Source organism: Plantactinospora mayteni, assembly GCF_016862935.1.
Taxonomy (GTDB): Bacteria; Actinomycetota; Actinomycetes; order Mycobacteriales; family Micromonosporaceae; genus Plantactinospora; species Plantactinospora mayteni.
Genome location: NZ_BONX01000003.1, coordinates 230686 through 346028, shown reverse-complemented (window position 1 = coordinate 346028; position 115343 = coordinate 230686). Strand labels below are relative to the sequence as shown.

Genomic DNA, 115343 nt, shown 5'->3' with positions numbered 1-115343 from the left:
GGATCGGCCGAGGAGAGCACCGTGGCCCGCTGGAAGCCACGCAGCGCACACGGCGCCGCCGGACGGTACGGGGCCGGGGCGGGGCGCTGCGCCTCCAGGAGTACGGAGATCAGCAGGCCGTCGTAGTTGGTGGCCAGCCGGGCCCGGTGTCCGTGCTCGTCCCGGAGGGTCAGGCAGAGCCCGCAGAGGTGGCCGAGCCAGGCGGCGTGCAGCTTTCCACACATCCGGTGCCGGCATGGCCGTACGATCCCGAACACCGCGCCTCCCAGGTCCGCCTGCTGCCGCAGCGTAGCGACCCGGCGCACGCCTGGCGGCTCAGGACGGGATGGACCGGCGATCCTGCCGGTGCCACCCGTTCGACCGGGCGCTGTCGGACAGGGCCACCCCGAGCAGTACCACGCTGGTGAAGCCGGCCACCGCGCTCGGGGTGAGCGGCAGGAAGGCCGGTGCCGTGCCGACCAGTACCACCAGCCAGATCAGCCGTGACCAGGAGAACCTGCCGAACACCTCGTACTCGAAGATGGTCCGGCCGATCAGGAACAGGGCGGGTCCGCCGACGACGACGGCGACCAGGCCGAGCCCGGCCCGGCTGTGGGACCGGGCGACCAGCAACTCGAACCCGGTGGCGGTGGCGACGATGCCGGCCACCATGAACAGGTGGGTGTACGGCGCCCACCGGGTGGCCCGGCCCGGTCGCTCACCGATCGCCACCTGGAGGGACGCCCCCGCCCGGTGGACGTAGATCTGCCAGAGCAGCAGCATGGTGACGAACGCCAGCAGCAGCATGCCCAACCGTTCGGCGTCGAGCTCGCTCCGGCCGCTGAGCAGCAGCGGGACCAGGATGATGTCGCCGAGCGCCAGGATGACGAACTGCTGGTAGCGCTCGCCGAGGTGCTCGCTCGCCTTGTCGTACTGGGCCATCGGCACCCGGCCGAGCCACGGGGTCGGATAGCGCAGCACGGCGCCGACGTAGTCGGTCAGCAGGGCGATGCCCCAGAGCACGATCCGGGTCGAGGCCGGCAGGAACGCGCCGGCCAGCCAGAGCGTGCCGGAGAGCACGAACCAGCAGAGGAACCGGGCTGCCCGGATCTGGGCCTGATGCCTGCGGAGCACGGCCACCAGTACGACGCCGCGGACCAGGTGGATGGCGACGTACATCCCGGCGAAGAGCCAGCCGAGCGCCGAGAACGCCTGCGGGATGGTCGCCGTCATCACGATGCTGCCGAGCATCGCCCAGGCGACGATGACCTGGATCTTGGGCTCTTCCGGGTTGTAGAAGTCGGTGAGCAGGGCGGTGATCGACCAGATCCACCAGACCGCCATCAGCAGCACCAGTACCTCTGCGGCGGCGATCCAGCTCAGGTCCACGGACAGCCGCATCGAGAGCAGGGCGAGCGCCGCGACGTAGACCACGTCGAGCAGCAGTTCCAGCAGGGTCGCCCGCTTCGGTGCCTCGGGGTGGCGCATCAGTCTGTGCGTCTCGTCGCTCGCCATCGAGCTGCCGCCCCGCTCCCCGCCGTCCCCGCGGCCACCGTCTCCCACCTATAACCGAACGATCGACGGGCGGGTTGGACGTAACCCGGCACGGCCCGAGACGGTCGGGCCGGCCAGAGCCGTCCGGTGGTGTCCCGGTCGCTCAGGAGTGCGGCTGCGCGGCCTTGCGCCGGGACAGGCCGAGACCCTCGATCGCGGCCTCGACCAGTTCCTCCGGGGCCGCGGCGACGTCGAGGGTGCGGACCCGCTCGTCCGATCCCGGTCGTTCCAGGGTGGCGATCTGCGAGTCGAGCAGGCTGGCCGGCATGTAGTGCCCGGCCCGCCGGGAGAGCCGTTCCCGGATCACCGCCGCCGACCCGTCCAGGAAGACGAAGTCGACGCTCGGCGGGCCCTGCCGGAGTACGTCCCGATAGGAGCGGCGCAGCGCCGAGCAGGCCAGTACCGTGGAGACGTCCTCGGCGGCGCGCTCGGCCATCCAGCCGGCGAGTTCGCGCAGCCAGGGCCAGCGGTGCGTGTCGTCGAGCGGCACCCCGGCCCGCATCAGCTCCACGTTGGACTCCGAATGGAACTCGTCCGCCTCGGCGAAGGTCAGCCCGGTCAGCGCGCTGATCCCCTCGGCAACGGTGGTCTTGCCCGACCCGGAGACGCCCATCACCACGACGTGCCGGGTGGACCCGGCCGGCCCGCCGCCGCGCGACGGGCCGGAGCCGCCGTCACCAGTCATGGACGGTACCGTCCTGGAGCCGGTTGAACGGCAGGTACGCCGGCTGGTACGGGAACCGGGCCGCCGCCTCCTCGTCGAGTTCCACCCCGAGCCCCGGCTGCTCGCCCGGGTGCAGGTAGCCGTCGGTGAAGGTGAACGACTGCCGGAACACCTCGTCGGTCAGCGGACCGTGCCGCATGTACTCCTGGATGCCGAAGTTGTGGATCGCCAGGTCCAGGTGGAGCGCGGCGGCCATCCCGACCGGGGAGATGTCGGTCGGCCCGTGAATCCCGGACTTGATCTGGTATTGCGCGGCGAAGTCGAGCAGCTTGCGCATCGCGGTGATCCCGCCGGTGTGCGTGACGGCGGACCGGACGTAGTCGATCAACTGCTCGCGGATCAGCGTCTGGTAGTCCCAGACGGTGTTGAAGACCTCGCCGATCGCCAGCGGGGTGGTGGTGTGCTGCCGGACCAGCCGCAGTGCCTCCTGGTTCTCCGCCGGGGTGCAGTCCTCCAGCCAGAACAGGTCGTACGGCTCCAGCGCCTTGCCCAGCTTGGCGGCCTGGATCGGCGTCATCCGGTGGTGGCCGTCGTGCAGCAGCGGCAGCTCGGGGCCGAACTCGTTGCGGACCGCCTCGAAGACCGTGGGCAGGTGCCGCAGGTAGGCCCGGGTGTCCCAGTCCTCCTCGACCGGCAGCGGGGTGCGCTGGGCCGGCTCGTAGTCGTAGCGCTTGCCGTCGGCGCTGGGCTGGGCGGCCACCCCGTAGACCGAGTCGATGCCGGGGACCGAGGTCTGCACCCGGATCGACTTGAAGCCCTCGTCGAGGTGGCGCCGGATCGAGTCGAACAGCTCCGGGATGTCCCGCCCGGAGGCGTGCCCGTAGGCCATGATGCCGGTCCGGGAGGCTCCGCCGAGGAGCTGGTAGAGCGGCATCCCGGCGGCCTTGGCCTTGATGTCCCAGAGCGCCACGTCGACGGCGGCGATCGCGGCCATGGTGACCGGCCCGCGCCGCCAGTACGCCGACCGGTAGAGGAACTGCCAGGTGTCCTCGATCCGGTGCGGGTCCCGCCCGACCAGCAGCGGTACGACGTGGTCGGCCAGGTAGGAGGCGACGGAGAGTTCCCGGCCGTTCAGGGTACCGTCGCCGAGCCCGGTGATCCCCTCGTCAGTAGTGATCTTGAGAGTGACGAAGTTGCGGTCCGGGCTGGAGACGATCACGTCCGCGGCGACGATCTTCACGACTTGCCTTTCTGCGCTGGGCTGGTGTGGGGGAGTGGCGGGCCGACGGGTCGGCTCACCACTCCGCGAAGGAGCCGTCGGGGTGCCGCCAGACGGGCCCGCGCCAGCGGTGCCCGCGCTGGTCCGCCCGGCGTACCGCATTCTCGTCGATCTGGACGCCGAGACCGGGACCGGTCAGCCGGGCGATGTGCCCGTCGGCGAACCCGAACGGCGTCCGGTCCACCACGTAGTCCAGCACCTCGGCGTCGGCGTTGTAGTGGATCCCGATGCTCTGCTCCTGGATCAGGTAGTTCGGGGTGGCGAAGCCGACCTGGAGACAGGCGGCCAGCGCGATCGGCCCGAGCGGGCAGTGCGGGGCGAGCTGCACGTCGTACACCTCGGCCAGCGCGGCGATCTTGCGGACCTCGGTGATCCCGCCGGCGTGCGACAGGTCCGGCTGGGCGACCGCGATGCCGGCCTGGAGCGCCGGCAGGAACTCCTGCCGGCTGTAGAGCCGCTCGCCGGTCGAGACCGGGGTACTCGTCGACCGGACGAACTCGCCGAGCAGGTGCGAGTTCTCCGGTACGACCGGCTCCTCCAGGAAGAACGGCCGGAACGGCTCCAGTAGCGGGGCGACCCGGCGGGCGTTGGCCAGGGTGAACCGGCCGTGGAAGTCGACGGCGACGTCCCGGTGCTCGCCGAGCACCTCCCGGGCGGCGGCGACCCGCCGGACCACCCCGTCGAGTTCGGCGACCGAGCCGACCGGGCTCATCCGGCCGGAGGCGTTCATCTTGACCGCGGTCAGCCCGGCCGCCACCTGCTCCGCGATGTGCTCGGCCACCTCGCCGGGCTCGTCGCCGCCGACCCAGCCGTACACCCGGATCTTGTCCCGGACCGGGCCGCCGAGCAACTGGTGCACCGGGGCGTCGAAGTGCTTGCCGGCGATGTCCCAGAGCGCCTGGTCGAGCCCGGCGACGGCGCTGGCCAGGATCGGCCCGCCCCGGTAGAAGGACCCCTTCGTCATCACCTGCCAGTGGTCCTCGATCCGCAGCGCGTCCTGGCCGACCAGCAGCTCGCTGAGCTGGTGCACGGCGGTGCGTACCGTCTCGGACCGGCCCTCGCAGGTCGCCTCGCCCCAGCCGACGACCCCGTCGGCGGTCTCGATCCGCACGAAGAGCCACCGGGGTGGCACGAGGAAGGTCTCCACCCGCACGATCTTTGTCACGCCACCCGCCTCAGCTTCTCTGTCATGCTTCCCGCCGCCCTCAGCCCTTGGTTGCCCCGGCCGTGAGGCCGGAGACGACGTACTTCTGCACGAAGAGCGCGATCAGCATGATCGGCAGGGTGACCACTGTGGACGCGGCCATCAGGCCACCCCAGTCGATGCTGGCGTAGCCGACGAAGTCGAAGATCGCCACCGGCAGGGTCTTGGTGTCGGCGCCGGAGAGCACCAGGGCGAACATGAAGTTGTTCCAGGAGAAGATGAAGGAGAGGATGCCGGCGGTCGCGATGCCCGGCGCGGAGAGCGGCAGCGTGATCCGCCGGAACGCCCCGATCGGGGTGAGCCCGTCCACCTGCCCCGACTCCTCCAACTCCTCCGGCAGGCCGTCGAAGAAGCCCATCAGGATGTAGACCACCAGCGGCAGCGAGACGAACATGTGGCTCAGGATCAGCACGGTGAAGCCGCCGACCAGCCGCAGGTTGGAGAAGACGTAATACCAGGGCACCAGCAGCGAGACGCCGGGGATCACCCGGGCCATCAGCACCACCAGCGCCGACCTGCGCATGTTGAACCGGCTCATGGAATAGGCCGCCGGCACGCCCAGGATCAGCGACAGCACGGTGGCCGCGAACGCCACCCAGAGGCTGTTGCCGATGAACTGGAGGTAGTTCGCCTGGTCGAGGACCTTGGTGTAGTTCTCCAGTACCGGGGTGAACGCGAACGCCTTGCCGGAGTCGTAGATGTCGACGTTGGTCTTGAACGAGGCGGCGACCATCCAGAGCAGCGGGGCGACCAGCGAGACCACCACCACGGCCAGGGCCACCGCCCGGAAGACCTGATACGGAGTACGACGCTTGCGGCGGGCCATCAGAGTGCGCCCTTCTTGCGACGGGACGTCAGCGCCCACATCGAACCGATGATGATCAGGAAGAAGATGATGAGTACGGTCGACGAGATGCCGTACTCGTTGTAGTCGAAACTCAGCCCGTACGCGTACACGTTCAGCGTCTCCACCTCGTGGAACGAGCCGCCGCCGCGCCCCTTGGTGGCGTACAGGATGTCGAAGGTCTTCAGGGCGTCGATGCCGCGCAGCAGGATCGCCACGATCACGGTCGGCATCAGCAGCGGCAGGGTGACGTGCCGGAACCGCTGCCAGGCGTTCGCCCCGTCGACCCGGGCCGCCTCGTCCGGCTCGTTCGACAGCGCGGTCAGCCCGGCCAGCAGGATCAGCACCACCATCGGGGTCCACTGCCAGATGTCGATGAAGATGGTGGTCGGCAGCGCGCTGTGCTGGCCGGCCAGCCAGGGCTGCGGTCCGATCCCGACCCAGCCGAGGATCTGGTTGGCCATCCCGATGTTCGGGTCGAAGATGAGCCGCCACATCATGCCGACCGCGACCGGGGTGGCGACCAGCGGCAGCAGGATCGCCACCCGGACCCACCGCTCACCGCGGAACGGCCGCCACAGCAGCAGTGCGACCGCCATGCCGATGACGATCTCGAAGAGCAGGGCGACCCCGGTGAAGCCGACCGTACGCAGCACGGCGGGCCAGAACCGGTCGGTGTCGGAGAGTACTTCGAGGTAGTTCGCGAAGCCGATGAACTCGGACTCGGCCCGGACCGATCCCTCGGCGTCGGTGAGGCTGAGGTAGACCGTCCAGGCCAGCGGAAAGATGATCAGCGCACCGACGAAGGTCATGGCCGGTGCCGCGAAGAGCCACTTGCGGTGGGTGTTCGCCCAGCGGGTCCAGCCGGTCAGGTCGCCGGGCTGCCGGGGAGATGCCAGAGATGCCATGGGGTGGTCTTTCCGGTTCGGCGGATCCAGGCGCGGGGTGACGGATCGCTCCGCCACCCCGCGCGATGGCTTACTTCTCGTCGTCGAGGAGCTTCTGGAACGCCTCGTTCGCCGTGGCGGCCGAGCCGGCCACGTCCTTGCCGGTGATCGCGTCGACGATCGGCTGCCCGACCAGCTCCCGGGCCTCGGCCACCTTCACGACCAGCGGCCGGTCGTGGCCGACACCGTTCTCGGTGCTGACCTTGATGGCGTCCGCGAGGTCCTTCGGGTAGGTCGCGATGCCCTCCGGGTTGGCCCAGACCGAGGTACGGGCCCCCGGCACGCCACCCTTCTGCTGTACCAGCGTCTGCTCCTTGCCGGCCGCCCACTGGATGAACTTCCAGGCGTTGGCCTGGTTCTCCGAGCCCTCGTTGACGCCGAGCGCCCAGGACGGGATGTTGTACGGCTTGGAGCCGGCCGGACCGGCCGGGAACGGCGCGAACCCGACGCTGTCGGAGACCTTGGACTTGGCCGGATCGGTGGCGTTCTTGTAGAGCGAGTTCGCCTCGGTGTAGAAGGCCGCCTTGCCCTGGGTGAAGATCGCCATCGCCTCGGACCAGCTCATGTCGGTGCTGATGTTCTCCGGCCCGTTCTCCCGGAGCAGCCCGCCGTAGTACGCGTACGCCTGCTTGGCCTGCTCGGTGTTGACGCTGGCCTTGCCGCTGCCGTCGACGAAGTCACCGCCGAAGCTGTACAGGAAGCTGGAGAACTGGGTGACCGCCGCGGCCTTGCCGGTCCGGGCCACGAAGCCCGCCGTACCCGGGTTGTCGGCCTCGATCTTGGCCGCCATCGTCTTCAGCTCGTCCAGGGTCTTCGGCGGTGCGCTGAAGCCGGACTTCTGCAACAGGTCCTTGCGGTAGTAGAGGACCTCCTGCTCGGTGATGATCGGGACGCCGACCAGCTTGTCCTGGTAGGTGGTGGCCTGCACCGGCGGGGCCTGGAAGTCGGCGAAGTCGAACGCCGAGTCCTCCTTCGCCTTGTCGGTCAGCTCGGCCAGGTAGCCGTTCTTGGCGAAGAGCTTCCCCTCCTGGAGCGGCCGGTACATCATCACGTCGATGTCGCTGGAGCCAGCGTTCAGCTTGACGTTGTACTGGTCGGAGAGCTGGTCCTCGCCGAGTTGGGTGACCTCGACCTTCAGTCCGGACTGCTGCTCGAACTCCGGCAGGGCCTTCTTTATGTTTTCCGTCCAGACGTGGTTCACCAGCGTCACGCGCAGCGTGTTCGACCCGCCACTGTCATCGCCGCCGCCTCCGCAGGCGGAGAGGCCGAGGGCAGCCACCACGGCCAGAGATGTTCCGATTACCGAGCGACGTAACACGTCCATCTCCCCTTCCCTCGCGGCGACCCGCCGTTGGGTGCCGCCCGCAGACTCCTACGTCTGCCTAATGCCGGATGCTAGGCCGATAAACCTGACTTAAGCAAGACCAGGCCACTCACTGATAGGCTTTATTTATGGCCACGCCGTCACCAGAGGTCGCGTCTGTCCGGCTCGACCCCGCCGAGTCCGGGCTGCACGCCCGGCTGCTCGACCAACTAGGCACGGCCGTCTGCGCCGGCCAGCTCGCGCCGGGTTCCGTGCTCTACATCGACGACTTGGTCGAGCAATACTCGGTCTCCCGCTCGGTGGTCCGGGAGGTGCTGCGGGTACTGGCCTCGATGGGGCTGGTCGAGTCACGCCGCCGGGTCGGCACCCTGATCCGGGCCGCCGGCGACTGGAACGTCTTCGACCCCCAGGTGATCCGCTGGCGACTCGCCTCGGCCGGCCGGATCGCCCAGCTCCGCTCGATCACCGAACTGCGTACCGCCGTCGAGCCGCAGGCCGCCGCGCTCGCCGCGCTGCGGGCCACCCCGCAGGAGGCCAGCGAACTGGTCGGGCTCGCCGCGAAGATGTGGGCGGCGGGCAAGGCCGGCGACGAGGCCGAGTTCCTCCGGCTCGACATCGAGTTCCACCGGCTGGTGCTGGTCGACTCCGGCAACGAGATGTTCGTCAAGCTGCACGAGCTGGTCGCCGAGGTGCTGGCCGGCCGCTACCACTACGACCTGATGCCGCACTATCCGCACGAGCAGGCGCTGCAACTGCACGCCGACGTGGCCCAGGCGATCCAGCGGCGCGACGGTGAGCGGGCCAAGACCGCGATGGTGCAGATCATGGAGCAGGCCATGCTGGAGATGAGCGCCATCTGGGCGCAGACCGGCCCCGGTCCGGCCTCCTGAGCTGTCGAGCGGCTCCGGTCGGCGGTACGGTTTCTAGATCATCAATGCCGGCCCGGCGGACTATGGTTGGCCGGATCGCGCCGTCGCGGTACGAGGCGCCGGTGTGTGCCGACCGAGAGCCCGGGTACCAGGAACAGAGGGGACCACCATGGACGCATCATCCCGCCCGCCGTTCCGCGCCGACCACGTCGGCAGCCTGCTGCGACCCGCGCGGCTGCTGACCGCCCGGGCCGACCGGGCCGCCGGGCGGATCACCGCCGAGGAGTTGCGCGCCGTCGAGGACGACGCGATCCGCGAGGTGGTACGCCTCCAGGAGAGCATCGGACTGCGTACCGCCACCGACGGCGAGTTCCGGCGTACCTCCTGGCACATGGACTTCATCTACCAGCTCGGCGGGATCGACCCGGCCGACGAGAAGCTGACCGTGCAGTTCTTCAACGAGTCCGGGAAGCTGGAGTTCCAGTCGGCGGCGCTGCGCGTGCACGACCGGGTGAAGCTGACCGACACCATCTTCGGCGACGCGTTCTCCTTCCTGAAGGCGCAGGTCACGACGGGTACCCCGAAGCTGACCATCCCGTCGCCGAGCATGGTGCACTACCGGGGCGGCCGGGCCGCCATCGACACCGCCGTCTATCCCGACCTGGACCAGTTCTGGGTCGACCTCAGCGCCGCGTACGCCGATCAGGTGCGCCGGCTGGCCGACCTCGGCTGCACCTACCTCCAGTTCGACGACACCAGCCTGGCGTACCTGAACGACCCCCGGCAGCGCGAGATGGTGGCCGCCCAGGGCGGCGACCCGGAGCACCAGCACGAGCGCTACATCCGGCAGATCAACGCCTCGCTGGCCGGTCGGCCGGCGGGCCTGTCGGTGACCACCCACATGTGCCGGGGCAACTTCCGGTCCTCCTGGGCCGCCGAGGGCGGCTACGACTTCGTCGCCGAGGCGCTCTTCAGCCAGCTCGACGTCGACGGCTTCTTCCTGGAGTACGACGACGAGCGCTCCGGCGACTTCGCGCCGCTGCGGTTCGTCCCGCCCGGCAAGAAGGTGGTGCTCGGCCTGGTCACCACCAAGCGGGGCGAGCTGGAGAGCAAGGACGCCCTCAAGCGCCGGATCGACGAGGCGGCCCGGTATGTCCCGCTGGAGCAGCTCTGCCTCTCCCCGCAGTGCGGCTTCTCCTCGACGGTGGAGGGGAACGCGCTGACCCAGGAGGAGCAGGTGGCGAAGCTGCGGCTGATCGTGGAGACCGCGCAGGAGGTCTGGGGCGACAACTGAGCCCCGCCCGGCCGGGCTGACCGGCAGCCCGGCCGGGCGAGGCCGCCGCCGGTCACGGGCGCGAACGGGGCGACGTCCCGTCGATCACCAGCGACGGGACGCCCGTAATGTCAGGGGTGCAGACCGGGCTGGTCCGCCGGCTGCCCGCCGGGCCGGTCCCGGCCGGGCAGCCGGGCCAGCGAGACGGTGGAGATCACCGCCCAACTCGCCTCGAGGAGCAGGAAGCCCCACGAGTGGTGCAGCAGGGCGATCACCGCCAGCACCGTCGAGCCGACGATGTTCAGCAGCAGATAGCGGGCGGAGTGCGGGGAGAGTCGGCGGGTCTGGGCGGCGGCGAAGGCCGACAGGATCAGCAGCGAACCGACGATTTCGATGACATCGACAGCAGTCATGGGTTTCTGCGCGCCGTCTTTGCAGGGCCGGGTACGGCAGCGCTCTCGTCCGGGGCGGTCGCGTGCTGGCGCCGCCTGATGATCGAGAATAGCTCGGCGGCCCGCCGGACCGGCCGGTTGGTGCGGAACCTCACCGGCGGGCGGCACCCGGGCACCGGCCGGGTGGCCGGCGGATGGTTCGATGCACGCCAGCGACCGCGCGCGGAAAGGGGCATCCGGCAATGGCGGGGTATGAACGGGACGCGGCTGCGGCCGGTACCCGGACCAGGTGGGTGGCACCGGTCCGCCGGGCGATCGCCCGGATGCTCAACCCGGACGGCCTCACCTCCGGGTACGCCCCGGCGCAGCGCGGCCAGCAGACCGACCGGATCGTGGACTGCGCGGTGTACGTCGACGGTCGGCGGCTGCCGGGCCGGCCCGACCACCGTACGGCCCTGGCGGCGGCGCGCCGGGGCCGCGGGTTCGTCTGGCTGGGGCTGCACGATCCGGACGAGGCGGACTTCGCGCCGATCGCCCGGACGTTCGGCCTCGACGACCTGGTCGCCGGGCACGCGCTCAACCGGGAGCACCGGCCGGCGGTGGAGCGCTACGACCAGGTGACGGTGATCGTGCTGCGTACCACCCGCTATGTCGAGCACTCCGAGCTGACCGAGACCTCCGAGGTGGTGGAGACCGGCGCGGTGACCGTGTTCGTCGGTCCCCGGTTCGTGATCACCGTCCGGCACGGCGCACCCGGTGCGCTCCGGCCGGTCCGGGCCGATCTGGAGGCCCGGCCCACACTGCTCGCCCTCGGCCCCTGGGCGGTCGCCTACGCGGTCTGCGACCAGCTCGTCGGCTCGTACGTCCAGGTGGCCACCGCCGTGGAGGCCGACGTCGACGCGGTGGAGGAGCAGGTCTTCGCCCCGCGTACCGCCCGGGACCGGATCGCGCACATCTACCAGCTCAAACGGGAGCTGATGGAGTTCAAGCGGGCGGTCGCGCCGTTGCAGCGGCCGTTCGCCGCGCTGCTCGACGACCGGGAGCTGCCCCGACCCGTGGTCCGCTACTTCCGGGACGTGCACGGGGTGCTGTCCCGGACGGTGGAGCAGGTGAGCGGCTACGACGACCTGCTGAACTCGATCCTCCAGGCCCGGCTGGCCCAGGTCTCGGTGGACCAGAACAACGACATGCGCAAGATCGCGGCGTGGGCGGCGATCTTCGCTGTGCAGACCTTCATCGCCGGCATCTACGGGATGAACTTCGAGTTCATCCCAGGGCTGAAGGCGGCGAACGGCTTCTGGGTGGTACTGGTGGTGATGCTGGTCCTGGCGGTGTTGATGCACCGCGGTTTCCGGCGCAACAACTGGCTGTGAGCGCGGGGCGGCAGCGGCCGGTCCGGCTCAGAGCCAGTCGCGGCGTTTGAAGATCACGAAGAGCGTGCTACAGACCACCAGCATCAGGAATAGCGCGAACGGATAGCCGAAGACCCATTGCAGCTCGGGCATGTGCACGAAGTTCATCCCGTACACCGTGCCGATCAGGGTCGGCGCGAACAGGATCGCCGCCCAGGCCGAGATCTTCTTGATCTCCTCGTTCTGGGTGTAGCTGGCCACCGTCAGGTTCTTGACCTCCTCGTTCTGCGCCTGCGACACCAGGGTGGCGTTCAGGGCGAGGATGTCCGCCAGGATCTGCCGGAACTCGTTGACCCGCTCCGAGGCGGTGGTGGCGTGGTCGGCCACGTCGCCGAGATAGCGCCGCAGCTCCTCGTTGGTGCCGTACTTCTCGAACCCGGCACTGAGCCCCTGGAGGATGTCCAGCAGCGGCCGGGTGGCCCGTTGGAACTCGATCACCTCACGGGAGAGTTCGTAGATCCGCCGGCTCACCCGGGGATCACCCCGGAACACTTCGGTCTCGATCTCGTCGATGTCGTTCTGCAACCCGCCGACCACCGGGGCGTACCCGTCGACCACGCTGTCCAGGACCGCGTACAGCACCGCCTCCGGGCCGCGTCGCAGCAGGTCGGGGTCGTTCTCCATCCGGCGACGTACGGCGGTCAGGTCGGGTGCCTGCCCGTGTCGTACGGTCAGCACGAAGTTGGCCCCGACGAAGACGTGCACCTCGCCGAAGTCCACCTCCTCGGCCTCGTCGAGATAGCGGGCTGCCCGGAGCACCACGAACAGGGTGTCGCCGTACCGTTCGAGCTTGGGCCGCTGGTGCGCGACGATGGCGTCCTCGACGGCCAACTCGTGCAGCCCGAACTCCTCGGCCACGGTGAGCAGTTGTCCCTCGGTCGGCCGGTAGAGGCCGATCCACGCCATCGTCCCCGGATGGTCCCGCAGCCGCTGGCAGGTCTCCGCGAGGTTCGGCGGGCCGTCGACCCGGTGGCCGTCCCGGTAGATCGCGGAGGTGACCACACTCTCCTCCGCCGGCGGCGCCTCGCTGCCCTCCTCGGCCGCCCGCGGATCCATCGACAGCTCCGGTGGCGACTGCGGATATCGGTCCTGCGAGCGGCGCAGGGCCCGCTTCGCGGGACGGAGGGCGCGCGAACGCCAGTCGGACATGGGCAGCCTCCACAACGAAGACGTCGAGCGACATGTGCGGGGACCCCACGAAGAGGGGATCACATAACCGGTCGACGGCCCGCCCTGGGCCACCGTCCCATCCCACGCCCGCCCCCGGCCGAGGACGACAAACCGCCGGCCAACAGCACGGAAACGTTGACCAACCCCCACGGTAGGCGGCGCCGCGACCCTTCGCACCCCGAGTCGCGGACAACGCCGGCCGGGCCCCGGACGGCTGCCGACCGGGGCCATCTCGGGGCGCGGCTGGTCAGCCCCCGGCGACGGAGGGGATGACCTGGATCTCCGCGTCGTCGGATACGGCGGTGTCGAGGCCGCCGGTCTGCCGGCAGTCCTCGCCGTCGACGTAGACGTTGACGTAGCGGCGCAACTGGCCCTGCTCGTCCCGGATCCGCCGGATCAGCCGGGGCCACCGGGCGCCCACCTCGTCGAACACGGCTCGGAGGGTGCCCGCCGTGCCGACGTCGAGCCGGCCGGCGCCGGCCGTCTCGCCCCGTAGCGCGGCGGGCACGATGACGGTGACCATGCGCTCAGACCTCCGCGGCCCGGACGCAGAGCACGTCGGGCAGGTGGGCGGCGACCAGCGACCACGAGTCGCCCTCGTCCCGGCTGGCGTAGACCTCGCCGGAGCGGGTGCCGAAATAGACCCCGGCCGGGTCGGCGTCGTCGACACAGAGCGCGTCGCGCAGCACGGCCGGGTAGTAGGGCCCGCTCGGCAGCCCGTCGGTCAGCGGCTGCCAGGTGTCACCGGCGTCGGTGGAGCGGAAGACCCGGCAGCGCCGGTCGACGGGGAAGCGCTCCCCGTCCGCGACCAGCGGGAAGGTGTAGATGGTGCCGCCACGGTGCGGATGGGCGACCATCGGGAAGCCGAAGTCGCTGGGCAGTCCGTCGGCGATCGACTGCCAGCTCAGCCCACCGTCGGTGGACCGGTAGACGCCGTGGTGGTTCTGCGCGTAGAGCCGCTCGGGGTCGGCCGCGTCCCGGGCGACCTTGTGCACGCACTGGCCGAACTCGGGCCACTCGTCGGGCATGAAATAGGCCCGGATGCCGGTGTTCTGTGGGCGCCAGCTCGCACCCGCGTCACCGCTGCGGTAGACGCCGCCGGTCGACATGGCGACCAGGATCTGCGCCGGATCGGCCGGGTGCGGCAGCACCGTGTGGATCGCCTGGCCGCCGAATCCGGCTTCCCACTGCGGGCGGTGCGGGTGGTCCCAGAGCGGACGGACCAGCTCGTAGGAGATGCCGCCGTCGACCGAGCGGAACAGCGCGGACGGCTGGGTGCCGGCGTAGACCACGTCGGGCTGGTCGGCCGGGCCGGGGGTGAGCTGCCAGACCCGCTCCAGGCTGGCCCCGGTGCCCTCCGGGAACGCGACGGGTGGCTCCGCCGGCTCCTGCCAGGACGCGCCGAGGTCATCGCTGGTCGCGACGCTGGGGCCGAAGTGCGAACTGGTCACCCCGGCGAGCAGCCTCGGGGTGGCCCGCCGTTTGTCCACGGCGACCGAGTAGACCCCGGTCATCGCGAAGTGCGGCCCGCTGACCTGCCAACTCTTGCGGTCGTCGCTGCTGGTGGCGAGGAAGAGGCCCTTGCCGGTGCCGATTGCCAACAAGGCGGTCATGGTCATCTCTCCGATCGGACGTACGCCGTTGGTGTCCGCCGGCCAGTATGCCCACCGGCACCGACAAAAGGGCAGCCCAGACGGCGTGGCGAGGGGTCGGCGACCCCCTTCGGTCAGAGCGCGTCGACCCGGGAGTAGCTGAGCGTGTCCGCGCCGAAGCCGAAGGTGCCGGTCTCCTGGATCTCCCGAGCCGCCTCCACGAAGGCGGTCAGCGCCACCCGGGCCAGGGTCGAACCGACGCTGACCCGGCGTACGCCGCAGTCGGCGAGCATCGCGACCGTCACCTCGGGGGCGCCGCCGGCCAGCGCGTTGACCGGTTTGTCCACCGCCGCGCAGACCGACCGGACGGCGTCGAGGTCCGGCAGCGCCGGTGCGTAGAGCACATCGGCACCGGCGGCGGCGTAGGCCCGGAGCCGGCGGATGGTGTCGGGCAGGTCGGCCCGGCCGTAGAGGAAGTTCTCCGCCCGGGCGGCCAGGGTGAACGGGAACGGGAGGGACCGGGCCGCCGCCACCGCCGCCTCAACCCGACGTACCGCCTCGGCCAGCGGGCGGATCGGATCGGCGGGGTCGCCGGTGGCGTCCTCGATCGACCCGCCGACGGCGCCCGCCTCGGCGGCGAGCCGGATCGTCTCGGCGACGTCGGCCGGGCTCTCGCCGAATCCGCTCTCCAGGTCCGCCGCCACCGGCAGCGGGGTCGCCCCGGCGATCAGCCGGACGTTCGCCAGCGTCTCCGCCCGGCTGACCAGGTTGGCGCCGTCGCGCCGGCCGAGCGCGAAGGCCAGCCCGCCACTGGTGGTGGCGAGCGCGGGAAAGCCGAGTCGGGCGAGTACCCGGGCAGTGCCCGCGTCCCACGGGTTGGGGAGTACGAAGGTCGGCCCCTCGTGCAGCCGGCGGAAGGTGACCGCCCGGCGGTGCTGGTCGGCGGCGTCCAGAGTCATCGGATCATCCTCTCCGCCGGCCAGTCTATGGACGGCGACCGCCCGACGCCGCCGCTGGCCATCGGCAGGTGGCCGTCACTCGGGTGTGCCGTTGAGCATCCACGGCAGGTTGAACTTCCGGAACACGATCGACCGCCGCGAGGTGTCGCTGGCGGCGGTGTTCTCGTTCACCTCGACCAGCGCGCCGACGAAGTAGTCGGCGGTCTTGGCCATGCTCGAATAGCCCCCCTCGGCGACGCTGCCGCCGCCCAGTCCCGGCCAGGACGGCAGCGGCGCGTCGCCGAGCCGGCGGAACACCGGCCAGGTCCGGGCCTCGTCGTAACTGATCCGCACGGTCATCTTCGTCCGGGTCTCGGTGCTCGCCGAGTTGAGGAAGACGATCCGGGTCGGCGAGTCGAGGTTGTAGCGCAGGATGGAGCCCTGGGCGCGCGGATCCAGCAACGTCTGGTCCGGGGCGAAGGTGCCGAAGCCGCCCTCGATCGTCCCGCGCGTCACCCAGCGGCGCTTCGCGCCCTCCCAGACCGAGCCGACCGCCCGGTCGTTGCGCATCAGCCGGCCGTCGGTGAGTTCCAGTACGGTGCCCTCGCTGGTGGCCTCCTGGGCGGTGCCGGTGCCGGTGGTGATGCGCTGCACCTTCCAGGTCGCCCCGTGGTCGTCGCTGTAGATGTTGCGGTGCAACGCCGGGATCACCAGTCGGCCGGTGGAGGTCTGCACGCCGACGCCCGGACCCATCGCGTCCCACGCCCAGGTCGCGCCGCCGGCCAGCGTCCTCGGCTTGAGCGTGCCGGTCAGGTCCACCGGATCGGTCCAGTTCCGGCCGTCGTCGGCGCTGCTGCTGACGTACACCTTGCGGTGTTCCCAGGCGGTGATCCGGGTGGTGCCGTCGTCGCCGTTCTGGCTGTAGCCCGCCGGGTTCCAGGACATGAAGAGCCAGATCCTGCCGTTGCTGGAGTCGACGACGGCGGTCGGGTTGCCCCAGGTGCCCTGCCCGGCCCCGACCACCTCGTCCAGCGCCGACCAGGTGGCGCCGTTGTCCTCCGAACGCTTGAAGACCAGGTTGATGTTGCCCCAGTCCCGGTTGTCCGACGCCCGGCCCTCGGCGAACGCGATCAGGGTGTTCGCCTTCGTCCGCACCAGCGACGGGATCCGGAACGAGTGGTAGGTGATCCCGTTCAGCGACTCGCCGCCGCCGTCGAAGAGCAGCCGCTCGCTGTGCGCGGCCGGTGCGGCCACGGCGGGTCCGCCGCCCGGTGTGACCGACAGGCCGATCAGCAGCCCGCCGACCAGCACGGCGGCCGTCCTCGCTCGCCAGGACATCGGTGTCTCCTCGTCGGTCGTTGTCAGAGCAGCAGGTCCTTGTAGTAGATGCTGGCCAGCCGGTTCGGCGCGTCCCGGGAGGCGAAGCCGAGCAGGTACATCTGGCCGAGCTGGTTGCCGGCGAAGTCGAGCTGGGTGACGCAGAGGTCACCGGCGGCGTTCCGGTTGGCGCCACTGACCGAGGCCGGTTCGGCGAGTTGCACCCCGCCCTGGAGCACCTGGGCGGTGTAGATCCGCCGGTTGACGTTGTCGAAGGCGATGGACTGGAGCACGGTGCCGTTGCGCAGTGCCTTCTCCCGGAACAGCGGATCGGAGCCGTCGGTCAGGTCGAAGCGCCGCGACGTCGGCAGCGCCGCCACGGCGATCGGGGCAGCGGCCGCTGTGCTGGTCGGTGTGGTGGCCGCCGTGCTGGTCGGGGAGGCCGTGGCCGTGGCGCCCGCCGTCAGCGCGCCGAGTGCCGCGCCGCCACCGGCGGCCAGCAGGTTCCGTCGGGACACCGTACCGGCCATGCCCGCACCTCCGCGTGTAGTCAAATACCTACATCTATCGCTTGGGTTGAGAAAGAAACTGCCATACCGTCTCGGTCACCGCAAGGTCTCCGTACGGCATCGGTCGATCTCCCGTCGGAGCCGGCTCCCTAGACTCGCCGGATGGGCAGTCGCAGGGGGACGATCGCGCTCTGGGGAGTCTTCGGCGTCGTCGCGGTGGTCTCGTCGACCCTCGTACTCCGCCGGCCCGACTGGGAACGCCTGTCGGACCTGCACATCTACTACGGTGCGATCCGCCACCTCTACGCCGGCCAGCCGCTCTACGACTTCGTCGCCGAGAACGGCGGACCGTTCACGTACCCGCCCTTCGCCGCCCTGGTCCTCGCGCCGATCGGCCTGCTGCCCGAAGGTGTCCTCCAACTGTCCTGGCTGGTCCTGACCTGCGCGGCGATCGCCGCCATCGCCGTCGCGGTGGGCGGTGCCGTCACCTCGGCACGGCACCGGCGACCACTGGTGGTCGCGGCCGTCGCCTGCGCGCTGATGCTCTCCGCACCGGCCCAGAGCAACCTGCGGTTCGGCCAGGTCAGCGTCTTCATCGTGCTGATCGCCCTGGTCGACGGGATGGGGCTGACCCCGGCCCGATACCGCGGCGTGCTGGTCGGGATCGCCGCCGCCGTCAAGCTGACCCCGCTGCTGTTCGTGGTCTTCTTCCTGGTCTCCCGGCGCTGGCGCGACGCCGGGCGGGCGGTCGTCGCCTTCCTGGCCTGCGGCCTGGTCGGCGCGGTCGTGCTGCCGGCCGACAGTTGGACGTTCTGGACCGGTACCTTCGTCAACACCTCCCGGGTGGGCAACCTCGCCTCGCTCGGCAACCAGTCCCTGCACGGCATGCTGCTGCGGGTCGGTGCGGACGGCGAGACCTTTCCGCTGCTCTGGGCCGGCCTGGTGCTGGTCGTCTGTGGCGTGGCGCTGCTGCGGGCGCGCCAGCTCGACCTGTCCGGCCGGTCGGCAGCCGCGGCCGTGCTGGTCGGCTGTGCCACCGTGGCGGCCTCGCCGGTCTCCTGGACCCACCACCAGATCTGGCCGGTGCTGGCCGCGATGTTCCTGGTCGGGGCGTACGGGGTGGCGCGCCGGGTGGCCGGTGTCGCGGTACTGGGCGTGATGGTGCTGTCGCTGGGCGCGCTGCTCAGTTCGGTCTCGATGACCCCGGGACTCCAGTTCCTCTTCGAGAACTCGCGCTCGCTCGCCACCGTCACGCTCTGCCTGGCCGGGTTCGGCGGGGTCACGGTCGCGGCGGTCGCCGCCGGTCGGCGTACCTCCACGGCCCGGGGCTGGTCGCGGGTGGGTACCGCCGCGGTGGCCGGGGTGGCCTTCTTCGCCGTACAGCCGCTGCCGGCGGGGGCGGATCCGACGTTCAAGGCGTACTCGATGTCGGACGTGCACAATCCGCGCTACTTCTTCGTCTGCCACAGCGCGGCCGAGTGCGCCGCGTTCGGCGCGGGTGCGCCGATCACCTTCGGGGTCACCGCCGAGAAGACCAAGGTACGCGTCAACGGGGTCGTCGACGCCACCGTGGCCCGGCTGGACTACCAGTCCGCGCCCGGGGGCGCCGCCCGGACGATTCCGCTGCTGGAGGTCTATCCGGGGCAGTGGCTCTTCTCGTTCCGCTCCGCCAACCTCTCGCACGGCCGGCTGACCGCCTACCGGGCGGACGGCAGCCCGATCGCCGCGTACAGCGAGGAACTCGCCGTCGGGTGAGGGCGCGGTCCCGTCCCGGGTGGGGGGCGGTGCACCGACCGCCAGCCGGCGGGCGGGGAGCGGTCAACTCGGGATGTTAACGTGGCGCCCGGATCACGACGGCGGCACGGAGACCGGCCGGTCACCGCCTCGACCGTCGCCGGCCGGCCAGGTCGGTGCCGGCGCCGCCGACCTCGCGCGACCGTGCGGGTCGGTCACTCCGAGTGGCGAGCGGGCGTCACCAGGCTTCACCGGAAAGGGCCTTTGGATTGTCGGTTTTCACGCGCCGCCGCCGGACTCCGATCGATGCATCGCCGGAGCCGGCGGACGCTCCGAGCACCGACGGCCAGCCGCGACCCGAACCGGACGACCACGCCACGCCCGCCCCCGACCACACGTCCGAAACCGCCGGCGGCCCGACCGCTGCCACCGCTCCGGATGTCGACGTTCCAGAGGCTGCCGCCTCGGACGGCATGGCGACGGACGGCGCGACCGACACTCCGGACGCCATCGTGAGGGACGGCGCGACCGACACTTCGAAGGCCGCCGTTCCGGAAGACGCCGCTTCGGACCGCATCGCGACGGGCGGCGCGACTGACGCTTCGGATGGCATTGCGACGGACGGCGCGACCGATGCCGCCGCTCCCGCTCGTAAGCGTGGCTGGCTACGGAGCGTGGCGGCCTGGCTGACCAGCGTCCTGGCCCTGCTGTTGGTCGTCTTCGCCCTGCTCGCGCCGAACCAGCTCACCCTCTTCACGCCGGGTGCGTTCCTGCGGCTGCCGCTGGAAGCCCTGCTGGTGGTCGCGCTGGTGCTGCTCCTGCCGACCTGGGGACGCCGGGTGGTGGCGGTGCCGTTCGGGGTGGCCCTCGGACTGCTGGCCATCGTGAAGGTCGTCGACATGGGCTTCTTCGCGGTGCTGGCCCGGCCGTTCAACCCGGTCTTCGACTGGATCTCGTTCGAGGCCGGCACGGACTTCGTCGAGGAGTCGTACGGCCGGACCGGCGCCGTCGTCGCGGTGGTCGCCGCCGCACTGCTCGCGGTCGGCCTGCTCGTCCTGATGACGCTCTCGGTGCTGCGGCTGACCCGCCTGGTGGCCCAGAACCGAAGGGCGGCGACGCATGTCGTGGCGGCCCTCGGGGCCACCTGTGTCGTCGGCACCGTGCTCGGCGTACAGATCATTCCGGACGTACCGGTCAGCACCCTGACCTACGACCGGGCGCTCCAGGTACGGGCGGCGCTGCGCGACCAGGAGGTGTTCGCGGCCGAGGCCCGGGTCGACGCGTTCGGCGACATCCCCGGCGACCAGCTGCTGACCGCGTTGCGGGGCAAGGACGTGGTCCTCGCCTTCGTCGAGAGCTACGGTCGCTCGGCGATCGAGGACCCGGCCCTCGCCCCGGCGGTCGGCGGCACCCTCGACGCCGGCTATACCCGCCTGCGCACGGCCGGGTACGCGGCACGCAGCGGCTGGCTCACCTCGCCGACCTATGGCGGCGGAAGCTGGCTGGCCCACGGCACGCTGCTCTCCGGTCTCTGGATCAACAACCAGCAGCGTTACACCCATCTCATGGCCAGCGACCGGATGACCCTGAACCGCGCGTTCCAGCGGGCCGACTGGCGGACGGTCGGGGTGATGCCGGGCATCACCCAGACATGGCCGGAGGGGACCTTCTTCGGCTACGACAAGGTGCACGTCTCGAAGGAACTCGGCTACCGTGGCCCGCAGTTCAGTTGGGCCCAGATGCCGGACCAGTACACGCTGTCGGTCTTCGAGCAGCGCGAGCACGCCACGCCGGACCACCCGCCGGTGATGGCGACGATTCCGCTGGTGTCCAGCCACGCACCCTGGTCACCGATCCCGGAACTCATCGGCTGGGACCAGCTCGGCGACGGATCGATCTTCGGGCCGATGGCGGTGGCGGAGAACTCGCCGGACGACGTGTGGCGGGACACCGACAAGGTACGCGCCCAGTACGGCCGGGCCGTCGAGTACTCGCTGAACACCATCGTCTCCTACCTCGAACGGTACGGCGACGACAAGATGGTCTTCGTCTTCCTCGGTGACCACCAGCCGAGCCCGCTGGTCACCGGGGAGAACGCCAGTCACGACGTACCGATCACCATCGTGGCGAAGGATCCGGCCGTGCTGGACCGGATCTCCGGCTGGAACTGGCAGGAAGGGCTGAAGCCCGGCCCGGACACTCCGGTCTGGCGGATGAGCGACTTCCGGGACCGGTTCCTCACCGCCTTCGGGTCGTAGGCACCGCGCCGAGCCGCTGCCCCGGAAGTGTCGGTGGCCGCCGGTACGATCCCCGGGCCCGTGCCACGGTTTGTGGCCGGGCCCGGATCGCTATCCGGCCCACGGCTCTGACCAGCGTTCGGAGGTTCGCACCATGCTCGACGGCACCGGTCTGACGTTGACCACCGTCAACCTGAGCGCACCGGACCCGGCGGCTCTCGCCCGTTTCTACCAGCGCCTCCTCGGTTGGGAGATCACCGAGGACGAGTCGGACTGGGTGCTGATGCGTTCCCCGGCCGGGGGAGTCGGGCTGGCCTTCCAGACCGAGTCGCCCTATCACCGGCCAAGCTGGCCGGCCGGTCCCGGCGACCAGCAGATGATGATGCACCTGGAGATCCGGGTCGACGACCTGGATCGCGCCGCCGCACACGCCGTGGCCTGCGGCGCCACCCGCGCCGACTTCCAGCCGCAGGAGGACGTCCTCGTCCACCTCGACCCGGCCGGCCACCCCTTCTGCCTCTACCTCGGCTGACCGACACCACGCTCCGGGTCGCTGGGAACCTCGCTGGGGTGGCCGCCCCGGTGATGTTCCCCGATCATGCCGGAGCCGGCATCACGCCGGGGCCGGCCGGATCAGTCGGCGAGGCGGGCGGGGAAGCCGCCGGTGGCGACCGGGCCCCAACCGTCGATCGTGACCCGGATCAGCGACTTGCCCTGCCGGCGCATGGCCTCGCGGTACTCGTCCCAGTCCGGGTGTTCGCCGGAGATGCACCGGAAGTATTCGACGAGCGGCTCCACCGACTCCGGCAGGTCGAGTACCTCCGCGGTGCCGTCGACCTGGACCCACGGCCCGTTCCAGTCGTCGGAGAGGACGCAGACCGAGACCCGGGGGTCCCGGCGGGCGTTGGTCGCCTTGGCCCGCTCCGGATAGGTCGAGACGACGATCCGGCCCTCGATGTCCACCCCGCAGGTCACCGGCGAGGACTGGGGTCGGCCGTCCGGGCGGGTCGTCATCAGGATGGCGCGGTGCCGGGGGCGGAGGAAGTCGACCAGTTCGGCGCGGTCGACACGGGTGTTGGTCGCGATGCTGCGGGTCATCGATCGTTTCTACCAGGCTGTGCCGGGACGGCCGGCCGGGAGGCGGGTCTGGGTCCACCTCCCGGCCGACCGGGTACCCGGGCCGGCCGTCCATCCCGAGCAACCGGCCGGAGGCGGGGCCAGCGGTCGAGCGGTGCCGGCCGGGGCGTCACTCGAAGACGGCCGAGCCGGTCTGGCGGCTCCGGATCCAGTCCCAGTCCAGGGTCACGCCGAGGCCGGGACCGTCCGGTACGGTCAGGCAGCCGTCGGAATCGATCGAGTCGAGGTCGTCGGCGTAGCCGTCGGCGTACACCCGGTAGTGCCGGGACTTCGGGTCGAGGCCGGGGGCGATTAGTGCCAGTTCGTAGTAGTTGGTGTTCCGGATCGCCGCCATGCAGTGCCGCTGGGCCGGGCCGGACGCGTGGATCTCACAGTCCAGCCCGAAGCCCTCGGCGGCGTGCGCGATCTTCATGACCCCGGTGATGCCGCCGTCGTAGTCCGGGTCGGCCCGGACGAAGTCGGTACCGTCGGCGACGATCTGGTCGACGTGCGCCTCCAGCCCCCGGACGTGCTCGCCGAGCAGCAGCGGGGTCCGGATCAGTTGCCGCAGTTTGCGGTGCGCGAACGCGGAGACGCCACCGTCCCGGTACGGGTCCTCGTACCAGAGGTAGTTCGCCTCGTCGCAGGCCCGACCGACCTTGAGCGCCTCGGCGAAGGTCTGGTACTCGCAGGCCGGGTCCAGCATCAGGTCCATCTCCGGACCGACCGCCGCCCGGGTGGCGAGTACGGTCGCCACCTCCCGGGCGATGTTCCCGCCGCTCCAGCCGTGGATCTTGAACGCCGGATAGCCCATCTCCCGGCACCGCACCGCGAACTCGGCGAACGCCTGCGGGCTGTCCAGCCCTCCGTTCTCGTCCCCGAAATACGTCGAGGCGTACGCCGGCAGCCTCCGCCGGTACGTGCCGAGCAGGGCGTGGATCGGGGCGCCGAATCTCTTGCCGGCGATGTCCCAGAGCGCGATGTCGATCGGGCTGATCCCGAACCGGTCGTTCTTGCGCAGCGCCCGCTTGAGGTCGTTCCAGATCAGTTCCCGGTCCAGCGCGTTGCGGCCGATCAGATAGCGGGCCACCATCGCGACCTGGGTACTGGAGACCCCCTTGCCCCCCTGCGACCAGGCGTACTCGCCGGTGATCCCGGCGTCGGTCTCGATGGTGATCACGTAGCCGGTGTTCCGGGCCTGCGCACCCGGCTGGTAGACCGGGTTGAAGCCGGTCTCGTCCCGGCCCAGGTCGGGCATCGTCCATTGCAGTTCGTGCGTGACCACCCGGCGGATCCGCAGGTCGTCGCCCATCAGCATCCCTTCTTTCCCACTGGCGCCGGACCGGTTCCGGCCGGACTCACCAGTTCAGTGCCACGTACTTGGCCTCGGTGTATTCGCGCAGGCCGTCCCGGGCACCCTCGCGGCCCAGCCCACTCTGCTTGACCCCGCCGAACGGCGCGGCCGGATCGGAGACCAGGCCCCGGTTGATCGCCACCATCCCGCTCTCCAGCCGGTCCGCGACCGACAGGCCGCGAGCCAGGTCCCGGGTGTAGACGTACGCCGCGAGGCCGTGTTCGGTGTCGTTGGCGGCGGCCACCACCTCGTCCTCGGTGCGGAACGGGATCACACCGGCGACCGGCCCGAAGACCTCCTCCCGGGCCAGCCGGGCCTCCGGCGCGACCCCGTCCAGCACCGTCGGCGGATAGAAGTAGCCGGGGCCGGGCAGCGGGGTGCCGCCGAGTACCACCCGGGCACCTCCGGCGACCGCCTCGGTCACCAGCCGGTCCACCTTGGCCACGCTGCGCTGGTCGATCAACGGGCCGCAGAGTGTGGTCGGTGCGGTGCCGGGGCCGACGGTCAGCGCGGCCATCCGGGCCGTCAGGCCGGCGACGAACCTCTCCCGCAGCCCCTCCTGGACGTAGATCCGGTTGGCCGCCGTACAGGCCTGGCCGCCGTTGCGCATCTTGGCGATCAGCACGCCGTCCAGCGCGTCGTCGAGGTCGGCGTCGTCGAAGACGATGAACGGCGCGTTGCCGCCCAACTCCATCGCGCACTTCAGCACCTGGTCGGCCGCCTCCCGCAGCAGCAGCCGGCCGACCTGGGTCGAGCCGGTGAAGGAGAGCGCCCGGACCCGGGGGTCGTGCAGCATCGCCGAGACCACCGGCCCGGGGTCGCCGGTGGTGACCACGTTGACCACCCCGGCCGGTACGCCGGCGCCGTGCAGGATCTCCGCGATCGCGTACGCGGTGAGCGGGGTCTCGGCGGCCGGCTTGAGTACCGCCGCACAGCCGGCGGCCAGCGCGGGGGCGATCTTCCGGGTGGCCATCGCCGCCGGGAAGTTCCAGGGCGTGACCAGCACCGCGACCCCGATCGGCTGGTGCTGCACCAGGATCCGGTTGGTCCCGCTCGGTGCGAGGCTGACGTCGCCGATGATCCGGACGGCCTCCTCGGCGTACCAGCGGAAGAACTCGGCGGCGTACCGCACCTCGCCGTGCGCGTCCGGCAGCGCCTTGCCGTTCTCCATCGAGATCAGCGCGGCGAGTTCGTCCTCGCGCTCGATCATCGCCTCGTAACAGCGGCGGAGGATCTCGGCCCGCTCCCGGGGCGGCCGGGCGGACCAGCCCGGCCGGGCGGTCGCGGCGGCCTCGACCGCCAGCAGGGCGTCGGCCGGTTCCGCGTCCGCGACCGAGGTGATCGGCTCGGCGGTGGACGGGTCGACGACGTCCAGCCGGCGCCCGGCCCGGGCGGGTCGCCAGGTGCCGTCGACGAAGAGGTCGGTGCGAAGGGCGGTCAGGTCGGTCATCGCGGGCTCACTCGTCTGGCGCTGGTGGACTGGTCGTCGCCGGTGCCGGCCGGGTCGGCCAGCAGCCCGGTCAGGTCTCCGGCGTACGCGGCGCCGACGATCCGGCGCAGCTCGGTGGGGTCCAGCGGGCGGGGGTTGTTCTGCACCAGCCGGGCCGCCGTCATGCCCTGCTCGGCCGTCCAGTCGAGCCGGTCCGCCGTGAGCCCCAGCTCGGCCAGGTCGCGGGGGATGCCGACCGCGCCGAGCAGCTCCGCCACCCGGCGTACGGCGGCCCGTGCCCGCTCGGCCGGCTCCGCGCCCGGCTCGGCCGGTACGCCCAGTGCCGTGGCGACCTCGCCGAACTCGGCCACCCGGGCCGGCAGGTTGTACGCCATCACGTACGGCAGCAGCGCACCCACCCCGGCGCCGTGCGGGGTGTGCGTCACCGCGCCGATCGGGTACTGCAACGCGTGTGCGGCGGCGGTACCGGCGGTGCCGAGGGCGAGCCCGCCGTAGAGCGCGGCGAGGTGCAGCTCGTGCCGGGCGGTCCGGTCCGTACCGTCGGTGTCGGCGGCGACCAGGCTGCGCCCGATCAGCTCCATCCCGGCCAGCGCGAAGCTGTCGGTCAGCAGCGACTTGCCGACGAAGACCCGCTCGGTACCGAGGGTCGGGGTGGCCGGCCGGCACACGGCGGTGTACGCCTCGACGCAGTGCGTCAGCGCGTCGGCGGCGGCGTGCGCGGTGAGCGGGCGCGGGCAGGTGTAGGTCAGCTCGGGGTCCACCAGCGCGGTGTGCGGGATCAGGTGCGGACTGGAGATCCCGACCTTCATCTCCCGGTCGGGGTCGGCCAGCACCGCCACCGGGGTCACCTCGGAGCCGGTGCCGGCGGTGGTCGGCACGGCCACCACCGGCAGCGCCGGGCCGGGCACCTTGAACTCGCCGTAGTAGTCCCGGGGCTGCCCGCCGTGGACCAGCAGCATGGAGACGACCTTGGCGTGGTCGAGGCAGCTACCGCCGCCGATCCCGACCACCACGTCGACCGGCTCGCCGGCCAGCCCGGCCACGCAGTCCGAGATCGTCGGGGTGGGCAGTTCGGCCTCGACCCCGGCGAAGACCCGGACCGCCACGCCCGAGGCGCGCAGGTCGGCGAGCATGTCCCGGAACTCGGGCCGCTCGGCCATCCGGCCGTCCGTGCAGACCAGCGCGTGGCTGCCGAGCGAGGCGACGATCCGGCCCAGGCCGTGCCGCTGCCCCGGCCCGAAGACGATCTGCCGGGGACCCCGCAGCAGCCCGTACGGGCCCTCCGCCCACTCACCCGCCTGCTGGGTTGGCACTCTGCTCACCACTCGCTCCCCGCCTTCTCGTCCTTCTCGTCCTGCTCGTCGTGTCGCGCCGACAGTTGCTTGTCGTGTCGCGCCGAGAGTTGCTCGTGTCGCGCCGACAGTTGCTCGTCGTGCAGGGTCGACCGCTCGTTGTGCAGGGTCGACAGGTGCCGCCACACCTCGTCGGCGATCTCGATGCCCTGGGCCAGGGTCAGTTCGCTGCGCAGCCGGGACCGGTCGCCCGGCACCTGCACCGGGACGTCACCGCTCGGCTCGGCGTCCCGGACCGCCTGGAGGTACGCCCCAATCGACTCGCGCACCGCCTCCGGCGGGCGGTCGAAGACGAGGAACAGGTCACCCTTGGTGCTCGGCCGGTCCGAGTCGAGGGTGCCGCGTACCGCCGTACCGGTCTCCGAGGCGGTCAGGGTCGCCACCAGCACCTCCAGGGAGAGCGCCAGGGCGTACCCCTTCGCGTCGCCGAACGGGGCGATCGAGCCGCCGGTCGCGGCTCGGGCGTCGGTGGTCGGCTCGCCGGCCGCGTCCAGCGCCCAGCCCGGCGGCAGCGGCAGGCCCCGGTTGGCGTAGTCGTGGATCTTGCCCATCGAGACCAGTCCGGTGGCCATGTCGAGGACCAGCGGATGCGGCCGGGCCGGCACCCCGATCGCGATCGGATTGGTGCCGATCATGGCGTGCCGGCCGCCCCACGGATGCACCAGGGCCTCGCTGGTACAGGTGGCGACCGCCACCTGACCGGCCCGGGCGACCTGCTCGACATACCAGCCCAGCATGCCGAGGTGGTTGTTGTGCCGGATCACCGCCGCAGCCACCCCGGTGCTCCGGGCCCGCTCCTGTACGGCGTCCAGCGCCGACATCGCCACCACCGGCCCGAGCCCCTGCTCGCCGTCGACCCGGAGCAGCGCGGTGCCGGCCCACTCGTGCCGCCCGGTGGCCCGGGGATCCGCGACACCGGCACGGATCCGCTCGACGATCCGGCGCAGCCGGAGTACGCCGTGCGACGGGTGCCCGCGCAGTTCGGCCGCGATCAGCAGGTCCGACTGCAACTGGGCAGCCGGCTCGGGTACGTCGTGCGCGTGCAGGATTTCGCGGACCATCCGGCGGAGCCGGGTGACCTCGACGAGAGCCATGAAGATCGCTCCGAATCGTCGTTGCGGTTCGCCGACCGGGTCGGCACCGGCGGGCGACTGGCCCGCCGGCGCGTACGCCCGGTCAGGAGGCTCCGGTGGGGGCGAACTCGTTGCTGAACCACGTGCCCGGATCCTTGCCGGCCGCGATCAGGCCGGACTTGACCAGCTCGTCGTACGTCCGTTGCCAGGCGGCGGGATCGGTCTGCAGCAGCTTGTCGGCACCGCCGGCCTGCCAGGACTCGACGTAGACGTCCATCGCCTGCTGGGTCACCTTCTGGTCCTTCAGGCTGGCCACGTCGTACTTGCCGGAGGTGATGCACTTCTTCGTCTCGGGGTACCCGTTGGCCTTGTCGGCGATGATCGCCTTCATCGCGGCCTGGACACCGCGGAGGAACCGGCGGATCTGGTCGGCCTTGGCCGGGTCCTGGGTGTTGGCGGTGGAGGTGACGTAGTTGTTGGAGCCGGCCGAGGTGACCGTCGACGGGTCGAAGACGACCGCGTCCGGCTGCTGCTGCTGCAACGTGAACGCGGTGTCCAGGGAGACCACGTAGCCGTCCAGCTTCTTCGTCTCGACCAGGTTGAAGACCGCCGGGGTCAGCCCGACCACCTGCCGCCGCAGCGCCTCCGGCTTGAGCCTGGCGGAGGCGAGTACCAGGTCCAGGGTGACCTTGGTGGAGCCGCCGGTCGAGCCGACGCCCATGGTCTTGCCGTCCAGCGAGGCGGCCGAGTCCAGCGGGCGGTCCTTGTGCGAGACGATCCGCAGCGTCGAGCCGCCCTTCTGCACCGCGCCGACGTTGACGATCGGCGCCCCGGTCTCGATCGACTGCATGGTGTCGGTGTCGCCGGGCCGGACCAGCAGGCCGGTACCGGCCAGGATCGCCTGCACCCCGGCCGGCGCCCCGTTGATGTACTGGAACTCGACGTCCAGCCCCTCCTTGGCGAAGTGTCCGCAGGTCTGCGCGACCAGCTCGGCGGCCCAGGTCAGCCCGGCCGTCGGTACGTTGGTCAGGAAGGTGATCTTTTGCAGGCCCTCCTTGGTGGTGCCGCCCGGGTCGCCCCCGCCGCAGCCGGTCAACGCCAGCAGCGCGGTCAGCCCGAGCGCCGTGCCGGCCCGGAACACCTGGCCCCGCCGCCGGGCCACCCGGACGCCGGACTGATTCAGCACCCTCATTATCGGTCTCCCTCTCAGCTGGCCGAGGCGGTTCGGGCCGGCCCGTGCCGGTGCCCACGCTCGGGGTGGGTTCTCGGCCGCCGGTCACCGTGAACCCTTGTCAACCCGGCCCCGCGGCGCTAGCGTCCGTTCCGACATGCGGAACTCCAGCTCCTCCCTCAGCCGGGCACTCTCCCTGCTCGACGCGTTCGACAAGGGTGACGGCGAACTCACCCTGACCGAACTCGCCGACCGGGCCGGCCTGCCGAAGTCGACCGCGCACCGGCTGGTCGGCGACCTGGTCCGGTGGCGGGCGCTGGAGCGTACGCCGCACGGGCTGCGGCTCGGGATGCGGCTGTTCGAACTCGGTCACCTGGTGCCGTCACCGCGCGAGCTGCGGGACATCGCGCTGCCGTATCTGGAGGACCTGCACACCACCACCCGCAAGACGGTGAACCTCGCGGTGCGGGACGGGATCGACATCGTCTACGTCGAGAAGCTGCTCGCGCCGAACGAGCCGGTGCCGCACTCCCGGGCCGGTGGGCGGCTGCCGATGCACTGCACGGCGCTGGGCAAGGCGATCCTGGCATACTCGCCGCCGGCCCTGCTGGACGAGGTCGTCGCCGCCGGGCTGCGCCGGATGACCCCGAAGACCATCCAGGATCCGCGCGCCCTCCGGACCGAGCTGGCCGCCGTCCGGGAGCGGCGGATCGCGTACGACGTCGAGGAGTCCCGGATCGGCCTGCACTGCGTGGCGGCCCCGCTCTTCGACCGCCGGGGCGAGGTGGTGGCCGCCGTATCGGTGACCGGGATGCAGAGCCGGTCCACCGCCCGGCACCTCGCACCCGCCGTGCTGACCGCCTCGCTGTCGCTCTCCCGCCAGCTCAGCGCCTGACCGCCCCGCCGTCGTTCGGCCTGGGTCGGCTCACTCCGGTGTGCCCGGCACCTCGACGTTGTACGCCGGCCGCTCCGGCATGCCGACCTGGCGGCGGTAGGCGTTCTCGTTCACCGGGTCGACGATCTGCTGGGCATCGGTGATCTGGTGCCGCTCGGGTGCGACCGGTAGCCCGGTGACGATGCGCTCCTCCACGTACTCGCCCGCGTCGGTCGGGTCGGGGAAGGTGACCCGGCCGGCGACGGCGTCCGCGAGCCGTTGCTCCGCACCCGGGACACCGGCGGCGAAGTCCCGGACCACCTCCGGCGGGACGTGCCGCTCCGAATAGCGTGTGGTGCCGTCGAGTACTCCCGGCAGGTGCAGGTTCTCGTGGAAGAGATCGGAGGCACCGGTACCCTGGATCGGCCCGGTGCCGATGGCGTCGTACGTGACGTTCAGGCCGATCAGGTTGCCGGTCCCCTCCGCGCGCACGCGCTTGACCTCGCCGCCGCCGGCTTCCTCGCCGACCGTCAGGGTGACGTCGGGGTGCCGGTCAGCGGCCTCGACCACCCGGCGCAGCGCCTCCTGCCCCTCCGGTACGCCGCCGAGGTGGCCGAGGTTGGTCTTGGTGATCGCCTGGGAGATCTCGTCCCCGACCACTTCAACCCGCCGCTGGTACCCCTCGACGAGGTTCGTTTCGGGCACCTGGTGCCGCTGCTCGACGCCGGTGAGTTCCGCCTGCCCGTGGTCGAAGACCTGGTCGGCTCCGCTGCCGCCGTCGACCCTGCCGGTGCCGCTGGCGATCAGCGTGTCCGGGCCGGAGCCGCCGTCGAGTCGACCGCCGTCCCCGGTCGCGGTCTGGATGTCCGCGCCGGAGCCGCCGTACTGTGCGCCGATGCCGGCGATGAAGTCGTTGCCGGAACCGCCGAGCGCCGTCCCGGACGGCCTCAGCGGGTAGAGCGCGTCGCGGCCCGCACCGCCGTCCAGCACGGTGGCGCCGGGGTTCTGCACGGCGATCAGGTCCCGGCCGTCCCCACCGGACAGATAGGCCGTACCGGCCGTCGAGCCGACCCCGGTCAGCCGGTCCTGTCCGGCGCCGCCGCGACCGAGGGCGTCGCTGTAGTCCCGCATCTGGATCACGTCGTTGCCGGCGTTCCCGGACACCATCACCCGGCCGCCCGACGTGCTGATCTGGTCGTTTCCCGCCCCGCCGAGCACCTGTACCGTCTGACCGGCTGCAGCCTGGACGGACACCTCGTCCCGCCCGTCGCCGGCCACCACGGTCACCGTCGACGCGGTCGGCTCGCGTACGTCGATCCGGTTGTCGCCGGGTCCACTGTGCACGGTCACCGCCGACGTCCCCTCCGGCGCCTGGAAGACCTGCGGCGGCAGGTTGTCCCGGGTGATCGTCACGGTGTCTCCGGCGACGTCGACCCGGGCACCGGGCGCGTAGACGTACCAGTGCTTGGCGTCCCGGTCGAAGATCTGGGTCGGCCCGCCGGGCGGAGTCGGCACCGGGTACGGCCGATCGGCGGTGTTGCCGGCCTGCGCCCGCCACTTGTCGGCGATCACGGCCAGCGCGTCGCGGGCCGCCTGGAGCACCCGGGCGTACGCCGCGAGCGCGTCGTCCAGCCGGCCCCGGATCCCGGTCGCCCCGTCGATGGCGGCCTGCACCGCTGCCTGCCGATCCGGGTGGAAGACGAGCCGGACCGTGCCGTCCGCCACCTCGTCGACCCGGCAGATCCGCGCCAGCTCGGCCCGGCCGAGCGCCAGTCGGTGCTGTGCCTGGCGCACCTCGGCCGCGATGTCGCCCAGCGTCTCGGTGATCCGCCGGGCCTGCTCGGCGACCCCGGACAACCCGACCGGGCCGGTCAGCGACTGTAGGTGCACCGTGTAGCTGTCCGCCCCGAAGCTGCGCCAGGTCTGGCGCAGCCGCTGCCCGCGAGCGACCGCGTCGCCGGTCAGCCGGTAGCCCGCCCCGGCGAGCCGCCGCCAGGCTGCCGCCGCCTGCTCGATCCGGTCGGGCTCCGCGCCCAGCGACCACACGTCGGCGATCACCGCCTCGGTCAGCGGCACCTCCGCCGCCATCACGACCGCCCTGGTGGTGGCCGGTGCCGGGCGCCCTCCCACTGGCTCGCCTCGTGGTAGGAGAAGGCCGTGAGCTGCAACAGTTCGGCGTCGCCGTGCAGCACCTCCGCGAGCCGGTCCAGCGCGGTGTGCGCGGTCTCAAGGGCCCGCTCGGCAACCTCGTGTACGGCGGCGCCCGATCCGGAATTGCCGAACGACGACACCGGAACCGGTGGCTGGGAGCGGTGTGCCCGCTGGGCGGCGACGATCTCGTTGCCGGTGCTGCGAACCTCGTCGCCGTACCGGATGAGCGCGGTCAGGTCGACGTTGAGGGCGTCGGTCACGAGCCGAGCTTAGCTCCGAACACGCGCTCGAACCTCAAGTACGACAAGGCGTACTTGAGGTTCCAGCCGGCACAGCTCACGAAAGGTCGATCCAATAATCCAGCTCGACCCGATCGGCCGGGATCACGATATCGGTGGCCACTTCCACCACCCGATCACCGGCGTACGTCTGCCGGGTGATCGTCACTACCGGCACTCCGCCGGGGATCTTCAACGTCTCGATCTCATCCCTGAGCGGCATCCTGGCCCGAACCATCTCCCGGACACCCGTGATCGTGATGCCCAGGCTGTAAAGCTGGCCAGTGTTGCCGCCCGGCCACGGCTCCCGGTCCGGGTCGGCGACCGGCGTACCTGCCACCATGTCCAGCAGTAGGCACGACGTGGACATCTGCTGTGGAACGCCATGCGACCGGAATACGAATCGGCGTTCCAGGATCACCGTGCCAGGGTCGACCCCGAACAGTTCGGCGGTTGCCCGGTCAGCCGGAACCTCGCGGAACTCCCTGTCCAGTGTGTACTCGGCCCACGGCATGCTCCGATCGGCCGTGAATGAGGTGCCCAGCTCGCCGGTGCGGACCTGCTCCAGTTCGCGGCGGTACCGGGCGGATCCGAGCCGGCGTACTGGCAGGACGGGACGGGCGTAGCTGCCACGCCCCATCTCGGTGACGATCAGACCCTCACTCCGGAGCAGCCCGAACGCCTCGCGGACGGTTCCGCGAGCAACGCCGAACTCGGACATCAGCGCGGACTCCGACGGAAGGATGGAGCCGGGCGGGATCGCGCCGGACATGATCCGGCGGCGTAGCTCGTCTGCGACCCGGGCATAGCGGGGCCGCTCGTGCGGGGTAGGCACGTCGGTCACCGTACCCCCGATCAACGTAGTCGTGATGTTCCGTCCCCTTTGATGGGCGAACCTATCTAGACGGGTCGTCTGTATAGGTGTAGCTTACCGTGTAAGCGGCCGGCACGGTAGGTGATCTAGGGGTAGGCACTTCTGAGTCGGTCGCCCTCGGCCGGATGCGACGTGGCGCGACCTCCATCAGCCACCCGGTTGGCCGCGCGTCGTGTCCAAGCCGGACGCGTCCCGACCTCCCCCAGGGCCCGGCCGCGTCCACCGGGCGGCACCTCTTCCCCGTTCGAGGTGCCGCCCACCCAATCAGTCGTGGGCCGGCGCCGTAGAAGACCCGGCCCCACGCCCCCGAGGTGGAGAGGATCGGGATGTTCGAACGGATACGTGGCTGGATCCGGCGATCGGCGGAGACCGTGGAGGTGATCGGCCCAGGGACCTCGTACGCCAACGGGCGCGGCGGTTGGTCCCTCGGCGCGGCCCCGGCCGAGCAGCCCCGACTGGACCGGCCCTACCGTTGTTGACGGGCTGATTACGTACGGACAGCAGCGGCTGTACCGCACCGACCGGGCCGACCGGTGGTGACCCGTGTCCGGGCCTGGATCCGCCACCGGCGCGGACGGGTACGGGACTACTGGCGATGGTGGTCCACCGACCCGTGGCTTCCCGGGCGGGGGCCGGAACAATGATGTACGACGGCCCGCTGGGCATGTCGATCGACTCGGCCCGGGAGATCGTCCAAGAGCACGCCGTCAAGCCGTGCGGCCAGTGTCGGGGAGACCGCTGCTGGCTGTTGGAGTGGGCGCTCAAGCTCGTAATTCACGGTGACTACGAGGTGCGGCAGGACATGATCTGCGCGGTCACGCTCGCCGCCCGCCGGATCGCCGACGTCCACAAGCATGGCGACGACGGCCTGTGTTCCCCCTGCCTACGACCGGACTGCGAACCCAGGAAGACCGCACGGCACTGGCTTGCCGTCATCAAGGAACTGCCGCCGGCCGACCCGACACCAGACGACATAGAGGACGCCCGGCTGGTCAGGAAGGCGCACCACGGGTATGGCTGCCCCGATTGCACGCCAGCGGGATGTTCGACGGATGAATGGGCGGTACAGGTCGTCTTCGACGCAATCGCCAAGGACAGCTCGTGACCCGTGACCCAGGTGGACGAAGCGGGTGACGTTCAACCTGGCCAGACCGGCGCAGGACGCGCTGGAGCGGTTGCCCGGCCGAGACAAGTCACGGGGGCAGACTCCCGGAGGTCGGCGAGGCAACTCCGAGATCCTCGGGCTTGCAAATCACATCCCTTTCCACTACTCAACGAGTGGAACCTCAGTGCCCACTCAACCGAGTTATCCGGGTCAGCGGGGCCGGGGGAACGGCGAGCCGCGTTCGCCGGGGTACCGGCCGAGCGCCTCCTCGTCGACGGTCACGCCGAGACCCGGACCGGTCGGCAGGCTGGCCCGGCCGTTCGCCAGTACCGGCCCGCCGCTGATGACGCCGTCCCGGAACGGGTTCTCGACCGTGCCGTCCGCCTCGAAGATGCCCTCGCCGCCGGCCGCCGAGAGCAGGTGCAGGGTCGCCGCGTGGTTGAGGGCGCTGTGCGAGATGTGCGGGGCGAACCGCAGGCCGGCGGCCCGGGCCAGCGCCGCGATCCGGAGCGCCTCGGTGATCCCACCCACCCGGCTCACGTCCGGCTGCACCACGTCCAGGGCACCCCGGTCGATCCAGTCCGCGAACTCGTGCGCGCCGCCGAGGTTCTCGCCGGCCGCGACCGGCACCAGGCCGCGGGAACGCAGCGCCACGAACCGGGCCGGGCTGCCGGGTGGGTACGGCTCCTCCAGCCAGTCCACCCCCAGCTCGGCCAGGGCCGGCGCCACCCGGGCCACGTCGTACCGGTGGCCGAGATTGGCGTCGACCATTATGGACAGTTCGTCGCCGAAGACCTCTCGGACGTGCCGGATCCGAGCCAGGTCCCGTTCGGGCGAGTCGCCGATCCGCAGCTTCACCGCCTGCCAGCCCGACTGCTCCCGCATCCGCCGTACCTCCTCGGCCAGCTCGTCCGGTGGCTGGAAGCCGAGGGTGAAGCCGCCGCCGTACAGCGCGAAGTCGGTGACCGAGCCGCCGAGCAGCCGGTGCACCGGCTCGCCCTGGATCTTTCCCCAGGCGTCCCACATCGCGATGTCGATCCCGCTGAGTGCGAGCAGGAAGCCACCGGACATCCCGGCGGAGAGGACGAAGCGCGCGAACACCTCCCGGTTGACGTCGGCCGTCTCGGACGGCTCCCGGCCGAGCACCACCTCCCGCATGGTGCTGTTGACGATCTCGGCGACGGCCGTACCGGCGTGCCCGTGGAAGGACTCGCCGTAGCCGACCGTCCCGTCCGCGCAGACCACCCTGACCAGTACGACGTCGCGGCGCAGCGCGCTGCCGAGGCTGAGCGGTCGGGGCCGGTGGTCGAATCCGTAGCTCACGACGCGGGCGTCGAGTGCGGTGATACGGGGCACGCGATCTCCTTGCTAACTGGTTCGGTCGGCAGCGGTCAGCGGTCAGCGGTCGACCGGGTGGGCCCGGACGGCGTCCTCGTCGGGTACGCAGCCCCAGCCGGGGCCGGCGGGCAGCAGCAGGTCGCCGTCGACGATCCGCGGTATCTCGGTGAAGACCTCGTCGCGCCACGGCACCCCGTCGACGTCGTACTCCAGCACGGCGAGGTTCGGCACCACCGCCGCGAGCTGGGCGCTCATGAAGGTGAGCAGGTGACCGGCATAGTTGTGCGGCGCGATGTTCAGGTCGTACGAGTCGGCCAGCTCGGCGATCCGGACCGCTTCCGGGAAGCCGTTCCAGGCCACGTCGACGACCGGCACGTCCAGCGCACCGGAGTCGAGGAACGGCCGGTACGCCCGGGCGCCGTAGAGCGCCTCGCCGGAGGCGATCCGTACCGGGGTGTGCCGGCGGGCGTGCACCAGCGCCAGCGGCTCGAAGGTGTCCACCTCCAGCCAGGACAGGTCCGACGGTTCGACCGCCCGGGCCAGCCGGCCGATCCCCTCGCCCTTGACGTTGAAGTTGACGTCCAGCAGCACCTCGACGTCCGGGCCGGCGCCCGCCCGGAAGGCGGCGACCACCTCGGCCACGTCCGCGACGAACCTCGGGGTCGGCTCCAGCCCGGGAAAGCCCTCGTCACCCCAGGCGGGCAGGCGCAGGGCGATGCGGCTGCCGTCGTACACCATGAGGTTTGTCTTGAGGGCGCGGAAGCCGCGGGCCCGGACCTCCGCGCCGAGCGCCCGGACGTCGTCGAGGTCGCGCAGCGGTGCGGTGCCGAGCGCCTCGGACATCCGGATCCGGCCGAGCCCGCAGTGCGACCAGTAGAGCGGGATCCGGTCCCGGACCGGACCGCCGAAGAGCGCGTGCACCGGTACGTCCAGCGCCCGCGCCGTGACGTCCAGCGCGGCGTTGAGGATGGCGCCGACGGCGCGCTGGGCCAGCCCGCCGGCCGCCTCCCGGACGGCGGACCGCAACGTCGCCTCCAGCAGCCGGAGCCGGCGCGGGTCAGTGCCGACGACCCGCCGGCCGAGCCCGGCGATCACCTCGGCCAGCGCGACACTGCCCAACTGGTTGTCGGTGTACTCCGCCCAGCCGGTGACGCCGGAGTCGGTGGACAGCTTCAGGAACGACCAGACCCGCGTGCCGGCGGCACAGTGCAGGCTCTCCAGCGCGGTAATCCGCACGGCTGCGGCTCCTCGTCTCGGCGTCGACCGTCCTCAGGCGGCGGTCAGGACTCTGTGGCGGTCAGGGCTGCGGCGCGGTCAGGACTTCGGGGCGTTGCGGTCGTCGATCCACTGCGACGGATCCTTTCCGCCGCCGAGCAGCCCCGCCGAGACCAGCTCCTGGTAGGTCGAGGACCACCGGGACCGGTCGGTCTGCACCGCCGTCTCGACCCCGCCGGCGGTCCAGGTGGCGACGTACGTGTCCAGGGCCGCCCTGGCGACCTCCGGGTTGGCGAACGACGGCACCTTGTACTTGCCGCTGATCAGCTTGATCGTGTCCGCGTAACCGTCGGCCCGGTCCTCGGCGATGAACCGCACCGCCGACTTGATGGCCCGCAGGTACCGCTGGATCTCGTCCTGCCGGGCCGGGTCCTTCGCCTGCTCGACCGAGGTGACGTACGCCTGCGTGCCGGCCGCCGTGTACTGCGACGGGTCGAGCAGCACCGCGTCGTCCGGGTGGTCCGCCTGCACCTGCAAGGCGGTGTCCAGCGAGGTCATGTAGCCGTCGAGGCGCCCGTTGCGCACCAGGTTGAAGGTGCCGGCGCTGAGCGCTGCCACCTGCTGCTTCACGTCGGTCAGCTTCATCCCCTGCGAGGCGAGGACCAGCACCAGGATGCCCTCGGTGGTGCCGCCCAGCGCGGACTGCCCGATGGTCTTGCCACGCAGGTCGGCGGCGTTGGTGATCGGGTTGCGCCTGCTGGAGATGATCCGGATCGTGGTGCCGCCCTTCTGCACGGCGCCGACGTTGACGATCTGGGCGTTCTTGTCGGAGATGCTGCGCATGATGTCGGTGTCGCCGGCCCGGGTGAGCAGCCCCTTGCCGGACATCACGGCCGCGACGGCCGGCGGGGTGCCGTTGATGTACTGGAAGTCGACGTCGAGTCCCTCGGCCTTGAAGTAGCCGTTGGTGTCGGCGACGAGTTCCGGGGCGTAGGTCAGGCTCTCCAGCGGCAGCGTGTTCAGGTAGGTCACCTTCTTGAGTTCGCCGCCCGCCTGGCTCGGCTCCGATCCGCCGCCGCAGGCCGACAGCGCGAGGCTCGTACTGAGCAGCAGGGCCAGGGCGGCCCGGGTGCCGGGTCGACGCCGCGATCTGGTCTCACCGGAGAAAATCGGGTTGCTGCGCATGAGATCTCCTAGGACGGATGTCCGGACACCGGCTCCGCGTGCGGCGGTGACTCGCCGCGCGTACCGGCAAGGGATGTCCGGTGGATGAACGTGGTGTTTCGGCCCGAGCCCGATGGTGCTTGCCGAGCACGCTCGCAGTCGGGTCCGACGCCGACAAGCCGCGGTTCCGGTATGCGGCACACCCCCCGCCCTCGGCGCGCGGGGCGCTCCCGGCGGGCCTTCGGCGCACGCCGGGCTCTGGGACGCACGCCGGGCTCGCGGCGCGTGGCGCAGGACAGCCCGAACGGATCACGGGGTCCCGAATCCGCGCCTCGTCCAACGGGGCGGCTCGGGCGCTGGACGGGCGGCGCGGATGCTGGACGGGCGGCTCAGGCGTTGGACGCGGAGCGGTTGCCGCCGGTGGCGGCCTTGAGCGCGCGCAGCACCGAGAGTTCCGACCCGGTCGGCGGCTCACCGGTACGCAGGTCGTCGGCGACCCGCAACTGCCAGCCGGTCGCCGCGCGGGCCTGCTCGACCGTGGCGCCCGGGTGCAGTTCGGTCAGCACCAGTTCCCGGCTGGACGGTTCGGGTCGGAGTATGCCGAGGTCGGTGATCACCACCTGTGGCCCGGCACCGCGCAACCCGAGCCGCTCCCGGTCACCGGAGCCGGTGCCGTACCCGAACGAGGTGACGAAGTCGACCCGCTCGACGAACGTACGCGGACTCTGCCGCATGATGACGATGACCTCGCGGCAGGAGGCGGCGATCTCGGGTGCCCCACCGGCCCCGGGCAGCCGTACCTTGGGATCGCGGTAGTCCCCGCCGATGGTGGTGGTGTTGATGTTGCCGTACCGGTCGAGTTGGGCGCCGCCGAGGAACCCGACGTCGATGTTGCCCGGCTGGAGCCAGTAGTTGAAGACCTCCGGCACGCTGACCACCGCATCGGCGGTGTCGGCGAGGATGCCGTCGCCGATCGAGAGCGGCAGCCGGTCGGGCTTGGCCCCGAGGCACCCGGACTCGTAGATGAGCACGAGCCGGGGGGCGTGGGTCGCCCGGGCGAGGTTGGCGGCGGTACTCGGCAGGCCGATCCCGACGAAGCACGCCGTGTCGTCCCGCAGTTGCCGGGCGGCGGCGACGGTCATCATCTCGTCGGCGGTCCACTCCGCGCTCATCGCCGCCACCCTCCCGGCCGCTCGCTCCGCTCGCTCATCCCGCCACCCTGCCCGCGCTCGCTCATCTCGCCTGCCCGCCCGCCTGCCCGCACTCGCTCATCTCGTCTGCCCGCTCGCGCTCGCTCGTCTCGCCTGCCCGCCTGGCTGCTCGCGCTCGTTCGTCTCGCCTGGCTGGTCGCGTTCGTCCATGCGCCCCTCGCCGGGCTCGTTGATGCGTCCCTCGCCGCGTTCGTTCATGCGTCCCTCCGGGCGTCGAGGACGTGCTCCCGCATCCAGGTGGTGAACGTGTCCCGGTCCCGGCTGATCGCGTCCCACGCCTGGTAGAAGTCGTTGTCCCGGACCGAGTAGCCCTGTGCGTAGGACGGGTGCGAGCCACCGGGCGCGAGCGCGACCGCGCTGACCGCCCAGGTCGGCAGGACCACCTGGGTGGGCATCGGCTCCAGGGAGTCGACGATCTCCTCGACGGTGACCAGCGACCGCTTGGCGGCCAGTACCGCCTCCTTCTGCACGCCGGTGATGCCCCACATCTGTACGTTGCCGGTCCGGTCGGCCCGCTGGGCGTGCACGATCGTGACGTCGGGGTTCAACGCCGGCACGGCGGTGAGCACCTCGCCGGTGAACGGGCAGGTGATGGGCTTGATGGTGGGGGTGTGCCGGGGCAGGTCGGTGCCGGTGTAGCCGCGCAGCACCGCGAACGGCAGCCCGGACGCGCCGGCCACGTAGCGGTTCGCCATCCCGGCGTGGCTGTGCTCCTCGATCTCCAGCGGGGTGGGCCAGCCGCGCTCCACCGCGTCCCGGAACCGGTGCAGCGAGCCGACGCCCGGGTTGCCGCCCCAGGAGAAGACCAGCCGGCGGGCGCAGCCCATCCCGATGAGCTGGTCGTAGACGACGTCCGGGGTCATCCGGACCAACTCCAGGTCGCGCCGTCGCTGCCGGACGATCTCGTGGCCGGCGGCGAACGGAATCAGGTGGGTGAATCCCTCCAGCGCCACCGTGTCACCGTCGTTGACCAACTCGGCCACACCTTCGGCCAACGAGACGATCTCAGCCATCCGTCCCCAGTCTCCTGATCGCGCGTCGTCGCCCTGCCGAGCGGTGACGGCAGACGGAGCGCATTCGTTCGTTTGGCGTACGCCTGTTCTGAGAACGAACGTAGCGTGACGGATCCGGCCCCGTCAACGCCGCCGGCACGGCCACGGGATTTTCCGGCGCCGTCGTGGCCGTGCCGATTCGGCCGTCCGGCCAGGTCCGCCGCCCGCTGGCCGTCGATCCGGGTACCCGGCTCCGCCTCCGTCAGATCGCGTGGGAGAGCGCGAGCGCACCACCGTCGACCGGGAAGACCGCGCCGGTCATGAAGCTCGACGCGGGCGAGGCGAGCAGCAGCGCCAGCCCCTTGATCTCCTCCGGATCGGCCATCCGGCCGAGCGGGATCGTGCTGGCCCAGGCCGCCTCCGCCTCGGCGGATCGGGGGCGCTTGCCGCCGATGTTGGTGCGGAAGGGCCCCGGCGCGATGGCGTTCACCCGGATCTGGTCCGGGGCCAGGTCGAGCGCGGCCTGCCGGACGACGTTGACGATCGCGGCCTTCGAGGCGACGTACGGGTAGCCGACCATCGGGTCCGCCCGCAGCCCGGCGGTGGACGCGGTGACGACGATGCACCCGGACCGCCGGGGGCGCATCACCGAGGCGGCGGCCCGCATCGTGTTCAGCGCGCCGGTCAGGTTCACCCCCAGCACCCGGTCCCAGTCGTCGAGCTGGACCCGTTCCAGCCGCCGGGACTCGGCGTCGGTACGCGGTGCCCCGGCGATGCCGGCGTTCACGAACGCCACGTCGAGGGTGCCGAACCGGGTCGTCGCGGCCTCGACCGTCGCCTGGACGGCCGCCGCGTCCGCCACGTCGCAGACCAGGTGCGCCACGGTGGCGTTCCGGGCGGCGAGCGCGTCGGCCAGTTGGCGCAGCGCGTCGGCATCCCGGTCGACCAGGGTGACCGCCGCCCCGGCGTCGACCATCGCCTCCGCGATGGCCTGCCCGAGGCCGCTGGCCGCCCCGGTGACCAGCACGTGCCGGTCCCGGATGTCGAAGACCCGCCCGAGGTACGCCTCCCGGCTGCCCGGTCCGGTCGCGTGGTCGTCTGCTGTCACGGCTGGCTCCTCACTCGCTGACCTGCTGAAATTCGTTGCCGAAGCCCCGCCGACGTACCCGGGACGGCAGGCCGGGCCCGGTCGGCAGGGCGGGTGTGTGTGGTCGGGTTCGCTGCTCGGCCGCTCCGCGCGGGACGGCGCCCGGAACCGCTCCGGGCACCCGCGTGATCGCCGATCCGCCCCGGCTCGACGGCGGATCGGGGCGTCGGCGCACCGTACCCCCGCCGGCCCGGATCCGAACAGACCCGGCTCGTACCGCGACGGATCTTCGACCCCGAGCCATCGAGCAGCATGATCACGGTGAACGCGGGGTGAGCGGAGCGTGACCGGTATCTGGCCACCTCGAACGTTCGGCCAGCAGGCGAGACGGCCAGATGAACCGTTGACGACATGTCGTGACGCAGATAACGTCCGTAACACGTCCGATACGAGCACAGTCGTTCGGATGCCGCACAACTGAGTTTGGTGACGGTCGGTCACCTCGGGGCCGAGCCTACGCGTCCCTGCCGTAATCGGCCGGAGAGCCTGCGTGATATCGGAGCTACTCAATAGGAGACGGCATGACCAGTTCGGTTCACGAGACCCGGGGTACCCCCTTCGCGCTGCGGACCCGACGTGGATTCCTCGGTGCGGTGGCCCTCGGGGTCGGGGCGACGGTGCTCTCCGCCTGTGGGGACGACTCGGCGGGCGCCGGCGGCGACGGTGGCGGGACGACGGACGTCACGTTCCTCAGCATCATTCCGGTGGCCAGCATCTCGATGTCTCCGGAACTGCTCGCGGACACCGGCGGTCACTTCAAGCGGCACGGCCTGAACGTCAAGCTCCAGGTGACCCAGGGCTCCCCACCGGCGATCCAGACCGTTCTGGCCGGCTCGGCCCTGCTGACGAAGATCGGTGACATCGAGACGATCACCGCGATCTCGGACAAGAACGCTCCGTTGGTGAATCTGGGTGGGGTGGAGAAGCAGGGCCTGCTGCGGTTCATGTCGAGCAAGCGGAAGCCGCTGACGAAGCCGGAGGACTTCCGGGGCGTGACGATGGGGTTGCCGTCGACGGGTGGGACGAGTGAGAAGACCCTCGATCTGGTGCTGGCTTCGGCGGGTATTCCGAAGGACTCCGTTAAGCGGCAGGTGGTCGGGCTGGCGCCGGGTGTGTTCGAGTTGGTGAAGTCGGGTCGGATCGACGGTTACATCGTCTCGCTGGACACTTCGCTGTCGGTACTCGCCCAGCAGCCGGACGCGGTGGCCTTCGCGCCCAGTTCGGTGGTCTCGGCCGGCGTGCAGCTCTACGCGACGTCGAAGCAGCAGAGCGAGGACCCCGGCAACCAGGACCAGTTCCGGCGCTTCCTCCAGGCGATCGCCGACTCGATCAAGTTCATGGTCGACGACGAGAAGAACGGCTTCAAGGAGACCATGCGGCTGATCGGGACGAAGTACGACGTCCCGTCTTTCAAGGACCAGGCGGTCGCGGTCGAGGCGCTGAAGCTCTTCGTCAAGTCGTGGACCGTGGACGGACCGGACAAGATCGTCCAGACGAACCCCCAGAGTTGGCAGGCCACCTACGACGAGATGGTGAAGTCCCAGCTCGTCGCGGGCGGGAAGGACCCGTCGGCATGGCTGACCGACAAGTTCGCTCCCACCGCCGCCTGACCGCCCAGCGGACCGCCGCCCGCCTCGGCGCGCGGCACTCCGACCCATCTCGCCACCTGCCGGTGGCCGGCGAAACATCCAGGGATCGATGGAGATGACACAGAAGACAACGGTGCAGGACGGTACTGGTGACGCCGCGGCGCCCCGGGGTGAACTCCCGGACGCTCAGGCTGTGGCGGATTCCTCCCGGCCCGAGTTGGGGTCGGTGGAGCTTGAGCTCGCCGGGGTGAACAAGGTTTACCAGGCGCGGCGGGGTCGGGTTGAGGCGTTGCGGGACGTGAACCTGTCGATTCGGCGGGGTGAGTTCGTGTCGTTGGTGGGTCGGTCGGGGTGTGGGAAGACGACGTTGTTGCGGATTCTGTCGGGGCTGTTGCCGCCGTCGTCGGGGTCGGTGACGGCGAACGGGCAGTCGATCTGGCGGGGTGCGTCCCGCAACGACGAGGCGCTCAAGCAGGTCGGGTTGGTGTTCCAGGAGGCGAACCTGTTTCCGTGGTTCACGATCGCCGAGAACATCGGGTTGCCGTTGAAGTTGCGGGGGGTGGACCGCAAGGCCCGGGCGGAGCGGGCGGAGGAGCTGTGTGACCTGGTCGGGTTGCGGGGGTTCGAGGGGGCGTATCCGCGGGAGTTGTCCGGGGGTATGCGGCAGCGGGCGGCGATCGCGCGGGCGTTGAGTGCGCGGCCGTCGATCCTGCTGATGGACGAGCCGTTCGGAGCCCTCGACGCGTTGACCCGGGACAAGATGAACCTCGAACTACAGAGCATTCACGCGGCGACGGGGGCGACGGTGGTGTTCGTGACGCACTCGATTTCGGAGGCGGTGTTCCTGGCCGACCGGGTGGTGTTGTTGACGCCACGTCCGGGCCGGATCCGGTCGGTGACCTCGGTGTCGCTGGATCGGCCGAGGTCGGCGGACACCGAGGCGTCGGCGGAGTTTCAGCAGATCGTGCGAGGACTGCGGGTGGAACTGGACGAGGAGTCCTGATGGGTGAGCGTGAGGGTGTCGGCCGGCTGCTGCCGTGGATCAGTTCCCCGATCCTGCTGCTGTTGTTCCTCGGGGTGTGGCAGTTCGCGGTGTCGGTGGTGGGGGTGTCGGAGTTCATCCTGCCGGCGCCGGTGAAGGTCGGTGAGTCGCTGGTCGGGATGTTGGATGACCCGGCCACCTGGGCGCATGTCCGGGTGACCCTGTTCGAGGTGCTGCTCGGGTTCGCGATCGCGCTGCTGGTCGGGACCGCGTTGGGGGCGGTGTTGGGCCGGATGGTGTGGTTGGAACGGGCAGTGCAGCCGGCGATGGTGGCGTTCCAGGTGGTGCCGAAGGTGGCGCTGGTGCCGATCTTCGTGATCTGGTTCGGGTTCGGGATGACGTCGAAGATCGTGATGGCGGTGATCCTGGCGTTCTTCCCGATCATGCTGAACGTCCTGCTGGGGGTCCGGTCGGTGGATCGGGGACATCGGGACGTGATGCGCGGCCTGGGTGCGTCGCGGTGGGCCACGTTCCGGGACCTCGAACTGCCCAGTACGTTGCCGTACATCTTCGCTGGGGCGGAGGTCGGGATCGTGTTCGCGGTGATCGGCGCGATCGTCGGCGAGTTCCTCGGCGGCAGTGAGGGACTGGGTTATCTCGTCGTGTCGAGTCTGAACTCGTTGGACGCGCCGACCCTGTTCGCGGTGATCGTGATCCTCGCCGTCCTCGGTTCCCTGTTGTATCTCGCGGTCACCACCGCGAAACGACTCGTCATCCCCTGGCACGACTCCGTCGCCAAGCAGTAGTACCCCGCACACGCCACCCGAACCCGCGACAAGCCGCCGTACGGCGGACAGGCCAGGGCACCGGACCAGGCCGCCCTCCCGACCAGCCGGTCCTGACTGACCAGTCAGTCAGGACCGGTGGAGCCGGGCCGGCGGCGGGCCGATGGAGAGGAGAACAGTGGGAACTCCGCTTCGAGAGCGGACCCGATGCTGACCAGGACCGCCGTCTTCCGGGCCGGCACCTGGCAGCCACCGGCGTCCGACCGGACGGTCACCCTGGTCGACCCCAGCACCGAGCAGCCGTTGGGCTCGGCGCCCTGGGGTGACGCGCGGGACGTCGACGCGGCGGTACGCGCGGCCCGCCAGGCCGTCGACGCCGGGGAGTGGGGCCGGAGTACGGCGACCGAGCGGGCCGAGGCCATGGAGCGGCTCGCCGACGCGATCGAGGCCCGTGCCGACGAGCTGGCCCGGCTGGTGAGTCGGGAGATCGGGCAGCCGCTCGCGGTCTCCCGCCGTTACAGCGTGCTGCGGCCGGTGGGCGTACTGCGCTACTACGCCGAGCTGACCCGGCAAGGGGCGACCGAGCAGGTACGCCCGGCGGCGATGCGCCCCGGCCACACCGTGGTACGCCACGAGCCGGTCGGGGTGGTCGGGCTGATCGTGCCGTGGAACTATCCGCAGGCGCTCACCATGGCCAAGCTCGCCCCGGCCCTCGCCGCGGGCTGCGCGGTGGTGATCAAGCCGGCGGCGGAGACCTCGCTCGACGCCTACCTACTGGCCGAGGCCGCCGAGGCGGCGGAGCTGCCGGCCGGGGTGCTCAACCTGGTGCCGGGCGGCCGGGACACCGGGGAGCTGCTGGTCCGGCACCCGGGAGTGGACAAGATCGCCTTCACCGGTTCGACCGCGGCCGGCCGGGCCATCGGCGCGATCTGCGGCGAACTGCTCCGGCCGGTGTCGCTGGAGTTGGGCGGCAAGTCGGCCGCGATCGTGCTGCCGGACGCCGACCTCGACACCGTGACCGGGCAGTTGACGATCGGCTCGTTCGGCAACGCCGGGCAGACCTGCTTCCTGCTCTCCCGGGTGCTCGCCCCCCGCTCCCGGTACGCCGAGCTGGTCGACGCGCTGCGCGAGGTCGCCGACCGGTTCGTCCTCGGCGACCCGCTGGACGAGCGCACCACGATGGGTCCGCTGGTCAGCGCCCGGCAGCGGGACCGGGTCGCCGAGTACGTCGCGAACGGGCTCGACCAGGGCGCTCGGCTGGTCACCGGCGGGAGCCGACCGGCCGGGCGGGACCGGGGCTTCTACTTCACCCCGACGGTCTTCGCCGACGTCGACAACCGGTCCCGGATCGCCCAGGAGGAGATCTTCGGACCGGTGGTCTGCGTACTGCCGTACGACGGGGAGGAGCAGGCGGTCGCGCTCGCCAACGACTCGGCGTACGGGTTGGGCGGCAGCGTCTTCACCGGCGATCTCGAACACGGGCTGGCGGTCGCCCGCCGGATCCAGACCGGCACGATCGGGATCAACGGCTACGCGCCCGATGTCACCGCCCCGTTCGGCGGCTACAAGGCCAGCGGGCTGGGCCGGGAGAACGGCCCCGAGGCGATCGCCTCCTACCAGAACGTCAAGTCGATGTACGTGACCGCCGGCGAGCCGGCGCGAGAAGTTCGCGGTGCGCGGACGACAGGGATGGGGCGATGACAGCAACGGCGGAGATACCCGGCAGCGGGACGACAAAGGAACTGGAGCGGGGGCGGCCGGTCGGCCACGCCGAACTGGCCCGGCGGGCGGACTGGATCCGGCTGCGCACGATAGACCTGATCGACCAGGCCGGCCTCGGCCACTACTCCAGCACCTTCTCCTGCGCGGAGATCTTCTCGGTGCTCTACTACCACACCCTGCGGCTGCGCCCGGGCCGGCCGGACTGGCCGGACCGGGACCGGTTCCTGCTCGGCAAGGGACACGTCGCGACCGGGCTCTGGCCGGTCTACGCCGACCTCGGCTACTACCCGGCGGAGTGGCTGGAGACGTTCGGCCAGCTCGGCAGCCCGCTCAACGACCACCCGAACATGCGGCTCGCCCCCGGTGTCGACTTCAGCTCCGGGTCGCTCGGCCACAACCTCTCGGTCGGGCTGGGCATGAGCCTGGCCGGCCGGCTGACCGGGCGGGACTACCGCACCTTCGTACTCACCGGCGACGGCGAGATCCAGGAGGGGCAGGTCTGGGAGGCGATCATGGCTGCCGGCCACTACCGGCTCGGCGGCGGGTTGGTCGCGATCGTCGACGCGAACGGCTTTTCCGGGCACGGGCCGACCTCCGACGCCATCGACATCGAGTCGGTCGCCGACCGCTTCACCGCGTTCGGCTGGCAGGCGGTCGAGGTGGACGGGCACGACGTGGCGGCGCTCTGCGCGACCTTCGACGCGCTGCCCCCGGTCGGCGAGGGGCGGCCGGTCTGCGTGGTCGCCCGGACCCGCAAGGGCAAGGGCCTGGCGATGATGGAGGAGTCGCCGCAGTCCTGGCACCTCGGCCATCTGACCCCGGAACAGCGCGACCGGGCTCGCGCCGAGATCGAAGCGAGGATGCGATGACCGAGACCCAGGCCCCACCCGCGACAGACCCGATGCCGCCCGGACAGGAGAAGGCCCCGGAGGCGCGGGAGAAGATGGTCGACGTCTTCGCCGACGACAAGGGCCACACCCAGGTGAAGACCAATCCGGTGGGTGTGGAGATCGCCCGACTCGCCGACGCCGACGAACGGGTGGTGGCGCTCTCCGCCGACATGAGCGCGGTGCTGGCCGACCTGCGGGCCCGGCATCCGGAGCGGTACTTCGAGTTCGGCATCGCCGAGACCAACACCATCTCGGCGGCGGCCGGGATGGCGGCGAGTGGGCTGCGGCCGTACGTGCTGTCGATGGCGCCGTTCGGGGCGATCAAGTGTGCCGAGCAGTTGCGCACCGACGTGGCGTACAACCATCTGCCGGTGCGGTTCGTGGCCCGGCTCTCCGGGCTGGCGATGGGGTTCTTCGGCACCAGCCACCACGCGGTCGAGGACGTGGCGATCGCGCGTACCCTGACCAACCTGACCGTGGTGGCGCCGGCGGACAGCAACGCCACCGTCGGACTGCTCCGCTCTACTGTGGAGCATGACGGCCCGGTCTTCTACCGGATCAGCGAGGGCACCCTGCCGGTCTATCCGGAGCCGCCGACCTTCGACTACGGCAAGTGGGTCCAGGTCCGCCCCGGTGACGACCTGACCATCATCGGGTACGGCATCGGGGTCGGTCTCGCGCTGGCCGCCGCCGAGACCCTGGCGGCCGAGGGAATCGAGGCGGCGGTACTCGACGCGGTCTACCTCAAGCCGTTCGACCGGGAAGCCCTGCTGGCGGCGGCCCAGCGCACCGGCAAACTGCTCACCGTCGAGGAGCACAACGAGATCGGCGGGCTCGGCTCGATCGTCGCCGAGGTGCTGGGCCGGCACCGGGTACCGGCGGATCTCGACACCCTGGCGCTGCCCGACGTCGACCTGGAGGTCGGGGTGCCGGCCACGCTGCACGCGCACTACGGCCTCACCCCGGACGGCGTGGCCCGGCGAGCCCGGGCGCTGGTCGGGGCCTGAGCGATGCGCGCCGTCGTCTGTGTGCCGGGCGGCACCGAACTGGCCGAACTGCCGGATCCGGTGCCCACCCCGGACGGCGTGGTCGTCGCGGTCGACGCCTGCGGGCTGTGCGGCTCCGACGTGCACATGGTCGAGCACGGCCGGGCCGTACCCGGACACGTGCTCGGGCACGAGTTCGCCGGGCGGATCGCCGAGCGGGGCCGGGATGCCGACCGGTGGCGGATCGGGCAGCCGGTCGCGGTGAACCCGCTCGGCGGCTGCGGGACCTGCCAGTCCTGCCGGCGCCACCTGCCGTTCCGCTGCCCGGCCCTGCCCAACCTCGGGCTGACCGCCCCGGGGGCGTACGCGGAGTACGTCGCCGTGCCGCAGGCGCAGCTCGTGGCGCTGCCGGACGAGGTCGAGCCGGAACTCGGTGCGCACGCCGAACCGCTGGCGGTGGCGCTCCGGGCGGTACGCCTCGGCCGGCCCGAGCCCGGCGAACCAGCCGTGGTCTACGGGGTCGGCAGCGTCGGGCTGAACGTGATCCTGGCGTTGCGGCTGGCCGGCGCCGGCCCGATCGTCGCGGTCGGCCGTTCCGCCGGACGTCGGGCCGCCGCCGAGGCGCTCGGCGCGGACGTGGTACTGGACAGCCGGGTCACCTCGCTGGCCCGGCACGCGGCGGAGCACGGGCTGGCCTTCGGCTCCGGCTACGAGTGTTCGGCGGCGGTCGGTGCGCTGGCCGAGACGGTGGCGGTACTCGCACCCGGCGGAGTGGCCGTGCAGGTCGCGTTGAACTCCGCGCCGGAGTCGCTGGACGCCCGGGGGCTGGTCGGCCGGGGACTGACCGTGGTCGGCAGTTGCGCCTTCGACGCCGACGACTACGCACAGGCGGTGGCGCACCTGCTGGCCGGCCGGGTCGACGGGGCGGCGCTGGTCAGCGAGCGGGTCTCGCTGGCGGAGGTACCGGAGACCCTGGTCCGGCTGCGCCACCCGGGCGACCTGGTCCGGGTCCTGGTGCGGCCGTGACCGGCGGCGGGGGCGCGGGCGTGACTGGTCGGCGGCGGCGACGGGTCGAGGGTGTGCCTGGTCGGTGGAGGGCCGTGACCGGCGGCGGGATCGGGAGTGTGCCTGGTCGGTGGACGGCCATGACCGGCGGCGGGGTCGAGAGCGTGCCCGGCCGGCGGCCGGGCGTGGGCGGGGAGCGGGAGGGAGTCAGGTGAGGGAGTTCCGGGACAGGGTCGCCGTGGTGACCGGCGCCGGCAGTGGGATGGGCCGGGCCTTCGCGCAGCGCTTCGCCGAGGAGGGCATGCGGGTCGTCGCGGCCGACGTCCAGGCGGACGCGCTGGACCGGGCGGTCGCCGAGCTGACCGCCGACGGCCACCAGGTCGTCGGGGTACGCACCGACGTCTCCGACCCGGCGGCCGTGCGCGACCTCGCCGACCGGGCGGTCGAGGCGTTCGGCAAGGTGCACGTGATCTGCAACAACGCCGGAGTCGAGGGCTATCTCGACGGGGCGATCTGGGAGGCGACCGACCGGGACTGGACCTGGACCGTCGGGGTCAACTTCTGGAGCGTGGTCTACGGGGTGCGGACCTTCCTCCCGCTGATCCTGTCGCACGGCGAGGGCGGGCACGTGGTGAACACCGCCTCGATGACCGCGGTGACCCGTCCGTCCAACATGTACGGCATCACCAAACACGCCGTACTGGCGCTGACCGAGACCCTCTACGCCGACCTGCGCACCCGGGGCGTACCGGTGGGGGTCACCGCGCTCTGCCCGGGGACCATCGCGACGAACCTCTTCCTCGGCAGCCGTAACCGGCCGAGCGAGCTGCGCAACGAGACCGAGACTCCGGGTGCGGTGGCCGGCCGGTCCAAGCGGGAGCTGATGCACGCCCGGCTGGCCGAGGGGATGTCCCCGGCCGAGGTCGCGGAACACCTGGTCGCGGCGATCCGCGCAGACCGGTTGTACGCGCTGACCGACGCCGACTGGGACGACCGGATCCGGGAGCGGGCCGGCAACATCCTCGATCGGGCCAATCCGGTTCTCGATCGGGCCAACCCGGTCCTCGATCGCGTGCCCCCGGTCGCGCGGACGAATCCTCCGACGGTCAACGGAAAGGCGAGCTGAACGCGATGGCAGGCAGATTCGAGGGTCGGGTGGCGGTCGTCACCGGCGGCGCGGCTGGCTTCGGCCGGGCGGTGGGGCAGCGGCTGCTGGCCGACGGCGCCCGGGTGGTGCTGGTGGACCGGGACGCCGAGGCGCTGGCCGGCACCGCCGCCGAGCTGGGCGGCACCGGACCGGTCCGGGCGATCCGGGCGGACGTCAGCCAGGAGGCCGAGGTCGCCGGGTACGTCGCCGAGGCGGTGGCGGCGTACGGCCGGATCGACGCGTTCTTCAACAACGCCGGCATCGAGGGGCGGATGGCCCCGATCACCGAACTCGGCGTCGACGACTTCGACCGGGTGATCGCGGTGAACCTGCGCGGCGTCTTCCTGGGACTGCGGGAGGTGCTCCGGGTGATGAAGGCGCAGCGCGGCGGTGCGATCGTGAACACCGCCTCGATGGCCGGGATCCGGGGCAGCGCGACGTTCAGCCCGTACGTGGCGTCGAAGCACGGGGTGATCGGGCTGACCCGGTGTGCCGCGCTGGAGGGTGCGCCGTACGGGATCCGGGTCAACACCGTCGCGCCGGGGCACATCGACACCCGGATGGCCCGGGACCTGACCGTGCAGGTGGCCCCGGACGACCCGCAGGGCGCGTACGACCGGGCGGCGGCCCGGGTGCCGCTGGCCAGGTATGGCACCGCCGAGGAGGTGGCGCACCTGGCGACCTGGCTCCTCTCCGACGAGGCGAGCTACGTCTCCGGCGCCACCCACCTGATCGACGGGGCGCTGAACGCGTGACCCGTCGTCCCGAGGAGATCTCCGATGACCCTGCGCAGCAACCTCGCGGTCGGCAGTTCCCGCTGGGCCGTCCGGCGGGCCCAGTGGCGGGCCCTCGGGCTGACCGACGAGGAGATGACGAAACCGAAGATCGCGATCGTCAACTCCTCGTCGAACCTGGCGATCTGCTTCAGCCACCTGGACGACATCGTGCCGCCGCTGAAGGAGGCGATCCGGGCCGCCGGCGGGGTGCCGTTCGAGGTGCGTACCGCCGCGCCCAGCGACTTCATCACCAGCGCCGGCCGGGACGGCCGGTACATCCTGCCCAGCCGGGACCTGATCGTGAACGACATCGAGGTCGCGGTCGAGGGTGCGCTGCTGGACGGGATGGTCTGCCTGGCCTCCTGCGACAAGACCGCGCCCGGCCAGTTGATGGCGGCGGCCCGGCTGGACATCCCGACCATCGTGGTCGGCTGCGGCTACCAGCCGAGCGGCCGGTTCCGGGGCGAGCACGTCGACATCGAGGAGGTCTTCCTCGCCGCCGGTCACGTGGCGGCCGGGCACCTCTCGCTGCCGGACCTGACCGAGATGAGCGACAACGCGATCCGGGGGCCGGGGGTGTGCGCCGGGATGGGTACCGCCAACTCGATGCACATCGCCAGCGAGGCGCTCGGGATGACCCTGCCGGGCAGTACCCCGGTGCTGGCGAACAGCCCCCGGATGTGGGCGGACGTGCGCCGGGCCGGCGAGCGGATCGTCGCGATGGTGGCGGAGGGGCTCAAGCCGAGCGACATCCTCACCGTCGAGGCGTTCGAGAACGCGGTGACCGTGCTGCTGGCGGTGAGCGGCTCGGTCAACACGATCAAACACCTCCAGGCGGTCGCCGTCGAGGCGCGCCGCGCCGTCGACGTCCCGGCGCTGTTCGAGCGGTACGCCGACGCGGTGCCGCTGCTCGCCGCGATCCGGCCGAACGGGCCGCACTTCATCGAGGAGTTCGAGGCGGCCGGTGGTGCCCTGGCGGTGCTGAAGCAGCTCGCCGGCCAACTGCACCTGTCGGCCCGTACGGTGACCGGCCAGACCCTCGGCGAGGTGCTGGCCGGCGTCACGGTCGCGGACGAGGAGATCATCCGACCGGTCGACCGCCCGCTCGGCCGCCGCCCCGGCATCGTGGTGGTACGCGGCTCGCTGGCCCCGGACGGTGCGGCGGTGAAGCGACCGGTCGACGACCGGGGGCCGACCCGGTTCGAGGGCCGGGCGATCGTCTACCCCAGCCGGGACGCCGCCCTGGCCGGGCTGGCCGCCGGTCAGATCCGGCCCGGCCACGTGGTGGTGGTGGCCGGACTCGGCCCGAAGGGCGGCCCGGGGATGGGGATGGCCTCGGCGGTGGTCTTCGCCCTGGACGGGGCGGGGCTGGGCGACCAGGTCGCGGTGGTCACCGACGGGCAGATGTCCGGGCTGGTTAACACCGGGATCGTGGTCGCCGAGGTCTCCCCGGAGGCGGCCGTCGGCGGACCGCTGGGACTGGTCGAGGCGGGCGACCCGATCGCGATCGACGTCGCCGCCCGCACGGTCGACCTGCTGGTCCCGGCCGAGGTGCTCGCGGAGCGCCGCGAGCGGTTCCGGCCCCGACCGGACTCCGGCGAGCAGGGCTGGCTCGCCATCTACGAGCGACTGGTCACCCCGGTGGCCGAGGGTGCCGTGCTGACCGAAGAAGGGAACAAGGGATGACGTCCGGCAGCGGGGAACTGGTCGAGCCGGGGCGGCGTACCCCGGTGCTCGGCGAGTACGACGTGGTGGTGCTCGGCGGCGGACCGGCCGGGGTGATGGCGGCAGCCGCCGCAGCCCGGACCGGCCGGTCCACCATCCTGATCGAGCGGTACGGCTATCTCGGCGGGGCCGGCAGCGCCGGTGGGCTGAGCACCTTCTGCGGGCTGCACGCCAACGTGCACGGCGAGCACCGTCAGGTGATCCACGGGCTCGCCGACGACCTGCTGGCCCGGATGGCAGCGCTGGACGGGCTGAATCCGGCACACCTCTCCTTCGAGAACCGGATCCTGGCCCAGGCGTACGACATCTCGGCGTACAAGATCGCCACCGACGACCTGGTGGTGGAGTCGGGGGCGAAGGTGCTCTTCCATGCCCTCGCCGTCGGGGTGCTGATGGGCGCCGACGACACCGTGCACGCCGTACTGGTCGAGTCGAAGTCCGGCCGGGGTGCGATCGTCGGGCGGTTCTTCGTCGACTGCTCCGGCGACGCCGACCTGGCCGCCTGGGCCGGTGCGCCCTACGAGAAGACCCCGGCCGACGCCGGGATGATGTATCCGTCGCTGATGTTCCGGATCAACGGGGTGGACGCCGAGACGGCGATCCGGGAGCGGGAGCGGCTGCCCGAGCTGATGGACGCCGCCGAGCGGGCCGGCACGTTCCGGTTCGCCCGGAAGAAGCCGATCGTGCGCCCGCAGCGTAACCCGCTGGAGTGGCGGGCCAACATGACCCAGCTCAGCAACCCGGACGGCAGCGCGATCGACGGCACCGACGTGGAGCAGCTCAGCCTCGGCGAGTTGCAGGGCCGGCGGCAGATCCGGGACCAGTTCCCGTTCTTCCGGGAGCAGGTCCCCGGCTTCGCCGACTCGTACGTGGTCGACATCGCCCCGTCGATCGGGATCCGGGAGACCCGGCGGATCGTCGGCCCGTACCAGCTCACCAGCGACGACATCCTGGACTGTGTCGACTTCCCGGACACCATCGGGGTGAACGGCTGGCCGGTGGAGGCGCACGTGGCCGGGGACGTGGTGATCCGCTGGCCGAACGGCGACGACCCGCGCGGCTTCAACCAGCTCCCGTTCCGGATGATCGTGCCGCAGCGACTGGCCAACCTCTACGTCGCCGGCCGGTGCGCCTCGATGACCCACGACGGGCAGTCGTCGGCCCGGGTCACCGGCCCGTGTTTCGCGATGGGCCAGGCGGCCGGTACGGCGGCGGACCTGGCGCTCGGCGCCGGGGTGGCCGGCGGCGAGGTCGACGTCGCGCGGTTGCAGAAGCGGCTGACCGAGGACGGGGCGTACCTGGGGACGTCGTGGTGAGCGCCGGTGTCGGGCCGGCCGAGCGGAGGAGGTGACGGGTCGATGCGGTTGACCGACGACGAGCGGCGGATGCGCGACGGCGAGCAGGGCGAGGCCGTCCAGGCCGCGATGGACCTGCTGATCCGGTACGGCGAGGTGCTCGGCGCCGAACGCCTGGTGGAGACCGACAACGTCTGCGGGGCCAACATCTTCGGCCCCCGGCAGATGCAGCTCTGCGGGCACGCCGGCCCGGACGCGGTCTTCTCGGAGTTCAGCCTGGACAGCCCGAAACCGGTGGAGATCACTCCGATGCGGGCGCAGAGCTATCAGCTCATCGGGCCGATGGACACCCAGCACTGGCAGGTGCAGGGGCTCAGCCAGGAGGCGCACGACGCGATCGAGGAGTCCGAGTCGTACAGCGCCCGGCACGGCATCCACCTGATGAACACCTGCACGCCGTACCAGGTCGGGAACGTGCCGGTGAAGGGGGAGCACTGCGCCTGGATGGAGTCCTCGGCGGTGGTCTACGTCAACTCGGTGCTCGGCGCCCGGACCAATGTGGAGGGTCGGGAGAGCGCGGCGGCGGCGATGCTGACCGGCAGGATCCCGTACTGGGGCTATCACCTGGCCGAGAACCGGTTCGGCAGCCACCTGGTCGAGGTGGCCGAGCCGGTGCGCAGCAGCCTGGACTGGGGACTGCTCGGCTACTACGTGGGTGAGCTGGTCCAGGAGGGGGTGCCGGTGCTGGACGGCATCACCGAGGTGCCGAACCTGGTCAAGCTCAAGCACTTCGGCGCCGCTGCCGCCTCCTCGGGCGGGGTCGAGATGTATCACATCCCCGGCACCACCGTGGAGGCCAGGAGTGTCGAGGAGGCGTTCGGCCCGCGCCGGCCGGTGCAGACCCTCCGGTACGGGGAGCGCGAGCGGCGGCAGACGTACGAGCAGTTGAACCACACCGCCCGGGACACCGACGTCGACCTGGTGATGATCGGGTGTCCACACGCGACACTGAGCCAGATCCGGGACGTCTGCCGGCTGGTCCAGGGCCGGAAGGTGCACGCGGACAGCGCGCTCTGGGTCTTCACCCCGCGCGCCATCCGGCAGGTCGCCGAGCAGAACGGCTACGCCCAGATCCTCCGGGACGCCGGTGCGCTGCTGATGAGCGACACCTGCCCGGCGATCGGGCAGTTCCTGCCGAAGGGAACCCGGGTGATCGCCACCGACTCGGCCAAGCAGGTGCACTACCTGCCGGCGATCATGAAGGTGCAGGGCTGGTTCGGCAGTACCACGGAGTGTGTGGAGTCGGCGCTGACCGGCCGCTGGCAGGGGGAGCTGCGATGACGGCGACGGGCAGCACCATCACGCTGCACGGCCGGGGGCTGGTCGGCGGGGTGGCCGAGGGCGAGGCGCTGGTGACCCGGGACAGCATCTCCGGCTGGGGCGGCATCGAGCCGACCGGCGGCCGGATCATCGAGTCCCGGCACGAACTCGCCGGCCAGTCGTTCCGGGACCGGATCCTGGTCTTCCCCGGCGCGAAGGGCTCCTCCGGCTGGTCCGGCATGTTCCACATGTCGCGGCTGGCCGGGTCGGCACCGAAGGCGATGATCTTCAACTACATGAACACCAAGATCGCGCTCGGCGTGGTGGTGACCCGGGTACCGGCGGTCACCGACCTCGACCAGGACCCGCTGGACGTGATCGAGACCGGCGACTGGGTATGCGTCGACGCCGACAACGGCCTGGTCGTGGTGACCAGGGGCGGCCGGCCGCAGACCGGTGCCGTGCCGCGGCAGCGACTGGACGGAGGGAAACCATGACTGACTGGGCGGGGGTGATCCTCGACCCGACCGGTGACGCGGACCGGGGTGCGGACACCACCCTGGCGCCCCGGCTGGGCAGCCTGCGGGGCGCCACCCTGGGCCTGTTGGACAACGGCAAGCCGAACGGTTCGGTGCTGCTCGGCGAGATCGGCGACCACCTGCGCGACCGGTACGGCGTCCGCGAGGTGGTGATGTACACCAAGTCGTACTTCGGCACGCCGGTGGACCAGACCCTGACCGAGCGGATCGTGCAGGAGTGTGACTTCGCCATCGCCGCCATCGGTGATTGAGGCTCGTGCAGCGCGGCCAGTTTGGCCGACGGAATTCTGCTGGAACGTGGCGGCATCCCAGCGGTCTCAATCTGCACCGAGCCGTTCAAGATTCCGGCCGACGCCATGGCCAGGGCCTACGGCTTCCCCGGTTTCCAATATCTGCTGACCCCGCACCCGGTCGCCAGCCTCACCCTGGTGGAGGTTCGGGAGCGGGTGGTCCAGATGACGCCGCGCATCCTGGAGATCCTGGGGGTGGAGGAGTGACGGGCGGAGGAGTGACGACGACCGGTGTGCCGGTCGGGTCCGACGGCGGCGGGGTGCCGGACCCCGCCGCCGTGCAGGACGCGATCGAGTACTGCTACGAACGCGGCTGGACGGACGGGCTGCCGGTGGTCCCCTGTGACCAGGCGCTGCTCGACCGGTTCCTGGCGCAGACGGATCGCGGCCCGGACGACGTGGTGTTCGCGATGCCGCACCTCAACCGGCACTGCACGGTACGGCTGGCCGCGCTGAACGCCGCGATGGCCGGCTGCCGCCCGGAGTACTTTCCGGTGGTGCTGGCGGCCTGGGACTCGCTGGCCGCCGAGGGCTACCTCGCGAAGGGGATCTGGCAGAGCACCACCGGTACCGCCCCGATGCTGGTGGTGAACGGCCCGGTACGGGAGCGGATCGGGCTGAACAGCCGGGGGAACGTCTTCGGGCCGGGGTTCCGGGCCAACGCGACGATCGGCCGGGCGCTCCGGCTCACCGCGCTGAACGCGTTCGGCCTGCGCCCCCGGGAACTCGACCAGGCGACCCAGGGTACGCCGGCGAAGTACACCCTCTGCGTCGCCGAGAACGAGGAGGAGAGCCCCTGGGCGCCGCTGCCGGCGGAGTACGGCTTCGCGGCCGGGGAGAGCACGGTGACCGCGATGACGATCCGGTCGGTGGTGCACGTCGAGGCCCGGCACACCGGGGTACCGGAACAGTTGCTCCGGGACTTCGCCGACACGGTGGCCCGGACCGGGGCGCTGCTGCACGAGACGATCAGTGCCTGCCTGGTACTCAGCCCGGAGCACGCCCACCTGCTCGCCGGGGCCGGCTGGGACAAGCCCCGGATCCGCGAGTTCGTGCACGGCGCGGCGGTACGCAGCCGGGCCGGACTGGACCGGGTGGGCAAGGGGAGCGTCTCCCGGAAGTCCCGGTGGCGGGTACCGGCCGACCATCCGGATGCCGTACCGGACCGCGAGGCGGAGATCGATCCCGACTCGACCGTCGGCGATGGTCGGGTGCACGTGCTGAGGTCGCCGGAGACCGTCCTGGTGGTGGTCGCCGGGGCGTCGAACTCGGGCGTATCCGCCGTGGTGGAGACCTTTGGGCCGAGGGGCGACAGCCCCTGCGTCGTACCCGTTCCGGGAGGTTGACCCCGGACCTCCGGCAACCTGACCCGCGCGGCGCGGAGCTGCCGTGCCGGTGTCCGGACAGTTGCGATCATCGTTGTCCCGGGCGTAGCGTGGACGCGTAATTCATCGTCTGATGAATAAGGTGATCGCGATGGACGGGCACACGACCTGCGTCGTCGTCGGCGGTGGACCGGCCGGGATGGTGCTCGGGCTGCTGCTGGCCCGGGCCGGCGTCGACGTGACGGTGCTGGAGAAACACGGCGACTTCCTGCGTGACTTCCGGGGCGACACGGTGCACCCGTCCACCCTGCAACTCCTCGACGAACTGGGCCTCGGAGAGCGGTTCGCCGCCCTGCCGCAGAGCCGGCTGGACGAGGTCGCCTTTCCGCTGGCGCCGGGGCGGCAGATCGTCGTCGCCGACTTCCGCCGGCTGAAGACCCGGTATCCGTACGTCGCGATGGTGCCGCAGTGGGACCTGCTCAACCTGCTCGCCGAGGCCGGCGCCGCCGAGCCCTCGTTCACGCTGCGGATGCGGACCGAGGTGACCGAGCTGATCCGGTCGGACGGCCGGGTCCGGGGCGTGCGCTACCGGGGGCCGGACGGCGAGACCGGTGAGCTGCGCGCCGAACTGACCGTCGCCTGCGACGGCCGGTGGTCGCTGGCCCGGGACCAGGCCCGCCTGCCGGTCCGGGAGTTTCCGGTGCCGATCGACGCCTGGTGGTTCCGGCTGCCCCGCGACCCGCACGACGATCCGGCCGGGCTCACCCCCCGGGTCGGCCCGGGCCGGTTCGCCGTGGTCATCCCCCGGGAGGGTTACCTCCAGATCGCCTACATCGCCCGGAAGGGCAGCGACGCGCGGCTCCGGGCCCGGGGGATCGAGCAGTTCCGCCGGGACATCGCCGAACTGGCTCCCGGCTTCGCCGACCGGGTCGGCGCGATCGCCTCGATGGACGACGTCAAGCATCTCGACGTACGGCTGAACCGGCTCGACCGCTGGCACGTGCCCGGGCTGCTCTGCCTCGGCGACGCCGCGCACGCGATGTCACCGATCGGCGGGGTCGGGATCAACCTCGCCGTGCAGGACGCGGTGGCCGCCGCGACCCTGCTCGCCGAGCCGCTCCGGCGCGGCACGGTGACCGACGCCGAACTGGCGGGCGTCCGCGCCCGACGGCTGCTGCCGACGATCCTGGTGCAGCGGTTGCAGCGGCTCATGCACCGGGGCCTGGTCGCACCGATCCTCGACCGGCGTCGGGCCGGACCGCCCCGGCCGATACTGGCCCTGCTCCGGCGGTTCCCGTTCGCGTCCCTCGGCCCGGCCTACCTGATCGGCATCGGCGTACGCCCCGAGCACGCGCCGCCGTTCGCCCGCCGCCCGCCGACCCCGGTCGTCGTGGACGAGTAGTCACCCGGTGACCTCGACCGGCAGTCGCCCTTCCGTTATCCGGAAGACGTACTTCCCGGCCGGCGGAGCGCTCGACATGCTCCGAGGAGAAGATCCGCCGCTTCTCCAAGGAGTCGCCATGACGGCTTTCGTACGCGACCAGTGGTATGTCGCCGCATACAGCAGGGAGGTCGGGCGGGAACTGCTCGGCCGCACGATCCTCGGCGAGCCGATCGTCTTCTACCGGACCGAGGGCGGCGAGGCGGTCGGACTGGCCGACAGGTGCGTACACCGGCGCTTCCCGCTCTCGGAGAGCCGGCTCGACGGCGACTCGATCGTCTGCGGCTACCACGGCTTCACCTACGACCGCGGCGGTTCCTGTGTCTTCGTCCCCGGCCAGCAGCGGATTCCGCGTACCGCCAGGGTGGCGGCGTACCCGGTGGTGGAGCAGGACTCGTTCGTCTGGGTGTGGATCGGCGAGAAGGCCAAGGCCGACCCGGCGTTGATTCCCCGGGCGCCCTGGCTGGCCGACCCGGCCTACACCACGGTCTCCGGGATGGAGCCGTTGAACGCCCGGTACATGCTGCTGGTCGACAACCTGATGGACCTCTCCCACGAGACCTACCTGCACGGCGGCTACATCGGCACGCCCGAGGTCGCCGAGACGCCGATCCAGACCGAGGTCGACGAGGACTCCGGGATCGTCTACGTGAGCCGGCACATGGACGACGCCGCCTGCCCGCCGTTCTACGCCAAGTCGACCGGGATCGAGGGCCGGATCACCCGCTGGCAGGACATCGAGTACCACCCGCCGTGCCTCTACCTGCTGCACAGCCGGATCGCGCCGCAGGGCGTCCACCCGCCGGCCGAGGGCCCGGACGACCAGGCGTTCCACGTCGAGGTGGTGTACGCGATCACCCCGTCCACCGAGAACACCACGTACGACTTCTGGGCCGTCGCCCGGGACTTCGCGCTCGACGACGAGGAGGTCTCCCGGTTCCTGCACTCCAACAACCACACCGTGGTGATGCAGGACGTGACCGCACTCAACCTCCTCGAACAGGTACTCGTCAAGGAGGCGGACGGCTACCAGGAACTCAGCATCAACATCGACACCGGTGGCCTGGCGGCGCGCCGCATCCTCAAGCGGATGGCCGAGCGGAGCCGGCCGGAGGGCGCGGTGACGTCGTGACCGGCCGGAGCGGCACCGGTGCGCCCAGCCGGATGCTGACCGGCCCCCGGGTCTACCGGGTCGAGTGGGTGCTCGGCACCGACCGGCTGCGCGGCTTCTGCTTCTGCGGTAACTCGCACGACGCCGAGGACCCGATCGCGCTCTGGGCCTGGTTGCTCGCGCACCCCGACAGCCATGGCGGGGACCGCCCGGCGCACCCCGCTCCGGTCGACGAACCGACCGGAGCGGTCCCGGACCGCCAACCCGTCCCCGCCTGAGCCGGGCGCCGCACGGTCGCCGCCGCCCCGCCGCGCCGGGCCTTGTCGACCGCCGGCAGCCCTGCCGACCACCGCCGGCAGTCGTGCCCGCTCCGGCAGCCGTGAGCCCGCCCCCGACCGAATGGCCGACCGATGCCCACCGACACCGAGCTCGATTCCAACCCCCGGACCACCCCCGCCGACGGCGGCGCCGAATCCGCCGACGGCTCAGCCGCGCCCGCCGACGGTGAGGGCGAACTCGACCTGCTGCTGACCGCGAAGACCGTGGCGGCCGACGGTGTCGTCGTACTCCACCTGCGGCATCCCGGCGGAGTACCGCTGCCGTCCTGGGAGCCGGGTGCCCATCTCGACCTGCTGCTCCGGCCCGACCTCGTCCGGCAGTACTCGCTCTGCGGCGACCCGGCGGACCGTACCGAGCTGCGGGTCGCGGTACTGCGGGAGAGCGCCGGTCGAGGTGGCTCGGCGTACGTGCACGACGGGTTGCCGGTGGGCGCGACCGTACGCGTCCGAGGGCCCCGCAACCACTTCGCGCTGCTCCCCGCGCAGCGGTACCTGTTCATCGCCGGCGGGATCGGGATCACCCCGATCGTCCCGATGGTGGCCGCCGCACAGGCGTCCGGTGCCGACTGGCGGCTGGTGTACGGCGGCCGGTCCCGGACCTCGATGGCGTTCCGCACCGAACTGCGGGACCGGTACGGCGACCGGGTCTCGATCCAGCCGCAGGACGAGACCGGGCTGCTCGACCTGCCGGCGCTGCTCGCCGAGCCCGACCCGGGCCGGCTGGTCTACTGCTGCGGCCCGGAACCCCTGCTCGGTGCGGTCGAGGCGAACTGCCGGCACTGGCCCGCCGGCACGCTCCGGGTCGAGCGCTTCGCGCCGAAGACCTTCGCCGAACCGGTCCGCCGGGAGTCGTTCGAGGTGGAACTCGCCCAGTCCGGCCGGACCCTGGCGGTGCCACCGGACCGGTCCATCCTCCAGACCGTCGAGGAGGCCGGGATCCCGGTGCTCTCCTCCTGCCAGGAGGGGACCTGCGGCACCTGCGAGACACCGGTGCTCGCCGGGATCCCGGAGCACCGGGACTCGCTGCTGACCGACGAGGAGCAGGCGGCCAACGACACCATGATGATCTGCGTGTCCCGGTCCCGTACCCCGAAACTCGTGCTCGACCTCTGACCACCCGGACCCGGCCGGGACGGCCAGCCACGGCGGCGGTTCCATGGCGGCGGGTCGTGGCGGCGGCGCGGTGCCGGAGCGGGACGCGTCGGCGGGACAGCGGGTCTCGTCGCCGCGACGGGCAAATATGCTGGTGGTCGGCGGGTGGCGGGAGGGCTGGGGGTGGCGGTGCCGGGCGGGACGCCGTCGGGGACAGGGTCGGTGACCGTGCGGGCGCTGCGGCTGCTCGAGGCGTTCACCCCGGACCGCCGCGAGCTGACCCTCACCGAACTGGCCGGCCGGGCCGGGTTGCCGCTCACCACCACCCATCGGCTGGTCAACGACCTCGCCGGCTGGGGCGCGCTGGAACGGGACGCCGACGGTCGCTACCGGATCGGGCTGCGGCTGTGGGAGATCGCCTCGCTCGCACCGCGCGGGCTCGGGCTCCGCGAGGCGGCACTGCCGTTCCTGGAGGACCTGTTCCAGGTGACCCAGGAGAACGTCCAGCTCGCCGTCCGGGAGGGCCTCGAGGTGGTGTACGTCGAGCGGATCGCCGGGCACAGCGCGGTGCCGGTGCTGACCCGGGTCGGCGGGCGGTTCGCGATGCCGCCTACCGGTGTCGGGCTGGTGCTGCTGGCGCACGCCCCGGCCGAGGTGCAGGAGGCGGTGCTCGACGCGCCGTTGCAGCGCTTCACCGAACGGACCATCACCTCCGCCCGGGAACTGCGTCGGTTGCTCGCGGAGGTCAGACGGACCGGGATCGCGATCAGCGACCGGCAGGTGACCATGGACGCGCTGTCGATCGGCGCCCCGGTGTACGGCCCGACCGGCGACGTGGTGGCCGCGGTCTCGGTCGTGGTCCGGGCACCGCGCCCGCAGCGCGCCGGACTGATCCCGGTGGTCCAGGCCGCCGCCCGGGGGATCTCCCGGGCGCTGCGCGCCCCCGCCCTGCCGGCCGTCCGCCCGGGCCGCCGGGACCCCGGGGCCGAGTAGCCGAACCGCCGGTCGCGCTGGACCACGATCCCGCCGAGATCCGCCGCGAGAAAGGTGGGCCGATCCACCCCGGTCCGGTGATTTTCGCCGGTATCCCGCATCTCGTCCCGACAGCGGCGGGAAGGTGAGCATGATTCGACTCGCCTGACGGGCGCCGGGGGTGGAGAGCGGCATGGTGTCACGCAGAAAGCTGATCGTGGCCGGCGTCGCCGGGGGAGCCGGGCTGCTGCTGCCGCCGGCCCGGCGGGTCCGCGCGGACGGTCCGGCACCGTCGACCGGGGCGGCCGGGATTCCGAAGTACGTCACCGAGCTGCGGATCCCGGCGCCGATGCCGCCGCTGCCGGGCAGTGCGGAGTGCCCCTTCGACGAGTACGTGATCGGAGTCCGGCAGTTCCGCCAGCAGGTCCTGCCACCCGGCCTGCCGGCCACCACCGTCTGGGGGTACGGCGCTCCCCACCAACCGGAGACCTTCGGCTACCCGGCACACACCGTGGAGGCCCGGGTCGATCGTCCGGTCCGGGTCACCTGGGTCAACGAGCTGGTCGACGCCGATGGCGACTTCCTGCCGCACCTGTTCGCCGTCGACCCCACCATCGACTGGGCCGACCCCGGCGGCGGGATGCTCGGGCAGCACGGCTCCGGGCGGTACGCCGGGCCGGTCCCGATCATCACGCATCTGCATGGCGGGCACACCACCGACGACAGCGACGGCTATCCCGAGGCGTGGTACCTGCCGGACGCCCGGAACATCCCGGACGGCTTCGCCCGGCACGGCTCCGCGTACCCGGCGTTCGCCCGGTCGTTCGGGGAACGGCACGAGCTCGGTTGGCCGGCCGGGGCGGCCGTCTTCCAGTATCCGAACGACCAGCGGGCGGCCACGCTCTGGTACCACGACCACACGATGGGGCTGACCCGGCTCAACGTCTACGCCGGCCCGGCCGGGTTCTACCTGCTCCGGGGTGGTCCGACGGACCTGCCCCCCGGGGTGCTGCCCGGGCCCGCACCGCAGCTCGGCGACCCGACCGACACCCGGCCGTACGAGATCCCGCTGCTGATCCAGGACCGGTCGTTCACCCCGGACGGCGAACTGTCGTACCCCGACCCGGCGTACGGCGCCGAGCACGGCGACCCGCACTCGCCGGGCGGCGACGCGTCGTCGGGCGGCGGGCACCTCTTCTTCGGCGAGACCATGGTGGTCAACGGCCGGACCTGGCCGGTACTCCCGGTCGAGCCACGCCGCTATCGGCTCCGACTGCTCAACGGTTGCAACTCACGCTTCCTGTTGCTCACGATCGCGGCCAGCCCTACCGCCCGGCCGGCCTCGGCGGTGCTGCCGTTCTGGCAGGTCGGCAGCGACGGTGGATTCCTGCCCGCGCCGGTGCCACGGCAGCGGTTGCTGCTCGGCACCGCCGAACGGATGGACGTGGTCGTCGACTTCACCGGACTTGCCGAGGGCACCGTGCTCTACCTGGTCAACGAGGGGCCGGACGGCGGCTACCGGGGCGGCGAACCGGGGGTGGACTTCGAGGCGGCGGATCCGTACAGCACCGGTCAGGTGTTGAAGTTCGTCGTCGGCGCCGCCAGCGGGCCGGACCTCAGTGTGCCGCCGGAACAGCTCCGGCTGCCCCCGATCACCCCGCTCGGTCCGGCCACCCTCACCCGGCGGCTGTCCCTGAACATCCGCCAGGCGGATCCGTCCGGTCCGGCGGCCCGCCGGGTGCAGCTCCTCGGCACGGTCGGCCCGGACGGCCGTGGTCTGCCGCACCGGTTCCACAGCCCGGTCACCGAGACCCCGAGGCTCGGCGCGACGGAGGTCTGGGAGTTCCACAACTTCACCCCGGACGCCCATGCCATGCACATGCACCAGGTGCAGTTCCAGGTGATCGGGCGGGGACGGGACGGCCTACGGCCGCCGGACGACGCGGAGCGCGGGTTCAAGGACACCGTGGTGGTGCTGCCCGGCCACGTCACCCGGGTGAAGGCGCGGTTCGACACCGCCGGCCGGTATACCTGGCACTGCCACATCCTGGAGCACGAGGACGACGAGATGATGCTGCCGTTCCACGTCGGGCCGCTGCCCGCCGACCCCGATCTCGGGCACTGACCGTCGGCCGGCCCAGCGCCGGTCGGCGGCGGTCGGGCCGGCCGTGGTCGGCCCTACCCGGTGGCGGTGTCGACGCCCCGGTGCACCCGTGCCGTACGGTCGACCAACTCGCGCAGCGCCGTCTCGTCCACTCCGGCCAGGCTCTTGAGATAGAGGCAGCCCTTGCCGGTCTTGTGCGGCCCGAGCCGGGCCAGCGTCGCGGCGTACCGCTGCTCGAAGCCGCCGACCAGATACACCACCAGGTGCTGGCGACGGGGGGAGAAGCCGACCAGCGGGGCGTCGCCCTGGTGGCCGCTCGGATAGCGGTAGTGGTAGCGGCCGAAGCCGACGATGCTCGGCCCCCACATCACCGGCTCCTCGCCGGTGACGTCGCGGAGCAGGGCCCGGAGCCGGTCGGCGTCCGCCCGGCGCTGTTCGTCGGGTAGGGCGGCGAGGAAGTCGTCCACCGACACCTCGGTCGGAGCGGTCTTCGGCATCCGGCCATTCTCCCCGGCCCGGCCCGTCGACCTCAACCACACCGAAGTGCGGACTTGTCCCGCTATCCGGGGTGGATTTGGCGACATCGAGGGATAGGACTACGGTCAACGCCGGCTGATGCCGCGAAATGGGGCCAACACGACCGACGGGATCATGGTGACTGTCCTCAACTTTCGGCGTACCCGATCAGGTGTCGTGCTCGCCGTGGCGTGCGCGGCGGCCCTGTCCCTCACGGCGGCCTGCGCGGGCCAGGGCGCCCAGCCTCCACAGTGGTCGGACGGGGTGCCGGCCGCCGGCTCCTCGTCGGTCGCGCCCACCCCGACCGCCGCGAGCCCGACCCCCACGCCGAGGCCCACGGCGACCCGCACCACCCGGCCGCCGGCCAGCACCACGCCGCCCCGCCGCGCCCGCACGATGGGCGAGCAGACGACGGTGACGGTCCGGGTGACCGGCGGGTTCGGCCAGCCGCAGAACTTCACCGGCCTGCACCAGGAGGGCTGTGGTAACCCCAGCTTCGGGCTGGTGCAGGTCCGGGTGGGTACGGCCGGCAACGTCTCGTCGGTGTCGTTCCGCTACCGGGTGAACACCGTGGTCGCGTTCGACGGCAGCGGATCCGCCCGGACCATCGGCAACGACCGGGGGACCTGGCTGGCCAGCCTGGGTCCGTTCCGGGCCGAACCGCGCAACTCGGCGGGCGGCACCATCGCCATCACCGCGACGGCGAAGTTCACGGACGGCTCGACCCGGAACGCCCGGACCAGTACCTCGCTGAGGGCCTGTCAACGGTGATCCGGTACCCGCACACCGACCTGCGGTGCCAGCGAGTTGACTTCAAGCGAGGTTGAACCTGCAACCTGGTGACCATGGCAGACTTCACCATCGACGAGGCGTACGAGCGGCTCCGGAACACCGGTCCCGAGCGTGACGGCTGGCTGTCGAACCATGCCCCGATGGCGGCGGAAGCCCTGGCCCGGCACGGGGACGGGGCCCGGGTCCACCGCTGGCTGGACCGCTACGCGGACCGGTTGACGGAGCGACCCCGGGGAATCTCGCCGATCCCGGTGGAGGAATGGCGGGACCCGCTCGGTGACCCGACCCGGGCCGGCGACTGGCTGGACTACTTCGCCCGGGAACTGGCCGGCGAGTCCTGGCCGGCGGTGCTGGTCCGCTGGTGGCCCCGCCTGCTGCCCGGGATCGCCGCCGGCGCCACCCACGGGGTGATCCGGGTCGGACACGCCGTACGCGCACTGCGCGACGCCGAGACGCCGTTCCGGATCGCCGAACTCGGTGCGGGACTCGCCTACTGGGCCGCCCGGTGGCAGCCGCTCGCCCCACCCGGCAGCGCGCCATACCCGGCCGTCGATCCGAGGACCGCGCTCGACCGGGTGCCCCGGGTGCCCGACCAGCGGTTCGGGATCCGGGCCCGGCTCGCCCAACTCGCCGGCTCGGCCGAGTGGCCGGCCGTCGCCGGGGCGGTCCCCGGGGACCGTGGCGCGACCGTCCCGGCCCGGCTGGCGGCCATCGTCGACGCCGCCGTCGTCCGGTACGGCAGCCACGGCTACGCCAGCCCGATCATGCTGGTGCACGCCGCGACCGCCCCGAACGCGGTGCTGCGTACCCTGCCCGTGCTGCCGGCGGAACTCTGGCCGCCGAGTCTCGCCGCCGCCTGGGCCGCCACGGCCGCCGTCACCGCCGCCTACGCGCCGGCCGAGCCGCGCCCGGATCCGGCGGTGCGGCCGGACCAGCGGTTCGACGAGGTGTGGAGCCGGGCGGTGTACTCCGGTGACGAGCACGCGATCAAGTTCGTCGACACCGCGATCGACACGTACGCCCGCAGCGGTGACCCGACGCTGCCGGCCCTGGTCGCCGAGTCGATCCGACCGCTGACCGACTGATCCATTGGGCCGGCGGACCGGGGCGGGCGGATCCGGACCCGACTGGGGCATGATCGGAGGCGATGTCCGTCGTCCTGCCCGAGCCGGCCCGGCTCGACCTCTGCTACGACAGCCTGCACGGGTTGTCCGTCGGTGACGCGCTCGGCGCACAGTTCTTCATGGCCGACCGGTCACCGGCCGAGCTGGCGGCGGGTCGACCGCCGGCCGGCCCCTGGGAGTGGACCGACGACACCGAGATGGCCTGCTCGGTGGTTGCCGAACTCGGGGCGTACGGCGAGATCGGGTCGGACCGGCTGGCCGTCGCGTTCGCGGAGCGCTGCGAGCCGTACCGGGGCTACGGGGCGGGCGCGGTGGTGATCCTGCACCGGATCCGGGACGGTGTGCCATGGCGGGAGGCGGCCCGCGACGCGTTCGGCGGAGAGGGCTCCTGCGGCAACGGCGCCGCGATGCGGGTCGCTCCGCTCGGCGCCTACCACGCCGACCGGCCGCGTCGGGCCGCCGAGCAGGCGATCCGGTCCGCCGAGGTGACCCACGCGCACCCCGAGGGGATCGCCGGGGCCGTGCTGGTCGCGGTCGCCGCCGCGTACGCCGGACAGGCCCGGCTCACCGGGGTACGCCCGACCGCGCCCGAGTTCCTCGACCGGCTGGAGCCGTACCTGATCGACGGGCAGGTGCGTCGGGGCGTCGAGCGGGCCCGTCGACTGCTCACCGGAACGGCGGTGACCGTCGAGGAGGCGGCGTACGAGTTGGGCAACGGCTCACGGGTGACCGCCCAGGACACCGTCCCGTTCACACTCTGGGTCGCCGCGACCCATCTCGGCGACTATCCGGCCGCGATCACCGCCTGTGTGGCCGCTGGTGGGGACGTCGACACCACCGGGGCGATCGTCGGCGGCGTGCTGGCCGCGTACACCGGGATCGGCGACCGCCCCGACGCGGTCGGCGTGCCGGCGACCTGGCTGGCCGCCCGCGAGGCGCTGCCCGGCTGGGTCGACCGGCACCCGGACGACGGCCCGGGCAGCGGTCGGCGATAGCCGGCCCACGACGGCGGGGTCGAGGACGGCCGCGGCTGCCGGAGAGGCGGCGGCTCAGCCGGACCCGTTGCCGCCCGGCTCAGCCGGACCCGTTGCCGCCGGGCGACCGGCCGGGCGGTTCGACCGGCGCGTCCTTGTCGCGGGGCCCGTTCGGGTCGTCCCGGCCGGGCTTCGGATCGATGGCCAGCAGGCGTCGGCAGTACTCCTCGACCTCGGCCCGACCGCCGGCCGCCCGCACCAGCGGGGTGGGTGGGTGACCGGAGTCGGGGCGACCCTTGGTCAGGAAGGCGTGACACTGTGCCACCAGCGACTGGGGTGGGTGAGTCCGGCCGGGCCCGGTCGTTGGCGGCTTGCTGCCGGGTCCGGTGGACGGCCCCGTCGGTCCGGTCGTCGTCGGTGCGGTCGTCGTCGGTGCGGTCGTCGGCACCGACGTCGGTCCCACGTCGACGCTCGGTGTGCTGCGGGGTGGCCCGGCGGGACGCAGCGCGGGGATCTCCGCCGCCAGCGCCACCCCGGCGGTGAGCGTGGCCACCACCACCGCGACCCAGCCGAACGCGCCGGCGGTCAGCCGGCCCCGCCCGGCAGGTGGTCGGGCGGACGCACCGGCCAGGGCGCCCCGGGCCTCCGTCGTCCGGGGTGTCGGCGCCGGGTCGGCCCTGCTCCGGGCGTCGCGAGCCGCCCGGAACGCCGCCACCGCGGCGTCCTCGCCGTCGAGTTCACCGGGCCGGGCCGGCGCCGCCGCGACGGCGAGCAGGTTCGCGAGCGGGTCCTGGACGCCGCCGTGTGCCTGCCGGGCCTCGGTGCCGCCCGCCGCGACGGCGTCGAGCAGCCGCTCCGCCGCTTCCGGATCGGGCCGACCGCGTCGGCGGAAACCCATGCTCATCTTCCTCAGCGCCATCCCTGTGCAGCCTCGACATCCTCGCCGGCCCGTACGTCGGCGGCCCGTGCGTCGGCGGACCGCCCGACCGTCGGTCCGCCGCTAACCGGCTCCACCGCGTCCCGCCCGTTCTGCGCCAGGATGCGGGCCAGCCGACGCAGCCCGCGATGGGCGGCGGTGCGTACCGCTCCCGGTCGCTTGCCGAGTACCCGCGCGGTGCTCTCGGCGTCCAACCCGATCACGGTACGCAGCAGCACCGCCTCGGCCTCGGTACGCGGCAGGGTGGCGATCAGTGCGACGGCGGTGTCGGTGCCCAGCCCTTCGTCGGCACTCGCGGCGGTGTCCTCGGCGCCCGCCAGCTCGGAGAGCGCCTCGACCGGTACCGGCACGGTCGGCCGACGGCGCTGGTGGCGGAGGTGGTCCAGCGCCCGGTTACGGGCGACCCGGGTGGCCCAGGCCCGGAAGCCCGGCCCGCCGGCGAAGGTTCCCAGGTCGCGGGCGATCTGCAACCAGGTCTCCGACGCCACGTCCTCGGCCTCCGGCCCGACCAGCACGGCCAGGTAGCGCAGCAGTCCGGGCTGGAGTTCCCGATAGAGCATCCGGAACGCGTACTCGTCGCCCTGCTGCGCCGACCGGACCAGGGCGGTCAGCTCGGTCGGCACGGCTCGACTCCGTTACGGGTCGCCCCGGTCCCGTCCGCCCGGGGTGCCGTCCGGACATGATGACGGGATACCGGAGCGCTCTCCGCAGCGTCTCGTCGTACCGTGCGTTGTCGTCGGATCCCGATCCGCACCGGTCGTCCCCCGTCCACGTGATCGCCGCCCCACGCTAGGTGCGGGCCGAGTCCCTAGGCAAGTCGTGGCCGTCTCGGAACGAGTGACATATCTCCGCCAGCCGGCACGGCGAGTTCCGGTAACGCGATCGCGTCCTCCGGCGCTACTGCCGGCGAGTTCGCACCCACTCCTGCCGAGCGCCCGCCGGATGGCCACGGTGCGTACGTCGCCGGTCGCGATGTGCAGCGTATCCCGGCGACTCCGGGCGCGGCCCCTGCCAGCGCCCGACCCGACGCCCGGTAACCTCTGCGCTCCGGCAACGGACTGTCGGGATGTCCGCCCTGGTCTCGCGCGGGTCGGACCTGGTGCGGAGGGCGTCGAGAAGGCGCGGGATGCGCGTCGACATCGGGGAAGGGGAGACCGTGATGTGGCCGTTCCGTAAGAAGCGGATCGAGGTGTCGCCGGAGCGTCCGGCCAGTACCGCGCCGCCGATCGACAAGGCCAAGGGCGACCCGGGGGCGGCGTGGCTGCGGTCCGCGCTCCGCCAGCGGAACTGGACGGCCGTCCGTGACTTCCTCGGCTCGGTCGAGCATCCCGACGACCGGGCGTTCTATCTCGGTGTCTGCGCGGACGTCGAGGGTGTGCAGGACTGGATCGAGGACTGGATCGCGGCCGAGCCGCACTCCACCCTCCCGATGCTGGTACGCGGCTGCCACGGCGTCTACTGGGCCTGGGAGGCGCGCGGTGGCGCCACCGCCGAGAACACCAGCCAGAGCCAGTTCAGCGGTTTCTTCGACCGGCTGCGGATGGCCGAGAACTGCCTCGACGAGGTGGTGGACCGCGACCCCGAGGACACGACCGCGTGGACCTTCCTGGTGACCGCCGCCCGGGGCCGCCAGGTCGGCCGGGAGGAGGCGACGCACCGCTTCGCGGAGGTGATCCGCCGGCATCCCACGCATCTCATCGCGCATCAGCAGATGCTCCAGTTCCTCTGCCGGAAGTGGTTCGGCAGCACGGAGGAGATGTTCGACTTCGCGCGTACGGCGGCGGCGAATGCGCCGGCCGGGAGCATGCTGCCCGAGCTGGTCGTGGTGGCGCACATCGAGCACTGGCTCGACCTGCCCAGCGAGGAGAAGGACCCGTACATCATGAGTGCGCCGGTACGCGCCGAACTGCGGGCGGCGGCCGAGCAGTCGATCTGGCACCCGGAGTACCGGCGCCGGCCGGGCTGGCCCAGCCCGTTCAACTCGTTCGCGCTCGCCTTCTCCTTCGCCGAGGACTACCCGGCGGCGGCAGCCGTCTTCGACGCGATCGGCGACAACGTGACCGAGTGGCCGTGGTACTACTCCAGCGGCAGCGACCCGGCCGGGCGCTTCGCCACCTGGCGGGACATCGCCTACGCCAACCGGAACGAGCCGCCACGGTAGCGGTGTAACGGAAACGCCGCCGAAATCGCTGTCGCCCTTCTCCCGGAATCCGATCCGGTACGGCTTCCGTCGGCCCGTCGTGCTCGCTATTCTCTGCCGGTCCATTCGATCATGAGAAAGGGAAAGACCGAGCATGTCCAACGTGACGGGGGCGGAACAGCGGCCGAAGAAGTCGATAGTCACCTGGTTCCGTGGCCTTCGGCCGATCAGCAAGTTCCGGGTCGTCCTCTTCGGCATCGCGGTGCTGGTGGCGCCGTTCGCGATCTATCTGGGACTCGACGAGCCAAACCAGGCCGAGGCGGGCGACTGCATGGCCGGTCAGACGGTCTCCGAACTGCGTACGGTCGACTGCGCCGACGGTGCCGCGCAATGGAAGGTGCTGGCCCGGTTGGAGGGTAAGACCGAGGCCGATCACAACGACGCCGCGTGTGCGGCCCACCCGGAGACCGAGGCGTCCTTCTTCGAGGACGGACGGCGGTTCGCGAAGGGTTTCATCCTCTGCCTCGGGCCGGTCGGCGAATGACCCCGCCGCCCGGCGGGTTCGGGCCGGGCGAGCGGCGGCCTCCGGCTCGCTGGTCCGGACCCGCCGGGCGCGCGGACCAGGCGGCGGTCCGGCACCACCGAACCTTTCTCGACCCGGACGCCCCGGCGCCGACGGCCACGACGGACCGCAGGGGAGGTCGAAGGGGCAGCCCCGGTGATCGCCGCCCGCCCGACCCGAAGGCCACCGTGGACCGCCACCTCCACCACTCGGGTATCCGGATCGCTCGCGCTCCCGCGCCATCCTCGCTGGCTCGCGGTTGGCCTGGTCATATGTGAACGGCTCGGTGCGCTGCCCGGCGACGGCAAAGCGCGTGATCGCTCCGGCATATGAGATCGCGACGGTGACGTCTGGACCTTCGGAGCGTCGGCCCATAGGCTCCTTGCGCGCGGGTTGTGCATGCGACACTCGGCAATTGCCCTCGGCTCTTCGGGCGGTGCATCATGGGCTAACCGGTCCCGGCGTATCGAGCAGGTGATGGGGGAAGAGCGTGGCGCAGGGCTCGATCAAGAAAGATCCCGCCGCCGAGCTGCGGGACGCGCTCATTTCTGCGCTGATCGACGTGCAATTTATGAATGCGCTTCCGGACCGGCGCCTGCTCATAAATCTGGTCAGGCGTGACGTCATCAACTTTCCCGATGTCCAGGAGCGTTCGGAGGCCAGGCTGCACGTCGTGGAGATCGTGTTGGCGTGCCTGGGTAATCCCGGCGGGCTCCGGGCGCTGGTCGCCGCGCTGGCGACGATGGCACCTGACGCGCCCGGCACGAAACGCGCGACCCAGTTGATCGAATCGGCCGCGTTGCTCAACCTGTTGCCGGACAGCGAGGTCAAGCGGGTGCACGAACTGCTCCGCAGAGCGGAGGAAGGGCGGCCCGAGCCGGGCTGGTGGCGACGAGCGACGAACGCATCGGTTCCGCACCTGCCGGGCACGGTCAAGAACCTGACAACGGCGTTCGATCACCTCGCCACCCAGGCGCACGGCCGGCACCGGCTGCCGGCGGCGTTGGTCTTGGTCAACGATGTCGCGGCCCAGCTCGACGGTCCGATCGCGGTCGAGTTGTCGAACTGGGCGGAGGGGCAGGCCGAGCGCCTCGAGGTGCTCGACGAGTTCCGGGCACTCCGCCGACCACCCGATGGCCCGGTCGACGGGGCGGGCGCGGTGGCGGTACCGACCGTCGACCCGGAGGGGCCGTCGGCCCCGCACCACCCGGCCGACCCGCCGGCGGAGGTCGGCGGCGACGATGGCGAGGGGTCAGCGGATACCGGACAAATTGCTACGATCCTTGCAGCCGATCCGGACGAATCGGATGAGCTGGCAGAGATTGGACTGACCGACGTCGTCGACGTGCCCGTGCCAACCGAGAGCGAGGCGGGCCTACTGCGAGGAGATCCGATGCCTCCCGTCGCCCCCACCCAGCGGTCCACCGCCAAGCTGCCGCAGGTCTGGGGCGACGTGCCGCAGCGAAATCCGAACTTCACCGGCCGCAAGGAACTCCTCGAACACCTGCACAACGAGCTGCGGGCCTCCCGGGAGACCGCGGTGCTGCCGCAGGCGCTGCACGGCATGGGCGGCGTCGGCAAGTCGCAGGTCGCCATCGAGTACGTGCACCAGCACAGCAGCGACTACGACCTGATCTGGTGGGTACCATCCGAACAGGACGGTCAGATCCTGGCGTCGCTTACCAAACTCGCCCAGCGACTGGATCTCGACGTGAGTCCCGAGGCGAACAGCGCCGTTCCCGCCGTACGGGAGGCGCTGAGCACCGGCCAGGTGCCGTACGACAGCTGGCTGCTCGTCTTCGACAACGCCGAGGCGCCGGAGGAGGTGCAGCGGTATTTCCCCACCGGCGGCGCCGGCAAGATCCTCGTCACCTCCCGCGACCTCGACTGGGCCCGGGTCAGCCAGGCGATCGAGGTCGACGTCTTCACCCGTGAGGAGAGCCGGACGTTCCTGCGGAAACGCAACCCCGAGCTGTCCGACGCCGACACCGACCGGCTCGCGGAGGCCCTGGGGGACCTGCCGCTCGCCATCGAGCAGGCCGCGGCCTGGCGTGCGGCCACCGGCATGCCGGTGGACGAATATCTCGCGTTGTTGGAGGACAAGCGGATCGAGTTGCTGGACGCCTCACCATCGCCGGACTACAAGCGGTCGGTGGCGGCGGCCTGGAAGCTCTCGCTGGAGAAACTGCGGGACGTCAACGAGGGCGCCTTCCAGTTGTTGCAGATCTGTTCCTTCTTCGCTCCCGAGCCGATCTCGCGGGATCTGTTCGCCGGCTCGCCGACGGCGCCGATCACGCCCGCTCTCGACGCGACCCTCAGCGACAAGTTCCGGCTCAGTCGGGCGATCCGCGACATCCAGCGGTACGCGCTCGCCCGGATCGACCATCGGCGCAACACGCTTCAGATCCACCGGCTCATCCAGGCGGTGCTGGTCGGCGGGATGGACGACGAGGAGCGGACGCTGATGCGCCGGGGCGCGCACACGCTGCTGGCGAATGGCAACCCCAACAACCCGAGCCGGCGGGACCAGTGGGACAACTACCAGGCGCTCCGGCCGCACGTGACCGTTTCCCGGGCGGTGGAATCCACCGATCCCCGAGTCGAGGACCTGGTCTTCGGGATCGTGCAGTTCCTCTATCACTGGGGCGACCACACCGGCAGCGAGGAACTGGCCGAGGAGGCGCACGGCCTGTGGGTGGGTAACCGCGGTGAGGCGGACCCGCAGACGCTCCGGCTGGCCAAGTGGCTCGGCTGGACGCGCTGGATCAACGGGAAATACCGCAAGGCCCGGGAGCTGAACCGGCACACGCTCGAGCTCTACCGTCAGACGCTCGGCGACGAGGACGAGGGCACCATCGACGCCATGTACATGGTCTCGATCGACCTGCGTACCGGTGGGGAGTTCGTCGCCGCCCGCGACCTCGACGAACGGGCGCTCGCGGTTGCCCGGCGCGAGTTCGGTGAGGACGATCCCGCGACGTTGATCTGCGCGAACAGCCTCGGAGTGAGCCTGCGACTCAACGGCGAGTTCAAGCGGGCCGCCGAACTCGACCGGGACACCGCGGATCGCCGGGCGACCATCCTCGGGCCGGACGACGAGGCGACCCTGAACAGCCTCACCAACCTACTGCTCGACATCCGCGAGTCCGGCAGCTATCTCCAGGCCCGCCGGCAACAGGAGGACCTCTACGTTCGGCACCTGGCGGCGTTCGGCCCCGAGGCTCCGGCCACGTTGAAGGCCAGCCGTACGCTGGCGGTCGCCCGGCGGAAGGCCGGTGACCATCCCGGTGCTCGTGACCTGGCCGAGAAGACCCTCGACAAATACCGCCGCCGCTACGACGACGACTATCCGGAGACCATCGCCACGGCGGTGGGATTCGGGATCGACCTGCGGCATGCCGGCGACCTGTCCGCAGCACTGGATCTCGGCGAGGCCACCCTCGAGCGCTACGACCGGATGTTCGGCCCGAGGCACCCCTACCTGCTGGCGGCCCGGACGAACCACGCGATCGTGCTGCGACTGCAAGGTGACGCCGAGGCCGCGTACCGGCACGACAGCGAGGCGTTGGCGGCGCTGCGATCCACCCTGGGTAACGACCATCCGGTGACGCTGACCTGCGCCACGAACCTGGCCAGTGACCTCTACGCGCTCGGCAGCCTACAGACCGCCTACGAACACGACACCGACACCCTGGCCCGGTCGGAACGGGTCCTCGGGGTGGAGCACCCGTCGACTCTCGCCTGTAGCGTCAACCTGGCGCTGGATCTGCGGGCGCTGGGGCGGGTGAACGAGGCAGACAAGATCCTCTCCGACACGATGGCTCGGCTCCGACGGGTGCTCGGGGAACGGCATCCGGCGACGCTGAACGCGATCCAGAGCGTACGGGCGGACTGCGACGTGGACCCGATGCCCCTGTGAGCCGGGGCGCCGCCTCGCCGCCCGTCCCGGGGTGGCGGCGGCTCGGCGCCGGCTCCCGCTCGCGGCGGCCGGGCCGGTCAGTCCACCCGCCCGGGAGGTCCGCTGCCGATGTTGCTGCGCGGCCGTTCCACCTGGTCCATGACCCGTTGGAGGGGCCGAGCCAGCAACTCCTGGTCGCGGCCGGCCAACGTGGCGAGGGAGTCGTTGCTGAGGTCGACCAGTTCCGTCTCGACGTCTCGGGAGAAGGAGCTTTCCACTCGCCGGTTCCTTCCTCTGGGGGACGCCGTCTCATCACCCGCGAGCGTGCGCTGACCCGGCCGACATCGGTGGCGGGGAGTGTCCGGTCCGTTGCCCTGCGGTTTCACCAGTTTCCCACACGCCTCGGGCAACTCGGTCGTGATTCATCTCTGTTTTTTGCCGGCGGCCGGTGGGATGCTGAATCTCCTGGGGGCATCCAATGAACCTTTTTCAACCTCCCCCTGCGGTCCGGCGGACCGCAGGATCGGACGCGGTGCGTGAGGGCCGCGCGGTCCAGGTGGGAAAAGGTTCAATGTCGAGATCCTTTGGCGCGTCCTCCGACGTCGAAGTCGGCATCGTCACCGCATTACCGGTGGAATGCGTGGCGCTGCGGATGATGGTCGACGAGCTGGCGGAGCTTCGAGTTCCCGGCGACCCCAATCACTACCGTGCCGGGGTGCTGCCGAGCCGGGATCCGGAGCGCCCGCACCGGGTCGTCACCGCAGTGCAGGCCGAGGACGGCACCCGTAACGCGGCGGCGATCTGTGCGGACATGGCGCGGAGCTTTCCCGGACTGGGGACGTTCGTGATGTGCGGGATAGCCGGCGGCGTACCCGCGCTGCACCAGCCCGACCGGGACGTGCGGCTCGGCGACATCGTGGTGGCGACGAAGGGCGTCGTCGACTACGACCACGTCTGGACGGTGGACGGCAGCGACACGCTGCGCCGATCGGTGCAACAGCCGTCGAAGGCGCTGATCCGGGCGGATCGGGAACTGGAGATGAGGGAGCTGACCGGCGAGCTGCCCTGGGCGGCGCTGCTCGGCACGGCGCAGGGCAGGACGGCAGGGTTCCGCCGACCGGCCGAGGAGACGGATCCGCTTCGTCCACAGGAGAGTGTCGAAAGCCGGCCGGACATCCGACCGGAGTGGCCGGTCGGCTCACCCCGGGTACACCGCGGCGCGGTGGGCAGCGCGGACCGGTTGCTGCGCGACGCGGCCCGCCGGGACGCGTTGGCGGGCCGCCACCGGATCCGGGCCGTGGAGATGGAGGGCTCCGGGGTGGCGGTCGCCGCCGACCTGCACGAGCGGCAGTGGTTCATGGTCCGTGGCGTCGCCGACTACTGCGACAATCGGACGAAGAACGACGTCTGGCATCCGTACGCGGCGCTGGCCGCAGCGGCGTACGTCCGCGCGCTGCTGGCCGAGGCCGCGCCGTTCGGGCCGGACGACCGGCGACCTGCCGGACCGGCGGCGAATGGTCTCCAGACGGTCGTCGACGCGCTGTTGAGCGTCCCCGCGATGCGCGACGACTACCAGCGGCGGGCGGTCATCGCCCTGTTGCCCGAGCACATCCGGACGGCGGTCCCGGACAGCGTGCTCGGCAGGTTGCACGTCGTCGGGCTGGTGCGGACCTGCGAGCACTATCCCGGCGGCCGGGAGGCCCTGCTCGACGCGCTCCGGCTGACCTTCGGGGCGGACGACCCGGAATACCGGCGGATCAACGGGATCGTCGAGCGGCACTGGTCAGCCGGCTAGCGCCGCGGGCGCTCGGCAGCCGTCAGGCGGTCAGCGCGCGGTTGGCGCTGCGGTCGCTCGGCCGTGGTCAGGAGCGGTCAGGCGGTTAGCGCCGCGGTCACCTCGTCCAGCCAGTCGGTGAGCCGGACGGGATCGGGCCGGTGGCCCTGCTCGGTGGCGTGCAGGTAGACCGCGCGGACGAGTTCCGGGCGGTGCAGCAGCGCGGAACCGGAGTCGAGATCGGGGCCGAGCGTGCTGAGCCCGAGTCCGACCCAGGCGTTCAGGTCGTTTGCGTTCGCCACCAGGCGCGCGCGGTAGCCGGCCCGGGCGGCCTCGGGGTCGTCCCGGACGAGGGCGACGTCGGCCTCGGTGAAGTCGAGCGAGCGCAGCCGGGGACCGAGCCGGAGCGGGTGTCCGGCGATGTGCCGGCGGACGAGCAGCAGCGTTCCGGATGACCAGCGCCGCTGCGGATGCGCGCTGAGGCCGGGCCGGTAGGCGTCGAGTTCCACCCGCTGGTCGCGGACCCACGCACGGGTGAGCAGGTGGACGTCGGCCGGCGGCGGGTGCAGGTGACGGATCCGCCATCCGGCGCGGTGACCGGCGGCGACGAGCTCGGCGCCCCGTACCACGCCGGGCGGTAGCGGATCCGCCAGCCAGGGCTCGACCCGCTCGGTCAGCCCGGCGACGAGCCGCTCGCCCCAGCCGGTCAGCCCGGCGCCCGGCTGCCGGACGCCCCGGAGCGCCTCGCGGACCTGCGCCCGGGCGTACGCGTACTCCAGGTCCGCGCTGCGCCGGTGCGGTCCGGTGCGGGTGAGCCGGTATTCGCGCCAGAACCCGGCGATGCCGACGAAGGCGTAGATCCCCTGCAACAGGCCGCTCATCGGGCGTGGGTCGTCGCGCCAGGGGGCGTACCGCACCTGCTCGTCGGGGCCGGCGGTGAGCGGTACGAGGTGCATCAGACCGCCGAGTTTGATGTGCTGGAACTCGTGCACCAGCGCCACCGCCAGGGTCACCTCGTCCGGCGGGGTCGAGACCATCACGCTGCCGAACGCCTCGCCGGTCGACGCGCTGCGCGTCTCCGAATCGTCGGTACTGGGCAACGGCACCAGGGACACCACGGCCGCCGCGATCGCCTCGGCGCCGTCCGGCCGCTGGTCGTGGAGCAGCCGCCAGGCCCCGGCCAGCAGCTCCGTCCAGTGCGCCACGGCCGCCGCGTCGAGCCGGTCCGGCTCGACCGGGTCGGCGAGTTCGCGGTACGGGTCGACGTCGTCGAGCAGGACGCGTAGCCGGGGATCGGGGCCGACCGTCAGCCGCCGCAGGCTCCACCAGCCCGGGATCTCTTCCTCGGGTGAACTGAGCCGGACCGTCGGCCCGTCACCTGGGGCACCGATCCGGAGCACACCGTCGGCGCATTCCGCCGTCACCTGGCGCCATCCGGTCGGGTCGGCGAGCACCGCCATTCCGAGCGACGGCAGCATGACCCGACCGGCGCGCACGGGCAGCCGGGTACGCCAGGACAGGCCGGCTCGGGCGGCGGCCACCAGCGCCACCGCGTGCAGTGCGCCGAAGTCGACCCAGATCGGCGCCCCCGCCCGCGCACCGCCCCGATGGCGCCGCAGCGCGTACGCGGCCCAGTTGCCGACCTGCGGGTGCAGCAGCAGTTCCGTGAACGCCTCCGGTGCCGCCTTCTCGGCGCGGATCAGCACCTCCCGGGCGGTGTCGGCCGGCGGCAGCGGGCCGAGCAGCCGTGGTTCGGCGCGGGCCGCCTCGACCACCGCGTGCAGCAGCAGGAGTCGTCGGCTGCGCTGGGTGTGCCAGAGTTGCCGGACCAGGTCGGGGCCGCCGTCGCCGGTGCAGAGCGCGTCGAGGTGTTCCCGGGGCAGGCGATGGTGGGGGAGGCTCGGCTGGGGCGCGACACGGTCCACCACTGACACACTCCTCGCTCCGTCTTGCGTAGACAGCGCTGTCCCGTCCGTGGCCAGTGCCGGAAACTCTACCGCCGCTGCCTGCGGTGGCAACCTATCGACGGATAGCGATCAGATCGCCGTTTCGGCGTGGGGTCGGTTTCGACTGGCACGACGACGTACGGGGTGTCACCGGAAGTGGCCGCTTCCGGTGACACCCCGCACTTTCGGCGGTACTACGGGTTGACGGTGATGGTGAAGGTGGACGTGGTGTTCCGGATGTTCTGGTAGTTGTTGCTCAGCCGGAGGTTGTTGAAGACCGCCGTACCGCGCGCCGGGCCCTGACCGGCCTCGGGCAGCTCGTTCGCCCAGATGCCGAACCCGGACTTGGCGTCGTACGCGTCACCGCTGCGCTGCGCGCCACTGATGGAGATGCTGGTGAATATGGTGTCGGTGACCGAGAACTGTGGCTGACCGCCCACGTAGTTCGTCTGGAACATGATGCCGTGATAGGTCGGGTCCACGATGTCGATGTCACTGACCCGTATTCCGCGCATCTCCTTAGACGCGGAGAAGACCCATATTCCGGGGAAGGTCTGCGCGCCCCAGAAGTGGCCGCCGGACCGGACTATCGAGGCGTTCTCCACCCGGGTCAGCCCCGGCCCGAACCCGACGAACGGATATCCGAAGTCGAGCGAGCTGATGGTGATCCCGGAGTAGACGAGCTGGTCGGCGATGTACATGTTGCGGAAGGTGTTGTCCTGCCCGCCGTACACCGCGACCCCGGCCGCCCGCCAGGTCAACGTCGCGGTCAGGTTCTCGAAGACGTTGCCGGTGTTCGCCCCGCCACCGGCGTCGGTCGCGGAGAAGAGCGCGAACGCGTCGTCGCCGTTGCCGCGCCCCTCGACGTTGCTGACCAGGTTGTTCGTACTGCCGTTGGTCATGTTGATCGCGTCGGCGAAGGTGTTGCGGATCCGCGAGTTCTTGATGGTGATGTTGCTGACGTGCACGCCCCAGAACATGCAGACGGTGTGCTCGACCCAGACGTTGTCGAAGGTCAGGTTGGAGACGTTCGACAACTCGCCCCACACCTTGCCGGGGCCGTCGATCCGGGATGTGTAGTTGCCGAAGAAGGCGAGGTGCTCGAACGTCGAGCCGTTCGCCGAACTCTCGACCCGGAAACCGGCGTCGGTGTTCTCCTGGCCGGGTGGGGTCTGGAACCGGGTGTACCACATGCCGGCGCCGACCACCTTTACCGCCTTGCCGTACACCTGGACCTTGTTCGAGGTGCTGTAGGTGCCGGCGGGCAGGTAGACGCCGACCAGGTTGCCGGTGGTGTCCATCCGGACCCGGTCCAGCGCGTTCTGCACGTCCTGCTGACCGGTCCCGGTCGGCGTGGTGTAGCGGGCCGGGTCCGGGTTCGCCCGCGGCGAGACCTGCTCCAGGTTGATGAAGTCGATCGCGTACGTGAGGCTGTTGGCCGGATCCTTCTGGAGCCTGATCCGGCTGCCGGCCGGGATCGACGAGTTGAGCATGACGTTCGCCTCGTCGTAGACGTGCCGGGGTCCGCCCGAGCCGGGCGAGTTGGTCGGGCTCGCCTCGGCCCCGTAGAGCCAGGCGTACCGGCTGGTCAGGTCGATGGCCTTGTGGAACGTGCCGTCGACGTAGATGTTCAGCGTCGAGTTGGCACCGCCGCCGCCCGGGGCGTCCGGCATGGAGAAGCGGGTGACCAGGGTGTTGGTCGGGGCCCGGGTGGTCCACTCGACGTACGCGCCGTTGCTGTTCAGGGTCACCGCGCGCCGGCCCGACGCCTCACCCGCGAGGTCGCCGACGGTCCGGTTCGGCCCGACGACCGCCGCGCCGCCGCCGAGTACGCCGTCCTCGGCCTCGTACATCTCGTAGGGCATGTTGGCGCCGCGTCCGACGAAGAACGGGGTGTCACTGGTGTTGTTGCCCTGCTTCACCGGCAGTTCGTTGGCGTCCGCCGCCAGTACGGTCCGGACCGTGTACCGGCCGTTGGCCGCGGTCCAGGTGCCGAGGTTCACCGGCGAGGTGCTGGCCCCGGCCGCGATGGTGCCGGTGTACGAGCCGGTCAGCGTGCGTACCGCCGTGCCGCTGGCGTTCAGCACGGTCACCGTGATGCCGTGTGCCCCACCGGCCGAGGCGATGGTGCCCTGGTTGCGGATCGCCACCGAGAAGGTGACCGTCTGGCCGTTCGCCGGGGTACTCGGCGACCAGCTCGGGATGGCGACCAGGTCCGAGCTGGCCACCGGGGCGACGGTCAGCGAGGACGGGTTGGTGAAGCTGTTGTTGGTCTCGCTCTGCTCGACGACACTGTTGGACTCGTCGACCTTGGCGGTCAACTGGTAGGTGCCGGCGTTGCGGGGTCCCGCGTCCGCGCTGACGGTGCTGCTGGCCCCGGCCGCGAGTCCACCGACGGCGGTGGTGCCGACCAGGGTCGTACCCAGGTAGAAGTTGACGTTGGTGGCGCCGGAGGCGGCGGTGCCAGCGTTGCGGACGGTGGCCGAGACGGTGATCGGGGTGGTCTCGACCGGCGCGGCCGGGCTCCAGGTGGCGGCGGTGACGGTCAGGTCCGGGTTCGGCGCCGGCACCCCGAAGACCTGGAACTCGGCGACCTGGCCGGCCGGCGCCCCGCTGTTCGTGGTGATCGACAGCCGGACGTCGGCGACGTTGCCGCTGACCGGGATGGTGACGCTGTTGCCGCTGCCCGGGTTGAAGGTGTGGAGCGTCGCCGCCGACAGGCTGGTGAACGACGAGCTGCTCTGCTCGCGGCCGAGCACCTGGATGGTCTGGGTGCGCGGGCCCCAGGCCGGGTCCGGGTTCAGCCGGACCACCACCGAGCTGACCGTGGCGTTCGCGCCGAGCTGCACGGTGAGCACGCTCGGGTACGCCCCGCCGGCCCCCTCCCAGTACGTCGCCACGTTGTCGTCGTTGGCGTTGGTGGCGACGAAGGTGTGCACGGTCGACGAGGCGGTGATCGGCTTGCCGACCGCCAGGTTCGTCCCGGCCGGCGGGTTGCCGGTGCCGTTCCGGGTCACCGTGTTGCTGTTGCCCGACACGTTCCCGGCGGTGTCCCGGGCCCGTACGTAGTACGAGACCGTCGCGCTCTCCGGCTGGTTGTCGGTGTACGTCAGCACGTTGCCGAGGTTGGCCCGCAGCGCGCCGTTGGCGTAGACGTCGTACCCGACGACGCCGACGTTGTCGCTGGCGGCGTTCCAGGTCAGCCGGATCTGCCCGCTGGCCGGCTGGGTGTAGGCCAGGTTGGTCGGCGCGGTCGGGGCCTGGTTGTCCGGGCCGCCGGTCGGGCCGTGCACCTCCAGTTCGGAGAGCTGACCGGCCGGCCAGCCGGTGTTGGCGGTGATGTGCAGCCGCAGGTAGCGGGTGTTGGTGGTCGGCAGGTTGACGGTGACGGTGTTGCCGCTGGCCGGGTTGAAGGTGTAGCCGGTGGCGGCGACGAGGGTGCTGAAGGTGCTGCCGTTGTTGCTGTTCTGCACGGAGAGGGTCTGGGTACGGGTGCCCCAGCCGGTCGGCAGTTTGAGTACGAGCCGGTTCACGTCGGCGGCGGAGCCCAGGTCCGCCTGGATCCACTGTGGAAACGCGTTGTTCGCGCTCTCCCAGTAGGTCGCCTGGTTGCCGTCGCCCGCGTTGCCCACCGGATACTCCGGATGCGAGCTGCTGGCGCCGAGGCTGGCGGCGACCGCGACCTCGGCCCGCTGGGGGGCGTCGTCGGGGCGGGCGGAGGCCGGGGTCGGGAAGAGCGATCCGGCGGCCACGAGTAGTCCGGTGGCGAGCGTCGCCGCGATCAGGCGCGGTCTCGGTGCTAGCTGTCTCATCGTGTTCCCTTGGCGCTCGTCGGAACCGACTGGGAGGTGCTGCGAGCGGCCGGGCCTGGTCGGCGGCTGGCCCGGCTGCCGCCCGCCGCCGAAGCGAGCGGTGGCGCCGTCCGTCCGACCTGTCCACCGCCGCCGCGACCCCGCCGAGGGCCGATCCCCGAGGCAGCCGGGGAAGGAGCACAGAGAACGCCTGTCCAGAAATTCCGGGATGTAGAAAGCTATTGAGCAACCTCTGACCCGAAACTTGCGTGGTGTCGTCGTAATGTTGCAGACGTGCTACGGCCGCGTCAACACCTCGGGCGGATCAGTCCGGATCGATGGGGTGGGAGTAGGGTAATTTATCCGGATCGATTCTTATTTGCGGGCGCGCGGGTCAGCCGAGCCGGCCGCTGTGCGCGGCGAGGAGCGCCCGCAGCGGTGCCGGATCGGCCCCGTCCAGGCCGCGCTTCGGCAGTACCAGCATGGCCGCGCCCCGGCGCCGCGACGCGAGCAGTACGAACGACCGGCCCGTCTCGACGTGCAGCGGGTGCATCGACCAGCCGCTGCTCATCTCCCCACTGACGTTCCACACCCGTACGCCGGCCTCGCTGACCGTGGCGGTCATCGGCTGGGTCAGCGCCGGGTTCGCCCGGACGAGCAGCCACAGATGCAGGCGGTAGATCAGCCGGGGGTTGCGGAGAAACCGACGCAACAGGAAGTCGACCCCCATCACGACCGGCATCAGTACGACCAGCAGGGCGCCGACCGCCAGTGCCACGACCGTCGAGAACTCCCCGGCCAGCACGGACTCCACGACGACGGTCGCGACGGCCAGCGGGGCCACCAGGGTGGTCGGCCAGCGCAGGTACCAGGGGGTGTGGAAGTTGCGGGACTGTGCGGCGAGACCGTCGAGCAGGTCGTCGGTGGTGAGGGTGTAGTGCAGCGTCGATCCGCCCGTCGCGACGTTTTCCGAGGTCATGGCGGGGCAGCCTAGCCCGTCGGCGATCGGCGGTGTGCGTGGACCGGTCCGGTGGCAGGCTGGCCCCGCCAGGGCTAGCCTTCCCGGAGCCTCCCATCCGGTGGCCCAGGTCGGCACAGTGGTGGTTGCGATTTGTTGCGACGACAGGGAGTTCTCTTGCGGTATCGACTACTGGGCCAGAGCGGTCTGCGCGTCTCCGAGCTGTTCCTCGGCACGATGGGCTTCGGTACACAGGGCGGGGTGGGCGCTCCGTTGCCGGTCGCCCGCGACGTCCTCGACGCGTACCTGGACGCGGGCGGCAACGTCGTCGACACGGCGGTCAACTACGGCGGTGGGGAGAGCGAACGGATCCTCGGTGAGCTGCTGGTCGGGCGGCGGGACCGGGTGGTGCTGGCCACCAAGTACACCGCGTCGCGGGACAGCACCGACCCGAACGGGTACGGCAACCACCGGAAGAACCTCCGGCTCTCCCTGGAGACCAGCCTGCGGCGGCTGCGTACCGACCACATCGACCTGTACTGGGTGCACGTGTGGGACCGGCACACGCCGATCGAGGAGACGATGCGGGCGCTGGACGACGCCGTGCAGGCCGGCAAGATCCTCTACCTCGGCATCTCCGACGCGCCGGCCTGGGTGGTCAGCCGGGCGAACACCCTCGCGCAGTGGCGCGGCTGGGCGCCGTTCGTGGGCCTCCAGGTGCCGTACAACCTGCTGGAACGGGACATCGAGCGGGAGTTGCTGCCGATGGCGGAGGCGTTCGGGATGACCGTGGCGAGCTGGTCGCCGCTGGCGCACGGCCTGCTCTCCGGCCGGCACACCCGGGCCGGCGGCAGTGCCGGAAACCGGGCGGGCGGCAGTGCCGGCGATCGGGCCGGCGAGGGATTCGAGGCACTCAGCGGCCGGGAGCAGGCGGCGACGACGGCGGTACAGGAGATCGCCGACGAACTGGGCGTGACGCCCGCGCAGGTGGCGATCGCCTGGACCAGGGCGGGATCCCGGGCGGTACACCCGATCTTCGGGGCGACCACCGTCGCGCAGCTCAAGGAGAACGTCGGCGCGGTGGACGTGGCGCTGCCGGCCGAGGCGGTGCGGCGGCTGTCGGCGGCGGTCGAGTTCACCGCCGGCTTTCCGGCCGACTTCATCGCGAGCTGCGAAGAGACCGAGTGGCTGGTCGGGCCGAACGCCACCCGCCTCGACGGGCGCTGACCCGCCGACGGGTGCGGCATCCAGACCGCCCCGGCGACCGACCGCCCCTGCCGGGTCGGCGTGACGGAGCGCCTCCGCCTAGGCTCCCAGGAGACGTGGAAGGAGTGGGGATGCCGGCGACGACGGTGGCGGACTTCTGGTTCGACCCCTCCTGCCCGTACACCTGGACGACCTCGCGCTGGCTGCTGGAGGTGGCGAAGGTCCGGCCGGTCGAGCCGCGCTGGCACCTGATGAGCCTGTCGGTGCTGAACGAGGGGCGGGACGACGATCCGGAGGGCGACCCCGAGGGCTACCTCTGGGTGCCGGTGCGGATCTGCGCGGCGGTGCGCCAGAAGCACGGTCCGGAGGCGCTGGCCCGGCTCTACACCGCGATGTGGACCACCGCGCGGGGCGACGGGGACTGGCTCGGCGACCTGCACACCGCGCTGGACGCCGCCGGCCTGCCGCGCGAGCTGGTCGAGGCCGGCATGTCGACCGGGTACGACGACGCGGTGCGCGCCTCGCACGCCGAGGCGATCGCGCTGGTCGGCGAGCACGTCGGCACCCCGATCATCGCGGTGACCGGTACCGACGGCCGCCGGATCGCCTTCTTCGGCCCGGTCATCTCCCGGATCCCCACCGGCGAGCAGGCCGGCCGGCTCTGGGACGGCACGCTGCTGGTGGCCGGCGTGCCGGGCTTCCACGAGCTGAAAGGTGCCCCGCACGCCGAGCCGCAGCTCGACTATCCGGGTTGAGGCTCGACTATCCCCAGGTTGAGGCTCGACTATCCGGGTTGAGGTGAGTTCTCGCGGTCCCGGCGCCAGCCGAGCAGCCGGTGGTACGCGGCCAGCCCGTCCGGTACCCACGCCCACTCGGCCAGCCGCCGCGCCAACTCCTCGTCGGTCAGGAACGCGTGCCAGGCGACCTCCTCGACCTGCGGGTCGACCGGAGTCGCGCAGCGCACCTCGTAGACGGCGGACCACCAGGTGTGCTCGGGAGTCTCGTAGAGGAACCTGAACAGCGGCGTCGGCGCGGGCAGGCCGGTGACACCCAACTCCTCCTCGGCCTCGCGCCGGGCCGCCTCGTCGTACGTCTCACCGGTGCCGACGACCCCGCCGACGAACATGTCGTAGCGGGACGGGAAGACGAGCTTCTGCGCGGTACGCCGATGCACGAAGATCCGCCCCGACGGGTCGCGGGCCAACACGAAGACGGCCCGGTGCCGGAGCCGGCGGGCGTACGCCTCGCCGCGTGGGGCCTGCCCGACCACCCGGTCCCGCTCGTCGACGATGTCCAGGATCTCGTCCGCCGATCGTGCCACGGGACTACTCCACCTCCACCGCCTCGTACGTCAGCACCAGCTTCTCGGTCAACACGCCGGTGCCGCCGCTGGTGATCGTACTGACCTCCAGGCGCTTCGGGCTCACGCCCACGAGTCTGTAGCGCTTGACCGGCGTACCCGTGGCGTCGAGCACGAGCACGGCGGCGGCGGATCCGCCCTCGCCGCCCTGGCCGGCGCGGATGTCCGCGATCCACCCCTCGAAGCTGTTGCCGTCGCGTCGCGGCCGGACCAGGGTCAGTTCGCCGTCGTGCGGCCGGCCGGGCACGGTGTGGATCACGTACTTGCCGTCCGGGGTGTTCGACTTGAACTCGACGACGTCCTGGCCGAGTCGCAGGCCGGAGACCTCGGTGATCTGCGAGATCACCGTCCCGTCCAGGTCGAGGGCGAACGAGTGGCCGACTGCGACGTCGTGCTCGGGTAGTGGCATCTCTGCCTCCTCGGTGCCGGTGTCGGCACGGGGCGTGACAACCGGTGTCACCAGATAACCAGGTCCAGCCGCTCCCGGGCAGTCCCCAATTCGGCGGGTCCTGTCGGGGGCGGACCGCCGGCCCGGAGCGGGTCGGCCCCACTCCGGCTCAGCCCGGCCACTGCCACCGGGCGACCATCGGGTGGTCCTCGCCGTACCGTCGGGTGTGGTCGCGGCACTCCTGTCGGGCGTCGACCATCGCCTGACGCAGGTGGGCGGCCCGGGTGTCCAGCCCGGGTACCCGGTCGATCACGTCCATGACCAGGTGGAACCGGTCCAGGTCGTTCAGCATCACCATGTCGAACGGCGTGGTGGTGGTGCCCTCCTCCTGGTAACCCCGGACGTGCAGGTTGACGTGGTTCGTCCGGCGGTAGGTGAGCCGGTGGATCAGCCAGGGATAGCCGTGGTAGGCGAAGACGACCGGCCGGCCCCGGGTGAACAGGGTGTCGAACTGCGGGTCGGCCAGCCCGTGCGGGTGCAGGCTGGCGGGTTGCAGCCGCATCAGGTCCACGACGTTGACCACCCGGACCCTCAGCTCGGGCAGGTGCCGGCGGAGCAGGTCGGCGGCGGCCAGCGTCTCCAGCGTCGGTACGTCGCCGGCACACCCGAGCACCACGTCCGGCTCGGCCCCGGCGTCGGTACTGGCCCAGTCCCAGATTCCGAGCCCGCGCCGGCAGTGCAGCTCCGCCTGCGCCATCGGCAGCCAGTTCGGCGCGGTCTGCTTGCCGGAGATCACCACGTTGATGTAGTGCCGGCTGCGCAGGCAGTGGTCCATGGTGCAGAGCAGCGTGTTGCCGTCCGGCGGCAGGTAGACCCGGACGATCTCGGCCTTCTTGTTGGTGACGTGGTCGATGAAGCCCGGATCCTGGTGCGAGAAGCCGTTGTGGTCCTGCCGCCAGACGTGGCTGGAGAGCAGGTAGTTGAGCGAGGCGACCGGGCGGCGCCACGGGATGTCCCGGGTGACCTTGAGCCACTTGGCGTGCTGGTTGAGCATCGAGTCGACGATGTGGATGAACGCCTCGTAGCTGGTGAAGAGGCCGTGCCGGCCGGTCAGCAGATAGCCCTCCAGCCAGCCCTGGCAGAGGTGTTCGGAGAGCACCTCCATTACCCGCCCGCCGGGGGAGAGGTGGTCGTCGGCCGGCTCGGTCGCGCCGACGAACACCCGGTCGGTGACCTCGAAGACCGAGGCGAGCCCGTTCGACTCCACCTCGTCCGCGCCGAAGAGCCGGAACCGGTCCGGGTTGGCCGCGATGACGTCCCGGAGCCAGCCGCCGAGCACCCCGGTCGCCCCGGTGGAGGGGCTGCCGGGCCGGTTCACCTCGACGGCGTACCGCCGGAAGTCGGGCAGGACCAGGTCGCGGAGTACGACGCCGCCGTTGGTGTGCGGGTTCGCGCTCATCCGCCGGTTGCCGCGCGGCGCCAGGTCGGCCAGCGCCGGAACGGGCGCGCCGGTCGCGTCGAAGAGCTCCTCCGGCCGGTACGACCGCAGCCAGCGCTCCAACTGGGCCAGGTGCCCGGGGTCGTCGCGTACCCCCTCCAGCGGGACCTGGTGGGCCCGCCACGTCCCGGCGACCTGCTCGCCGTCCACCTCGCCCGGCCCGGTCCAGCCCTTCGGAGTGCGTAGCACCAGCATCGGCCAGCGGGGTCGCTCGACCGGCCCGCCCCGGCGGGCCCGCCGCTGGATCTCGGCGATCTCGGCCAGCGCCCGGTCCAGGCAGGCCGCCAGTTCCCGGTGCACCCGGCCCGGCTCGTCCCCGGCCACCAGGTACGGCCGGTAGCCGTAGCCGCGCAGCATGCCGAGCAGGTCCTCCTGGGGCAGCCGGGCCAGCACCGTCGGGTTGGCGATCTTGTAGCCGTTGAGGTGCAGGATCGGCAGCACCGCGCCGTCCCGGGCCGGATCGAGGAACATGGTGGAGAGCCAGCTCGCGGCCAGCGGACCGGTCTCCGCCTCGCCGTCCCCGACCACGCATGCCACCAGCAGGTCGGGGTTGTCGAACGCGGCCCCGTAGGCGTGCGCGAGCGAGTAGCCCAGCTCGCCGCCCTCGTGGATCGACCCCGGCACCTCCGCCGCCACGTGGCTCGGAATCCCGCCGGGGAAGGAGAACTGCCGGAACAGCCGGGCCATCCCGGCCTCGTCCCGGCCCACCGACGGGTACAGCTCGGTGAAGGTCCCCTCCAGCCAGGTGTTCGCGACGATCGCCGGAGCGCCGTGCCCCGGGCCGGTCACCAGCATCGCGTCCAGGTCGCGGGCCACGATCAACCGGTTCAGGTGTACGTAGACCAGGTTCAGCCCCGGGTCCGTACCCCAGTGGCCCAGCAGGCGCGGCTTGACGTGCTCCGGCCGCAGCGGCTCGCGTAGCAGCGGGTTGGCCAGCAGATAGATCTGCCCGACGCTCAGATAGTTGGCGGCCCGCCAGTACGCGTCGATCCGGCCCAGTTCCTCGTCGGTGAGCCGGGACTGCGGGTCCAGCACGGTCTCCATCACCCGAGCCTGCCCCGGCTCGGGCCGACCCGCGACCGGAACGGCCATCCCGGGGCGCTCACTCCTGGATGTACACGCCGTGCGCGCTGCGTACCACCACGACCGGCGAGGCCGAGTGGTAGAGCATCGCCTGGCTGACCGAGCCGAGCATGCCGCGCCACGGTTCGTCGCCGCGCGCGCTGACCACCACGAGTTCGGCCCGGCGCGTCTCGTGGGCCAGCGCCGACTCCGGGTCGCCGGTCCGGACCTGCTGGTCGACCTGGACCGAGGGGTACTTCCGCTGCCACGGCGCGACCGCCTCGGCGAGCTGCTCGACGACCTCGGGCGGCGGGGCGCCGTCCGTACCGTCCGGGTCGCAGACCTGCACCACGACCAGGTCGGTCGAGTGCCGCGCGGCGGTGTCGAAGGCGTAGTCGAGGGCGCTCAGCGAGCTGGCCGAGCCGTCCACCCCGACCAGCACCGGCCCGGTCGACGGCAGTTGTTCCCGGGCAACCAGCACGCTGCAACCGGCCCGGGCCGCGAGCTGTACGGCGGTGGCGTCGGAGGCCGCCGGCACGTCGGGGTCCACGGAGAGCCCGCCGTCGCCGATCACCAGCAGCGCGGCGGAACCCGACTCCCGGAGCAGGGTGGTGATCACCGGTCCCTCGATGAGCGCGCAGGAGACCTCGACCCCGGGCTGCGCCCCGGCCGCGGTTTCGGTCGCCCGGCGCAGCAGTTCCTCGGCGGGGCGGCGGGGCTCCTCCGGAATCGGTTCGGACGGGTCCGCCACCCAGTTGAACGCGTGCACGACGCGCAGCGGGCGGGAGTGCAGCGCCGCCTCGCGGGCCGCCAGCCGGACCGCCGCCATACTCAGCCGGGAGTCGTCGACCCCGACCACGACCAGCGCGTCCTGCGGCGCGCTCACCGTCGCCCCGCGGTCACTCGGCCACCGGCCCGCCACCGACTACGTGACGTGTCTTCTGCACCAGCCGAGAGTATCCGGGCGCTGCGGCGGCCGTCGCCGGATTCGGCCAGTACGCCCGCGCGGTGGATCGTTCGATCAGTGCTCGACCCGCAGTACGGCCATCGTGGCGTTGTCCCGACCGCCCGCGACCAGCGTGTCGGCGAGGATGCCCCGGACCGTCTCGGCGAGGCTGCCGGTCGCGCCGAGCCGGTCGGCCAGCCGCTGGTAGTCGAGCTGTTCGGCGACCCCGTCGGTGCAGAGGCAGTAGACGTCGCCGGGCCGCAGCGCGACGTTGAGCAGGTCCGGCTCGGGCATGGCGGGGTGGCCCACATAGCGGGTGAGCTGGTATCGGGCGGTGGCGGCGGCCGGGGAGTCCGCCGGATACCAGCCGTACACGGCACCCAGCCAGGCGGCCGTGTGGTCGACGGTGAGTAGTTCGAGCAGCCCGTCCCGGAGCCGGTACGCCCGGGAGTCGCCGATCTGCACGATCCAGCCGGAGAGTTCGGCCGCCCCGGCCGGGCCCGGTGCCGCACCGCCCGGCGCCGAGCGGGCGACCGGCGCGGTACGCCGTGATCCCTGGTCGGCGACGCCCGGCTCGGCGGGGAACGGCACCTCGGTGACCGTGCCGCCGAGCGTCGGAGTCGAGCCGGCGTGGCCGAGCGTCGGAGTCGAGCCGGCGTCACCCGGTCCGGTGGCTGGTGGCACGACGACCAGGCCGGTGAAGGTGCAGCCGGTCAGCTCGTCCAGCCCGCTGCCGGCCGCCCGTACCCGGGACTGTGCCCGGGCCATCGCGGCGCGGAGCTGACCCGGGCCGATGTCGGGAGCCGCCGCGCGTACCCCGGCGACCATGGTCTCCATGGTGGTGCCACCGGCGATCGTGCTGCCCCGGCCGTCGCCCATCCCGTCGGCGACCGCCAGGAACGGGAGCACCGGGTCGACGTGCAGTACGTCGAAGTTCGCCGAGTAGCGCTGGCCGACCCGGCTGCCCCCGGCGACGCTGAGCCGGTGGCCGGCGAGCGGGTACGAGCGGCTGACGTCGCCCTCGGCGGGCATCCGGTCCGGACCCGTCAGAGGGCTTCGGTGCATGGCGGGGAGGTTAGCAGGATTTGCCTACCGGCCCGGGCGGTATATGCGAATCCTCGCAAATCTCCGCTGCTGCCGGTTCTGTGCCGGCTCGGCCCGGTCCCGTTGCGCCGCGCGGGGCGGACTCGACTGCGAGGATGGAGCGGTGAACCTGCCCGACGTGCTGCGCCGGTACCGGCTGCTCGCCGTCGTGCGGGGCGACGATCCCGACGCGGCGCTGGCCAGCGTACTGGCCTTGGCGGAGGCCGGGATCGCCCTGGTCGAGGTGTCGCTGACCTCCCGGGACGAGGTCGGGGTACTGGTCCGGGCCCGGGCGGCGTTGGGCCCGGACGCGCCGCTGGGCGCCGGTACGGTGCTCACCGAGGCCGACGTGGTGCAGGCGGAGCAGGCCGGTGCGTCGTTCGTGGTGACCCCGGGACTGGTGCCGGCGGTCGCCGAGGCGGTCCGGCTCGGGCTGCCCGTCCTGGTCGGCGCGCTGACCCCGACCGAGGTGGTCGCGGCCAGCCTGGCCGGGGCGGCGGCCGTGAAGCTCTTTCCCGCGTCGTTGGGTGGCCCGGCCTATCTCCGGGCGCTCCGGGAGCCGTTTCCGGACGTCCCGTTCGTGCCGTTCGGTGGGGTGGACGTCGAGTCGGCTCCGGAATACCTGTCGGCGGGCGCCGTCGCGGTCGGCGCCTCCGAGTCCCTGCTCGGTACGGCGCCCCAGGGCGGTGACCTGGCCGCACTGCGGCTGCGGGCCACCGCGTTCCGCGCCGCCGTCTCCTGACCGGGCGCGACACAGCGGTGTGCCGGTGAGGGCTCCTCGTGCCGATCGTGTCAACTGGGGTTGACAGAGATGGCGCTGTCAACCTAAGTTGACACTATGAGTCAGGCAACGGATCTGGCGGCGGCGGCCGGCAGCACCGATCCACGGGTCGGGTTGCGTGCCGTGCTGGCCCTGCGCCGGTTGTTGGAACGCCTGGAGGTCGTCCAGGTCGACAACGCCCGGCGCCAGGGCTGGTCCTGGCAGGAGATCGCCGACGCACTCGAGGTCAGCAGGCAGGGAGTACACAAGAAGCACGCCGGCCGCGGGTCGGCGCGTACCCAGGGAGGGGCATGATGTTCGAGCGGTTCACGGTGCAGGCCCGGGACGTGGTCCGGGGGGCCGTGGCGGCGCGCGAGCGGCTGGGGCACCGCAACGTCGGCACCGAGCACCTGTTGCTCGCCCTGCTCAACGGGGAGAAGAGCCCGGTCGCCGGGCTGCTCAACCAGGCCGGCGTGGACGCCGCACGGGTGACCGAGGCGATCGACCGGAAGGTCGGCCGTGGCACCGAGGAGTTCGGCGACCGCGACGCGGAGGCGCTCCGCTCGATCGGGATCGACCTGTCGGCGGTGCGCTCCAAGCTCGAGGAGTCGTTCGGCGAGGGTGCCCTGGAAGCGCCACCGGCCCGGTCGGCCCGGCGGGGTCTCCTCGGCGGCTGGGACTTCTCCAACCGGTTCTCCGCCCGGGCCAAGAAGGTGCTGGAGCTGGCGCTGCGCGAGGCGGTCCAGCTCCGGCACCGGGAGATCGGCGCCGAGCACATCCTGCTCGGACTGCTCCGCGAGGGGAACGGGCTGGCCGCCCTGGTGCTGACCGAGGCCGGGGTGGACCTCGCCGAGCTACGCCGCCGGACCCTAGACTCCTTCCGCACGGCCGCCTGACCGGCACCGGCCCGGAGCGGCTCGGGTCGGCTGGTCGCCGACCGGGTCGGCTCGGAGCCGACTGGCCGGTCGAGGTCGGCGGCCCGGCCCGATCGAGGTCGTCCCGGGCCGCCGGGGCCGGTCGACGGCGCGGACTCCTCGGCGGTCGGTCGACGGCTCAGACCGTCGGGCGGGCGGTGTCGAGCTGTTCGCGGAGGATGTCGGCGTGCCCGGCGTGCCGGGCGGTCTCCTCGATCATGTGGGCGTAGATCCAGCGCAGCGAGACCCGGCCCAGCCGGGCGTGCGGCGCGGTGTCGTCGAGGGCGAACCGGGCGGCGACCCGACGCGACTCCGCGCACGCCTCGGCGTACTCGGCGAGCAGGCTCTCGACCGTGTCGTCGGGGTCGAGGGTCCAGCTCGGGTCGCCGCCGTCCACCCAACCGGCGATCTCGACCGGCTCCCGCTGGGCCAGCCGGCGCTGGAACCAGCTCCGCTCGACCACGGACAGGTGCTTGAGTAGCCCGCCGAGCGTGGTCAGCGAGGGTACGAGCCGACGCCGGGCATCCTGGTCCGACACCTCGGCGATCTTCTCCGCGAGTTCCCGCCGCTGGCAGTCGAGGAACGCCTCCCAGACCGCCCGTTCACCAGCGGTGGCAACCTGTTCCTCGGGCGCGAGCGGCGGATCGATCATGCGGTCACTGTAGCGACCGACGGCGCTGCCCATCGGACGTCCGTGTGCTGTTACTCCCCCTCCAAGGGGAGTAACAGCACACGGTGACCCGTGTCGACCTGTGGGTGGGTGAGTAGCTGGACGGCTCAGGTGCCGAGCCCGACGTCGCGGGCGAGCAGGGCCGCCTGGACCCGGTCTGCGACACCCAGCTTGGCGAAGATCGCGGAGAGCTGGTTGCGTACGGTCTTCTCGCTGAGTCCGAAGTGCCGTGCGATCTTGGCGTTGGTGTCGCCGAAGGCGAGCCGGCCGAGGATGTCCCGTTCCCTGGCGGTGAGCTGGTTGAACGGGGCGGGCAGCTCGACCGGCCCCCGGTTGAGCGCGGTCAGCACCGACGGCCCGATCCCCGGCCCCAGCACCACCCCGCCCTGCGCGACCGTACGCAGCGCGTCGATCACGGCGTCCGGATCGGTGTCCTTGAGCACGTACCCCCGGGCGCCGGCCCGCAGTGCCCGGGCCACGATCTCCTCGTCGTTGGCCATGGTCAGCATCAGCACCTTGGTCTCCGGGCGGGACTGGATGATCCGGGCGGTGGCGTCGACACCGTCACCGTCCGGCAGCGTCACGTCCATCGCGATCACCTCGACCCGCTCGCTGACCGCGGTGCTGATCGCCTCGGCGGTGGTCGCGGCCTCGAACACCTCGCTCACCCACGGCTCGCCTTCGAGCATGGTGCGCAGCCCTCGGCGCACCACCGGGTGGTCGTCGACGATGAGGATCCGTCCACCGTGCACCATGCTCGTCGCCGCCTCTGCCCGCACATCGCATTCTGTGCGCAGCCAGTGACCGGCAGAAAGGCATCGCGGGGCAGGGCTGCGCATCGCGGGTTCAGCGTAGCGGGCTAGCCGATCCGGCCGGCGTCGCTGTCCGGACTCTGGCTGCCGGTGACCGGCGGGGCCGTACTGGCGGGCTGTGCCGGCCCGCCGCGCGGCTGCGGCAACCCCGACTCCGGGCCGGCGTCGACGGATCGGTGGGTCACCCCCCAGCGGCCGTCCGGGTTGCCGGTCCCGGGATCGGTCCTGGTGTCGCCCTCCGTACGGCCGGTGGTGGCGGCATCTCCGGCCGGTGGGTCGGTGGCCTCCCGGCCGAGGGTGGCTGGGCTGTCCTGCGTCGCCGTACCCGTCGCCTGGTCGGGTACGGTCGGCTGGAACGGCAAACGCACCTGGATGGACGTACCATGTGGACTCGTCGGGGCGATGTCGAATTCGCCGCCGAGTTCGGTGGCCCGTTCCCGCATCGAGTCGAGGCCGACACCACCGGGCCGGCGCGGGCCGAGTCCCACCCCGTCGTCCACGATCTCCACCGTCAGCGCCCGGTCCCGGTGCACGTTCACCCGGCAGGTGCTCGCCTGCGAGTGCCGGGTCACGTTGTTCAGCGCCTCCGCGACGATCCGGTACGCGGCCACCTCGATCGCCGCCGGCAGCCCCTGGAGGTTCCCGTCGACCTGCAACCGGACCGAGAGGCTCGGGCCGTCGAACCGGCCGCACTCGTTGCGTAGCGCGGCGGCGAGCCCCCGGTCCAGCGCCGGTGGTCGGAGCTGGTCGACGAGCTGGCGTACCTCGGCGGTGCAGGTCTGTAGGTCCGTGGTGAGCGCGTCGAGGATCCGGCCGGTCCGGGGCTGCCCGGCGACGAGCTTGTGCGCCGCCCGGACCTGCATGGCCATTCCGGCCAGCGTCGGGCCGAGCCCGTCGTGCAGGTCCCGGCGGAGTCGGCGGCGTTCCTCCTCGCGGGCGGTGATCAGCCGCTCCCGGGACTCCTGTAGGTCGTGGATGAGCCGGACGGCCTCGGCCGCCACCGCCGCGTGCACCGCCAGGTCGCCCAGCAGCCGGCGTTCGACCGGGGTGAACCGGCTCGCCGCGCTCCGGTTCGCGACGAGCAGCCGGCCGACCCGTTCCCCCCGGGTCACCATGTCGAACGCCTCGACCGGAGTGTTCGCGACACCGTGCGCGGCGAGGACGCGCGGCCCGTCCCGCCCCTCGACCTCGACCGCGACGTGCGGCACCCGCAGCGACCGCGCGATGGTGTCGGTCAGCAGCGGCAGCACCGCACCCGGTTCGACGGTACGGCCGAGCAGCTCGCCGAGCCGCGCCATCACCTGGTACGGGTCGTCCCGGTCGCCGTAGAGCAGCCGGTTGACCCCCCGCTGCACCCGACCCCGGGCCGGCTCGAAGGCAACCGCGATCAGCCCGGTCGCGACCAGCGAGGCGTTCGAGGTGCTGCCCGCCATCAGCAGGTCCCGCAGCAGGGTGATCAGCCCGACGAAGGCGGCGATCACCAGCAGGCTCATCACCAGCCAGACGATGGTCCGGTTGATCACCTGGTCGAGGTCGTACAGCCGGTAGCGAAGTACCGCGACGGCCAGCCCGATGGGTATCGCCACCACCATGATCACCCAGGCTCCGGGCAGGTTGATGACCTCCAGCACGAGCCCGAGGAGCAGCAGGACCGCCGACGCCAGCAGGCAGGCGAGCTGGGCCCGGGTCTCACCGTCGGCCCGCCGCCAGCGCAACACCAGCGAGACCAGGGTCGTGATCAGCCCGAGTACGGTCACCCCGATGGCGAGGAGTGCGACCAGTACGAGCGTCCGAGCCCGCTGCGTCGGCGCCGGCTCCGGGTCGCTGACCAGGCTGTAGGGGTCGTCCAGGGCGGCGGTCGCGTAGGCGAGGGCGGCGACGATCGTCCCGCCGATGATCACCACGGCGACCGGACGCCAGCGCCGCGAGGGCAGTCGCCCGTCCGGGAAGACCAGCAGGGTGAGGAAGATCAGCCCGTACGGGACCCACCACGTCCACTGGCTCAGCCAGGCGAGTGGCAGCCAGGTTCCCCAACTCTCCGCGAGCACGGCCACGCTCGCCGCCCCCCCGGCGGCGAGCATGAGCCGGCCCACGAGATGCCCGGGCATCCCGATCAGTACCAGTACGCCCAGCACGGTGAACGCGACCGCGATCACCGCGGTCTCGCCGGTCTGTTCGACCCAGAGCCCGCGGTCACTGACGTACTGCCCGACCACCACGAGCGCGACGACGATGGCTGCCCCGACCAGCGCGGCGACCCTGCGTGTGGGCCATCGTCTGGTGTCCTCGGTGGACGTCACCCCTGCTACCCCTGTCCGATCAAGTTCTCAGTGTGTCCAGCCGGCGGCGTGCAGTGAGTTGTGGAACCAGCCGCCCCGATCCATCAGCCGGACGCCTCCCGCCGGGGAGTCGCCGCCCGGGAAGTGCGCGGCATCTTCGGTCAGCGTGCCGCCGCCGAGCTGCGGCAGGGCGGCGATCGCCTCGTCCGCGGTCAGCCCGGAGTCGACGACGATCTCCGGGTGCCGGCGGATGTAGTCCCCGACGTGCTGGACGACGGCCTGCAACCGGCCCTGGATCAGCTCCGGGTCCGGGTCCTCGAGCGTCGGCACCAGCCCCTCCAGCTCCCACGAGTGGCTGAGTACCGGCGCGAGTCGACGGCCCGCCTTGTCGAAGAACTCCAGGCCGCCCTGGGCCTTGGCGCCGATGTCCTTCTCGCTCAGCATCTCCGCGACACTGCCGTAGGCGTGCGCGAAGCTGTTGTCGCTGGCGATGACGATCGGTTCGATCTCCGTCGGGCGAACCGGACGAATCGGCTTAGCGGTCATGACACTCCCCTCGTAATCCAATCTCGACGGTCTTCGCGCTGGTGGCGACGGTTTCCTCCCGCAGCCTAGGCCCGGTGTCCAACGGGCGCGGAACGGTCCGTCGGCTCAGCATTCTGTCCCGTCGTACGTCCCGCAGGCCCGGGACCGGTGTCCCAGTCCACTCGGGAAAATCCGGCCTGTCTCCGTACGGTCCGGTACCCGACCGGATCTTCGACGGCTACCCGACCGGAGCGCGGCGTCGGCACCCGGCCGCACGTACTCGATATCGGGTCGATGCCCGGACGATGCGCCGGACCGGCACTCTCGTCGGCGGTGCCGGCTCGCCACTCACCACGGCCGGCACTTCGCCAACCGCTAACCGGGGAGAACTATGAGGCCCGAGTCGTCGGCAACCGCGAGCCGGAGTTCCGGCCTCGCCATGCCGGTGCGCGGGTGGACCCGGGCAGCGGCCCGCCGCGCGGCATGGTCCGGGCAGCGTGAGCCGGCCGACTTGCGTGAGCCGGCCGACCTGACTGAGCCGGCCGACCTGACTGAGCCGGCCGACCTGCGTGAGCCGGCTGAGCTGGTCGGCGAGCTGCTGGACCGGATCAGTCTGGCCGGCTGGACCGTCCAGCAACGGGCCGGGCGGACCGTGGTCGCTCCGGCGCTGCCCGTCAACCGGTCGCAGGGGTGGAAGCTGCACGTCTCGGCGACGCCGTCGAACGCGCCGGAGGTGCTCGCCGCGTGCGTGCCGGTGCTGGTCGAGACCGGTACCGCGTTCGCCTTCGTGGCCACCACGGCGGGACTCGCCGAACTCAACGGTCCCCGTTCGCCACGGGCCGGGGCCGGAAAGTTCCTCACCGTCCACCCGGCGACCGACGAACTCTTCCGGGAGCTGGCGAAACGTCTCGACGAGGCGACGGTCGGCTACGTGGGGCCGGCCGTCCTCTCCGACCGCCCGTACCGGTCGGGCGGGGTGGTGCACTACCGCTACGGCGCCTTCGGCGGGGTCGTGGTGCTGGACAACGACGGCCGGTACCGGCGCTGTCTGGTCGATCCGGAGGGCAACCTGGTCGAGGACCGGTGCGAGCCGGTCTTCCGGCCACCGGCCTGGGTCGAACTGCCGTTCGACTCCGTGCCGGAACGACCGGCCCCGGCGGTGCTCGGGTCGCCGGTGTGGCCGGCCGGTCCGACCGGGCCGAGTTGGTCGGTGGCGTCGATGCAGGTCCTGGGGACGTCTACCGCCGATCCGGTCATCGGGTCGACGGGGACGGCCGGGTCCGTGGGGGGCGGACCGGGGGACCCGGCCGGGCCCGGGGTTCTGGCTCGGTCGGGGGGCTCGACCGAGTCGGAGGGCCCGGCCGGGTCGGGGGGACCTGCTCGGTCGGGGGGAGACGCGCGGTTTGGGGAGTCCGCGCGGTCGGGGGGACCTGCCGGGTCGGGGGGCCCGGTCAGGCCGGCGGGGGCGGCCGGGTCAACGGGGGCGGTCGGGTCGACAGGTACGTGGGGGCCTGTCGACCCGACCGGACCGGCCGAGGTCCTGATCGGCGGCAGGTACGCGGTCACCGGCGCGATCCGGCAGGCGAACAAGGGCGGCGTCTACCGGGCGCGCGACCTGCGTACCGGGGTCACAGTCCTGATCAAGGAGGCCCGGCCGTACGTCGGTGCCGACGCGTACGACCGGGACGTCCGGGACCTGCTCGGGCACGAGGCGCGGGTGTTGCGACACCTGCTCCCGCTCGGCGTGACGCCCCGGCCGCTGCGCGAGTTCGTGCAGGGCGACCACCGGTTCCTGGTCGAGGAGCTGCTTCCGGGGCGGCCGTTGTCCACCGACCCGCCGGACCTTCCGGTGGCCGGCCCGGACCGGCCCGGCTGGCATCACCTGCTCGACCGGCTGGCCCGGCTGCTCGGGGCGGTGCACCCGGTCGGGGTGGTACTCCGGGACCTGGCGCCGGAGAACGTACTGCTGTTGCCGGACGGGGAACTCCGGCTGGTCGACCTGGAACTGGCGGCGTTGCGTACCGGCGGACCGGACGACTGGTCGTACCTCGACCTGCGGCACTCCGGCGCGCCCGGGTACGTCGCTCCGGAGCAGTGGCGCGGCGCGGCGCCGGACCCGGCGGCCGACCTGTTCAGCCTCGGGGTGCTGGCCCTCTGGCTGGCCGGCCGGGTCTCCCCGGCCGGGGTCGACATGGCGGGCGGCGGTTCGTCGGTCGGGTCCGTCGGGCTGCCGGCACGATCGCCGGAGGAGTGGGCGGCGGCGCTGCTGGAGCCCTCCTTCGGCGGGCCACCGGTTCCGGCACCGCTGCGCCGGATCGTCACCGGCCTGCTGCGCGCGGAGCCCGCCGACCGGATCGGGCTGGACGAGGTGGTCGCGCTCTGCGCCGAGGCATCCGACGAGGGCATCCGTCGAACGGACGAGCCCGTGATTTCGGGCGCCGGCCCCGGCCTCGGCCCCAGCCCCAGGTCTGACCCCAACTCCGGCCCCGATGGGCAGGCCCTGCCAGAGGCGGTGGCCACGCTGCCGGACCCGGAGGCGGTGGCCACGCTGCCGGAACGGGAGGCGGTGGCCATGCTGCCGGAGTCGGAGGCGGTGGCGACGCTGCCGGAATCGGCCTGGTGGGGACTGGTCGAGGAGGTCGTCCTCCGGCTCGACCCGGCACCGGGTGCACGGTCCACTGTCGACTCTGGGAACCGGTCGGGCGCCCGGTCCACCTTGCCTGCCCGGCCGGCCGGTGCCGGCTGGCCCGGCTGGGCCACCGGGCCGTTCTGGGCGGCGCCGGGACCCGACCGACAACTCGCCCCGGTCCGGGGATGTGCGGGCATCGCCCGGTCGGTGGCGGCACTGACCCGGCTGGTCGTCGACCGTCCGGCGACCGGCGAACCCGCTCGACCGGCCGGCGCGGCACGGGTGCTGGACCTCCTGCTGGACCGGCTGCTGCACTCGCTCGACGGTGAACCGCAGCGGTTACCCGGACTCTCCGCCGGATCCGCCGCCGCCGTCTGGGCGCTCAGCGACGCCGGGCGGCTGCTCGGCCGGCCGTACCTGGTGGACCGGGCCGTCGAGCTGGCGCTCCGGTTGCCGGTGCGCTGGCCGGACCCGGGACTCGGTAACGGTCTCGCCGGGCTCGGCACCGGCCTGCTGCGCGTGTGGCAGCACACCTATCTGCCCGCGCTGCGCGACCGGATCACGGCGGTGGCCGGACACCTGCTCGACACCGTCGACCCGGGCGGCGCGATGGTGTGGACGGTCGACCCGTCGTTCGACTCCGTACGCGCCGGGCTGCGGTCGTACGGCCTTGCGCACGGCACCGCCGGAATCGGCGCATTCCTGCTGGCCACCGGGCATCTGCTTGGTCGGCGGGACCTGACCGCCGCTGCGGTCCGCTGCGCGGAGACCCTGCTGGACGCCGCCCGGCCTGTCGACGGGAGGGCGCACTGGCCGACCCCGTCCGTCGGCACCGGATCCGAGCGGCGGGCCTGCTCCGACGACCCGGCCGGGATCGGCTCCTTCCTGTCCCGTGCCTACGTCCACACCGGCGACTCCCGTTACCGGGACGCGGCGGTGGCCGCCGCCCGCGCGGTCACCACGAGCCGGTGGCCCCGGCACGGTGGCGGCCGGGGCGCGGGGTACCTGCCCGGGGGCGAGCCGGGGTCGGCTGGTGACGGCGAGTTCCTGCTCGACCTGACCCGGGCCACCGGCGACGCCCGGTACGCCGCATGGGCCGAGGCGCTGGCCACGAGGTGGTGGGCGACCGGCGCCGGCCCGGCCGGGGGTACCGATCGGCCGGACGGGCCGGAGCGGCCGGGTACCGACGATCCCGATCCGGCCGGCCGACTGGCCTTCCTGCTCCGGCTCCGCCTCGGCGGTGCGCGACTGTTCCACCCGGACCCGGCCGTGGAGTCGGGTTACCACGGGACGGATCAGCCGGTCGGCACCCCGGTCGGAGCCGTCGGGATACCGGCCTGGCGGAGCGGATCCGGCCGGCCGGTCACGCCCTGCGCCGGCGGCCCAACCTGCCGCTGCTGACGACCCGGATGCGTTGACGGTCCAGGTGCGCTGACGGCCCGGATGCGTTGACGATCCAAGTGCGCGGATAGGCCCGGGCCAGCGCCCGGAACACGGTGCTCGGCGCGGCGACCGCCGGAGCGGTGGCGGCCGGAAGCGCTGACCCTCGGAGCGGTTACGGCCAGCGTGGCGACCGCCGGGGCGGTGGCGGCCGGCTCGTTCAGCGGGCCGGCTGCGGGAACAGCGGTGCCAGCCCGTCGAGCAGGCGTTGGAGGCCGAACTCGAAGAGACCGTCGAGGTTCAGGTCGATGCCGGGTCGGGTGGCGGTCCTGGCGAGCAGCGGAAACGAGCCGGCGGCGAAGAGTGCCCCGACGGCGGCCTGCCGGGCGCGCATCCACTCGTCGTCGGTGACCCCGGTGTCCTGTTCGGCTTCGGCCTCGCGTTCCAGGTTCACCGCCGTGCCGCGTACGTAGTTGGCTGTCGTTGCCGCCACGTGCAGCATGGTGTCGAGGTCGAGACCACGGTCGCTGACCGCCCGCATCGTCCACTCGGTGTGCGCCATGGCGTTGGGCGCCAGCAGGGGCCGGGTGAGCGAGACGACCTGGGCCAGCCACGGATGGCGCCGGTAGATCGCCCACTGGAGCCGGCAGACGAGTTCGAGTTGGGCCCGCCAGCCCGGTGGCGGTGGATCGGGCAGGCTGTCCTCGCCGAACGCGGCGTCGGCCATCAGCAGCACCAGGTGGTCCTTGCCGCGTACGTGCCGGTACAGCGACATCGTGGCGACCCGCAGTTCCGTCGCCACCCGTCGCATCGTCGTCGCCGGCAGCCCCTCGGCGTCGGCGATCCCGGTCGCAGCACGGACGATCTGTCGCTGGCTCAGCTCCGCCTCGGGGCGGCGGGGCACCTGTCGGCGCTGGCCGGTGGCGGACGGCTGGCGGCCCGCCGGAGCGCGGCGATCGGCCGGCGGGGTGGGCCGGGACCTGCCGGCCGCGACCACGGTCCCCCGGCCCGGCACCGCCTCCACCAGACCCTCCTGGCGGAGTGTGCTCAGCACCCGGGTCGCGGTCGCCATCGCGACGCCCCAGTCCCGCATGATCTGCCGGGTCGACGGGACCTGGTCGCCCGGTCCGAGGTCACCGGAGTCGATCCGGGCGCGGAGCACGGCGACGATCCGCAGGTACGGCGGATCGGGGCGGGTCACGGTCACCTCCGGTCGGCACGGCCACGCGCAGCGCACTAGAGCACTTGGCGGGTCCGAGCATAGCGGACCGGTTGTGCCCCGCCACAGTTCTCCAGGTCGGCTATGGTGCCACCATCCAGTGCGCTAGTGCCATCCGGCCTGGCCTTTGACGCCCTGTCCGCCGCACGGCAACCATGTACGCCCAAGCCAATCTACGGCGTACGCAGCGGTGCGTACTTCGTGTCGGCGATTCGTCGACGACTTCCGGGAGGACCAGTGCGAACCACCATCCGGGCGATTCTCGCCCGCCTGGCCGGGCCGGCCGGCGCGCGACGCGGCGGGCCGCGCCGTACCCGCGTCCGGGCCATCGCGACGGCGGTCGTGCTGGCCGCCGCCGTCGGCACCGGTACGGCCGTCCTGACCGGCGCCGCCGGCCCGGTCGACCCCGGCCCGGTCGACGCCGACCGGTCCCGGCCGGAGGCGGCGGTGGTGTGGACGGCGGCCGGAGCCGTCCGGGGCAGTGTCGCGGCCGACCACCGCTCGTTCGCCGGCATCCCGTACGCGGCCCCGCCCGTCGGCCACCGCCGCTGGACGTCGCCGCAGCCAGTCCCGCCCTGGTCCGGGGTACGCGACGCGACCCGCCCCGGTGCCGCCTGCGCGCAGCTGCCCGGCCTGCCGATGGACCGGCAGAGCGACTCCGAGGACTGCCTGTACCTGAACGTCACCACCCCGACGGCCCGGCCGGGAGCGAAGCTGCCGGTGATGGTCTGGCTGCACGGCGGGCACTTCCTGTTCGGCCAGGGCGACACGTACCCCGGCCGGTCGCTGGCGGTACCGGGCCAGGTCGTCGTCGTCACGCTGAACTACCGGCTCGGCCCGCTCGGCTTCCTGGCCCACCCGGCGCTGGACCGGGGGCCCGGACAGCCGACGTCGGGCACCTTCGGGCTGGAGGACCAGCAGGCGGCGCTGCGCTGGGTGCGGGAGAACGCGGCGGCCTTCGGCGGTGACCCGGGCAACGTCACGCTGTTCGGCCAGTCGGCCGGCGCGACCAGCGTCTGCGCGCACCTGGCCGCGCCCGCCTCCGCCGGTCTCTTCGACCGGGTGGTCATGCAGAGCAACTCCTGCACCAGCCCGCTGCCCGGCCGCCAGGAGGCGGAGCGGCAGGGCGCCGCGTTGGCCGGCGAACTCGGCTGCGCCGATCATCCGGCCGGGGTCGCCGACTGCCTGCGCGACAGGTCACCGGCCGAACTGCTGGCCAAGGCCGGCTACCCGGGGCTCGGGTTCGACTCCGGTCCGTCCGCCGGCGGATCGGTGCTGCCGGTCGACCCGGCCCGAGCGCTGGCCACCGGCCGGTTCCACCGGGTACCGGTGTTGACCGGGGTGACCTCCGACGAGTACCGCGCCCAGCTCTGGGGCATGGAGCGGTCGGGCGCGAACTGCCCGGACGGGCCGGGCAGCGGCCGGTGCGCCCTCACCGAGCGGCAATACCAGGAGCAGCTCACGGCCACCTTCGGGGCGAAGGCATCCGCCGTTCGGGACCGCTACCCGCGAGGCGACCACGGCTCCGCCAGCGAGGCGCTGGCCGCGGTGCTGACCGATTTCGAGTACGTCCGTCCGACGCTCGACGCCGCCGCCCGGTTCGCCGAGTACGTGCCGAGCTTCGTCTACGAGTTCGCCGACCCGTACGCCCCGTGGTTCGCGGCGGAACCCGTGCCGAGCTTCCCGACCGGCGCCTACCACCTGGCCGAGCTTCCGTACCTGTTCGACGTCGGGTACGCGGAGCCGCTGGACGCCGGACAGCGGAGGCTCGCCGACCAGCTCGTCCGGTACTGGACCCGCTTCGCGCACACCGGCGACCCGAACGGTCCGGGCAGCCCCGGCTGGTCCCCGTATGACGAGCGGTCCAGGTACGTCCAGTCACTCGCCCCGGGACAGGGCGGGATCCGGCGGACGGACCTGGCCGGGGAACACCGCTACGACTTCTGGCGGTTGCTGGACTGATGGTGAGTACGGCGGGCTTGCCCGGCGCGGGGCCGGAAGGCCGGCGGCCGTCCGGCGCGGCGGCGGCTCGGGCGGGTCGGCGGGGCAGAGGATCGGGGTCGCCCGGGGTGCGACCCCGATCCGTCGGATCACCCCGCGCAGCGTTCCCGCTGTCCGGAGCGGTGCGGGCTCGTCGGTGCCACGCCGGGCCCCGACGCGTTCGCCGAGCGGGTTCGCCGCCGGACCGGGTCGCTGCCCGGCCAGCCACTGGACGGTCGCACAGGCCGCCGCCCGGTCCGGGTCGCCCAGTTCGTCGAAGAGTCGCCGGGCGGTCCGGGCCGCCGTCCAGGCCGCGGCGGACTCGGCCCGGGAGAGCAGCAGCAGGGCGTTGCCGAGCGACAGTAGGGCCTGCGCGCGGTCGGCACCGCCGCGGCCCCGTACCGCGGCCCGCCCGTGCTCGACCGCGCGCTGCCACAGCTCGGTGAGCCCGCGCTGGTGCAGGAAGTTGGTAGGTGCCACGGCGAGCCGCCAGGCCAGCTCGGTGTCGCCGAGTCCGCCGGCCTGCCCGGCGGCGCCGACCACCAGATGCCGTTCGGCGCTGAGCCAGCCGAGCGGGTCGGTGTCGACGGCACGCAGCAGTTCGGCGTCCGGCCCGAACCCCTGCGGCAGGCCCAGCGCGCCGGCCGGGAAGACCTGGTCGGGAAGCTGCCGGTCGGCGCGCAGCGCCAGGTCCAGCAGCCACCAGTACGCCCGGCGGTGCGCCGTCGCCCGGATCGGCGGTGGATCGTCGAAGCCGACCCGCTCCCGGGCGTACAGCCGGACCAGTTCGGGCATCCGGTAGCGGGGCAGCCCTGTGCGGCGGTCCGGTACGGGCTGCACCAGCCCGGCGTCGGTCAGCTCGGCGAGAGCCTGCTCGGCGGTGCTCCGGTCGGTGTCCAGCAGCGGGCCGGCGAGCCAGCCGGGGAACTCGGCCACCGGCAGCGTGCCGAGGCGCCGGAGCAGCACCGCCGGACACCCCACCAGCCGCTGGTACGCCCCGGCCAGCCCCCGCCGTACGTCCCGGTCGCCGTCGGCGGGTCGGTCGAGCCGGCGGGTACCGTCGGTGAGCCGTTCGACGGCCTGGGCGAGGGACCGGTCGGCCCCGACCGCCAGCGGCAGTTGCCACGGTCTGGCCGGCAGCTCTCCGTCCGACCGTCCGACCGCCACCGCCCCGACCACGGATGCCCCAACCACAGACGCCCCGACGACAGAAGCCCCGACCACGGACGCCCCGGCGACGAACGTTTCCGGGACCGTTGGTGCGGGGACGGGCGGTGCGGCGGTGACGGGTGCGATGGCGGGTGCGGTGGCAGTGGGCGGTTCCGGTCGGGCCGGGAGAGTCCAGGCGGCGCCCGGGGTGTCACCGGTTTGCCCGGCGGGCTGCTCGGTCGTACCGTCCCGGCCGCTGGGCCGGCGACGGGCCGGGCCGCCCGGTTGCCCGCCCGGCCGTCGACCGGGCATCCCGGCCGGTCGGCGACCCGGTCGTCCGACCAGCCGGCGCCGGGCCGGTGGGCCGCCCGGGCGCCGTCCCGGCCGGTTCGACTCGGTACCGCCCGACTCGACGGCGGTGCCCGGGGGATCTCCCGGCGCCGCCTCGGTACGGTTCGGCACCGGAGCGGACGCCAGGTCGGTGCTCGGGGCGGGTGTCGGCGCCGTCCGGCTCGGCGCGGCGGGTGCCGTTGCCGGGAGGTCGAGCGCGGGATCGCGGTTCAGGATCCGCCGGTGCAGCACCGCCAGTCGCGGGGCGGGCTCGATGCCGACCTCGTCGGCGAGCCGCTGCCGGAAGTCCTGGTACGCCGCCAGTGCCTCGGTCACCCGCCCGGAGCGGTAGAGCGCGAGCACCAGGTCTTCCCGGAAGCGCTCGTTGAACGGATCGGCGGCGGCCAGCCCGACCAGTTCGGTGACCAGGTCGGCGTGCCGGCCGAGGGCGAGTTCGAGTGCGATGCGGCGGGCCCGGATCGCGGCCCGGCGCTCGGTGAGCAGGGTGCCGGCGGTCCCGACCAGTTGACCGGGCACCCCGGCCAGCGCGGGTCCGCGCCACAGGCCGAGCGCGGAATTGAACCACCGGACGGCCTCGGCAGGCCGGCCGGTCGAGGCCGCCCGCTCCGCGTCGGCGACGTACCGCTCGAACAGCAGCGCGTCGAGTTCGTCGGTCGTCGCGGCGAGCCGGTAGCCGGCGGTCTCGGTGAACACCACCGGTCGCGCCACGCCGGCCTGGGCGAGCAGCCGGCGCAGTTGGGACACCACGATGGTCAGTTGGGCACGGGCGGTCGGCGGCGCGTGCCAGCCCCACACCGCCTCGATCAGCCGGTCGGTCGGCACCGTCCGGTTGGCCTCCAGGAGCAGGGTCGCGAGCAGGGTCGACACCCGGGCGCTCCGGATCCGGAGTGGAGCACCGGCAACCTCGACCGACAGGGGACCCAGGATTCTGAACCGCATACTCGTCTCCGCCGCGTCGCCGCGCGACAGCCGTACGACTGCCTGGGGCCGAGCCTTGTGCAACTGTCGGGGCCGAGCCAGGGACAGCTGACCCGGCCGGTCGGGAGGATCGCCCGACACGCCGGGCGACGCCCGGGCCGCGGGCCGGTCGGTCGAACGCCGGCCGGCCGATCGGTGAACCTCTTCGACCTGGACGGCGCCGGGGGTTCACCCCGTCTCCCACCCAAGGGACCACGAGGGGAGGCCGAACGGTTCAGCGGAGGATCAGGTTGACGAGTACGGTCAGCGCGATCGAGCCCAGGATCGAGATCAGGATCGTCAGCAGGCAGCCCGGTCCGCCACCGAGCGGGCGGACCTCGACGCGGCCGACTCGCATCCCGATCACCGCTCCCGGAGCCGGGGCAGCAACTCCCGCTCGGCCCAGTCCAGGAACATCGGCTGGCTCTCGACGCCGACTTGCAGGTATGCCACGTCGGTGAAACCGGCGTCGACGTACCTGCGGAACGCCTCGACGTGCTGGTCCAGGTCGGGTCCGCAGGGTACGAGCTGCGCGATGTCCTCGGGGCGGATGGCCGCACTGGCGCTGACGAACGACTCCGGCCCGGGCAGTTCAGCCTTGACCGTCCAGTTCAGCGCGGCCCAGCGCCACTGGTCGTGCACCGTCCTGCGACAGTCGTCGGCGTCCGGTCCGTAGCAGATCGTCGCCTGCCCGTAACGGGGCTTGCCGGCGCCGCCCCGCTCGTCGTACATCCTGAGCACGGCCGGGTCCGGGTTGTCGCAGACCAGCGCGTCGGCGTACTCGACGGCCAGCTCGACGGAGTGTGGCCCGGAGGCCGCGACGGCGATCGGGACGGGGCTGGCCGGCCGGTCCCAGAGGTATGCCTCGGGCACCTCGAAGTGGTTGCCGGAGTAGGAGAGGTTGTCGCCGTCGAGCAGCGGCCGGATGATCTGCAACGCCTCCTCCAGCATCTCGTGCCGCTGGTGCACGTACGGCCAGGCGCCCGCCACGTGTTCGTTGAGGTTCTCCCCGGCGCCGAGCGAGAGGGTGAACCGGCCGTCCGACATCACCCCGATCGTCGCCGCCTTCTGCGCCACCACGGCCGGGTGGTAGCGCCGGATCGGGCAGGTGGTGTAGGTCATCAGCCTGACCCGGGAGGTGGCGTGGGCGACGGCGCCGAGCACCGCCCAGGCGTAGGGGGAGTGGCCCTGTGCGGCCAGCCAGGGGTAGTAGTGGTCGGAGATGACCAGGTAGTCGAAGCCGGCCTGTTCCGCCCGGACCGCCTGGTCGACCAGTTCCTTCGGTCCGGTCTGTTCACACATCAGCGTGTAGCCCACCCCGACCATGCCGACCTCCTCCGTCGTCCTCCGTCGTCCTCCGCCGTCCGGTTCCGGCCGTCTACCCCGCCTGGCGCCGGTAAACCCATGTCGTGCCGGCCCCCGCGCCGAGCTGGGACAGCGGCGGCGCTGGGCGGGGACAGCGGCGGAGGCAGTGACGTCCTTGACTATCCGTCGTCGACGGGGGTAGATTTCGTCCTTAACCGGTTAAGAATCTCCGGTGCATCATCCTTGTGGTGGGGATGACGGCGCCCGTGGCGGTGGGTCACCCGCACCGCCCGGGCGCCGCCCGCCCGTTCGGTCCTTCCCCCGGGTCACGTTCGGTCCTTCCCCCCGGGTCAGTGGCCGTATTAACGTGTCCGACCATGGTGATCTCTCGACGGGTCGGTGCCGTGCTGGTGGCGGCGACCGTCACGCTCTCGCTCGGCGCCACCCCCGCGTCGGCTACCGGCCACGGTCACGGCGGCGCCGGTACGCCGGGCGCCCCGGGTGTCGGCGACGGCTACTTCCCGGCCGCCGGCAACGGCGGGTACGACGTCCTCCACTACGGACTCGAGATCCGCTACGAGCCGACCAGCCGGGCCTTCGCCGGGGTCGCCACGGTCAGCGCCCGGGCCACCGACCGGCTCTCCCGGTTCAACCTGGACCTGCGCGGCTTCGAGGTGCGTTCGGTGACCGTCGACGGACGCGCCGCCCGCTACGACCGGGACGGCCAGGAGCTGCGGATCTCGCCGAAGTACGGCCTGTCCCGGGGCGAGCGGTTCACCGTGGTGGTCCGGTACGACGGCACCACCGGCCGACCGACCGACATCGAGGGCGCGCTCTACGGCTGGGTCTCCACCCCGGACGGCTCGTTCGTGGCGAACGAGCCCGAGGGCGCCTCCACCTGGTATCCGGTCAACGACCACCCGACCGACAAGGCCAGCTACGACTTCCGGATCACCGTGCCGGCCGGCAAGACCGCGGTCGCCAACGGCGAACTCGTCGAGCAGCGGACGAAGAACGGCTGGACCACCTTCGTCTGGCGGGCCCGCGACCCGATGGCCAGCTACCTCTCCACCGCCTCGGTCGGCGACTACGACCTGCGCCGCAGCACCGGACCGCGCGGCCTGCCGATCATCGACGCCGTCGACCGGGACCTGGGCCCGGACGCCGCCGACGGGCTGGCCCGGACCAGAGAGATGATCGAGTACTTCTCCGACCTGTTCGGCCGGTACCCGTTCACCTCGTACGGGGCGATCGTCGACGACGACGAGGACGCCGGGTACGCCCTGGAGACGCAGACCCGGCCGATCTACTCCGGACCGCCGAGCGAGGGCACGGTCGCGCACGAGCTGGCCCACCAGTGGTACGGCAACAGCGTCAGCCCGGCCCGCTGGCAGGAGATCTGGCTGAACGAGGGGTTCGCCAGTTACGCCGAGTGGCTCTGGGAGGAGCACAGTGGCGGGCGTACCGCGCAGGCGCGGTTCGACACCAACTACGCCCGGCCGGAGACGGCGAGCTTCTGGAACCCGCCGCCCGGTGACCCGGGTGCCACCAACCTCTTCGCCGGCTCGGTCTACACCAAGGGCGCGATGACGCTGCACGCACTGCGTACGAAGATCGGCGACAAGGCGTTCTTCGCCCTGCTGCGTAGCTGGTATTCGGCGAACCGCGACGGCACGGTGACCACCGCCGACTTCGTCCGGCTCGCCGAGAAGGTGAGCAAGCGGCAGCTCGACGGCTTCTTCCAGACCTGGCTCTACACCCCGGGCAAGCCCACCGCCTGGTGACGATCCGTGGTGACCCCTCCGACCCCGGTAGACCCGGGCGGAGGGGTTACTTAACCGGTTGCGTTAACCGGTTCATCGGCCTACCCTGATCCGTGCCGTCGCAGGGAGTCGGGCGGTAACTGTCGGGCAACAGTTACCGATCCCCTCACTTCTGTCCCCGTCCCGGGGCTCTCCCTGAGGTAGGTCATGAAAAGACGAATCTACGCCGTTGGATCGGCGCTGCTCGCGCTCATCGCCGCCGCGGCCGTCTCGCTGTTCGTGGTGGCACCGCCGGCACAGGCGGCGGCCGGCTTCACGGTCAGCGGCGGCCGGCTCCTCGACGCCCGTGGCAACGAGTTCATCATGCGCGGCGTCAGCCACCCGCACACCTGGTACGCCAGCCAAACCGGTTCATTCGCCAACATCAAATCCCTCGGTGCCAACACCGTACGGGTGGTGCTGAGCAGTGGTGCCCGGTGGACCCAGAACAGCGCCAGCGACGTCGCCAACGTCATCTCGCTGTGCAAGACCAACCGGCTGATCTGCGTCCTGGAGGTGCACGACACCACCGGGTACGGCGAGGAGGGTGCGGCGATCACCCTCGACCAGGCGGTCAGCTACTGGATCAGCGTGCAGAGCGCGCTTGCCGGCCAGGAGAACTACGTCATCCTGAACATCGGCAACGAGCCGTTCGGCAACAACGAGAGCGTCAGCGCGACCTGGCCGACCGCCACCCGCAACGCGATCACCCGGCTGCGCAACGCCGGCTTCGACCACACCATCATGGTCGACGCGCCGAACTGGGGTCAGGACTGGCGCTTCATCATGCGGGACAACGCGCAGAGCGTCTTCAACTCCGACCCGGACCGGAACACCGTCTTCTCGATCCACATGTACGGCGTCTTCGACACCGCCGCCGAGATCACCGACTACCTCGGCCGGTTCCGCAGCGCCAACCTACCGATCGTGGTGGGGGAGTTCGGGCACAACCACTCGGACGGCAACCCGGACGAGGACACCATCATGTCGTACACCCAGCAGAACGGGATCGGCTACATCGGCTGGTCGTGGAGTGGCAACGGGGGCGGCGTCGAATACCTCGACATGGTGACCAACTTCAACCCGAGCCAGTTGACCTCGTGGGGGCAGCGGATCTTCAACGGGGCGAACGGGATCCGGCAGACCGCCCGGGAGGCGACCGTCTACAGCGGTGGCAACCCGACGACTCCGCCGACGACCCGCCCGCCGACCAGTACCCCGACCACCCGTCCGCCGACGACCCCGCCGGGTGGTACCCGGGGCTGCACCGCCACGTACGCCATCACCGGGCAGTGGCAGGGCGGCTTCCAGGCCGACGTCCGGGTGACCGCCGGCAGCGCGGCGATCAGCGGCTGGACTGTCAACTGGACCTTCGGCAACGGGCAGCAGGTCAGCCAGTCGTGGAGCGTGACGCTCACCAGCAGCGGGTCGGCGGTGACCGCGCGGAACGTCTCCTACAACGGCAGTCTTGGCGCCGGGGCCAGTACCGCGTTCGGATTCATCGGCACCTGGAACGGCACCAACAGCACGCCGACGCTGACCTGCACCGCGAGCTAGCTTGCTGACCGGTCGGCTCCTCCGGTGGCCGGGTCCGAACCCCGGGCCCGGTCACCGTCGGGTCCGCACCCCGGGTCCGGTCACCGTCGGGTCCGCACCCCGGGTCCGGCCACCGTCGGGTCCGGGGCGCGGGGCCCGGTCACCGTCGGGGAGGTCCCTGCTGGACGGTCAGCTCCGGCCCTGGAGCCGGGGCAGCACCTCGGTGGCCACCTCCGCGAGGACCGCCTCGTCCCCGGCGTACCAGCTCGACTCGCGCGGCCAGTGAGTGACGACGTCGGTGAAGCCGAGCTCGGCGGCCCGACCGACGACCTCGGTGAAGTGTCCGACGCTGGACAGCGAGAAGACCGGAGCGGAGTCGAGCGAGAGATAGCGGTCCAGGGTGCCGGGATCCCGGCCGGCGGCGGCGAGGATCTCGTCCATCCGGCCGGCGAGGTCGGCGACGAAGCGCCACCACGCCGCTAGGTCGTCGCCGTCCCGGACGCCGGTGGTCACCCAGCCCTGGCCGTACCGGGCGGCGAGCCGCAGCGAGCGTGGGCCGTTCGCGGCGACGACGAACGGCACCCGGGGTGTCTGGACACAGCCGGGGTTGCTCCGTGCGTCGACCGCCGCGTAGTAGTCGCCCCGCCAGGTGACCCCGTCCGACCGGAGCAGCAGGTCGAGCAACTCGGTGAACTCGGTGAACCGGTCGACCCGGTGCCGGGGGGAGAGCGTCTGGCCACCGAGTACGGCCGAGTCGAACCCGATCCCGCCGGCGCCGAGCCCGAGCAGCACCCGGCCGGTCGAAACGTCGTCCAGCGCGGTGATCTGGCGGGCGAAGTGCACCGGGTGCCGGAAGTTGGGCGAGGCGACCAGGGTGCCCAACCGGATCCGCGAGGTGACCATCGCGGCCGAGGTCAAGGTGCCCATCGCGTCGAACCACGGCCCGTCGACCAGGTCCCGCCAGCCCAGGTGGTCGTAGGTCCAGGCGTGGTCGAACCCCCACTCCTCGGCCTGTCGCCACCGGCGCTCGGCCACGGACCACCGCTGGTCGGGAAGGATCACGATGCCGACGCGCATGATCTCGAAGCATACGTGACCCGCCCGGCCCCGGGTCAGCTCGCTCGCCTCGACAGCGAATCACCGCTCGGCGGAAGGCTCCTCGGCCGGGCTACGGGTCAGCGACTCCAGGCAGGGACGCAGAAGGTCCGTGATCTGTTCGGGCGACGCGTCACGCAGCCCGTCGAGTTGGAGAAGATGGCGGCCGACGACGACGCCGAGGGTGATCGCACCGGTCAGGGCGGTCCGCAGCAGGGCGTCGTCGGCCGACAACCCCAGACTGATCTGCCGCTGCTGGTGGCGCAGAGCCTCTCGGACTCCGTGCGCCGCCTCTGGATGGGTGAGCATCGAGCGGAGCATCGCCAAGGTGGCCGTCGGTTCTTCGGTGAGCTTGGCGTGCAACGCCGCGAGCAGTTGCTCGGCCACCTGGTCAGGCGGGCCGGCGATCGGCTCGTCCGGCGTCGTCCTGGTGGCCTCGGCGAACAACCGTTCCTTTGATCCGTAGTAGTGGATGACCAGGCCCGGGTTGACCTTCGCCTTGCTCGCGATCGCGCGAATGGTGGCGCGGTCGTAGCCGTACTCGGAGAAGACCTGGCGGGCCACGGCCAGGATGCGAGCTTCGGTCTGGCGGCGCTGATCGGCGCGGGATGTTCGGTGGGCGGAGTCGACCATCCGTTCATTGTACGGGCGTTGCATGAAATCCGTAGTCGATGCTACCTTCGCTCGGTAAACACATGTTCAACGAAATGAGGCTGCCCCGCATGACCGACATCGACGTTGGGCCACGGCAGATGTTCGACCGCCTGGTGCCACTGTTTCTGAACAAGGACCTGGGCGGCTTCGCCGACCTCTTCGCCGAGGACGGCGTGCACGAGTTGCCGTTCTCGCCACCGGGCGTGCCCCGGGTCATCCAGGGACGCGAACAGATCCGCGCCTACCTCACCGCGATCACGGACACCCCGCTGACCCACAAGGAGTTCCGGGCGGTCGGAATCCACGAGACCGGCGACCCTGAGGTGGCGATCGCCGAGTTCGACGCGTACGGCGAGGTGACGACCAGCGGCAAGCCGTATGTGCTGCGCTATGTCCACGTCCTCCAGGTACGCAACGGCGAGATCGTGTACTGGCGTGACTACTGGAGCCCACTGGAGGGCTTCAAGGTTCTCGGTGGCCGGAACGCGCTCACCATTCTCGGGCGGAACGCGATCAGAAAGATCGTCTCGGGTCGGAAGAAGCCCGAGCGCAGCCCCACCATCACCTGACCAACCCGCCGAACCTCGTCGGGGCGTGGCGGGGCGCCCGGCCGGCGGGGGCTGGTGCGGCCGGGCGATAATCGGCGCGACCGGTGACGATCGACTGCTCGGCTACCTCCTGCTGCTGGAACCGGAAGCCACATCGGCGTAAACGGCAGGTGCGGGGCGGGCGTCGCTGAGCTGAACCCGAGTCCGCCCCCGTCACCCGAACTGATGACAGGCGAACGCTCCCAGCCACCTCACAGCTACGGTGAATAAGGTCACCGGAGTGGCGTGATGATCCATCGTGGAAGGCGCGGGCCGACACCCGTGGCACATATCCGCCGTAAACAGGAGTATCTCTATGGTCTTCAAGAAGATGTTGAGCGCCCTCGGCGTCGGCGGTCCGAGCGTGGACACCGTGCTGACCAACCCGAACACCCGGCCCGGCCTGGTGCTCGACGGGCAGGTCAACCTGCGCGGCGGGGAAACCGCGGCCGACATCGAGCAGATCACCGTCGCCCTGGTCACCCGGGTTGAGATGGAGGCCGGCGACAGCGAGTACGCCGGCACCATGGAGTTCTACCGACTCCCGGTGAGCGGCGCGATGCGCCTGGGAGCCAAGCAGGAACTCGCGATCCCGTTCCAGGTCCCGGTGCCCTGGGAGACCCCGATCACCGACGTCTACGGTCAGCGGCTGCGTGGCATGACGATGGGGTTGCGTACCGAACTGGCGGTGGCCCGGGCGGTGGACAAGAGCGACCTGGACGCGGTCGCGGTGCATCCGCTGCCGGTGCACGAGAAGATCCTGGAGGCGTTCGCCCAGCTCGGCTTCCAGTTCAAGAGCGCGGACCTGGAGCGCGGGCACATCTACGGCGTGCAGCAGACGCTGCCGTTCTACCAGGAGATCGAGTTCTTCGCCGCCCCGCAGTACGCGCACGCGATCCGCGAGGTCGAGCTGACCTTCGTCACCAACCAGCACCACGTCGACGTCGTCATCGAGTGCGACAAGCGCGGCGGGATGTTCAGCGGCGGGCACGACACCGTCGGCCGGTACACCGCCGAGCATGCCGGTGTCGACCGGGTCGACTGGCGCCAGCGGGTCGAGGGCTGGCTGGCGCAGACCGTGCAGAGCTACGGCCAGCACGGCGGGCACCACTACGGACCTCCCGGCAAGGGACACTACGGCGGGCACGGTGGACACGGTGGGCGCGGTATGGGCGTGGGCGGCGTGGTCGCCGGTGCCGCGCTCGGGCTGGCCGGCGGCATGATCGCCGGGGAGTTGCTGGAGGACG

The 115343-nt window shown here is 71.8% G+C and carries 99 protein-coding genes and 1 riboswitch (2 of these 100 only partly in view); of the genes, 47 read left to right on the top strand and 52 right to left on the bottom strand.

Annotation, left to right across the window (positions count from 1 at the left end; all coding sequences use genetic code 11):
• From Pma05_RS03550 to Pma05_RS03515, 8 genes are all read right to left on the bottom strand, one after another.
• On the bottom strand, positions 1 to 257 hold the start of the coding sequence (locus tag Pma05_RS03550; protein ID WP_239311599.1) for a DUF5685 family protein. It extends 904 nt beyond the left edge of the window; only the first 257 of its 1161 coding nucleotides appear in the window; the start codon lies at positions 255 to 257; the stop codon falls past the left edge of the window.
• Positions 258 to 315: 58 nt separating this feature from the next.
• Positions 316 to 1542 (bottom strand): low temperature requirement protein A, encoded by a 1227-nt coding sequence (locus tag Pma05_RS03545; protein ID WP_203855787.1) that lies wholly within the window; start codon positions 1540 to 1542, stop codon positions 316 to 318.
• Positions 1543 to 1636: 94 nt separating this feature from the next.
• Positions 1637 to 2218 (bottom strand): gluconokinase, encoded by a 582-nt coding sequence (locus Pma05_RS03540; protein ID WP_203855786.1) that lies wholly within the window; start codon positions 2216 to 2218, stop codon positions 1637 to 1639.
• Entirely contained in the window at positions 2208 to 3437 is a 1230-nt protein-coding gene (gene manD, locus Pma05_RS03535; RefSeq protein ID WP_203855785.1) for a D-mannonate dehydratase ManD, read from the bottom strand. The genes Pma05_RS03540 and manD overlap by 11 nt, the downstream gene beginning before the upstream one ends.
• Positions 3438 to 3492: 55 nt before the next feature.
• Positions 3493 to 4641 carry a galactonate dehydratase gene (dgoD, locus tag Pma05_RS03530; protein WP_203855784.1) on the bottom strand — a complete coding sequence of 383 codons (1149 nt, stop codon included), beginning with the start codon at positions 4639 to 4641 and terminating at the stop codon, positions 3493 to 3495.
• 40 nt (positions 4642 to 4681) lie between these two features.
• Positions 4682 to 5506 carry a carbohydrate ABC transporter permease gene (locus Pma05_RS03525; protein ID WP_203855783.1) on the bottom strand — a complete coding sequence of 275 codons (825 nt, stop codon included), beginning with the start codon at positions 5504 to 5506 and terminating at the stop codon, positions 4682 to 4684.
• Complete coding sequence (locus Pma05_RS03520; RefSeq protein ID WP_203855782.1) at positions 5506 to 6432, bottom strand: carbohydrate ABC transporter permease; 927 nt, start codon at positions 6430 to 6432, stop codon at positions 5506 to 5508. The genes Pma05_RS03525 and Pma05_RS03520 overlap by 1 nt, the downstream gene beginning before the upstream one ends.
• 70 nt (positions 6433 to 6502) lie before the next feature.
• Positions 6503 to 7795, bottom strand: coding sequence for an ABC transporter substrate-binding protein (locus Pma05_RS03515; RefSeq protein WP_239311597.1), 1293 nt, complete (start codon positions 7793 to 7795; stop codon positions 6503 to 6505).
• Positions 7796 to 7923: 128 nt separating this feature from the next.
• On the opposite strand from Pma05_RS03515, the gene Pma05_RS03510 reads away from it, so the two are divergent.
• Entirely contained in the window at positions 7924 to 8685 is a 762-nt protein-coding gene (locus Pma05_RS03510; protein ID WP_203855781.1) for a FadR/GntR family transcriptional regulator, read from the top strand.
• Between the two features lie 148 nt (positions 8686 to 8833).
• Positions 8834 to 9958 carry a 5-methyltetrahydropteroyltriglutamate--homocysteine S-methyltransferase gene (locus tag Pma05_RS03505; protein ID WP_203855780.1) on the top strand — a complete coding sequence of 375 codons (1125 nt, stop codon included), beginning with the start codon at positions 8834 to 8836 and terminating at the stop codon, positions 9956 to 9958.
• A gap of 110 nt (positions 9959 to 10068) precedes the next feature.
• Here Pma05_RS03505 and Pma05_RS03500 read toward each other — a convergent pair whose 3' ends face one another.
• Complete coding sequence (locus tag Pma05_RS03500) at positions 10069 to 10350, bottom strand: CBU_0592 family membrane protein (protein ID WP_203855779.1); 282 nt, start codon at positions 10348 to 10350, stop codon at positions 10069 to 10071.
• A gap of 7 nt (positions 10351 to 10357) precedes the next feature.
• A riboswitch (guanidine-III (ykkC-III) riboswitch) is annotated at positions 10358 to 10417 on the bottom strand.
• A 226-nt stretch (positions 10418 to 10643) separates the two neighbouring features.
• On the opposite strand from Pma05_RS03500, the gene Pma05_RS03495 reads away from it, so the two are divergent.
• Positions 10644 to 11702 (top strand): magnesium and cobalt transport protein CorA, encoded by a 1059-nt coding sequence (locus tag Pma05_RS03495; protein WP_372441428.1) that lies wholly within the window; start codon positions 10644 to 10646, stop codon positions 11700 to 11702.
• A 27-nt stretch (positions 11703 to 11729) separates the two neighbouring features.
• Here the strand turns inward: Pma05_RS03495 and Pma05_RS03490 are convergent, their stop codons facing one another.
• The 6 genes from Pma05_RS03490 to Pma05_RS03465 all read right to left on the bottom strand — a co-directional run bounded on the left by Pma05_RS03490 (position 11730) and on the right by Pma05_RS03465 (position 17288).
• Entirely contained in the window at positions 11730 to 12890 is a 1161-nt protein-coding gene (locus Pma05_RS03490; protein WP_239311593.1) for a magnesium and cobalt transport protein CorA, read from the bottom strand.
• 268 nt (positions 12891 to 13158) lie between these two features.
• A complete protein-coding gene (locus Pma05_RS03485; protein ID WP_203855778.1) occupies positions 13159 to 13434 on the bottom strand; it encodes a MoaD/ThiS family protein in 276 nt (91 codons plus the stop codon).
• A gap of 4 nt (positions 13435 to 13438) precedes the next feature.
• Entirely contained in the window at positions 13439 to 14530 is a 1092-nt protein-coding gene (locus Pma05_RS03480) for a WD40/YVTN/BNR-like repeat-containing protein (protein ID WP_239311591.1), read from the bottom strand.
• A gap of 107 nt (positions 14531 to 14637) precedes the next feature.
• Positions 14638 to 15462: an isocitrate lyase/PEP mutase family protein gene (locus Pma05_RS03475; RefSeq protein WP_203855777.1), complete on the bottom strand. Its 825-nt coding sequence runs from the start codon at positions 15460 to 15462 to the stop codon at positions 14638 to 14640.
• A 75-nt stretch (positions 15463 to 15537) separates the two neighbouring features.
• Positions 15538 to 16779, bottom strand: a complete 1242-nt coding sequence (locus tag Pma05_RS03470; protein ID WP_203855776.1) for a sialidase family protein — start codon at positions 16777 to 16779, stop codon at positions 15538 to 15540.
• Between the two features lie 23 nt (positions 16780 to 16802).
• Positions 16803 to 17288: a hypothetical protein gene (locus Pma05_RS03465; RefSeq protein WP_203855775.1), complete on the bottom strand. Its 486-nt coding sequence runs from the start codon at positions 17286 to 17288 to the stop codon at positions 16803 to 16805.
• A 141-nt stretch (positions 17289 to 17429) separates the two neighbouring features.
• Between Pma05_RS03465 and Pma05_RS03460 the strand changes: the two genes are divergently transcribed.
• The 3 genes from Pma05_RS03460 (at position 17430) to Pma05_RS03450 (ending at position 21770) form a co-directional block, all read left to right on the top strand.
• The gene (locus Pma05_RS03460) at positions 17430 to 19022 is read left to right on the top strand and encodes a glycosyltransferase 87 family protein (RefSeq protein WP_203855774.1); all 1593 of its coding nucleotides are present in this window, start codon (positions 17430 to 17432) and stop codon (positions 19020 to 19022) included.
• 653 nt (positions 19023 to 19675) lie between these two features.
• Positions 19676 to 21259: an alkaline phosphatase family protein gene (locus Pma05_RS03455; RefSeq protein WP_239311589.1), complete on the top strand. Its 1584-nt coding sequence runs from the start codon at positions 19676 to 19678 to the stop codon at positions 21257 to 21259.
• 133 nt (positions 21260 to 21392) lie between these two features.
• Positions 21393 to 21770: a VOC family protein gene (locus tag Pma05_RS03450; protein ID WP_203855773.1), complete on the top strand. Its 378-nt coding sequence runs from the start codon at positions 21393 to 21395 to the stop codon at positions 21768 to 21770.
• Between the two features lie 101 nt (positions 21771 to 21871).
• Here the strand turns inward: Pma05_RS03450 and Pma05_RS03445 are convergent, their stop codons facing one another.
• The 6 genes from Pma05_RS03445 to Pma05_RS03420 form a co-directional block, all read right to left on the bottom strand.
• Positions 21872 to 22336 carry a PPOX class F420-dependent oxidoreductase gene (locus tag Pma05_RS03445; RefSeq protein ID WP_203855772.1) on the bottom strand — a complete coding sequence of 155 codons (465 nt, stop codon included), beginning with the start codon at positions 22334 to 22336 and terminating at the stop codon, positions 21872 to 21874.
• Between the two features lie 148 nt (positions 22337 to 22484).
• The gene (locus Pma05_RS03440) at positions 22485 to 23666 is read right to left on the bottom strand and encodes an enolase C-terminal domain-like protein (protein WP_203855771.1); all 1182 of its coding nucleotides are present in this window, start codon (positions 23664 to 23666) and stop codon (positions 22485 to 22487) included.
• A 46-nt stretch (positions 23667 to 23712) separates the two neighbouring features.
• Positions 23713 to 25158 (bottom strand): NAD-dependent succinate-semialdehyde dehydrogenase, encoded by a 1446-nt coding sequence (locus Pma05_RS03435; RefSeq protein ID WP_203855770.1) that lies wholly within the window; start codon positions 25156 to 25158, stop codon positions 23713 to 23715.
• Positions 25155 to 26480, bottom strand: coding sequence for an iron-containing alcohol dehydrogenase (locus Pma05_RS03430; RefSeq protein WP_203855769.1), 1326 nt, complete (start codon positions 26478 to 26480; stop codon positions 25155 to 25157). Before Pma05_RS03430 ends, Pma05_RS03435 begins: the two co-directional genes overlap by 4 nt.
• Positions 26477 to 27604, bottom strand: coding sequence for an Ldh family oxidoreductase (locus Pma05_RS03425; protein WP_203855768.1), 1128 nt, complete (start codon positions 27602 to 27604; stop codon positions 26477 to 26479). The genes Pma05_RS03430 and Pma05_RS03425 overlap by 4 nt, the downstream gene beginning before the upstream one ends.
• 82 nt (positions 27605 to 27686) lie before the next feature.
• Positions 27687 to 28775 carry an ABC transporter substrate-binding protein gene (locus Pma05_RS03420; protein ID WP_203855767.1) on the bottom strand — a complete coding sequence of 363 codons (1089 nt, stop codon included), beginning with the start codon at positions 28773 to 28775 and terminating at the stop codon, positions 27687 to 27689.
• 136 nt (positions 28776 to 28911) lie between these two features.
• On the opposite strand from Pma05_RS03420, the gene Pma05_RS03415 reads away from it, so the two are divergent.
• Complete coding sequence (locus Pma05_RS03415) at positions 28912 to 29649, top strand: IclR family transcriptional regulator (protein ID WP_203855766.1); 738 nt, start codon at positions 28912 to 28914, stop codon at positions 29647 to 29649.
• 30 nt (positions 29650 to 29679) lie between these two features.
• On the opposite strand, the gene Pma05_RS03410 is transcribed toward Pma05_RS03415, so the two are convergent.
• The 3 genes from Pma05_RS03410 to Pma05_RS03400 all read right to left on the bottom strand — a co-directional run bounded on the left by Pma05_RS03410 (position 29680) and on the right by Pma05_RS03400 (position 32892).
• Positions 29680 to 31716, bottom strand: coding sequence for a calcium-binding protein (locus Pma05_RS03410; RefSeq protein ID WP_203855765.1), 2037 nt, complete (start codon positions 31714 to 31716; stop codon positions 29680 to 29682).
• On the bottom strand, positions 31716 to 32039 hold the full coding sequence (locus Pma05_RS03405) for a hypothetical protein (RefSeq protein WP_203855764.1): 324 nt from the start codon (positions 32037 to 32039) through the stop codon (positions 31716 to 31718). The genes Pma05_RS03410 and Pma05_RS03405 overlap by 1 nt, the downstream gene beginning before the upstream one ends.
• A gap of 76 nt (positions 32040 to 32115) precedes the next feature.
• Positions 32116 to 32892: a GntR family transcriptional regulator gene (locus tag Pma05_RS03400; protein ID WP_203855763.1), complete on the bottom strand. Its 777-nt coding sequence runs from the start codon at positions 32890 to 32892 to the stop codon at positions 32116 to 32118.
• Between the two features lie 679 nt (positions 32893 to 33571).
• Here Pma05_RS03400 and Pma05_RS03395 point away from each other — a divergent pair.
• On the top strand, positions 33572 to 34036 hold the full coding sequence (locus tag Pma05_RS03395; RefSeq protein ID WP_203855762.1) for a hypothetical protein: 465 nt from the start codon (positions 33572 to 33574) through the stop codon (positions 34034 to 34036).
• Positions 34037 to 34246: 210 nt separating this feature from the next.
• Here Pma05_RS03395 and Pma05_RS03390 read toward each other — a convergent pair whose 3' ends face one another.
• The 6 genes from Pma05_RS03390 to Pma05_RS03365 all read right to left on the bottom strand — a co-directional run bounded on the left by Pma05_RS03390 (position 34247) and on the right by Pma05_RS03365 (position 41064).
• Positions 34247 to 35392 (bottom strand): mandelate racemase/muconate lactonizing enzyme family protein, encoded by a 1146-nt coding sequence (locus Pma05_RS03390; protein ID WP_203855761.1) that lies wholly within the window; start codon positions 35390 to 35392, stop codon positions 34247 to 34249.
• 42 nt (positions 35393 to 35434) lie between these two features.
• The gene (locus Pma05_RS03385; protein WP_203855760.1) at positions 35435 to 36610 is read right to left on the bottom strand and encodes a mandelate racemase/muconate lactonizing enzyme family protein; all 1176 of its coding nucleotides are present in this window, start codon (positions 36608 to 36610) and stop codon (positions 35435 to 35437) included.
• Positions 36611 to 36688: 78 nt separating this feature from the next.
• Positions 36689 to 37774 carry an ABC transporter substrate-binding protein gene (locus Pma05_RS03380; RefSeq protein WP_203855759.1) on the bottom strand — a complete coding sequence of 362 codons (1086 nt, stop codon included), beginning with the start codon at positions 37772 to 37774 and terminating at the stop codon, positions 36689 to 36691.
• Positions 37775 to 38142: 368 nt separating this feature from the next.
• The gene (locus Pma05_RS03375) at positions 38143 to 38925 is read right to left on the bottom strand and encodes a CoA-transferase subunit beta (RefSeq protein WP_203855758.1); all 783 of its coding nucleotides are present in this window, start codon (positions 38923 to 38925) and stop codon (positions 38143 to 38145) included.
• A gap of 233 nt (positions 38926 to 39158) precedes the next feature.
• The gene (locus Pma05_RS03370) at positions 39159 to 39977 is read right to left on the bottom strand and encodes a CoA transferase subunit A (RefSeq protein WP_203855757.1); all 819 of its coding nucleotides are present in this window, start codon (positions 39975 to 39977) and stop codon (positions 39159 to 39161) included.
• Positions 39978 to 40218: 241 nt separating this feature from the next.
• On the bottom strand, positions 40219 to 41064 hold the full coding sequence (locus tag Pma05_RS03365) for an SDR family NAD(P)-dependent oxidoreductase (RefSeq protein ID WP_203855756.1): 846 nt from the start codon (positions 41062 to 41064) through the stop codon (positions 40219 to 40221).
• A 560-nt stretch (positions 41065 to 41624) separates the two neighbouring features.
• On the opposite strand from Pma05_RS03365, the gene Pma05_RS03360 reads away from it, so the two are divergent.
• The 21 genes from Pma05_RS03360 (at position 41625) to Pma05_RS03255 (ending at position 64558) form a co-directional block, all read left to right on the top strand.
• Entirely contained in the window at positions 41625 to 42713 is a 1089-nt protein-coding gene (locus tag Pma05_RS03360) for an ABC transporter substrate-binding protein (protein WP_203855755.1), read from the top strand.
• Positions 42714 to 42807: 94 nt separating this feature from the next.
• Positions 42808 to 43695: an ABC transporter ATP-binding protein gene (locus Pma05_RS03355; protein ID WP_239311587.1), complete on the top strand. Its 888-nt coding sequence runs from the start codon at positions 42808 to 42810 to the stop codon at positions 43693 to 43695.
• Positions 43695 to 44480, top strand: coding sequence for an ABC transporter permease (locus tag Pma05_RS03350; RefSeq protein ID WP_203855754.1), 786 nt, complete (start codon positions 43695 to 43697; stop codon positions 44478 to 44480). The genes Pma05_RS03355 and Pma05_RS03350 overlap by 1 nt, the downstream gene beginning before the upstream one ends.
• Before the next feature lie 186 nt (positions 44481 to 44666).
• Positions 44667 to 46160 (top strand): aldehyde dehydrogenase, encoded by a 1494-nt coding sequence (locus Pma05_RS03345; RefSeq protein WP_203855753.1) that lies wholly within the window; start codon positions 44667 to 44669, stop codon positions 46158 to 46160.
• Entirely contained in the window at positions 46157 to 47050 is an 894-nt protein-coding gene (locus Pma05_RS03340) for a transketolase (protein WP_203855752.1), read from the top strand. The genes Pma05_RS03345 and Pma05_RS03340 overlap by 4 nt, the downstream gene beginning before the upstream one ends.
• Positions 47047 to 48078 (top strand): transketolase family protein, encoded by a 1032-nt coding sequence (locus Pma05_RS03335; RefSeq protein WP_203855751.1) that lies wholly within the window; start codon positions 47047 to 47049, stop codon positions 48076 to 48078. The genes Pma05_RS03340 and Pma05_RS03335 overlap by 4 nt, the downstream gene beginning before the upstream one ends.
• Positions 48079 to 48081: 3 nt before the next feature.
• The gene (locus Pma05_RS03330; RefSeq protein ID WP_203855750.1) at positions 48082 to 49083 is read left to right on the top strand and encodes a zinc-dependent alcohol dehydrogenase; all 1002 of its coding nucleotides are present in this window, start codon (positions 48082 to 48084) and stop codon (positions 49081 to 49083) included.
• 190 nt (positions 49084 to 49273) lie between these two features.
• Entirely contained in the window at positions 49274 to 50188 is a 915-nt protein-coding gene (locus tag Pma05_RS03325) for an SDR family NAD(P)-dependent oxidoreductase (protein ID WP_203855749.1), read from the top strand.
• Between the two features lie 5 nt (positions 50189 to 50193).
• Entirely contained in the window at positions 50194 to 50964 is a 771-nt protein-coding gene (locus Pma05_RS03320; protein WP_203855748.1) for an SDR family NAD(P)-dependent oxidoreductase, read from the top strand.
• 24 nt (positions 50965 to 50988) lie between these two features.
• Positions 50989 to 52671 carry a dihydroxy-acid dehydratase gene (gene ilvD, locus Pma05_RS03315; RefSeq protein WP_203855747.1) on the top strand — a complete coding sequence of 561 codons (1683 nt, stop codon included), beginning with the start codon at positions 50989 to 50991 and terminating at the stop codon, positions 52669 to 52671.
• Positions 52668 to 54026: an FAD-dependent oxidoreductase gene (locus tag Pma05_RS03310; RefSeq protein ID WP_203855746.1), complete on the top strand. Its 1359-nt coding sequence runs from the start codon at positions 52668 to 52670 to the stop codon at positions 54024 to 54026. The genes ilvD and Pma05_RS03310 overlap by 4 nt, the downstream gene beginning before the upstream one ends.
• Positions 54027 to 54068: 42 nt before the next feature.
• A complete protein-coding gene (locus tag Pma05_RS03305; protein WP_203855745.1) occupies positions 54069 to 55346 on the top strand; it encodes an aconitase X in 1278 nt (425 codons plus the stop codon).
• Positions 55343 to 55822: an aconitase X swivel domain-containing protein gene (locus Pma05_RS03300; RefSeq protein ID WP_203855744.1), complete on the top strand. Its 480-nt coding sequence runs from the start codon at positions 55343 to 55345 to the stop codon at positions 55820 to 55822. Before Pma05_RS03305 ends, Pma05_RS03300 begins: the two co-directional genes overlap by 4 nt.
• Positions 55723 to 56361: a UGSC family (seleno)protein gene (locus Pma05_RS44300; RefSeq protein WP_443678467.1), complete on the top strand. Its 639-nt coding sequence runs from the start codon at positions 55723 to 55725 to the stop codon at positions 56359 to 56361. The genes Pma05_RS03300 and Pma05_RS44300 overlap by 100 nt, the downstream gene beginning before the upstream one ends.
• 11 nt (positions 56362 to 56372) lie before the next feature.
• Positions 56373 to 57500, top strand: coding sequence for a hypothetical protein (locus Pma05_RS03285; protein ID WP_203855741.1), 1128 nt, complete (start codon positions 56373 to 56375; stop codon positions 57498 to 57500).
• A gap of 130 nt (positions 57501 to 57630) precedes the next feature.
• Positions 57631 to 58881 carry an FAD-dependent oxidoreductase gene (locus Pma05_RS03280; protein WP_203855740.1) on the top strand — a complete coding sequence of 417 codons (1251 nt, stop codon included), beginning with the start codon at positions 57631 to 57633 and terminating at the stop codon, positions 58879 to 58881.
• 118 nt (positions 58882 to 58999) lie between these two features.
• Positions 59000 to 60052, top strand: a complete 1053-nt coding sequence (locus Pma05_RS03275; protein ID WP_203855739.1) for an aromatic ring-hydroxylating dioxygenase subunit alpha — start codon at positions 59000 to 59002, stop codon at positions 60050 to 60052.
• Positions 60049 to 60309 (top strand): hypothetical protein, encoded by a 261-nt coding sequence (locus Pma05_RS03270; protein ID WP_203855738.1) that lies wholly within the window; start codon positions 60049 to 60051, stop codon positions 60307 to 60309. Before Pma05_RS03275 ends, Pma05_RS03270 begins: the two co-directional genes overlap by 4 nt.
• A 132-nt stretch (positions 60310 to 60441) precedes the next feature.
• Complete coding sequence (locus Pma05_RS03265; protein WP_203855737.1) at positions 60442 to 61482, top strand: PDR/VanB family oxidoreductase; 1041 nt, start codon at positions 60442 to 60444, stop codon at positions 61480 to 61482.
• 201 nt (positions 61483 to 61683) lie between these two features.
• Positions 61684 to 62454, top strand: coding sequence for an IclR family transcriptional regulator (locus Pma05_RS03260; RefSeq protein ID WP_203855736.1), 771 nt, complete (start codon positions 61684 to 61686; stop codon positions 62452 to 62454).
• A gap of 172 nt (positions 62455 to 62626) precedes the next feature.
• The gene (locus Pma05_RS03255; protein ID WP_203855735.1) at positions 62627 to 64558 is read left to right on the top strand and encodes a multicopper oxidase family protein; all 1932 of its coding nucleotides are present in this window, start codon (positions 62627 to 62629) and stop codon (positions 64556 to 64558) included.
• A gap of 53 nt (positions 64559 to 64611) precedes the next feature.
• Here the strand turns inward: Pma05_RS03255 and Pma05_RS03250 are convergent, their stop codons facing one another.
• Entirely contained in the window at positions 64612 to 65034 is a 423-nt protein-coding gene (locus tag Pma05_RS03250; protein ID WP_203855734.1) for a DUF1801 domain-containing protein, read from the bottom strand.
• 118 nt (positions 65035 to 65152) lie between these two features.
• Between Pma05_RS03250 and Pma05_RS03245 the strand changes: the two genes are divergently transcribed.
• From Pma05_RS03245 to Pma05_RS03235, 3 genes are all read left to right on the top strand, one after another.
• On the top strand, positions 65153 to 65824 hold the full coding sequence (locus tag Pma05_RS03245; protein ID WP_203855733.1) for a hypothetical protein: 672 nt from the start codon (positions 65153 to 65155) through the stop codon (positions 65822 to 65824).
• A 74-nt stretch (positions 65825 to 65898) separates the two neighbouring features.
• Positions 65899 to 66930, top strand: coding sequence for a questin oxidase family protein (locus Pma05_RS03240; RefSeq protein WP_203855732.1), 1032 nt, complete (start codon positions 65899 to 65901; stop codon positions 66928 to 66930).
• A gap of 62 nt (positions 66931 to 66992) precedes the next feature.
• Positions 66993 to 67964, top strand: coding sequence for an ADP-ribosylglycohydrolase family protein (locus Pma05_RS03235; protein ID WP_203855731.1), 972 nt, complete (start codon positions 66993 to 66995; stop codon positions 67962 to 67964).
• A 79-nt stretch (positions 67965 to 68043) separates the two neighbouring features.
• Here the strand turns inward: Pma05_RS03235 and Pma05_RS03230 are convergent, their stop codons facing one another.
• Positions 68044 to 68841: a hypothetical protein gene (locus Pma05_RS03230; RefSeq protein WP_203855730.1), complete on the bottom strand. Its 798-nt coding sequence runs from the start codon at positions 68839 to 68841 to the stop codon at positions 68044 to 68046.
• 11 nt (positions 68842 to 68852) lie between these two features.
• Entirely contained in the window at positions 68853 to 69503 is a 651-nt protein-coding gene (locus Pma05_RS03225) for an RNA polymerase sigma factor (RefSeq protein ID WP_239311585.1), read from the bottom strand.
• A 503-nt stretch (positions 69504 to 70006) separates the two neighbouring features.
• On the opposite strand from Pma05_RS03225, the gene Pma05_RS03220 reads away from it, so the two are divergent.
• The 3 genes from Pma05_RS03220 to fxsT all read left to right on the top strand — a co-directional run bounded on the left by Pma05_RS03220 (position 70007) and on the right by fxsT (position 75501).
• Positions 70007 to 71041: a DUF4034 domain-containing protein gene (locus Pma05_RS03220; protein WP_203855729.1), complete on the top strand. Its 1035-nt coding sequence runs from the start codon at positions 70007 to 70009 to the stop codon at positions 71039 to 71041.
• A 133-nt stretch (positions 71042 to 71174) separates the two neighbouring features.
• Positions 71175 to 71564 carry an LppU/SCO3897 family protein gene (locus Pma05_RS03215; protein WP_203855728.1) on the top strand — a complete coding sequence of 130 codons (390 nt, stop codon included), beginning with the start codon at positions 71175 to 71177 and terminating at the stop codon, positions 71562 to 71564.
• A 508-nt stretch (positions 71565 to 72072) separates the two neighbouring features.
• Complete coding sequence (gene fxsT / locus Pma05_RS03210) at positions 72073 to 75501, top strand: FxSxx-COOH system tetratricopeptide repeat protein (protein ID WP_203855727.1); 3429 nt, start codon at positions 72073 to 72075, stop codon at positions 75499 to 75501.
• A 77-nt stretch (positions 75502 to 75578) separates the two neighbouring features.
• Here the strand turns inward: fxsT and Pma05_RS03205 are convergent, their stop codons facing one another.
• The gene (locus Pma05_RS03205; protein WP_203855726.1) at positions 75579 to 75758 is read right to left on the bottom strand and encodes a hypothetical protein; all 180 of its coding nucleotides are present in this window, start codon (positions 75756 to 75758) and stop codon (positions 75579 to 75581) included.
• A 293-nt stretch (positions 75759 to 76051) separates the two neighbouring features.
• Here Pma05_RS03205 and Pma05_RS03200 point away from each other — a divergent pair, with 293 nt between their 5' ends.
• Positions 76052 to 77275, top strand: coding sequence for an effector-associated domain 2-containing protein (locus Pma05_RS03200; RefSeq protein ID WP_203855725.1), 1224 nt, complete (start codon positions 76052 to 76054; stop codon positions 77273 to 77275).
• Positions 77276 to 77352: 77 nt separating this feature from the next.
• Here the strand turns inward: Pma05_RS03200 and Pma05_RS03195 are convergent, their stop codons facing one another.
• The 3 genes from Pma05_RS03195 to Pma05_RS03185 form a co-directional block, all read right to left on the bottom strand.
• On the bottom strand, positions 77353 to 79182 hold the full coding sequence (locus tag Pma05_RS03195) for an HEXXH motif domain-containing protein (protein WP_203855724.1): 1830 nt from the start codon (positions 79180 to 79182) through the stop codon (positions 77353 to 77355).
• A gap of 212 nt (positions 79183 to 79394) precedes the next feature.
• Complete coding sequence (locus tag Pma05_RS03190; RefSeq protein WP_203855723.1) at positions 79395 to 83012, bottom strand: discoidin domain-containing protein; 3618 nt, start codon at positions 83010 to 83012, stop codon at positions 79395 to 79397.
• 373 nt (positions 83013 to 83385) lie between these two features.
• On the bottom strand, positions 83386 to 83970 hold the full coding sequence (locus tag Pma05_RS03185; protein ID WP_203855722.1) for a hypothetical protein: 585 nt from the start codon (positions 83968 to 83970) through the stop codon (positions 83386 to 83388).
• 156 nt (positions 83971 to 84126) lie between these two features.
• Here Pma05_RS03185 and Pma05_RS03180 point away from each other — a divergent pair, with 156 nt between their 5' ends.
• Together Pma05_RS03180 and Pma05_RS03175 are read left to right on the top strand one after the other, a co-directional pair.
• A complete protein-coding gene (locus tag Pma05_RS03180; protein ID WP_203855721.1) occupies positions 84127 to 85176 on the top strand; it encodes an aldo/keto reductase in 1050 nt (349 codons plus the stop codon).
• A 110-nt stretch (positions 85177 to 85286) separates the two neighbouring features.
• Positions 85287 to 85910, top strand: a complete 624-nt coding sequence (locus tag Pma05_RS03175) for a mycothiol-dependent nitroreductase Rv2466c family protein (RefSeq protein WP_203855720.1) — start codon at positions 85287 to 85289, stop codon at positions 85908 to 85910.
• 29 nt (positions 85911 to 85939) lie between these two features.
• On the opposite strand, the gene Pma05_RS03170 is transcribed toward Pma05_RS03175, so the two are convergent.
• The 5 genes from Pma05_RS03170 to Pma05_RS03150 all read right to left on the bottom strand — a co-directional run bounded on the left by Pma05_RS03170 (position 85940) and on the right by Pma05_RS03150 (position 91474).
• Positions 85940 to 86476 (bottom strand): NUDIX hydrolase, encoded by a 537-nt coding sequence (locus Pma05_RS03170; RefSeq protein ID WP_203855719.1) that lies wholly within the window; start codon positions 86474 to 86476, stop codon positions 85940 to 85942.
• Between the two features lie 4 nt (positions 86477 to 86480).
• The gene (locus Pma05_RS03165) at positions 86481 to 86924 is read right to left on the bottom strand and encodes a phage tail protein (RefSeq protein ID WP_203855718.1); all 444 of its coding nucleotides are present in this window, start codon (positions 86922 to 86924) and stop codon (positions 86481 to 86483) included.
• 148 nt (positions 86925 to 87072) lie between these two features.
• Positions 87073 to 89445 (bottom strand): phosphoketolase family protein, encoded by a 2373-nt coding sequence (locus Pma05_RS03160; RefSeq protein ID WP_203855717.1) that lies wholly within the window; start codon positions 89443 to 89445, stop codon positions 87073 to 87075.
• 58 nt (positions 89446 to 89503) lie between these two features.
• Positions 89504 to 90349, bottom strand: a complete 846-nt coding sequence (locus Pma05_RS03155) for a universal stress protein (protein WP_203855716.1) — start codon at positions 90347 to 90349, stop codon at positions 89504 to 89506.
• Positions 90350 to 90484: 135 nt separating this feature from the next.
• Complete coding sequence (locus Pma05_RS03150) at positions 90485 to 91474, bottom strand: PP2C family protein-serine/threonine phosphatase (RefSeq protein ID WP_203855715.1); 990 nt, start codon at positions 91472 to 91474, stop codon at positions 90485 to 90487.
• Positions 91475 to 91616: 142 nt separating this feature from the next.
• Between Pma05_RS03150 and Pma05_RS03145 the strand changes: the two genes are divergently transcribed.
• The 3 genes from Pma05_RS03145 (at position 91617) to Pma05_RS03135 (ending at position 93148) form a co-directional block, all read left to right on the top strand.
• Complete coding sequence (locus tag Pma05_RS03145) at positions 91617 to 92234, top strand: bifunctional 4-hydroxy-2-oxoglutarate aldolase/2-dehydro-3-deoxy-phosphogluconate aldolase (protein WP_203855714.1); 618 nt, start codon at positions 91617 to 91619, stop codon at positions 92232 to 92234.
• A 96-nt stretch (positions 92235 to 92330) separates the two neighbouring features.
• Entirely contained in the window at positions 92331 to 92567 is a 237-nt protein-coding gene (locus Pma05_RS03140) for a helix-turn-helix domain-containing protein (RefSeq protein ID WP_203855713.1), read from the top strand.
• Positions 92564 to 93148: a Clp protease N-terminal domain-containing protein gene (locus tag Pma05_RS03135; RefSeq protein WP_307836833.1), complete on the top strand. Its 585-nt coding sequence runs from the start codon at positions 92564 to 92566 to the stop codon at positions 93146 to 93148. Before Pma05_RS03140 ends, Pma05_RS03135 begins: the two co-directional genes overlap by 4 nt.
• A 157-nt stretch (positions 93149 to 93305) precedes the next feature.
• Here Pma05_RS03135 and Pma05_RS03130 read toward each other — a convergent pair whose 3' ends face one another.
• The 4 genes from Pma05_RS03130 to Pma05_RS03115 form a co-directional block, all read right to left on the bottom strand.
• Complete coding sequence (locus tag Pma05_RS03130) at positions 93306 to 93818, bottom strand: DinB family protein (protein ID WP_203855712.1); 513 nt, start codon at positions 93816 to 93818, stop codon at positions 93306 to 93308.
• A 125-nt stretch (positions 93819 to 93943) separates the two neighbouring features.
• Complete coding sequence (locus tag Pma05_RS03125) at positions 93944 to 94615, bottom strand: response regulator (protein ID WP_239311583.1); 672 nt, start codon at positions 94613 to 94615, stop codon at positions 93944 to 93946.
• An 80-nt stretch (positions 94616 to 94695) separates the two neighbouring features.
• A complete protein-coding gene (locus Pma05_RS03120; protein WP_239311581.1) occupies positions 94696 to 96948 on the bottom strand; it encodes a sensor histidine kinase in 2253 nt (750 codons plus the stop codon).
• A 27-nt stretch (positions 96949 to 96975) separates the two neighbouring features.
• Positions 96976 to 97473: a hypothetical protein gene (locus tag Pma05_RS03115; RefSeq protein ID WP_203855710.1), complete on the bottom strand. Its 498-nt coding sequence runs from the start codon at positions 97471 to 97473 to the stop codon at positions 96976 to 96978.
• Positions 97474 to 97843: 370 nt separating this feature from the next.
• Here Pma05_RS03115 and Pma05_RS03110 point away from each other — a divergent pair, with 370 nt between their 5' ends.
• A complete protein-coding gene (locus tag Pma05_RS03110) occupies positions 97844 to 101482 on the top strand; it encodes a class III lanthionine synthetase LanKC N-terminal domain-containing protein (protein WP_203855709.1) in 3639 nt (1212 codons plus the stop codon).
• A gap of 199 nt (positions 101483 to 101681) precedes the next feature.
• On the opposite strand, the gene Pma05_RS03105 is transcribed toward Pma05_RS03110, so the two are convergent.
• The gene (locus tag Pma05_RS03105; protein WP_239311579.1) at positions 101682 to 102662 is read right to left on the bottom strand and encodes a TetR/AcrR family transcriptional regulator C-terminal domain-containing protein; all 981 of its coding nucleotides are present in this window, start codon (positions 102660 to 102662) and stop codon (positions 101682 to 101684) included.
• Positions 102663 to 102917: 255 nt separating this feature from the next.
• On the opposite strand from Pma05_RS03105, the gene Pma05_RS03100 reads away from it, so the two are divergent.
• On the top strand, positions 102918 to 104642 hold the full coding sequence (locus Pma05_RS03100) for a carboxylesterase/lipase family protein (protein ID WP_203855707.1): 1725 nt from the start codon (positions 102918 to 102920) through the stop codon (positions 104640 to 104642).
• Here the strand turns inward: Pma05_RS03100 and Pma05_RS43385 are convergent.
• The 3 genes from Pma05_RS43385 to Pma05_RS03090 all read right to left on the bottom strand — a co-directional run bounded on the left by Pma05_RS43385 (position 104559) and on the right by Pma05_RS03090 (position 108443).
• Positions 104559 to 107099 (bottom strand): AfsR/SARP family transcriptional regulator, encoded by a 2541-nt coding sequence (locus Pma05_RS43385; RefSeq protein ID WP_203855706.1) that lies wholly within the window; start codon positions 107097 to 107099, stop codon positions 104559 to 104561. The two genes, Pma05_RS03100 and Pma05_RS43385, sit on opposite strands and share 84 nt — an antisense overlap.
• A 253-nt stretch (positions 107100 to 107352) precedes the next feature.
• Complete coding sequence (locus Pma05_RS43380; protein ID WP_275414638.1) at positions 107353 to 107475, bottom strand: hypothetical protein; 123 nt, start codon at positions 107473 to 107475, stop codon at positions 107353 to 107355.
• 5 nt (positions 107476 to 107480) lie between these two features.
• On the bottom strand, positions 107481 to 108443 hold the full coding sequence (locus Pma05_RS03090) for a TIGR03557 family F420-dependent LLM class oxidoreductase (RefSeq protein ID WP_203855705.1): 963 nt from the start codon (positions 108441 to 108443) through the stop codon (positions 107481 to 107483).
• A gap of 356 nt (positions 108444 to 108799) precedes the next feature.
• Between Pma05_RS03090 and Pma05_RS03085 the strand changes: the two genes are divergently transcribed.
• Both Pma05_RS03085 and Pma05_RS03080 read left to right on the top strand, forming a co-directional pair.
• Complete coding sequence (locus tag Pma05_RS03085; RefSeq protein ID WP_203855704.1) at positions 108800 to 110206, top strand: M1 family metallopeptidase; 1407 nt, start codon at positions 108800 to 108802, stop codon at positions 110204 to 110206.
• A 186-nt stretch (positions 110207 to 110392) separates the two neighbouring features.
• Positions 110393 to 111781, top strand: coding sequence for a cellulase family glycosylhydrolase (locus Pma05_RS03080; protein ID WP_203855703.1), 1389 nt, complete (start codon positions 110393 to 110395; stop codon positions 111779 to 111781).
• 168 nt (positions 111782 to 111949) lie between these two features.
• On the opposite strand, the gene Pma05_RS03075 is transcribed toward Pma05_RS03080, so the two are convergent.
• Positions 111950 to 112837: an LLM class flavin-dependent oxidoreductase gene (locus Pma05_RS03075; RefSeq protein WP_203855702.1), complete on the bottom strand. Its 888-nt coding sequence runs from the start codon at positions 112835 to 112837 to the stop codon at positions 111950 to 111952.
• 60 nt (positions 112838 to 112897) lie between these two features.
• On the bottom strand, positions 112898 to 113488 hold the full coding sequence (locus Pma05_RS03070) for a TetR/AcrR family transcriptional regulator (RefSeq protein ID WP_203855701.1): 591 nt from the start codon (positions 113486 to 113488) through the stop codon (positions 112898 to 112900).
• 89 nt (positions 113489 to 113577) lie between these two features.
• Between Pma05_RS03070 and Pma05_RS03065 the strand changes: the two genes are divergently transcribed.
• Positions 113578 to 114078, top strand: coding sequence for a nuclear transport factor 2 family protein (locus Pma05_RS03065; protein ID WP_239311575.1), 501 nt, complete (start codon positions 113578 to 113580; stop codon positions 114076 to 114078).
• Between the two features lie 334 nt (positions 114079 to 114412).
• Positions 114413 to 115343, top strand: partial view of a sporulation protein gene (locus tag Pma05_RS03060; protein ID WP_203855700.1) — the 5' portion only. 38 nt of this gene lie beyond the right edge of the window; only the first 931 of its 969 coding nucleotides appear in the window; its start codon is at positions 114413 to 114415; its stop codon lies off the right edge, out of view.

Coding starts and splice junctions, on each gene's coding strand:
- Pma05_RS03520 (WP_203855782.1), bottom strand. CDS start 6,432: ATGGCATCTCTGGCATCTCCCCGGCAGCCCGGCGACCTGACCGGCTGG.
- Pma05_RS03330 (WP_203855750.1), top strand. CDS start 48,082: ATGCGCGCCGTCGTCTGTGTGCCGGGCGGCACCGAACTGGCCGAACTG.
- Pma05_RS03250 (WP_203855734.1), bottom strand. CDS start 65,034: ATGCCGAAGACCGCTCCGACCGAGGTGTCGGTGGACGACTTCCTCGCC.
- Pma05_RS03485 (WP_203855778.1), bottom strand. CDS start 13,434: ATGGTCACCGTCATCGTGCCCGCCGCGCTACGGGGCGAGACGGCCGGC.
- Pma05_RS03220 (WP_203855729.1), top strand. CDS start 70,007: ATGCGCGTCGACATCGGGGAAGGGGAGACCGTGATGTGGCCGTTCCGT.
- Pma05_RS03255 (WP_203855735.1), top strand. CDS start 62,627: ATGGTGTCACGCAGAAAGCTGATCGTGGCCGGCGTCGCCGGGGGAGCC.
- Pma05_RS03235 (WP_203855731.1), top strand. CDS start 66,993: ATGTCCGTCGTCCTGCCCGAGCCGGCCCGGCTCGACCTCTGCTACGAC.
- Pma05_RS03215 (WP_203855728.1), top strand. CDS start 71,175: ATGTCCAACGTGACGGGGGCGGAACAGCGGCCGAAGAAGTCGATAGTC.
- Pma05_RS03305 (WP_203855745.1), top strand. CDS start 54,069: ATGCGGTTGACCGACGACGAGCGGCGGATGCGCGACGGCGAGCAGGGC.
- Pma05_RS03510 (WP_203855781.1), top strand. CDS start 7,924: ATGGCCACGCCGTCACCAGAGGTCGCGTCTGTCCGGCTCGACCCCGCC.
- Pma05_RS03445 (WP_203855772.1), bottom strand. CDS start 22,336: ATGACCCGCAGCATCGCGACCAACACCCGTGTCGACCGCGCCGAACTG.
- Pma05_RS03420 (WP_203855767.1), bottom strand. CDS start 28,775: ATGAGGGTGCTGAATCAGTCCGGCGTCCGGGTGGCCCGGCGGCGGGGC.
- Pma05_RS03310 (WP_203855746.1), top strand. CDS start 52,668: ATGACGTCCGGCAGCGGGGAACTGGTCGAGCCGGGGCGGCGTACCCCG.
- Pma05_RS03490 (WP_239311593.1), bottom strand. CDS start 12,890: ATGTCCGACTGGCGTTCGCGCGCCCTCCGTCCCGCGAAGCGGGCCCTG.
- Pma05_RS03470 (WP_203855776.1), bottom strand. CDS start 16,779: ATGTCCTGGCGAGCGAGGACGGCCGCCGTGCTGGTCGGCGGGCTGCTG.
- Pma05_RS03080 (WP_203855703.1), top strand. CDS start 110,393: ATGAAAAGACGAATCTACGCCGTTGGATCGGCGCTGCTCGCGCTCATC.
- Pma05_RS03110 (WP_203855709.1), top strand. CDS start 97,844: ATGAGGCCCGAGTCGTCGGCAACCGCGAGCCGGAGTTCCGGCCTCGCC.
- Pma05_RS03090 (WP_203855705.1), bottom strand. CDS start 108,443: ATGGTCGGGGTGGGCTACACGCTGATGTGTGAACAGACCGGACCGAAG.
- Pma05_RS03320 (WP_203855748.1), top strand. CDS start 50,194: ATGGCAGGCAGATTCGAGGGTCGGGTGGCGGTCGTCACCGGCGGCGCG.
- Pma05_RS03335 (WP_203855751.1), top strand. CDS start 47,047: ATGACCGAGACCCAGGCCCCACCCGCGACAGACCCGATGCCGCCCGGA.
- Pma05_RS03115 (WP_203855710.1), bottom strand. CDS start 97,473: ATGACCGCTAAGCCGATTCGTCCGGTTCGCCCGACGGAGATCGAACCG.
- Pma05_RS03340 (WP_203855752.1), top strand. CDS start 46,157: ATGACAGCAACGGCGGAGATACCCGGCAGCGGGACGACAAAGGAACTG.
- Pma05_RS03475 (WP_203855777.1), bottom strand. CDS start 15,462: ATGACTCTGGACGCCGCCGACCAGCACCGCCGGGCGGTCACCTTCCGC.
- Pma05_RS03370 (WP_203855757.1), bottom strand. CDS start 39,977: ATGGCTGAGATCGTCTCGTTGGCCGAAGGTGTGGCCGAGTTGGTCAAC.
- Pma05_RS03245 (WP_203855733.1), top strand. CDS start 65,153: ATGCCGCGAAATGGGGCCAACACGACCGACGGGATCATGGTGACTGTC.
- Pma05_RS03135 (WP_307836833.1), top strand. CDS start 92,564: ATGATGTTCGAGCGGTTCACGGTGCAGGCCCGGGACGTGGTCCGGGGG.
- Pma05_RS03200 (WP_203855725.1), top strand. CDS start 76,052: ATGTCGAGATCCTTTGGCGCGTCCTCCGACGTCGAAGTCGGCATCGTC.
- ilvD (WP_203855747.1), top strand. CDS start 50,989: ATGACCCTGCGCAGCAACCTCGCGGTCGGCAGTTCCCGCTGGGCCGTC.
- Pma05_RS03375 (WP_203855758.1), bottom strand. CDS start 38,925: ATGAGCGCGGAGTGGACCGCCGACGAGATGATGACCGTCGCCGCCGCC.
- Pma05_RS03355 (WP_239311587.1), top strand. CDS start 42,808: ATGACACAGAAGACAACGGTGCAGGACGGTACTGGTGACGCCGCGGCG.
- Pma05_RS03515 (WP_239311597.1), bottom strand. CDS start 7,795: ATGGACGTGTTACGTCGCTCGGTAATCGGAACATCTCTGGCCGTGGTG.
- Pma05_RS03165 (WP_203855718.1), bottom strand. CDS start 86,924: ATGCCACTACCCGAGCACGACGTCGCAGTCGGCCACTCGTTCGCCCTC.
- Pma05_RS03240 (WP_203855732.1), top strand. CDS start 65,899: ATGGCAGACTTCACCATCGACGAGGCGTACGAGCGGCTCCGGAACACC.
- Pma05_RS03265 (WP_203855737.1), top strand. CDS start 60,442: ATGCCCACCGACACCGAGCTCGATTCCAACCCCCGGACCACCCCCGCC.
- Pma05_RS03435 (WP_203855770.1), bottom strand. CDS start 25,158: ATGACCGACCTGACCGCCCTTCGCACCGACCTCTTCGTCGACGGCACC.
- Pma05_RS03345 (WP_203855753.1), top strand. CDS start 44,667: ATGCTGACCAGGACCGCCGTCTTCCGGGCCGGCACCTGGCAGCCACCG.
- Pma05_RS43380 (WP_275414638.1), bottom strand. CDS start 107,475: ATGCGAGTCGGCCGCGTCGAGGTCCGCCCGCTCGGTGGCGGACCGGGC.
- Pma05_RS03185 (WP_203855722.1), bottom strand. CDS start 83,970: ATGACCTCGGAAAACGTCGCGACGGGCGGATCGACGCTGCACTACACC.
- Pma05_RS03380 (WP_203855759.1), bottom strand. CDS start 37,774: ATGCGCAGCAACCCGATTTTCTCCGGTGAGACCAGATCGCGGCGTCGA.
- Pma05_RS03140 (WP_203855713.1), top strand. CDS start 92,331: ATGAGTCAGGCAACGGATCTGGCGGCGGCGGCCGGCAGCACCGATCCA.
- Pma05_RS03085 (WP_203855704.1), top strand. CDS start 108,800: ATGGTGATCTCTCGACGGGTCGGTGCCGTGCTGGTGGCGGCGACCGTC.
- Pma05_RS03500 (WP_203855779.1), bottom strand. CDS start 10,350: ATGACTGCTGTCGATGTCATCGAAATCGTCGGTTCGCTGCTGATCCTG.
- Pma05_RS03465 (WP_203855775.1), bottom strand. CDS start 17,288: ATGGCCGGTACGGTGTCCCGACGGAACCTGCTGGCCGCCGGTGGCGGC.
- Pma05_RS03075 (WP_203855702.1), bottom strand. CDS start 112,837: ATGCGCGTCGGCATCGTGATCCTTCCCGACCAGCGGTGGTCCGTGGCC.
- Pma05_RS03300 (WP_203855744.1), top strand. CDS start 55,343: ATGACGGCGACGGGCAGCACCATCACGCTGCACGGCCGGGGGCTGGTC.
- Pma05_RS03505 (WP_203855780.1), top strand. CDS start 8,834: ATGGACGCATCATCCCGCCCGCCGTTCCGCGCCGACCACGTCGGCAGC.
- Pma05_RS03480 (WP_239311591.1), bottom strand. CDS start 14,530: ATGACCATGACCGCCTTGTTGGCAATCGGCACCGGCAAGGGCCTCTTC.
- Pma05_RS03275 (WP_203855739.1), top strand. CDS start 59,000: ATGACGGCTTTCGTACGCGACCAGTGGTATGTCGCCGCATACAGCAGG.
- Pma05_RS03425 (WP_203855768.1), bottom strand. CDS start 27,604: ATGGCTCTCGTCGAGGTCACCCGGCTCCGCCGGATGGTCCGCGAAATC.
- Pma05_RS03150 (WP_203855715.1), bottom strand. CDS start 91,474: ATGCACCGAAGCCCTCTGACGGGTCCGGACCGGATGCCCGCCGAGGGC.
- Pma05_RS03350 (WP_203855754.1), top strand. CDS start 43,695: ATGGGTGAGCGTGAGGGTGTCGGCCGGCTGCTGCCGTGGATCAGTTCC.
- Pma05_RS03410 (WP_203855765.1), bottom strand. CDS start 31,716: ATGGCGGCGGAGGTGCCGCTGACCGAGGCGGTGATCGCCGACGTGTGG.
- Pma05_RS03230 (WP_203855730.1), bottom strand. CDS start 68,841: ATGGGTTTCCGCCGACGCGGTCGGCCCGATCCGGAAGCGGCGGAGCGG.
- Pma05_RS03460 (WP_203855774.1), top strand. CDS start 17,430: ATGGGCAGTCGCAGGGGGACGATCGCGCTCTGGGGAGTCTTCGGCGTC.
- Pma05_RS03360 (WP_203855755.1), top strand. CDS start 41,625: ATGACCAGTTCGGTTCACGAGACCCGGGGTACCCCCTTCGCGCTGCGG.
- Pma05_RS03280 (WP_203855740.1), top strand. CDS start 57,631: ATGGACGGGCACACGACCTGCGTCGTCGTCGGCGGTGGACCGGCCGGG.
- Pma05_RS03440 (WP_203855771.1), bottom strand. CDS start 23,666: ATGGGCGACGACCTGCGGATCCGCCGGGTGGTCACGCACGAACTGCAA.
- Pma05_RS03540 (WP_203855786.1), bottom strand. CDS start 2,218: ATGACTGGTGACGGCGGCTCCGGCCCGTCGCGCGGCGGCGGGCCGGCC.
- Pma05_RS03130 (WP_203855712.1), bottom strand. CDS start 93,818: ATGATCGATCCGCCGCTCGCGCCCGAGGAACAGGTTGCCACCGCTGGT.
- Pma05_RS03415 (WP_203855766.1), top strand. CDS start 28,912: ATGCGGAACTCCAGCTCCTCCCTCAGCCGGGCACTCTCCCTGCTCGAC.
- Pma05_RS03065 (WP_239311575.1), top strand. CDS start 113,578: ATGACCGACATCGACGTTGGGCCACGGCAGATGTTCGACCGCCTGGTG.
- Pma05_RS03525 (WP_203855783.1), bottom strand. CDS start 5,506: ATGGCCCGCCGCAAGCGTCGTACTCCGTATCAGGTCTTCCGGGCGGTG.
- Pma05_RS03190 (WP_203855723.1), bottom strand. CDS start 83,012: ATGAGACAGCTAGCACCGAGACCGCGCCTGATCGCGGCGACGCTCGCC.
- Pma05_RS03395 (WP_203855762.1), top strand. CDS start 33,572: ATGATGTACGACGGCCCGCTGGGCATGTCGATCGACTCGGCCCGGGAG.
- Pma05_RS43385 (WP_203855706.1), bottom strand. CDS start 107,099: ATGCGGTTCAGAATCCTGGGTCCCCTGTCGGTCGAGGTTGCCGGTGCT.
- Pma05_RS03175 (WP_203855720.1), top strand. CDS start 85,287: ATGCCGGCGACGACGGTGGCGGACTTCTGGTTCGACCCCTCCTGCCCG.
- Pma05_RS03160 (WP_203855717.1), bottom strand. CDS start 89,445: ATGGAGACCGTGCTGGACCCGCAGTCCCGGCTCACCGACGAGGAACTG.
- Pma05_RS03450 (WP_203855773.1), top strand. CDS start 21,393: ATGCTCGACGGCACCGGTCTGACGTTGACCACCGTCAACCTGAGCGCA.
- Pma05_RS03070 (WP_203855701.1), bottom strand. CDS start 113,488: ATGGTCGACTCCGCCCACCGAACATCCCGCGCCGATCAGCGCCGCCAG.